The sequence below is a fragment of the Levilactobacillus yiduensis genome (assembly GCF_024718525.1).
Taxonomy (GTDB): Bacteria; Bacillota; Bacilli; order Lactobacillales; family Lactobacillaceae; genus Levilactobacillus; species Levilactobacillus yiduensis.
This window is the reverse complement of sequence record NZ_JAMXAZ010000002.1, coordinates 57672-173014: the sequence shown is the minus strand read 5'-3', so window position 1 is coordinate 173014 and position 115343 is coordinate 57672. Positions and strand designations below refer to the sequence as shown.

Below are 115343 nucleotides of genomic sequence, written 5' to 3'. Positions count from 1 at the left end.
CTGGCCTCGCAAATCGCTAATCTGGTCGGCGCCTAATGAAAGGCCAAGGTCAATCCCAGGCCGACCGTCAGTAAGGCGATGACGCCTAAAATCCAGTAAACCAGGTGCGGGGTGTCACGTTCCATTTTACGGCCAAAGCTGATTTCAATCAGGGCAATCGTCCCAATGCCGAGAATAAATTTCAAGCTGATCAGCACGGGTGCGTGGCCAAAGGTACGGATGCTGAGGACGACGCCACTGATAATCATGACCAGATACGCGAGTCGCGCCAGGATTAGAAACTGCGTCGCTCGTTTCTCCGAGTGTCTCGTCAGACCAACGATGACTAAAATGGTTAAAATGATCCAGGTCCAAAAATGTAGCGCTAACCACATACCAACCGCTCCTTCGCGTACGAATATACATTAAGCGTACCATACTCCCTTGGGAAAGGGGTACTAATTTCTCCGCTGATAGACCAATTCTGCGAGCGGTCCTAAACGATGGGCGCTCAGCAGGGTGAACTGCGCTGGGTTCGTTAGGTCGCCAAAGAGGCGCTTGCCCTGACCCAATAGAAGTGGGGCGAGCTGCAAGTAGAGGGTGTCGACCAGATTGGCGGCGAGCAAGGGCGTAAGGATAGCTTGGCCACCAACGATCCAGGTGTCACCAGGCTGTGTGCGAAGGGCTTGCGCCAGGTCGACGACGTCTCGTTGGGTGAAGGTCGTGAGCGGCAAATTCGGCCGGTTCTGGTGCGTTAGGACGTAATTGTGCATCTGTGGATTGGCGGGGTTAAATGGCGCGTCAGGCGCTTGCTGAGCGACATAGTCGTAGGTCACGCGACCCATAATGGCGTTAGTCATGTGTGAGAGCACGTCGGTACCGGCGTCGGCGGGGATGCCGGAGAGGTGTGTGAGCCAATCTAAGTTGTCGTCGGCAGTGGCCAGGTAGCCATCAAGTGAGGTGGCGCCGTAGAAAATGACTTTTCCCATGAGTGAATCCTCCTTAATCTAGGTAAACAAAAGGCCCGAAGTTGCGTAACTTCGAGCCTAGTGATTAAGCGTTACCGTTCAAGCCAGCTGCTTGGATCCAGTAAGGCTTGTCGTTTAAAATGATGCGGTACCAGTTCGAACCGTCGCTAGCCTTGTAACCCGCTTTGTTGACGGTGACCTTCGTGCCGGCTGGAAATGCAGTCGTGTTGCCGGTCGTCTTGGACAGGTAATTTGAGTTCAGCACGTGGTTGTACAGCTTGTAGTTGGTGTTCGTGTTCAGGGTGTAAGTCCCACTGGCATCACTGTAGGTGACCTTAGGGAACTTCAGCACCTTGTTGTAGACCCAGTACTTGGCCGTTGAATTCTTGCCGAAACGAATCCGGTACCAAGTGCCACTCCAACCGCCTTTTTTCACGCCACGAGAATCGACGTAAACCTTGGCGCCACGGTGATCTGCACTTAAGCGACCCCAACCGATCTTGTAGGCACCACTGGTCCCCTTAACGTGGTTGTAGACCGTCCACTTGGTGTAATTATTGGCCAGCGTGGCCGTTTCATTGTTTCCACCGTGGTTGTACTTAACGGTCTTCTTTGGCTTAGCCGGTGTGTGATCGTTGGAATCACTGGAGTCAGTGGTCGTATCCGTATCCGTTTCTGGTGCCGTCGTGCCGCCCAGTTCAGCGTATTGTGTCTTCACCAGGTTGACGAAGTCCGTCATGGTGTACGTAGTCCCAAAGTAAGCGCTGGCGTTAGCCTTCCAGTAGCCATCCGGGTCGGTATGGTTGGTTCCGCCCAAGAGCAGCGACACATCGTGGTGAGACAGGATGGTCGTGTCCCGCTTAGGTGTCAACCCGTATTGCTTCAAAATGTACGCCGTATAATAGGCGGCGTTGTTCAATTCTGAAGCAAAGGCCGCTTTACTGTGAACCTCGACTTGTTCGAATTGCACGTAGCGCGCGTTGGCAATGGGGCCAGCTCCCCAGCACAAGTAGTTCGTGTTGGCGATGTTGATGATGTTGCTGGCATCCACGAAGGTGTGGACGAACGCATTTTGGTAGTTGTTCTTCATATAAGTGATTTCATTATAGATCGTGGAATTGGGATTAGCCGTTTCGTGGACCACGACGCCTTCTGGTTTGCCGTTACGGTAGCTATACTTTGGAAAACCAGACCAAATCTTCTTAGTGATCGTCGGCGTTGCGTAATGTTGGTTCGCAATGTACGAATTGATCGAATTGGCGCTGGCCGTCACAGCGTTGCTGCCCCAAAAGAGGCCCAAGCATCCTGCGGTAAGAGCGATTCCCCGAACCGCCCAACGTTGCCATTTTTTCATATTGTCTGCTCCTCCTATAGAAATTAAGTATGACTTAAAACAGAACTGATTCAACGACTCGATTATAACTTATTTTCGGCAGAGATGCGTACGCGTGTTCTACTTGGCAAAACGTGGGGTTGTTCGGAAATTCATCAAAAAATCACATTTTCTTCGCATTTATCAGGCCAATGGTCGTGTTGTAGTCCGATTATTCCTGAAACGCCTGTAAAAGTTCGGCTTTCTCATTTTGTTTCAATCATCTTACAATTCGATTGCAAATCCATGGAAAGCCGTTACCAGCCGAATGGGGGTGACTTTACTTGCCTCAGGGGGTAAACTTGACTATAATGATATTTTGCATACGAAAGGAGCGACGAACAATGGCTGAGACTAAAGAAATTAAGATTGGCGATTACGTTGCGGCAAAGAAATTTGGTCCCTTGGAACACGATTTCACGGGGGAAGTTACCAAAGTGTATGATAATTCAGTTTTGGTAGAGATTCGTGACTACGATCCTGCCGATAAAACGGCCGTCGGTGACATGAATAACCGTGCCGTTGTGCGGAAGTCCGCTGCTAAGATTACGGGAAACAGTGCGGATAAAAACTAGTTTTTTCAAACTTTTTTGAATTTATTTGCAAAAAGATAATGACAACTCACAAATGGTATGCTATACTCATTTGTGTTGTGCGGGTGTAGTTTAGTGGTAAAATTCAAGCTTCCCAAGCTTGCGTCGCGGGTCCGATTCCCGTCACCCGCTTTCGAATGGGGCGGCCTTCTAGGTCGTCTTTCTTATTATTCGAAAGTGTTAACCGTCAATGCAAAAGTACACGAATCACTTCTTGTCAGCGAGTCCGGGAGGCTGTGAGCCGGATCAAGAATATTGGTGGAACGGGGCAAAGGCGACATTTAAATGAACTTTTAAAGTGGACTTTTAAGTCAATCAGAGTGGTACCGCGGGTCATCTCGTCTCTTACAAATAATTTTGTAGGGGACGTTTTTTAATCCCGTGAACCAAATGGTGTAGACTAGGACTATCAACGTCATTCAAGAAAGTAGGAGGAATACAGGATGGATTACAAACAAACGGTGACCGCAGCGTTAGCCACGGCTTTAGACGGCCAATTGACGGCAGATGAGATTGCAGCCAAACTCGAACGGCCCAAGACGTCGGACAAAGGGGACATGGCGTTTCCCACCTTCACGTTAGCGAAGACCCTGCACCGCGCACCCCAACAGATTGCGCAAGACCTGGCCGAGAAGCTAGATACGACTGGCTTTGAAAAGGTGGAAGTCGTGGGTCCTTACCTGAACTTCTTCTTTGACAAGGGCGCTTATAGTGAAGCAACCTTGCATACGGTCTTGACGGCTGGTGCCAACTACGGGACTAACGAAGACGGCAATGGCGGCAACGTGCCCATTGATATGTCTTCACCTAACATCGCCAAGCCAATGTCCATGGGCCACTTGCGTTCAACGGTAATTGGGAACTCCATTGCGGAGATCTTGACGAAGAACGGGTACCACCCCATCAAGGACAATCACTTGGGTGACTGGGGGACGCAATTTGGGAAGCTGATCACGGCTTACAAGCTGTGGGGAAACGAAGAAGACGTTAAGAAGGATCCTATCAACAAGCTGGTCGAATACTACGTGCGTTTCCATAAGGAAGATGTCGACAAGCCAGAATTGGACGACGTTGCGCGCGAGTGGTTCAAGAAGCTTGAAGACGGCGATCCAGAAGCCCACCACCTGTGGGAATGGTTCCGGAAGGCGTCCCTGCAAGAATTCAATGACGTTTACGATGAATTAGGCGTGAAATTTGATACCTACAACGGGGAAGCCTTCTACAACGATAAGCTGGCTGAAGTCGTGCAGATCTTGAAGGACAAGCATTTGCTGGTGGAATCACAAGGTGCCCAAGTGGTTGATCTGAGCAAGTACGACCTGAACCCAGCCTTGATCTTGAAGAGTGATGGCGCTTCGCTGTACATTACGCGGGATATCGCCACGGCACTGTACCGGGACCGGACTTACCACCCAGCCAAGAACCTGTACGTGGTCGGGTCTGAACAGACGTATTACTTCAAGCAATTGAAGGCCGTCTTGAAGGAAATGGGTGTGCCATCCGCGGATGACCTCCACCACGTGCCATTTGGCTTGATCACGGTTGATGGCAAGAAGCTGTCCACCCGTTCTGGCCGCATCATCTTGTTGGCCAAGGTCTTGGAAGAATCCATCAAGTTGGCTGGCGAAGAAATCAACGAAAAGAACCCTGATCTGGTAAACAAGGAAGAAGTTGCCAAGCAGGTTGGTGTCGGGGCCATCGTCTTCGGTGATCTGAAGAACGAACGGACCAACAACATCGACTTCGTCTTAGCCGATCAGCTGAAGTTCGAAGGTGAAACGGGTCCTTATGTCCAATACTCCCACGCCCGGGCCGAAAGCATCTTGCGCAAGGCCGGCAACGTTGACGTACAGGCTGCCGGGAACCAAGTGGCTGATCCCGAAGCTTGGGACACCATCAAGACGTTGGCTGATTTCCCAGCTATCGTTAAAATGGCTTGCGACGAACTGGAACCATCCGTGGTTGCCAAGTACGCGATTCGCCTAGCAAAGACCTTCAACAAATACTACGCGCATTCCAAGATCTTAACGGAAGACGCTGACTTGCCAGCTCGTTTGGCTCTGGTCAAGGCGGTCTCCACGGTCTTGAAAGAAAGCTTGCGGTTATTGGGTGTACAAGCACCAGACGAAATGTAAGCCTAAAACTGAAATCAATGAGGACTCTCTGTCATGGGGAGTCCTTTTTTGTTGTTCGGGTATTGATTCAATTCCTAGTTTGAAAAAAATGAAATAATGTGTCGCTAGGAACAAGACTCGTGAGCCGTGGTAATCGCGACTGTTAGCCAATTCGTTCGTAAATAGCTTACCCATAAACCGTATATTAATATTTTTATAACCGATAAAGTTCTGGTTTTAATTGACACAGGTTAAGATTCTTGCTAAAATTGGCCTAAATTACGGGAAGAGGGATGATGATGACGAAGATTGCGGTAGTCATGGGGTCGATTTCGGATTGGCCGGTCATGCAGTTGGCCGTCCAGCAATTAGCTGATTTAGGAGTGACCTGTGAACGACGAATTATTTCCGCGCACCGGATGCCAGCGACGTTGCAAAGCTACGGGGAACAGGCCCGCGAACGGGGAATTCAGGTCATTATCGCTGGGGCTGGTGGGGCGGCCCATTTACCGGGGATGCTCGCAGCTAACACCGTTGTGCCGGTGATCGGGGTGCCAATGCAATCACAGGCGCTCAACGGACTAGATTCGTTGTTATCAATCGTCCAAATGCCGGCTGGCGTTCCGGTAGCCACCATGGCCATTGGGCGTGCCGGGGCTAAGAACGCGGCATTGATGGCCGCGCAAATCGTCGGCTTACAAGAGCCACAAATCCAACAAGCGCTACAAGACTTTCGTCAGGCGCAACAACGGGAGGCCCAGCAAAGTGAACAAGAACTCTGAGGTCATTTTACCGCCAGCAACGATTGGGATTGTGGGTGGTGGCCAGTTGGGGCGCATGCTCACGATCAGTGCCAAACAAATGGGGTATCGTGTGGGCATTTTAGACCCCACGACCGACTCCCCGGCGGGTCAGGTTGCTGACTTTCAAATCATTGCTGATTACCGTGATCAAGCGGCCTTACAAACACTGGCCCGCAAGTGTGCAGTCTTAACGTATGAATTTGAAAACGTTGATGAACAGGCGTTGCTAGCGGTCCAAACGCTGACCAGCTTACCACAAGGCGTGCAGTTACTACACATCACGGGGAATCGGCTACGGGAGAAACAGTTTCTAGCAGCGCTGGGTATCGCAGTGACACCCTTTGCACCGGTGCCCGACCAAGCGGCGTTACCCGCAGCCTTGGCTCAGGTGGGGACCCCGGCCATTTTAAAGACGGCGGCGGGCGGTTATGATGGGCACGGCCAGATGGACCTTGATGAGGCGACCTTGCCATTTGACGTCACGTCACTGACGACACATTCTTGTATCTTAGAAGCACGGCAGGTCTTCACTTGTGAGGTCGCCATGATGGTCGCTCGCAGTGCCAAGGGGGATGTGGTGACCTTTCCGCTGGTAGAAAATCAGCACCGCCATCACATTTTACACACGACACTGGCGCCGGCTCGAGTTGCCCCCGCAGTTCATCAGCAGGCCAAAGCCATGGCGACAAAGATTGCCACAGCCCTGGAATTGCGTGGCGTGTTGGGCATTGAATTCTTCGTGTTACCAAACGGTGAATTGCTGGTCAATGAACTGGCACCACGGCCGCATAACTCCGGGCATTACAGCATTGAGGCGTGCAACATTTCGCAATTTGAGGCCCACATCCGCAGCATCTGTGGGTTGCCGTTGCCCGAAATCGAACAATTGCGTCCGGCGGTGATGCGCAACCTCTTGGGTGAAGACCTCACCTTGGCCCGACAAGCGCTCACGACGCAACCGGACTGGCACTTCCATGATTACGGTAAGACGCAGATCAAGCCACAGCGAAAGATGGGCCATGTGACCTGTTTAACCGATGATTTTTCAGCGACACTCGTTGCATTCGCTAATTTGAAAGGGGACCACTGAACGTGATTGAAAAAGGGGAGTTATGTTACACCGGTAAGGCTAAGGCCATGTATGCAACCAACGATCCCGATGTGTTGTGGGTCGAATACTTGGACCAGGCGACAGCGCTGAATGGCAAACGAAAAGTGGCCATCGCCCAAAAGGGACTCTTGAACAATCGTATTTCCAGTCTGATCTTTCAGGACCTCGCCGCGCACGGGATTCCCAACCACTTTATCTCGCAAACCAGCGATTACGTCCAATTGGTCCGACGAGTGACCATGTTGCCGTTGGAGGTCGTGGTGCGTAATGCCGCGTCTGGTAGTTTTGAGCGCAAGTTTGGCGTGGCCCATTTGACCCGGTTGACGCCGCCCGTCTTGGAGTTCTTTTACAAGAGCGACCAGTTGGACGATCCCGCCATCAATGACTCACAGATCCACGCGTTAAAACTAGCCACACCGGCAACCTTAGCGGAAGTTCGGCGGCAGGCCTTACGCGTCAATCAGCGGCTAAGCGAGATTTTTGCAGAAATGGGCATTCAGCTGGTTGATTTCAAGCTTGAATTTGGCTTAACGGCGGCGGGGGAAGTCCTGTTGGCCGATGAGATTTCACCAGATAGTTGTCGGCTGGTCGATCAAGCGACCCACCGCTCACTGGATAAGGACGTCTTTCGGCATGATTTGGGAGAATTGACACCGGTATATCAAGAAGTCTTGAACCGCCTGGCAACAATTGAAGGGAGTGCCACGCATGTATCTCGTTAAGGTAACCGTCACGTACAAGCAATCCATCTTAGATCCCAAGGGAGAGGCTATCAATGATGCCTTACAACGTCTGGGGTACGGCAATGTCGAATCCGTTGAATTAGGGAAGTATTTTGAGTTGCGGGTAACCAAAAGCGACCGGCCCATCGCAGAGCAGGTAGCGGAAATGTGTGACCGATTACTGGCCAACGTCAATATGGAAACGTACCATTACGAAATCACAGAAATGGGGACACCAGCATGAAATTTGCCGTGATCGTTTTCCCGGGGTCCAATTGCGACGAGGATATGACCAACGCTTTACGCGACGTGTGTCACTGTCCCGCTGATCTGGTTCCCGCGACGGCCACGAGTTTGGCGGGCTACGATGCGGTGGTCTTACCAGGTGGGTTTTCGTATGGCGACTACCTGCGTAGTGGTGCCATTGCACGCTTTGCGCCCGTGATGACGGCGGTCAAGGCCTTTGCCACCGCGGGCCACCCGGTTTTGGGAATTTGCAATGGCTTTCAGATTCTCACGGAGGCGGGGCTTTTGCCCGGGGCGTTGCGCGCCAACCGGTCATCACAGTTTATTTGTCGATCCAGTCGGTTGGTCGTGCGCAATCCACATACGCAGTTCACCACGGCTTATGCGGCCCAACCAGCTATTCAGCTACCCATCGCGCATGGTGAGGGCAACTATTATTGTGATGAGGCGACCTTGGCAGATCTACGAGCCCACCACCAAATCGTGTTTGAATACGAGGACAATCCCAACGGTAGCATGGCGAATATTGCGGGAATTATGAATCGCCAAGGAAACGTGTTGGGAATGATGCCGCACCCTGAGCGGGCGGTGGAACAGCTACTCGGGTCCGTCGACGGACTAGGGATATTTGACTCACTCATTGCAAATTACCGGGAGGAAACGCATGCTTAAGACCAGCGCATTAACACCAGAAGAAGTCCAATCGCGTCGTGTGTACCGGGAATGGGGACTGACGGACGCGGAATATCAGCGGTTATGTGATCAAGTCCTCAAACGTTTGCCCACGCAGACCGAGGCCGGGTTATTCTCGGGGATGTGGAGTGAACACTGTTCGTATAAGAACTCCAAGCCTGTCTTGAAAAAGTTTTGGACGCAAGGGGACCAGGTGATTGCGGGTCCTGGCGAAGGTGCTGGCATTATCGATATTGGGGATGGCCAAGCCGTGGTCTTTAAGGCGGAGAGTCATAACCATCCCTCAGCCATCGAGCCTTATGAGGGCGCCGCAACCGGTGTGGGCGGTATTATCCGGGATATCTTTTCCATGGGAGCCAAGCCCGTCGCCATTTTAGATAGCCTGCGATTTGGCGAGCTGACGGAACCACATACCAAGTATCTGGTCTCACAAGTGGTGGCAGGAATTGGCGGCTACGGCAACTGTATCGGGATTCCCACGGTTGGTGGTGATACCGGCTTTGACGCTTGTTACCAGCATAATCCGCTGGTCAACGCCATGTGTGTCGGTATTTTGGATCAGGCCGATATGCAAAAGGGCCAAGCCACCGGCGTTGGGAACCGCATCATTTACGTGGGTGCTAAGACTGGTCGGGACGGCATTAGTGGTGCCTCGTTTGCCTCGGTCGAGTTCCGCGATGACCGGGAAAGCCAGCGTTCGGCAGTCCAAGTAGGCGATCCGTTTATGGAAAAGTTACTGATGGACGCGTGTTTGGAAGTCATTCACCAACATCGCGAGGTCCTAGTCGGCATTCAGGATATGGGAGCCGCCGGTCTGGTGTCCGCTTCAGCCGAAATGGCTTCTAAGGCCGGGAGTGGCTTGGAATTAGACTTGGATTTGGTTCCCCAGCGTGAAGCAGGGATGTCAGCCTTTGAGTTAATGTTATCGGAGTCGCAAGAACGCATGCTCCTGTGCGTCAAGGCGGGCGCGGAAGCTGAAATCACGGCTGTTTTTGCCCGTTACGGCTTGGACGCGGTTGCCATCGGAACCGTGACGACTGGTCATCAATATCGGTTATGGCATCATCATGAACTGGTGGCGGACGTGCCCGTCGACGCGTTGGCAACGGATGCACCCGTTTATCAGCGGGAAAGTCGCCAGCCTGCTCGGTTAGCGGACCAGGACGGCGAGCAATTCCGACCACAGATAACGGATGCGGAGGCGACGCTGAAACGCTTGTTGCAACAGCCGACCATTGCGTCTAAACGCGCCCTCTACCAGACGTATGATTCCCAGGTGCAGACCAATACGGTCGTTCAACCGGGTTCGGATGCGGCCGTGATTCGGCTTCGTCAGACGGATAAGGCCTTGGCTTTGACGACGGACGTGAATGGACGTTACCTCTACTTGAATCCCCGCGTGGGTGGTGAAATGGCGGTGGCCGAGGCGGCGCGAAACATTGTGGCGTCGGGCGCGCAACCACTGGGAATCACCGACTGCTTGAATTTTGGCAATCCGGAAAAGCCCGAACAATTTTATGAACTGGACGAAGCTGCACAAGGTATCAGTCGGGCCTGTCGTAAGTTGAACACGCCGGTGGTGTCAGGCAATGTGTCCTTGAACAATGAGTCGAATGGTCAGGCCATTTATCCCACGCCAATGATTGGCATGGTCGGCCTGATTCGCCGGCATCAAGACATCACAACACAAGACTTTAAGCAAGCGGGGGACCTGGTCTACGTGATTGGGGCAACGCAAGGCGACTTTAATGGGAGTGAACTCCAGAAGCTTTTGACGGGGGAAATCAGTGGTGCGCTGTTTGATTTTTCACTGACTATCGAAAAACAACATCAGGAACTTCTGTTGGCGGCAATCCAAGCTGGACTCGTGGCCAGTGCGCACGATGTATCCGAGGGTGGCCTGCTCACGGCCATTGCGGAGTCGTGCTTTGGCCATACCCTCGGCGTGACGTTAACGGCCGACTTGCCGACTGCCCACTTGTTTGCGGAAACACAATCACGCTTCGTAGTTTCCGTTACACCAGCCAATCAGGCGGCTTTCGAGACGCTCATGGGTACCGCCGCAACGTATTGGGGCCAGGTGACGGCGGATGATCACTTGCACGTACAAGCGACCGACCAGCTGGTCCAAGTTAGGGTCAGTGAAGCCAAGCAACTATGGGAGGAGGCGATACCGTGCCTACTGAAATCAAAGGACTAAATGAAGAATGTGGCGTCTTTGGTGTTTGGGGTGCGGCCAATGCGGCAACCCTGACATATTTTGGGTTGCATGCGCTACAACACCGCGGTCAAGAGGGGGCCGGAATCACGGCCAATGATTACGGGAGCCTGCAATCAGAACGGGGTCTAGGCTTATTGGCTGATGTCTTTCGGGATCCACGCCGATTGGCACGACTGACGGGGACGGCCGCGGTGGGTCACGTGCGTTACGCCACGGCCGGTAATCACGGCTTGGAAAATATTCAACCACTAGCCTTTAATTTCAGTGATGCCCAGTTTGCATTAGCACACAATGGCAATCTGACCAATGCACAGACGCTACGACGAGAATTAGAAGCAACCGGGGCCATCTTTCACGCCAGTTCGGATAGCGAGATCTTAATGCACCTGATTCGTCGGAGTACCGCATCGACGCTGGACGAACAGCTAAAAGTTGCCTTACGCCAGGTCCACGGCGGTTTTGCGTACCTCTTGTTGACGAATGACAGCTTGTACGCGGCGTTAGATCCCAATGGTTTACGACCACTAGTGATCGGTCAGCTACCTACTGGTGGCTACGTCGTCTGTAGCGAAACGTGTGCACTGGATACGGTGGGAGCCGAGTTCTTACGGGACGTTCATCCGGGTGAACTGGTCACTATCAACGACCAAGGCTTGCACATCGACCGGTATACGACCGAGACGCAGTTGGCCATCTGTGCGATGGAATTCATTTATTTTGCCCGACCAGACTCGAATATTTACGGGGTCAATATCCATTCGGCCAGGAAGCAAATGGGCCGGCAATTGGCTAGCGAACAGCCAGCAGACGCCGATATTGTCGTCGGCGTGCCCAATTCCTCACTCTCGGCGGCTTCCGGATATGCGGAAGCCAGCGGATTACCCTACGAAATGGGGTTAATCAAGAACCAATATTCCGCGCGGACGTTTATCCAACCGACTCAAGCCTTGCGTGAGCAGGGGGTTCGCATGAAGTTGTCAGCGGTGAAAGGTGTCGTGGCGGGGAAACGGGTAGTCTTGATCGATGATTCCATCGTACGTGGAACGACTAGTCGCCGTATCGTGAAGCTCTTGAAGGACGCGGGTGCCGCTGCGGTACATTTGCGGATTGCCTCGCCGCCATTGCGGTATCCTTGTTTCTACGGAATTGATATCCAGTCAACTAAGGAACTGATTGCGGCCCAGCAGACCATTGGTGAAATGCAGCGGACGCTGGGGGCTGACTCCTTGGCCTTTTTAAGCGAACGTGGGGTCATTGATGCCGTGGGCTTGTCCACAACGGCGCCGTATGGCGGGTTGTGTATGGCTTACTTTAACGGCGATTACCCAACGCCGCTCTACGATTATCAAGCAGAATATGATGCTGAGGCACAAGCTAATCAACAGTCATGAAAGAAAAGAGGTGGGGTAATGAGTGACGCGTATAAGAAAGCCGGTGTCGATCTGACTGCCGGGTACGACGCCTTAAAGACCGTAAAACAATTAAGTGGTAATGACCAGCTAGGCGCGTTTGGCGGCCTGTTTCCCCTAGCCAATCAGGATCTCACAGCGGACCCCGTGTTAGTGGCGGGCAGCGATGGCGTGGGGACCAAGTTGTTGGTGGCCATTGCGGCGCACCAACACGCGACGATTGGCGTCGATTTAGTGGCGATGTGCGTCAATGATGTCCTGGCCCAGGGCGCGCAACCGCTATTTTTCTTAGATTATTTGGGCCTTGGTAAGACTGAGTCTGCCCGGGTCCAAGCCATCTTGACCGGCGTGGTCAGTGGGTGCCGCCAAGCGGGTGCGCAATTGATTGGCGGCGAGACTGCGGAAATGCCCGACATGTATGCGCAAGACCATTATGACTTGGCGGGATTTGCGGTCGGCATTGCCAATCGGCGAGACCTGTTGACGCCAGCCAATGTTCGTCCCGGCGACGTGTTGATTGGCCTACCGTCGAACGGCTTGCACGCCAACGGTTTCAGCTTGGTGCGAGACATCCTGTTTAAACAGCACGATTTTTCTCTGACCGACGTCTTACCTGAACTGGGACATTCACTCCAAGAGGAACTATTGCGGCCAACGCGCATTTACGTCAACAGTGTCCTACCGCTATTGGCTCAACAACACGTGGCCAGCATCGCCCACATTACGGGCGGCGGTCTGATTGAAAATGTCGCCCGTGCGCTACCGAAAGGATTGTGCGCGGAATTAACGGTCGGGAGTTGGCCCGTTCCAGCCATTATGTCGTTACTCGGACAGCTGGGGCAGCTAACCCCACAAGACTTGCGGGAGACCTTTAACTTGGGCCTCGGTATGGTACTAGTGGTGCATCCCGAACATTTAGCCGCGACGTTGCACCAACTAGCTGCGGTTGATCAGCCCGCCTATCAGGTTGGTCAGGTAGTGACTGGGACGACGCCGGTGGTCTTCAAGGAGGTCGCGCATGGTTAAACGCTTGGCCGTCTTTGCGTCGGGTAACGGGACCAATTTCACCGCGTTGTGGCAGGCCATCCAAGACCGACAGTTACCAGCCAGCATCGTCTTACTGGTCTGTGATCACGCCGATGCACCCGTGTTGCAACGTGCCGCGGCCGTTCAGGTGCCGGTGTTTTGTGTTGATTTTAAGGCGTATCCCGATAAGGCTAGTGCCGAGACTGCCATCTTAACGCAGCTCCGCGCGGCTCAAGTCACGGCCATCTTATTGGCGGGATACATGCGCCTGATTGGCCCGACGCTGTTGGCTGCCTACCCGCACCACATTGTCAATTTGCATCCGGCACTGTTGCCCCATTTTCCTGGGCGGCACAGCATTGTGGATGCCTTGGCTGCTGGGGCAACAACCACTGGCGTCACGATTCATTTTGTGGATGCCGGGATTGATACGGGGCAGGTCATTGATCAGCGGACGGTCGCCATCTTACCTACGGATACGTATGACACGTTAGCGCCGCGCATTCACGCGGTTGAACATCAATTTTACGCGGACACATTACAGCAATTGTTAGCACAGCAGCGCATTTAAGCGCCAGTCGATGACAAGAAAGTAGGGATATGATGGCAAAAGTCTTGATTGTAGGTAGTGGCGGACGCGAACACGCCATTGGGCGGGCCATGCTGGCCAGTCCACAGGTGACGGCAGTTTATTGTGCCCCTGGTAACCCGGGAATGACCTTGTCAGGTATCCAAACCGTGGCGATTGCGGAAACGGACTTCGCAGGGCTGGTCGCCTTTGTACACCAGGCGGCGATTGCCTTGACCTTTGTGGGCCCCGAAGCACCGTTAGCGGCGGGAATCGTTGACTACTTCGAAGCCGAAGACCTGCCCGTATTTGGCGCCAATCAAGCAGTGGCCCAGTTGGAGAGCTCCAAGGTCTTTGCGAAGGCGTTCATGCACCGTCACCAGATTCCCACGGCGGGGTACGCCGTTTTTCATGACGCCACAACCGCGCTGACCCATAGCCAACAGGCCCCGCTCCCTCAGGTGATCAAGGTCGATGGCTTGGCGGCCGGCAAAGGGGTCACCGTGGCACAAACGCAAACGGCCGCTACTACGGCAATTACCGCGGCATTTGCGATCACGGATACCGTCCTGATTGAAGATTTCATGGGCGGTTTTGAATTCTCCCAAATGGTGTTGGTCGGTGGCGATAAATTTTGTCTGTTGCCGACCGCGCAAGACCATAAGCGATTGCGCGACGCCGAAAAGGGGCCGAATACTGGGGGGATGGGGGCCTATTCGCCGGTTCCACAAATCACGCCCGTCATTCGCCAACAGATGATTGACCAGGTTATCTTACCCACGATTAATGGTCTTAAAGCAGATGGGTTGACGCTAAATGGCGTCATCTACGTGGGCGGTATTCTCACGTCCAAGGGAATTCAAGTGATCGAGTACAACTTGCGGTTAGGCGACCCGGAGACACAGATTCTGTTGCCACAATTGCGCGGGGATTTTTACCAGGTTATTGTCGACTTATTGCATCACCAACAACCCACGTTGACCTGGCAGACGACGGCCACCTACTTAGGAGTGGTCTTAGCGGCGCCGGGCTATCCCGAACACGCGCAAATAGGGGTTGCGGTTCCCACGTTACCCACGGCCGATTACGCCAGTGTCAGTGGCACGCCGCAGCACTTGGTCAGCGCTGGTGGGCGGGTGATGATGGTTATCGCCCACGGCGCGACCCTGGTGGCGGCTCAACAACAGGCCTATGCGCAATTGGGACAGCTGGCCACGGGCCAACTCCAATTCCGGCACGACATCGGCTGGCAAGGCCTACAAGCGATGCCGCCAAAAATGTCGCCCGCGGATGGCCCAGCCAGTGAGGCGTAAGCCGCTGCGTTAGGTGACTTACCTGATCTCGGTAAAATGAGGCAAGGGTCTTTGCGTTCAAAACGAATATTTGGTACACTTGCTTTATAAATATGCAGAGGCATGTGGCTTAAATCCGGATCCTTTGCTATACTTAATGCAATTTTATGCGGGAGGGCCGTCGCCATGAAAAAAAGTATTCGCCAAGCGCGCATTGAGCAACTCATTAATCAGTACCCGATTGGAACGCAAGAAGAATTGATGGAACATTTGGAAGAAGTGGGTATTCAAGCGACTCAGGCCACCATCTCCCGTGATATTCGCGAAATGCAGATCGTTAAGGCGCAGGATGGCCACGGCCACTTGCGCTACACCATCTTTAAGGCGGGCAACCGCAGTGAAGAAGAACACTTGCGAGAAACCATTAACGAAGTCGTGACGGGATTAACGCGGGTCGAGTTTGTGAATATTTTGAAAACGCTGCCGAGTAACGGCAATCTGCTGGCCGCCATCTTTGATGATTTGAACTTGCCGGAGATTGCTGGGACCTTAGCGGGACACGATACGATCTTTATCATCAGTCCCAGTGCCGAGGTGGCAGAAAAGTTGCACGATGAGATTGCCGGTGAGATGAATCCGGAAATCGTACATTAATAGGTAGCGTGAACGTGGCGGACGCGGTCGGTAATCAACGACTGGGTCCGCTTTTTCGGGTAGCCGCGCGGTTAAGGGTTATTAAAGATTCAGTGGAAATGTGGTGTGACGGCTGGACTATGCTAAAATAGGTCTAATACAATTGAGATAAGAAGAGGCTATTTCTATGAATAACCAAGAACCTAATCAGAATTTTTGGTCAGGCTTCAAAGCCCACTTCAAACGCTTCTGGCGGCGATACCAACTGACCCGTTGGTTGATCGTGGTTGTCTTGACCATCGTCTTAGTGGGGAGTGGTTACCTGACGTTTATGGCGAAGACCGCCAACGTGGGGGATTTGAAGGCCGCGCTGGAGAACCCAACGCAAATTTATGACCGTAGTAATAAAAAGGCGGGGACCCTGTATTCGCAAAAAGGGACCTACGTGGCGTTACGAAAGATTTCGCCCAACGTCCAAAGTGCCGTGATCTCCACGGAAGACCGGAATTTTTACCACGAATATGGTTTCTCGGTAAAAGGTTTTGGGCGGGCGTTTTTCCTGTACGCGAAGAATAAACTGTTGCGGAAAAACTACATCAGTGGTGGGGGCAGTACGTTGACCCAGCAACTGGTGAAGAACGCGTATCTGACGCAAGAGCAAACGTTCACGCGGAAATTTAAAGAGTTGTTCCTATCAATTGAAGTCGAAAATGTCTACAGCAAGAAGGATATTTTGTCCATGTACCTGAACAACGCCTACTTCGGCAACGGGGTTTGGGGGGTGCAGGATGCGGCCGAGCGGTACTTTGGCAAGGACGCCGCTGATTTGACCGTTCCGGAATCGGCGACCTTGGCGGGGATGTTGACCTCACCGAGTGCTTACAATCCGGTGGATCATCCCCAAGCGTCGCGGTCACGCCGTAACGTGGTCTTGGACTTGATGGCTGAGACTGGCGCCATTTCCAGTGGTCAGGCCAAGCAGTATCAGGCGACCGCGATGACGACCAACGACGCCTACAATTACAAGAACACGTATAAGTACCCGTACTTCTTTGATGCCGTCATCAACGAGGCCGTCAGCAAGTATGGGTTGACCGAATCCGAAATCATGAACAAGGGGTACAAGATCTACACGACCCTGGATCAGGCCAACCAGACGCAAATGCAGACGCTGTTTAAGAACCCAAGTTACTTCCCGGCCAATGCGGCTGACGGGACCAAGGTTCAGGCAGCCTCAATCGCGATCGATCCGGACACGGGTGGCGTAGAAGCCGTCGTCGGTGGACGGGGCAAGCACGTTTTCCGGGGCTACAACCGGGCAACGCAGATGCAGCGACAACCGGGGTCGACCATCAAGCCACTGTCGGTATACACGCCGGCACTGGAAAATGGCTATTACTATGACTCCGAATTGACGGATAAGAAGAAATCCTACGGGACCAATCACTATTCACCGAACAACTATGGCAACCAGTACAGCGGCAAGGTGCCGATGTACCAGGCGTTGGCACAAAGTAAGAACGCACCGGCCGTGTGGTTATTGAACAAGATTGGTGTCGACAAAGGGTACGAGTCGGTGAAGAAGTTCGGCCTACCCGTGACCAAGTCGGATAAGAACCTGGCTCTGGCTTTGGGTGGATTGAAGACTGGGGTCTCGCCGCAACAACTGGCCCAGGCCTACACGGCGTTTGCCAACAACGGGACCATGTCCTCAGCCCATTACATTCGTAAGATCGTGGATGCGTCGGGCAACGTGGTCGTTGACACCTCAGATAGTAAGGCCAAGACGACCAAGGTCATGTCCAGCAAGACCGCTAAGCAGATGACCAGCATGATGATGGGCGTCTTCAACTACGGAACTGGGGTCAGCGCCAAGCCGTATGGCTACACGATTGCCGGTAAGACCGGGAGTACCGAAGCCGATGGTGATTCCGATGCGACCCGGGATAAATGGATCGTCGGTTACACGCCAGACGTGGTGGTGGCGACCTGGGAAGGCTTTGACAACACCAGCAGCAAGCACCATTTGGAAAACGTCAGTGGCACTGGCGAAGGTCCCCTGTATCAAGCTGAAATGCAAGGCATCCTGCCCAATACCAAGGGTACCGCGTTCAACACCAAGGATGCCTCGACCATTGCCAAGGCGGCCAACAACAATAGCGGCACCGACGCTACCGATATCTGGGATTCCGTACAAAAAGGCATCGACAATGCTGGCAAATCGTTTAACAACGCGGCCAACACGGTCAAGTCCTGGTGGAATTCCATCATGAATTAGCCAAATGTGGGTGGGATGAAAGCGCCTAACATGGTACAATAGACTTTGTATTGTAAATGGGCGTCAAAACCCACTGAGGAGGAAATGACATGGCCGACAAAATGGCAGAATTGGGCGAACAAGTAACCCAAGCACTCAAAGATTCAGAACAATTTCAAGCACTGCAATCAGCATTCAACGAAATGAAGGCTGACACCGACACCTACAAGTTGTTTAAGGACTTCCAAAAGATTCAATTGGACCTGCAACAAAAGCAGATGTCTGGCCAACAATTAACGGACGACGAAATGAAGCACGCCCGTGAAGTGGCCGACCAAGTCGGGAAGATCGATTCTATCAAGAACTTGATGGAAGCAGAACGTGGGGTCAACTCTATGTTAAACCAATTAAACAAAACGATTACGCAACCCATTCAAGATATTTACGCGGGTTAAGGATTTGTTGATCGTCGGCGCAACCACTCATTTTGGTGAGGTCGGTGCGCCGGCGTTTTTTTTATTAAAAAGATGAGGGGGATTATCATGAAATTTATTCACGCGGCAGACTTGCATTTAGATAGTCCTTTTCTGGGACTGACGGGTCTACCCAGCAATCTATTGGCCAGCGTGCGCCAATCGACCTTTACGGCGGCGACCCAGGTCTTTGACCAGGCACTGGCCCAGCAGGTGGACTTCGTAGTCTTGGCTGGCGACCTCTTTGACCGTGCGGAACAAAGCGTTACGGCCCAGGCCTACTTGTTTCAGCAGTTCGACCGCCTGAACCAGGCCCAGATTCCGGTCATTGTTAGCTTTGGCAATCACGATTACCTGGCTGACCAGCACCAAACGGTCGCTTACCCAGCTAACGTGACGGTACTGGGCAGCACGGTGACGACGAAGACCCTGACCTTGCGCGACGGTGAGACCGTGGCCATCAGCGGGTTCAGTTACCCGCAACGGTGGGTACCGACTGATCCGCTCCCGGACTTTCCGGTGCACGCGGCCACGGATTGGCACATTGGCATGCTTCACGGCGCCGTGGCCACAGGCAGTGATGATCACTATGCCCCCTTTACCGTGGCGGACCTGTTAAGCAAGCGCTACGACTACTGGGCACTCGGCCACATTCATCACCGGCAAGTCCTCAACCAGCAGCCACCGATCCTGTACGCGGGCAACACGCAGGGACGTGCCATCAACGAGACCGGCGAGAAGGGCGCTTACCTGGTGACCAGTGATCACGGGCAATTGCACCCACAGTTCTTTGACACGGCGGCCATCCTGTGGGCCACGGCGACGTTGGATGTCCAGGGTACTACGTCACTCACGGCATTGGGCACGCAATTGACAGCCTGGTTGGCGGCCCAACCGGCCGAAACCCCAACACTCACGGCGTTGACGGTGACTCATTTGGCGTTAGCACCTGGCGACCTGGCCAGCTTACGGCAAGGGGAGTGGCTACAGCTGTACCTGCGGACCCACGCCCGCCAGTTGAAGGCGGCCCAACGCTACCTCGTGGCACTGACACCGGCAATCCCGGCCCAGCCACTAGCCGCCCCGCAGTTGGATCAACAGTACTGGGACCAGGGGGCCGACACGGTTTTCACACCGGAAAATCTACAGACGACCTTTGGCAAATTGGCACAGGAACCAGCCCTCGCGGCGTGGTTCGCCAATCAAAATAGACCAGCAGAACTACAGCAACAGGCCGAACAAATGCTAGCCGAACTCATGGGAGAGGAGGACCACGATGCATCTTAACCGATTAACGATCTATGGATTTGGCCATTTTCACGATCGGACGTTTGACCTCTCCGCTGGTCTCAACTTTTTATTGGGGGCCAATGAGGCGGGCAAATCGACTCTGACCCAATTCATCACGGCCATCTTCTTTGGCTTCCCGACCAAGAAGCACCCCGCCTTGCGGTATGAACCACTGGATGGCAGCCGGTTTGGCGGGGAGATTGCGTTTACCCAAGCCGGAATCGATTACTTGGTCAGCCGCACCGATGGGCCACACGGCGGCAAGGTCACGTTGCGGGATACCAGTCACGACTTGGACTTGCCGGCCGCCAATCTGGCACGACTCCTGGCGCCGGTGGATGGCCAACTCTTCGCGAGCGTTTACGCCATCAATGAACCGCGGCTGGGGACCGTGTTTTCGGCTTCCAAGCAAGAATTGATCGACCGCCTACGTCACGTGGGCGCAGTGGGGAGCGACTTTTGGCTCCAACAGGCTCATCACCTGGAACAAGCGGCCGAGTCGCAATACAAGCCGCAGGGGCGCAATCCACAATTAAATCAGCAGCTGCGCGAACACCGCGAGCTCACGGCCAAATTGGCTAAGGCGGACGCTGCCTACGAAACCTACTGGCAACTCTTACAGCAACAGCAAACGCTACGCCACACCCAGGCAGCCACGCAGCAGGCACTGGCACATCAGCGGGCCGTCACGGCACAATTGACGCAACAAGCCGCGTTGTGGGCGACCTATACCGAGTGGCAACGGCTAGGAGCCGATGATCAGGTCACCGCCAGTGGGTTTACTCCCGATGATGCGACACGCTTGGAACAGCTACGTGGGCAGGTCACGGCGAGCGGCCAAACGTTGGCCCAGGATCAACAACACCTCCAACAGCTCCAACAGGAATCTCAGCTACCACCGTTATTCCAAGATTACTTGCCAGTGGCGAGTCAGGTCGACCCTCTGTTGGCCCAACTGCCCGCCATTACGCAGGCGGACCAGGACCAACAGCGTTTGGCGGCCAGTCAGCGTGACCTAGAATCACGTGCGGCGGCGTTGGAGCACCAATACGCCACCCAGGGCCAAATGCCGCGACCATTTTCGTTGGCCACGACTCAACAGGTCAGCGCCTTACAGGAACGCTTGACGGCGGCCAATCTGAAACGCCGGCGCCTCCAACAACAATTGAATCAACTGAACGAGCGGTTCCAGCGTGAACAGCCGACGCGTCGCCAGCAAAAGAATCCGTTGGCCGACAAGCAGATCGTTTGGCTGGCAATTGGGCTGGTCGTCTTGGTGGGGTCGATGTTTCTGCCCGGTACTCTGTTCAAGTTAGTCGGGGCCCTGTTCGGCGTGGCCGTTGGGTATTATGGCGTGTTTCTGGTGGACAGCAGTACGCCCGCCAGCCGCGAATTGGAAACGTTGACGGCAGACATCCGCGACAGTCAGGCGCAGCTACGAGAGGGTGGCCAGCTGGTCGATGAGTTGAACAACCAGTTAGACGCCATCGCGTCCGCCCGTGGCTTGGGTGATTTGCCGGTGGCCCAGTGGTCGGCAGCCCAGGCGGCAATCGGCGAATGGGAGCGGCTGATCCAGCAGTTAGAGACTACGGGACAGCAGTTGACCAAGGCCCAACAGACCGTCGCCACCTACCTGGCCGCCGTGACGCAGGCGTTGCCGGCAGTGGCCGGGGATGACCTGGCGACGATTCAGCCGCAACTGGCACAACTACAGACGCTCAAGCAATCGCTGCGGCACCAAGAGGGCGACCTGGCGAGCACCACGGCGCGTCTTCAGGCGGATCAAACAGCCGTCGATCAAGCGCGCCAGCAGCTCACCACCTTTCTTAGTACTCGCAATCTGCGCAGCGTTGAGGCGTTTTATCAGCGCTACCAGACGCAGCGAGAGCAGACCAACCGCCAGCAACAACGGACGGCCTTGGCGGAACAGTTGGGCACGAATTTAACGGCCTTACGGCAGGTCGCCGATCACGCGACACTGACGGATCAGCTGACCCAAGCACAGGCGCAACAAGCGGCTACGCAACAGCAGCTGGACCACACGACGACGCAACTGGCGACGCTAGCGGGGCAACTCGACCATTTGACGGCCAGTGGAACCCAGGCGACGTTACGGCAAAAACTGGCGAACTTGGAGACGCAAATGGTGGCCACGACGCAGGATTGGTTGGTCAAACGCCTGACCAGTCAGTGGATCGCGGCGACCTTGGCGGCGGCTTCGGGGGACCGGTTGCCCCAAATCGTCGCCCAGGCCAGCAATTATTATGGCAAATTGACGGAAAACCGGTATACTGAAATTGAACTGACAGCGACCACGTTACGCGTTCGACGGCACGATGGCGACTGGCGCGACGTGGGCCAACTTTCGCGGGGGACCGCCGAACAATTGGACTTGGCAGTCAAGCTGGCCTTTGCGGTGGTTATGAACCAGCAGGTCAAGATGCCCCTGGTGATCGACGACGGCTTCGTCAACTTCGATGCCCAGCGGCGGCAGGCGGCTTATGCGTTGTTAGCAGAAATTAGTCAAACGTTACAGGTTATTTTCTTAACAGCAGATTCGACCGTTGAACAGTTGACGACGGGGAATTTGATTCGATTGCATGAATAGGAGGGCTAACATGGCGGCAGCAAAACAATTATTAGATTACGGTGTCGATGAGGCGGTTGACCTCTTCGTGTTGTTAAAGTCGGCGGATGTCCGCACGGCGAAGAATGGCAAGCAATACATTGCCCTGGTCTTTGAGGACCAGTCGGGGGAGATCTCCGGCAAATACTGGGACGCCTCACCGGATGATATTGACAACTACGTGGCTGGACGCGTCGTGCATTTGCAAGGGAAACGGGAAAATTACCAGACGCATCCGCAAATCAAAATTTTCCATCTGCGTTTGACCCATCCGGGGGAGCCCAATGATCCCAACAGCTTCATCGAACAAGCCCCCATGTCGCGGGCGGCGATGGAAGAGTACATCACCCAAACGGTTTTTGAGATCACGCAGCCGACCTGGAACCGGTTGGTCCGCAAATTGCTTCAAGAATACGCGGACAAGTTCTACACTTATCCCGCGGCTAAAAGCAATCACCATGCCTTTCAGGGTGGGTTAGCGTACCACACGATTTCAATTTTGAAATTAGCCCATTCAGTGGTCAAACAGTATCCGGACCTGAACGCACCATTATTGTTCGCCGGTGCCATCCTGCACGACTTGGGCAAGACGATTGAGCTGTCGGGGCCTAAGTCCACGGTCTACACGCTGGCGGGTAATCTGATCGGCCACATCGTCTTGATCGATGGGGAACTGGTCCGGGCCTGTGACGCGTTGAAATTAGATCCGCAGGCTGAAGACGTGTTGTTACTGCGGCACATGATTTTGAGCCATCACGGGTTGCTGGAATACGGCTCACCCGTCCGGCCGGCATTGCGGGAGGCCGACGTCTTACATCAATTAGACGAATTGGACGCCTCCATCATGATGTTGGACACGGTCGTGGAACACACGGCGCCGGGCGAATTCTCCGAGCGGGTCTTTGCCTTGGACGGCCGGCGTTTCTACCGACCAACGACGACCACACCCCAGCCACCAACAACGGATTAGCGAAAATAGGGGACATAACGAAAGCCTGCTGACGATTTACGTTGGCAGGCTTTTACTAGAGCCAAAAAAGCACCGACCCCAACAGGCCGGTGCTTTCAGAAACGTATTTATTACTTAGATGAAGACGAGCTCTTAGAACTTGAGCTAGTTGACAGGTAGTCGGAAAGGATGTTCTTCAAGTCGTTATCCTTGATAGAAACGTTACCCTTCTTCAAGACCTTGGCAACCACGTTGTGCAGAACGGTACTATCGTTCATGTCGTTGTCGATGATCTGCTTCGTCAATTCAGCCTTGTGTTCCTTGATCGTGCCCTTACCAGGGTTCTTCAACATCAAGATGACGTGGTAACCGTATTGCGTCTTAACAGGCGTAGCGGTGTATTCGTCAGTTGACAACTTGAAGGCAGCCTTCTTAAAGGTTGAGTCCAGGGAGGTGTCCGTGCTATCAAAGGCACTCAACTTACCACCCTTGTTCTTAGTCGCCGTATCAGTCGAGTACTTCTTAGCCAACTTCGTGAATTCGCTAGTCAAGTCGCTCTTCTTGGTATCCTTCAAATCACTGATGACCTTTTGGGCAGTGGCTTTCTTAGAAACTAAGATGTGAGCCACAGTGACCTTAGGTTCGTAGCTCTTGAATTGCTTCTTGAGTTGCGCGTCAGTAACCGTGACGTTGTCCTTAACAGCTTCCTTCAACAGTAAGTTCGAACGAATTTCAGTCTTTAAGCTGGATTCCGTCATCCCACTTTGGGAAAGAACGCTCTTGAATGATGAACCGTATTGTGATTTGTAGGTGTTGAATTGCTTGTTGACAGCGGACTTACTTACCTTGCTGCCGTATTGCTTTTCCAAGACCTTGTTCAAGATCATTTGTTGCAAGACTTGCTTACCAGAAGAGGTACCCTTTAAACTGCTGTAGTACGCACTTTCGGTAATCTTACCACCATTAGTAGTGGCAACGGTTTGGCTGCCACAACCGGCAAGCGTTACGGTCAGTAACAAGCCAGCAAAGGCGATAAACCATTTCTTCATATTCCTCAACACATCCATTCATCAAAATTGGTGCAAGCACCATACTTGCATATCATAACACAAATAGTGGCAAACCCAAAAAGGTCAGCAAAGCTTTACAAAAAGTTCAAAATTAATCGGTATTTTGCCGATCGAGCACTTCTTGAATGGCTGACAGACGGGGAGCAGTTTTAAACGCAAACTTGTCCACTTCCGTTTGAATATCATCCAAAACGGGTTGGGCCGCGGTGAGCGCGGTAGACAGTTTAGCGGCTTTTTGCGTCACGTTATTTTTAGCGTCACGCACGTCGGTCAGTTGCTTGGTGGTGTGGGTGACCTGCTGCTTGACGCGGTTGCCCCAGGTGACGGGGTCCTGTTCAGTCAGTGTTAGGTAAGCCACCAAACCAACGCCTACCCCGAGGGCAGTGCCGGCGAGAAAACGACCAAGTCCCATCATTTACCCCTCCAATTGTGCCTTGATCTTAGCCTGAATGGCTGAGTAGGCTTCCGGCGTGTAGTTGTCAGAATTGTCCTTGAAAATCATCTTGAAGTCATCGTGGTCCGTGTAGCGCGGTACCAGGTGAATGTGAGAGTGGAAAACGGATTGGTAGGCCACTTGCCCGTTGTTGTTTAAAATGTTCATGCCTTTGATTGCCGGGTCAGAATCTTTCACTGCTCGAGCAATTTTGGGAATCCGAGAGAACACAGCGGCGGCCAAATCGGCGTCGTAAGCGAAGATGTCCTTGACGTGGGTCTTGGGAATCACCAGCGTGTGGCCGGGCGTCCCTTGCGAGATGTCCAAAAAGGCCTTGACGATGTTGTCTTCGTAAACCGTGTAGCTGGGAATTTCGCCAGTCAAAATTTTGCAGAAAACACAGTCGTCAGCGTAGTGTGGTTCGAGGGTCATTTGATCCATGAAAACTCCTTCTTTCGGTTCAATTTCATCTATTATACACCACCACAGCGACCAGTTCATCTGTCACTGTTAATTGATGATGCACGTTGACCACTAGAACGGTAAAGAACAATGGTTGCGTCAACCAGAGGAAAACAGGCCCAGTCTGAGCGGCGGGATTCTCCTCGATTTGAATCATTGTAGTCCCGCCAGTTTCTAAAGTCGTTTGGCTGATACCACTAGCTGCGAGAAAATTGCTACCGCAGCCTAGACTTTCACGTAACGGTAAGGCGGCAAGGAGGAATAATCCAAGTAATGGTACCGCCTGAACCAGCACCCACAAGATAACAGCGAACCCACTGCCACCTATGGTATAATGGAGCGGTTAATTTAAAGGAAATGAAGGGATGTTTAATGGCTTTAGAAGTCAGCCATGTTGTGGGAGGGTACTCCCAAATTCCCGTCTTAAAAGATATCAGTTTTGACGTTAAAGACGGTGAACTCGTGGGTCTGATCGGGTTGAACGGGGCCGGGAAATCGACGACCATCAACCACGTCATCGGCCTGCTCACACCACATAAAGGCAAAATCAGTATCAACGGCGTTACGATCGACCAGGATAGTCAGGCGTACAAGCAACAGATTGCCTATATCCCTGAAACGCCAGTGCTTTACCAGGAACTCACGCTGCGTGAGCATTTGGAAATGACCATGATGGCCTATGACCTGGACCAAAAGGTGGCCTGGGACAAAGCCCACGATCTTCTAAAGACGTTCCGGTTGGCCAACAAATTGGATTGGTTCCCCGCCAACTTCTCCAAGGGGATGAAGCAAAAGGTCATGATCGTCTGTGCCTTTTTGACCAACGCCAAGTTATTTATCATTGATGAGCCGTTCTTGGGTCTGGACCCATTGGCCGTCAACGACCTGTTGAACTTGATCGAGCAACGCAAGCAGACGGGGGCCAGCATCTTGATGTCGACGCACGTCTTGGATACGGCCCAACGGTACTGTGACCGCTTCGTGCTGTTGCACGACGGTCAGGTCAAGACTGAAGGGACCCTCAGCGAGTTGCAAGCCGCTCTTCCGGAAGCGGGGGAATCGCTGAATGATATTTACCTTTCAATGACGAAGGTCGACCGCGCATGACGGACCTATTTAAGACCCGACTGCAGCGCCATCTCCGGGAAATGGCCAAGTATTTGCGGTTGGTGTTCAATGATTTTTTCGTCTTCGCGTTGCTGTTCTTCTTGGGGGGCCTGGGTTGGGGCTACTCCAATGTGTTGAAATCACTGAAAAGTGGCCTCTGGTGGGCGCCGTTCGTGGCGCTGCTGGTCTTAGTCATCGTTGCGCAGATCGGTCGGTTCGCCACGTTGATTGAGGATGCCGATCGGGTCTTCTTGTTGCCACGCGAACGGGCGATGCACGCCTATTTGGTGGCAGCTCGGCGTTATAGCCAGTTCTTAGCCCAATGTACGCAGCTGATTGCCTTGTTCATCTTGGCACCGTTTCTCAGCGTCGCGCTGGGCTGGACGTTGCCGCAGGTGCTGGTCTTGGCCGTATCCCAGGTCGTCTTGAAGGATAGCCTGTTACGACTGGACCTCGCCAGCGTCTATCAGATTACCGGGCAACGACGGATGAACCAGTGGCCATTCAAATGGTTGCTGGCCATCGTGGTGGTTGCCAGTGGGGTTTGGCTGAGTCCTTACGTGGCGCTGATTCTAGCGCTAGTCGCCGATGTTGCCGTGGCCGTGTGGGAACGCCAACACTGGCAGATTCAGCAGATTCGGTGGCGAGAACAGATCAAGATCGAAGATAACCGGATGCTGGGCATCTATCGCTTCTTCAACATGTTTACCGAAGTGCCGATGGTCTCTGGGACAATCAAACGGCGGCGGTATCTGGACTGGTTATTCAAGGGCATCAAACGCACGCACAGCCAGACGTATCTGTACCTATTCAGTCGCGGCATGGTGCGGGGCACCGACTTTAGCGGGTTGGTGGTGCGTCTGACCGTGATTGGGATGTTACTCCTGTACTTCGTGCGTGGCCAATGGTTGCCCGTGATCTTAGCGGCATTGTTCATCTACCTGATTGGCTTTCAACTGTTGCCGTTCTTCCAGCAATACGACGACGTGGTCTTCACGCACGTCTATCCGGTCTTGCCGGCATTACGGCTCAAGAGTTTCGTCAAGCTGGTCACGCTGATTTTGAGTACCACGGCGCTCCTGCTATGGGTGGTCGTCGTGATTGCCAATCCGCAGATCATGACTGCCGGCATCACGCTGGTCGTCGAGGTCATCGAAGTTTGGTACCTGGCCAGAATCTACACGCCGCACCGGTTAGCGCGGGCGGATAAAAATAAGGCTTGACGTGGCCGCCATTTCCCCATAGAATTAATATTAGCTGACAAATCGAGGAGGGGTGGCACGCATGGCACTGGATTTTAGTGACGGTTGGAGCTTGTATCCGCTGGGCGGTAATACGGGCACGGCTTATATGGGCACCAAGGCGTCAGAAAAAGTGTTCTTAAAACAAAACGCGTCACCGTTTCTAGCAGCGCTCTCCATGGAGGGCATCACACCGCGGCTCGTCTGGACCAAACGGTTGGCGACCGGCGACGTGATGACGGCGCAGGAATGGCTAAACGGCCGCACACTGCAGCGTAGTGAAATGCGCGAGCAGCGGGTCGCCCGGTTGATTCACCGGGTCCATCATTCCCACTTGCTGCATGATATGTTATTAAAAGTCGGCGGACGATTTACCACGCCCGCCCAGTTGTTAACCCGCTTACAGCCAGCCCTAGCCGCTGACTTACGCCAGCATCCGCTGATCCAATCGGCGTTTGCGACGTTACAAAGCGAGCAACCACAACTGCCCAAGACGCACTATGAAGTTTGTCATGGTGATTTAAACCATAAGAATTGGTTGTTATCCGACCGCCAACGGCTGTACCTGGTCGATTGGGATGCCGCGACCTTTGCGGACCCTGCCTTTGATCTGGGGGCCTTGCTGTGCGAATACGTGCCATTGGAAGAATGGCAGCGTTGGTTACAGGACTATGGTGAGACGACGACGGCTGATTTGACCGCGCGGGTGAATTGGTATGCCCGGGTCCACTGTCTCAGTGTGATTGCGGAAAGTTTTCACCAACAGCGTTTTCAATTAATGAACCAACACTTAATTTTACTAGAGAAACTGACGCGAGAGTCAGTCACTGATTAGAACAACGTCGGCGGGAGCGGGGGTGAACCTTGCGCCCGCCGTTGTGATTAGAGGAGGAATTTTACCATGCGTGTGCGTAATAAACCGTGGGCCAAGGACTACGTGGCCGAACATCCCGACAAAATGGTCGAGCAACCGGAGGCCTTGATGGGCAACTGGCAAAGCCGCTTTCCGAGCGAACAGCCACTGTTTGTGGAAATCGGGACGGGGAAGGGTCAGTTCATCGTGGAAATGGCTCGGCAACATCCTGACCGTAACTTTATCGGGATTGAGATCCAATTTTCCGTAATTGCGGCGGCGTTGAAAAAGGTCGTGACCAGTGAATTGACCAACATTCAACTGGTCCACACGGATGGCGAGGCCATCAATACGTTCTTTGCGGCCGGCGAAGTGGCGGGCCTGTACCTGAACTTCTCTGATCCGTGGCCGAAGAAGCGCCATACCAAACGCCGCTTGACGTCACCCGTGTTCTTAGCCCATTACGCCGACGTCTTACAGCCAGAAGGGTCCCTGCAATTCAAGACCGATAACCGAGGCTTGTTCGAATACTCCCTGGGGAGCCTGAACAACTTCGGCATGGTCTTCGATGGTGTCTGGTTGGACCTGCACGCCGCAACGGATGGCGTCGAGGATATCCAGACGGAGTATGAGCAAAAGTTCTCCGCCAAGGGACCGATTTACCAGGTGATCGCACACTTCCCGACTGAAAAGTAAGGTTGGGGTAGTTTCTTGGTGTGACTGACCGATGCTGGTCGCTGTTCAAAATTGATAAAAATTCGAGTCTGGCGGATCTGCCAGGCTCTTTTTTTACAATCTTTTGCGGTCATGGCGGCCATCGCTGGATCCATATTTACCAACCAACTAGCCTGCCAGGGTCAACGCAGCTAGTAAAATTTTTGCCCGCAATTTAAAATAATCTCGCCTCGGTTACGGAGTTGTTCTGTAAAGGGGGAGTGACGATGTTGATTGCCAAGCTTGAATCGGCGTTGGTGGATGCCAAGAATGCGCAACGGAGTGGGAGTTACGTGTGTCCGGCGTGTGGGCACCGTGTCGTGTTGCATCGCGGGACCCGGGTCCAGCCGTACTTTGCCCATCGCCCCGCGGCACCCTGTACCTTTCCAGGGGAGGGCGAGACGGCCCAGCATGTGATGGGCAAACGCCAACTGGCCGCCTTCTTTGCGGACTGGGGGACCGTGACCTTGGAGCGCGTCTTACCAACGATTCAGCAACGGGCCGACTGTTGGATCGCGCATCAGCCCCGCGCGATTGCCCTGGAATTTCAGTGCAGTCCCATCAGTCGTGAGGATGTGGCGGCTCGCACGCAGGGGTATCGGGACGTGGGGGCGTATCCGTTTTGGTTATTGGGCAAACGCTATGCGCAGCAGCGGCTAGGCTGGCGTCTGATCGACCGCTTTGCGGGATGGTTGAAGGGATGGGGATTGTGCCTACTCTTCTGGGATGTGGACCGGCAACAGGTGCGCGTTGACCACCACATTTGCCAAGCCGCGACAGGCGAGTATCAGTGCCAACAGACCTGGGTAGGGTCCCTGGCGGCGTTGGTGCAAGGACCTCACCGGCGGCAGTGGTGGCCCGAACCGAACTTGGCCCGGTTTCGCTGGGAACTGGACCGGGATTTGCGGCGTTCCTCAGACACGTTGAAACCCTTGCAGACGGCGGTTTATTTGACCGGCCACCATCTAGCGGGCTTTCCGGAAAGCCTGGTGACCACACAGGTGACGCCGCCACTATTTGGGCGGGGCGTGCTCCTGTGGCGCATCGTGGTGGCGGCTTGGCTATTTGAACACGTGCTTTTTTCGTTTGCCACGGCCCAACGCTTGGGCGAGGAAGCGTTCCGGCTAGTCGGTGGGGCGACCGCGGCTGTGCGGTTTCAGGTGCCCCTGGTGGTGACTCACGCACTGGAGACGCTGTTGACCGATCTGGTGACAGCCCGGTTTTTAAAACGAGAGACCAATGGCTGGCGGGTAATGGCCCAACCGCAGTGGGCGGCGGATTATACCGCTTGGTTAGAAAATGATGAGAAAAAGTTGGGCTGATTTGCCATCTTGCCAGGTTAAAGTGGTAAAATATTGCTATGCAATGTTAAAGGAGGATGAGAAATTTGAAACAAATTCCAAAACGCTCAGCCGTACCGACGGCTTTGACCTGGGACCTAACCCCAATTTTCCCCGATGACGCGGCTTTTGCCACGGCACTGACGACTGTTAAGGCGCAAGCCGACCAAGTGGCACAGATGAAGGGGCAGTTAGCCAAGAGTGGCGCGGACCTTTACCAAGTGACGACGGCTTACCTAGACTTGAACCGGCAGCTCGAACGGCTGTACGTGTATGCCTCCCTGAAGAATGATCAGGATACGGGCGACGCCGACGCGCAGGCCTTGATGGGCCAGGCCGAAAATCTGGTGGCGACGGTCAGTGCCGCGGTCTCCTGGTTTGAACCTGAAGTCCTGGCATTAGACGCGGACGCCCTGCAAAAGCTGATCGATTCGGAGCCAAAATTGGCGGCCTATCAACATCTCTTTGATGTCTTGGGCAAGCAACGGGCACACACGTTGTCGGCGACTGAAGAAAAGCTCTTGGCGGGAGCCAGCGACATTTTTGCGGCCTCTTCCAAGACCTATAGCGTGCTCAGCGATGCCGACTTGAAGTTCCCGGTCGTCCAAGACGAAGCGGGTAACGATGTCCGCTTGTCAGAGGGCCTTTACGGCGTCTTGTTGGAGTCCACGACCCCAGCCGTACGTGAACAGGCGTTTAAGGCGCTTTATAGCGTTTATCAGCAGTTCCGGCATACCTTTGCTTCAACGCTGGCTAGCGAGGTCAAGACGCACAATTTCAACGCTCAGGTGCGACACTATGCCAGTGCCAGAGATGCGGCGATGAGTGCCAATAACGTGCCAGCAGTGGTGTATGACACCCTGGTTCAAACGGTCAATGACCACCTGGACTCGTTGCACCAATACGTCAACTTGCGTAAGGAAATTCTGGGGCTACCCGAATTGCACATGTACGACCTGTACACGCCGATCACCGGGGAGCCTAGCCTGCGCTACACCTATGAGGAAGCCCAACAAGAGGCATTAAAGGCCTTGAACGTGTTAGGCCCCGATTACGTGGCCAACGTCCAGAAGATGTTTGACGGTCGCGCCATCGACGTGGTGGAAAATGAAGGGAAGCGAACCGGTGCCTATTCTGGGGGGATGTATGATACCAAGCCATACATCCTGTTGAACTGGCAAGACAGTTTGGAAGGCCTGTTCACGCTGGTCCACGAAATGGGTCACAGCATGCACAGCCACTATACCCGGACGAATCAACCGTACCAGTACGGCGATTACTCCATTTTCGTGGCGGAAATTGCCTCGACGACGAACGAAAACCTCTTGACGGATTATCTGTTGAAGACGCAGACTGATCCACAGGTACGGGCATATGTCTTGAACCATTATCTGGACGGCTTCAAGGGCACGGTCTACCGGCAAACACAATTCGCTGAATTCGAAGACTACATTCACCAACAAGCAGCGGGTGGGCAAACGTTGACCGCAGACTTCATGAGCAAGTTCTACGGTAACCTGAACCACCGCTACTATGGCGATGGGGTCATCTCGGATCCACAGATTGCGGATGAATGGACGCGAATCCCGCATTTCTATTACAACTACTACGTCTATCAGTACGCCACCGGGTTTGCGGCGGCCACCACGCTGTCGCAACGCATCTTGAGCGGTGACGCCGCCAAGCGTGATGCGTACCTGAACTACCTGAAGTCAGGAAGCTCAGCCTTGCCACTGGACGTCATGAAGCGCGCGGGCGTGGACATGACCCAACCAGATTACCTCCAGACGGCGTTCAAGACGTTTGATGAACGGCTGGCCGAATTTAGTCAGTTGGCCCACGAGCTGAAAAAATAGGTGTCACTAAGTACTAACGAAATTGCGGACCGTTTTGTGACCCGCTGTGAGGAAGCTTAAGGATTTCTTACGAAAAAGACCGCGACTGGCTAAATATTTGCTTCATAAAAAGCGTTAGTTATCTTACCGAAAGGCTGATAACTAACGCCTTTCTATTGGAAAAAATGGGGAATTGCTGATAATTAAAGACATTATGATAGGGTAGTGTAGCGAAGGGGGCTCGCTAATGAAACTAGCCAATAAGAAGTTAGTCATACTAGCTATTTTTACAGCAGTATTGGCTGGACTAGCAACGCCGTTTAATGCAGCGATGTATTCATTTATCTTCAAGATTATTGAAACTAAACATCTGAATTGGATCGTTCCGTTTGTCGTTGTGATTATCTTGGGATTTGTTGTGTTTAGTATCGCCACATATTTCAATACAGTAGTCATCAATAAAAATGTGGTGGTTATTAATCAACGTCTCAAGGCATGCTTATTACAAGGACTGTTACTACGTCGTACAGTAAATGATAAAAATTTTGTCACTCAGAATCTCTCATTTTTCATGAATGACTTGAAACTACTTGAAGACAATTATATCCGTCAGTTATTTTCTTTAATCAGTGTTGCGGTAACTTGTGTCGTGACATTAGCCTATTCTCTGGCCAATAGTGTGTCATTAACACTGATCTTCGTTATCTTCATGGCATTTCCAACGGTGATTCCCAGACTCTTTCGTCAGCGCATCACGCAGCGTACGGCCAACTGGTCCCAGCAAAACGGACGTTGGTCTAGTATTTTGAAGGATGCCTTGAAAGGCGCATTGGCGATTCGCCAGTACCGTGCGGGTAAGGGCATGGCGCACAAAACAACGACGGCCATTAATCAAGTTGAGCACGCCAACGCGGAAATGAAAAATGAGATAGCTCTGTCCAATGCGGTGGTGGATGCAATTTTTTACGTCTGTACATTGATTCCAATTGGTATTGGAATATATCTAACGATTTTGGGTCATGTTAGTTTGTCCGAATTTGTAGCGATTCAGTATTCATCAAATTGGATTATTAATAGTGCCAACCAGGTAGTCAATAGTTTTAATACGCTTAACAGCACAGTACAGATTCGACAACGAATCCACGAAACTTTAAAACCAATGGATGCAGTTACCCCGGCAGAAAGTTCGTTTGACAAGTTAGTATTACGTGATGTGAGTTTTAGTCGAGGAGAGACGCCAGTATTGATGGCGATTAATTTACAGGTTTCTCGAGGGGAAAATATTTTGATTCAAGGTGAGTCAGGAAGTGGAAAGACGACACTACTTCGCCTGATTGATGGGGCGTTGACACCGACCAGTGGTCAAATTGTCATCAATGACCAGCGAGTTAGTCATTTTGGCGGTATGAGTACCGTTAACCAGACGCCAATTGTCTTCAACGATACGCTACGGTTTAATTTGACTCTGGGGATGTCCTTCCCGGATGATGTCATTCGTCAAGCCTGTCAGGAAGCAGGACTGGCGTCAGTAATCAATCGAGATGGTTTAGACTATCAGATTGGTGATGAGGGTGAGAACCTATCTGGTGGGCAGATCAAGCGACTAGAGATTGCACGGGCTATTCTATTTGACCGTGGACTGATCCTCATTGATGAGGGGACGGCTTCACTGGATGAGCAGACTTCTATTGCGATTCATAAAACAATCCTGCGTTTACAGAAAACAATTGTAGAAGTTGATCACCATATTCCGCCCGAAGTATTGCCATTATTCGATCGAGTATATACGCTCCATGATGGACGGCTGATAGCCAATCATTGAAACCGAAATAATGAAAAGACTGTGCGTCATCTCCGTAACGGGAAATGACACACAGCCTTTTTTAGGTTCTAACTTAGTAAGATTGCCAATCACGTTGCCACAGCAGGCCCATGGTCTTCTCACCGGTGTGGACGCTGATAGCGGGGCCAAGTTGACTCTGGACCACGCGGATTTCGGGAAATTGGTCCGTCAAATCTGCTGCCCAGTCGTCGGCGAGTTCGGCGTTGTTGGCGTTGATGACGGTGACCAGCAGGGGATAGTCGACCTGGGCCAACGTGGCTTGGAGCTTGTCGGTCATGTAGTGGAAAGCCTTCTTCATGGTCCGTTCTTTGCCAATGGCGATGATCTTGCCTTCGTCATTGAAGGTAAGCAGCGGTTTGATGTTCAGTAGGTTGCCAATGATGGCTGACCGATTACTCAAGCGACCGGTCCGGGCCAGGTGACTAAGGTTGTCCACGGCAAAGTAAACTTCCATGGTATCGCGCAGGTCCTCCAGTTGGGGGACGATGTCGGCCGCGGAATTGCCGTTGGCGACCAATTGGCCGGCCAGCAAGCACAGGTTGGCCTCGCCCGCACTGGCGACTAATGAGTCGACCGGGTAGATCTTAGCCTTAGTGTAGGTGCGGCAGAACATCTTCAGGTTGCTCATGAACGAGGTGATGCCGCTGGACAGGTGAATCGAAATGATCTCATCATAACCTTCGCCAGCCAGACGGTCGTACGCTTCCTCAATCTGGCCCAAAGAGACCTGAGCCGTAGTCGGCAGCTCCTGGTCGGTTTTGAGGTAGTCGTAAAATGTTTTTAGGCTTAAGTTGGACTCAGCATACTGCTGGTCGCCCAGAATCACGGTGATGGGCAGAACCACGATGTGAAATTGCTTGATCTGTTCAGGGGTGAGATAAGAGGCGGTGTCCGTAACAATAGCTGTTCGCATAAATTTTCCCTTCAGTTCAACAAAATAGTTGGGTTCATCATACCATATCAGCCGCAAATCTGGTAGTGAAAGTCCTGATATTTCAAGAACGAAAGGGTAAAACTTTGGGTTCCCAAAAGGTGGGGAATTCATGCCCAATAAAAAAACGAGTTTGGGACAAAATGTCCAAGCTCGTTGGTATCTCTGAACATATATTGCTGAAACCTGGGCCAAAAGGCAGCTGGTTCCGCTTAAAACTGATAAGCAAACAATCCAAACCCAGGATTATTCGCTTATCAGCCTTAATGCTCGCCAGCTAATCACCTTTTGTCCCACTCTCGTGACATGATCTCGGTAATTTGGTGACTGAATTAACGTGACGTAAAACGATTCAGCAGGGCTTATAGTACATGAAGATTAGACTGATTGTTCGCCAGCATTAATGAGGTCGCCTGTTCATTAGTTTGATAATTAGGTTCAGCCATTAACATTTCTTTCGTGGCCACACCTTGGCTCTCACAGACGTCACACAGGGATTCGTAGGTCACGTCGTTTAAGAGTAAGCCGCAATCGGAGACGTCACAGTTGAAGATGACGGCGGAAGAGGATTGTTCGATCTTCATTTCCGCGGCCAACTTTTGGTCCGTTTGGAAGGCTTGTTTCGCCAAGTCTGATTGGCAGTCTTCCGTGAACATGTCGAGGTCTAGACGGCACTTTTGCGCCATTTCTAGCGTCAGTTTCTCTGAGAAGCTCTGGTGCTGGCTGACGACGGCGTCCTGCATGTTGAGCAGGAATTTCCGCCCCTTGCGCTTACCTTGGAACAGGGCCGCCTTGTAGGCCAAGATGGCCTGGTAGGTGACGTTGAACCGGGCATTGCGCTCCGCCAAGGTCGGCCGGGGCGCCAGGGATTGCGCGATAATTTGTTGGTTCAGCAACGGCACAAATTGAAATGACACCTTGCTATTCAGATGATCGGCCAACCGCATGATATTTTGCTCAGAGCGCATACAGCGCGCGCCGAGAGGGTTGACGAACAAATAGACTTCTAACACATTGCTTCCTCCTATATCTGTCTTAGTTGGCAATCAGCAAGGGTCGCCGAACAAAAAGTAACAATACCACTACATTACCAAATTTTCAAAAAATAGCAATTGGAACGTTTGTTTGAGGTGAAGACCGTTCATTTAAAACGCAACCTTATCATGCAACATTTTTCCGCTGAGGTAAAGCTAAACGCCTCGCAAAAGTTCGGGAGCGCCCCAACGGTCTGATAGTGAAGAAATTAACAAGTTAATGAGGTAATTACTCTCAGTTGCCAGAAAAATATGGTAAAATCGAAAGATGAGCACTGTAATCAAGGTTGGGGGATAGTCATTATGGTAACGAACTGGGATCAATTTTTATTGCCCTATCAGCAAGCCGTTAGTGAGCTAAAGGTGAAGCTGCGCGGCATCAGAAAGCAATTTGAAAATCAAAATGAACGTCCACCCATTGAATTCGTCACCGGGCGGGTCAAGCCGGTACCCAGTATCAAGGAAAAGATGACGCGGCGCCACGTGGCCGAAGACCGGCTGGAACAAGACATGCAAGACATTGCCGGGTTACGGATCATGTGTCAATTCGTTGAGGACATTTACCAAGTCGTCGACCTTCTGCGGCAACGCACCGACCTGACGATTCTGGAAGAACGGGATTACATTCACAATGAAAAGCCGAGTGGTTATCGATCTTATCATATTGTTATCGAGTATCCCGTTCAGCTAGTCTCCGGCGAAAAGAAAATTTTAGCGGAGATTCAGGTGCGGACACTGGCCATGAATTTCTGGGCCACCATTGAACATTCATTAAATTACAAATACCAGGGCGCCTTCCCCGAAGCACTGAGCGATCGGCTGCAGCGGGCGGCAGAGGCGGCTTTTAAACTGGACACGGAAATGTCCGAGATTCGTGAAGAAATTCAAGAGGCTCAGCAGTATTCGCCAAAGAGTGATGGTGATACGCACGCGACACCTCATCAAAATAAGGAAGAATAACATGAAGGTTGCCATTTTTAGTAATAATGGACCGGCGTCACAGAAGGTGGCTACGGCGCTACATCAGGGCCTGCTGACTGCCGGGGTGACGCTCGACAGTCTGAATCCAGACGTGGTCGTCACGGTGGGCGGTGACGGGACGCTGCTCTCGGCGTTTCACCACTACAATGACCGGCTGGACAAGGTCCGTTTCGTCGGGATCCATACGGGCCATCTCGGCTTTTATACCGACTGGCGAGACTTTGAGGTCCAAGAACTCGTGGACAGTTTGGCAAAAGATAATGGTCAAAGCGTCAGCTACCCGTTGCTGTCGATTCAGGTCGACTACGCGGATGGTACCCACCCGGATCAGGCATTGGCTTTGAACGAATCCACCATCAAGAAGGTCTCCGGGACCATGGTGGCCGACGTCTACATCAAGGGCGAACTCTTTGAAAGTTTTCGGGGGGATGGCCTGTGTATTTCAACGCCGACCGGCTCAACGGCTTACAACAAGTCCGTGGGTGGGGCGGTCTTGAATCCACGGTTCAACGCGGTCCAAATGGCAGAAATCGCGTCGATCAACAACCTGGTCTTTCGGACGCTGGGTTCGCCGCTGATTATTCCGGCTGACGAGTGGATTCGCATTGAACCCACTGATCCCACGGACAATGTCTTGATGTGTGATCAGCTGGGCATCGAAGGGCGGCCTATCAAGGCCATCTCTTACCGAATTGCTCGGCAACGGATCGCCTTTGCAGAATACCGTCACACCCACTTCTGGCAGCGGGTCGAGGCGTCCTTTATTGGGCGGGAGAAATGATGACGCACTTTGCCTGGCGTGTGACGGGAGATAGTCCCATACACGTGCGAACGGTGCTGATGGCCCATGGGGTCACCCGCACCTTTTTAAAACAAGTGAAATTTCACGGTGGGGTCATCACCCTGGACGGCCAAGAAGTCCGGGTGATTGCGATGGCTCAACCCGGTCAGGTCGTGGGGCTACAATTGCCACCAGAGCCGACGAATCCCAACGTGGTCGCCTCATTTAAGCCCCTGGAGATTCTTTACGAAGATCCCCATTTCCTGGTGGTCAATAAGCCCGCGGGGATGGCGTCGGTGCCGTCACACCTCTATCCAGATGATACACTGGCGAATCGGGTCAAGGGGCACTTGATCACGATTCAAGCGCCCAGCACGGTGACCCACATTGTCACACGATTAGACCGCGAGACCAGTGGGGCCGTCCTGTTTGCCAAACACCACTTTGCTCACTCCATTTTGGATAAGCAACTGAAGGATGGCCAACTGGATAAACGCTACATTGCGCTGGCAGAAGGTCAGGTGACCCCAACCCATCAGCTGATCGATGCCCCGATTGGGCGTGAACCAGGGTCGTTCATCAAACGCACGGTTAGAGACGATGGTCGCGCCGCTCAGACAGAACTGTGGGTGCGGGGGCAAACGCACGCCGCAACGCTATTAGCCATAAAATTGCATACTGGCCGAACGCATCAGATCCGGGTACATTGCCGGTGGATCGGCCATCCCTTGATTGGTGATTGGTTGTATGGCAAACAAACTAATCCGTGGATTCATCGCCAGGCCTTGCACTGCGCGCGGTTGCGCTTCTTTCAGCCATTCTTGGATGAATGGGTGACTTGCTACGCGCCACTGCCGCAAGATATGGCCGCTGTGATTGAACATGAGATAATTAACTAAATAATCAATGCTTAGGCCCGCTAACTTCCAAGTTGGCGGGCCTTTTTGCTAGTCTGAGCGAACCAACACTTTCAGGTTTATACGTCGCTCAGATGTTGATGGTGAGGGATGGGAGTCGTGAAAGTGCTTATTGAAAACTGATACGCGTGCGTCTACCCGGTCGGAAACAGGCCGAACCTTAAAAATAAATAGCGGGTTAAGTAGTTAAATTGACGAAATAAGTGATGTTACACTTCGTAAGTTATGTGAGTAAACATCGGTGAATCTTAAAATTAGCTAAACTACTTTCTTGATTTTTTGACCTATATATGGCCAGAAAACAACGCGTGAAGTTGGCAGAACTAGACAGAAATTTTAATCAAATTGTAATGATTTGGTGATGGTAACAAGACGAGATAATTGCGACACATAATAGTATGCCTGTCCAGATGGACGAATTGAAAATAAAATATTAAAATCTCATGGCCAACAAGTCCTGATATAAAAGCGTTCCTAAACTGATGCAAGCAGGCAAATAGTGATTGCCATCATTTTTAGTGAATGGGGGTTGTCAGTGAAATTAAAATGACAATCATATGTGAATCAGTTAACATTAGAGCCGAATAAATTTAGTTTCTGTCCATACCGGTCATAAATTTATCTTTAAAACAGTGCGCATGTTTAATCTGTGATAGAATAACCATTGTTAGAGAACTGGTTTATAGGGGATGCTCTTTTACTAAGAAAATATGTATAGGCCGCTCTAAGTAAAATTACTAATTGTTTAGTCAATTTAATCGGTTTGGGAGTCGTGATTGTTAATCAACTATCACAGATATTACTTAAGGAGGACGATTAAAAGTGAAATTCATGCGGAATAAAGCTTTTAATGGTGACCCTAAATTGCGATACAAAATGTACAAGGTAGGGAAGACTTGGGTTTTCGCTGCATTGGCATCCTTCTCGCTTTTAGGTGCTGGCACGTTATCTGCTCATGCGGATACGACTAATCAAGTAGATACGACAACCAGCAGTACCACCACAACGTCGTCTGCGGCTAGTGCAATCGGATCTAGCGCAGACTCACAGGTTTTAGAAAGTTCAACCAGTAGTGCTTCAAGTGTCGGCTCGTCTAGTGCGAGTGTCGCCAGTTCATCGGCGGCCAGCTCCAGTGCTAGTAGTTCGGCGAGTACCGCAACCACTACTAATAAGGTAGTCGCTGAATCTACTTCAGTTTCGGGCACTAGCAGTTCAGCTGCCTCATCATCAACTAGTACCAGCAGCACCAGTGCCACGGTAACCAGTGCAGCAGCGACGAGTGCCAGCAATGTTACGTCGACGACTGATGCAGCGCGTGTGGCTGCCAGTGCGGCCGCAACCATTTCAACTGATACAACGCTGACTTCTAATGTAACGAAGACAGTTACCAAGGTGGCGACCACCAAGAAGACAATCGTGACGCCAGCCGCTACGAGCGCATCGTTAACGACGTCTTCCAACAGCGCAGCGTCTTCAACGGCGTCCGTCATTGATAGTTCAGCTGCCAGCGCGGCCACGAGTTCTGCGACTGCGGCATCATCTTACGCAACCGCTGCATCGAGCTATGCAAGTCTAGTGGATACACTGGATACGCAGACGGCAAACAGTGCGGCGCAAAGTACCTATTCAGCCGCTGTGACTGCTGCAGATTTAGCGGTCCACTACAATAGCCTGGCTAACATGTACTTAGACGCAATGGATACCACAAGTGGTAGCGGAGTAACGTCTCTGGCACAAAAATACGGGGAAGCTTCCACGGCAGCGATGTCATATGTTGCCGCAACCTCTAAGTATGCTGATCAAACGTCGAGTGCCGCAACTGCTGCGAGATCGGCTGCGGCTGCTGGATTGGCAGACCTAGTAAGTAGCGTGAATAGCGCCACGTTCTCGGCCGCAACTTCAGCCAGCAACGCAGCGTCATCCGCCTCTGCGGCCGCAAGTAGCGCTTATAACGCAACGCAGTATGACACGAACAATACCGAAGCGGTTGCTGCTTACTCAACGGCGAACAGTGCGGCTGGCGACGCGGCAGATGCTTCGACGTTGGCTAACACGTTAGCGAGCGCTGCGCAAGCACAGTACGTGTTGGCTAGCACGGCTGCCACAAACTATGATTACGAAACAGCCAGCACGGCTCTGGTAGCGGCGACGAAATTAGCGAGTCAAAGTGCGGATGCCTATGACGCCGCTAGCACCGCACAATCTACCGCAGAATCAGCAGCGACGAAAGCGACGGCGATTGCAGTAGAAGATTCTGCCACTAAGGCGTCTTCAAGTGCACTGGTTGCTGCGGGGTATGCCAGTGCGGCGAGCTCAATGGCCGTTGAAGCGGGAACCTACAAAGGGGATCAGGCCTCTGCCTACGCAACCAACGCATCGTCATTTGCCAATCAAGTGAATTCATCGGCAACCTTAGCTAGTTCTGCAGCGGCAGCAGCTACTGCAGCAACTAGCGCCGCCGATGCCGCTTCACTAGCGCGTGTTGCCAGTTCAGCAGCGTCTGAAGCAGCAATCTCCTTGCAAGGGGCCTCAAGTGCCGCTTCGCTAGCCGCTGCTTATGACACGGATGCGGAGAATGTGCCAGCAAACACTGATGAAGATACAGGTGAGATGGCGGCAACGACCACAACCATTACATCATCAACAACTGCTGTGACGGTTGATGGTGGTGTGACATTGACGAATACCATGGACTTAGGGTCATATGCAACAAGTTCAATCCTAGGAACGAGTTATCATTCGTACAACTCGCTTACTGAAGGAACCTATACGTGGTACGTCTCAACTGATGCCAAAACGTGGACTGTAGCGTCATCAGCCTCGTCTACTTCGCAGACTGGAACGTATTTACCAACGTACAGTGCAGCAGGGACTTACTATTACTACTTGAACGTAAGTGGTACCAAGAAGGCCAGCTGGGGAATCACATCTAGTCATTCAGCGACCTTCTCGACAAACTCTAATGTCATCACTGTCGTTGTTTCAGATGAAAAGGGTAACTACACGAACCAAGCCGCTGATGCCGCCAATGCAGCAAATTCGGCGGCAGCGCTAGCATCATCCATGGCAAGTAGCGCAACCTCGGCTTATACCGAATTGGGCGCGACGACTGACTTGAACGCTTCCGTGACGATTAAGTCGTACGCTTCATCAGCAGCCAAACAAACAGCAGATACGTCGTCATACGCTGCCTTAGCTTCACAAGCAGCCAGTGCGGCAAATGCTGCCAGCACGTTAGCGGCCTCAAATGAAGCGGGTCATGACTATGAAGCGGCTTCTGCAAATGCGTCAGCAGCAATCGTTGCCCAGAAAGAGGCTAATTCGTACGCGTTGCAAGCGAGTTCAGCAGCGACGTTGGCTTCATCATACGTTGCGCTGACCTACAATGCGGCGCAAACCCAATCCTCAGCAGCGGCTTACTTGGCATCAAGTTACGCTGCGGCCGCTTCTTCAGCCGCTAGTACAGCTGTCGTTCAAGCTGAGATTGCGAATTCAAATGCGGCGGATGCAGCGAATGCGTTTGCTTCAGATCCAACCTACCAAGACGCTGCTTCGGCGGCTAATGCGGCTGCGATTACGGCTAACTCAGCGGCATCAGAGAATGCCAGTTTAGCAGTTTCAACGGCTGATTTAGCTGCTTCATATGCAGACGATGGCGATTTAAACAATGCTTCGCAGGCGGCAGCCGATGCGGCAACTTATCTTAGCTGGGCAACTGAAGCAGCAAGTTCCGCGGCAAGTTCCGCTAGCTTGGCAACAAAAATTATTGTTGATGGTCAGTCATCTGCCGTGAGTGTGACTGCCGCTTCGACAGCAGCGATTGATTCAGCTGCTGCTTCCACTGCACAGGCAGCAAGTTCGGTTGCAAATTCATTGGTTTCAGCAATAAAGACCAACACTAGTTTGGGTAGTTCATATACTGCTGCAGCAGCGAGTTACGCTCAGGATGCACAGTACGCTGCTGCGACAGCTGATGCTGCGACGTCTGACGCCAATAGCTATATGGCATTGGCATCTGCTGCTGTGGCCGCTGGAAACTTTGCCACGGCGAGTGAATATTCAACGGCAGCTGATGATGAGCTTGCAACCGCTGCTGAGATGGCGGTGAACGCCACGACAGCAGCAACGGCTGCTAGTGAGGCAGCTAGTTATGCAATTCAATACTCAAATGATATTAGTACCGGATATTCTTCTCCAACCGGTGATGCTTGGGTATTGTGGGGCATTACAATGACGAATGGCTTCACGCAACAGCCAACGGCTTTGACTTCAACAATGTCAGGTGATACGGTCACGCTCACCGCAACAGCTAAGACAGGGCTAGTAGCGATAAACGTTTCCAATTCGGCAACATGGTATGCGCAAGTCAATGGCTCTTGGATGAAGGTTGGTACGGCTGCCTCTTCAGGAACGTTGACAGACACTGATGGCACAACAATTGGGACTTACAAAATTGTCAATAATACGAATTGGCTGAGTGGAGCAGCAACTTCATCAAGCACGTTGCAATTCACGACCAGTTCTGATTTTACAGGGACAATTGTCTTTCAATCCCGGAACCAATTTATTGGGACCAACGTGTTCGCATATTCCAGTAACTTGGCCGAAGTTGACGTTTATAGTAATGAAATTCCAGCAACTGGGATCTCGATTACTGGCGATGATTACATTTTGAATAATTCCTCAACGGCAAATAGTGGCTCTTATAAAGCGACGACAAATCCAGGAAATGCTACGGGTAACATCGTTTGGTCAATCAGTGATTCCAGCATCGCAACAATTGATCAAGATGGGACCGTGACGCCAGTAAATTCCAGTTCGACCGGAACGGTTGTTGTTACGGCAACTATCACCAACTCTGATGGAACGACCTATTCTGCTTCTAAGACGGTGACCATCGGAAGTGGGTTAGTTGATCAAACAGTTAGTGCAGGGGACTCTCTAACCTGGATACCAGCAACAAACTCAACAGGTTCGGGTTCAACTAGTGTGTCCTATCAGTGGTATTATTCATCAGTTGCCGGTACTCAGGGGACTGCTATTGATGGACAAACAAGTGCAAACTTGCAGTTAGATAATGTTACGGCAGCACAAGCGGGTTATTATACGTTAGTTGTCAAGAGTGGGACGGCTTCAGTATCTCTTGGTCAAGGCTATTTAACGGTTAATGCCACGCAAACAGCCGGAGCATCGTCATCAGCTAGTCTGGCAACAGATGCTGCTAGCACGGCGTCAGATTACGCTAGCGTCGCAAACGACTATAGCGATGTGGCTTCGCAATATGCAAGTAAGGGATCAGATGCAAGTTCGTATGCTGGACAGGCATCGACTGCAGCATCAACAGCTACTTCAGCAGCCTCCGCTGCACAATCGGCTGCCGATGCCGCTAACTCAGCATATGCTGCAGCTTCTTCGGCTGAAGCGGGAGCAGATAACTCAGCGGCGCAAAGCTATGCAAGCCAGGCATCACAAGCAGCTTCTGCAGCACAAGAGGCGAAGGATCAGGCTTCCAGTGCCGCTGCCGACGCAAAGTCATATGCTAACATGGCGATTTTAGCTGATACTGATTCTGATAGCGACAGTGATAGTGAGTCTGATTCAGACAGTGATTCGGACTCCGACAGTGATTCAGATTCGGATAGCGACTCAGACTCGGACAGCGACTCAGATTCCGACAGTGATTCCGATTCAGATAGTGATTCTGATTCAGACAGTGATTCCGACTCCGATAGTGATTCTGATTCCGACAGTGATTCGGACACCGATAGTGATTCCGATTCGGACAGTGATTCTGACTCAGATAGCGACTCGGATTCAGATAGCGATTCAGATTCTGACAGCGACTCGGATTCAGATAGCGACTCCGACTCGGACAGTGACAGTGATTCGGATAGTGACTCAGACTCGGACAGTGATTCCGACTCAGATAGCGATTCCGACTCGGACAGTGATTCCGACTCCGATAGTGACTCAGATTCGGATAGCGACTCAGATTCTGACAGCGACTCAGATTCTGACAGCGACTCAGATTCTGACAGCGATTCCGATTCCGATAGTGACTCCGATTCAGATAGCGACTCAGATTCCGATAGTGACTCAGACTCGGACAGTGATTCGGACTCAGATAGTGATTCGGACTCCGACAGTGACTCCGACTCGGACAGTGATTCTGATTCCGACAGTGATTCGGACTCGGACAGCGACTCAGACTCGGACAGTGATTCGGACTCAGATAGTGATTCGGACTCGGACAGCGACTCGGACTCAGATAGTGATTCGGATTCCGATAGTGACTCTGATTCAGATAGCGACTCCGACTCAGACAGTGATTCCGATTCAGATAGCGATTCCGATTCAGATAGCGACTCGGACTCAGATAGTGATTCTGATTCCGATAGTGACTCTGATTCAGATAGCGACTCCGACTCAGACAGTGATTCGGACACTGATAGCGATTCTGACTCAGACAGCGACTCCGATTCCGACAGTGACTCAGATTCCGATAGTGACTCAGACTCGGACAGCGACTCGGATTCCGATAGTGACTCAGACTCGGATAGTGACTCCGATTCCGACAGCGACTCGGACTCAGATAGTGATTCGGACACCGATAGCGATTCAGACTCAGACAGCGACTCGGATTCCGATAGTGACTCCGACTCAGATAGCGATTCCGATTCCGACAGTGATTCGGACTCAGATAGTGATTCGGACTCAGATAGTGATTCAGATTCCGACAGTGATAGCGATTCCGATTCCGATAGTGATTCAGATTCCGATAGTGACTCAGACTCGGATAGCGATTCAGACACGGATAGTGATTCCGATTCCGACAGTGACTCAGATTCTGACAGCGATTCCGATTCCGATAGTGACTCAGATTCTGACAGCGACTCAGATTCCGACAGTGATTCCGATTCTGATAGTGATTCGGACTCCGACAGTGATTCGGACTCCGACAGTGACTCAGATTCAGATAGCGATTCCGACACCGACAGTGACTCGGACTCAGACAGTGACTCCGACTCAGATAGCGATTCTGATAGCGACTCCGACTCGGATAGTGACTCAGATTCCGACAGTGATTCAGATTCTGATAGCGACTCCGATTCCGACAGTGATTCGGACTCAGATAGTGATTCTGATTCCGATAGTGATTCGGACACCGACAGTGACTCAGATAGTGATTCTGATTCCGATAGTGATTCGGACACCGACAGTGACTCTGATTCTGATAGCGACTCTGACTCGGACAGCGACTCAGACTCCGACAGTGATTCCGATTCCGATAGTGATTCCGACTCGGACAGTGATTCGGACTCAGATAGTGACTCTGATTCGGATAGCGATTCCGATTCGGACAGCGATTCAGATTCCGATAGTGATTCAGACTCAGACAGCGACTCAGATTCAGACAGTGATTCGGACTCTGATTCGGATAGCGACTCAGACTCCGACAGCGACTCAGATTCAGACAGTGACTCAGATTCAGACACCGACAGTGATTCCGACTCAGACAGTGACTCCGATTCGGATAGCGACTCTGATTCTGACAGCGACTCCGACTCGGACAGTGATTCAGATTCCGACAGTGATTCCGACTCGGATAGCGACTCCGACTCCGACTCGGACAGTGATTCAGATTCCGACAGTGATTCAGACTCGGACAGTGACTCCGACTCAGATAGTGATTCAGACTCCGACAGCGACTCTGATTCTGACAGTGACTCAGACTCGGATAGTGATTCTGATTCCGACAGTGATTCGGACTCGGACAGTGATTCGGACTCAGATAGCGATTCTGACTCCGACAGCGACTCCGATTCCGACAGCGACTCAGATTCAGATAGTGATTCCGATTCAGATAGCGATTCAGACTCAGACAGTGATTCGGACACCGATAGCGACTCGGACTCAGATAGCGATTCCGATTCTGACAGTGACTCAGATTCTGATAGCGATTCCGATTCAGATAGCGATTCCGATTCTGACAGCGATTCAGACTCAGACAGTGATTCGGACACTGATAGCGACTCGGACTCAGACAGCGACTCAGATAGCGATTCCGATTCTGACAGCGATTCAGACTCAGACAGTGATTCGGACACCGATAGCGACTCGGACTCAGACAGCGACTCAGATAGCGATTCCGATTCTGACAGTGACTCAGATTCTGATAGCGATTCCGATTCCGACAGTGATTCAGACTCAGACAGTGATTCGGACACCGATAGCGACTCGGACTCAGACAGCGACTCAGATAGCGATTCCGATTCTGACAGTGACTCAGATTCCGATAGCGATTCCGATTCTGATAGTGATTCGGACTCCGACAGCGACTCGGATTCTGACAGCGATTCCGACTCGGACAGTGACTCCGATTCTGACAGTGATTCGGACTCAGATAGCGACTCAGACTCCGACAGTGATTCAGACTCAGATAGTGATTCGGACTCAGATAGCGACTCAGATTCCGACAGTGATTCGGACTCCGACAGTGACTCAGATTCAGATAGCGATTCAGATTCTGATAGCGACTCAGACTCCGACAGTGATTCCGATTCCGATAGTGATTCCGACTCGGACAGTGATTCGGACTCAGATAGTGACTCTGATTCGGATAGCGATTCCGATTCGGACAGCGATTCAGATTCCGATAGTGATTCAGACTCAGACAGCGACTCAGATTCAGACAGTGATTCGGACTCTGATTCGGATAGCGACTCAGACTCAGACAGCGACTCAGATTCAGACAGTGACTCAGATTCAGACACCGACAGTGATTCCGACTCCGACAGTGACTCCGATTCGGATAGCGACTCTGATTCTGACAGCGACTCCGACAGTGATTCCGATTCGGATAGCGACTCCGACTCCGACTCAGACAGCGACTCCGATTCTGATAGCGATTCCGATAGTGATTCTGATTCGGATAGCGACTCTGATTCTGACAGCGACTCCGACTCGGACAGTGATTCTGATTCCGACAGTGATTCTGACTCGGACAGTGACTCCGACTCAGATAGTGATTCCGACTCCGACAGTGACTCTGATTCTGACAGCGACGCTGACTCTGACAGCGATTCGGATTCAGACAGTGATTCCGACTCAGATAGTGATTCCGACTCCGACAGCGACTCTGATTCTGACAGCGATTCAGACTCGGACAGTGACTCAGATTCTGACAGCGATTCAGACTCGGACAGTGACTCTGATTCGGATAGCGACTCTGACTCTGACAGCGATTCGGATTCAGACAGTGATTCGGATTCGGATAACGACTCAGATTCAGATAGTGACTCCGATTCCGACAGCGATTCGGACTCGGATAGCGACACCGACTCCGACAGTGACTCTGATTCTGACAGCGACTCGGATAGCGATTCCGATAGTGATTCTGATTCCGATAGCGACAGCGATTCAGACAGCGATTCGGACTCCGATAGCGATTCGGACTCGGACAGCGACTCAGATTCGGATAGTGACTCCGACTCCGACAGCGACTCCGATTCTGATAGCGATTCCGATAGCGATTCGGATTCGGATAGTGACTCCGATTCAGACAGTGATTCCGATTCAGATAGCGACTCGGATTCCGATAGTGACTCCGACTCCGACAGTGATTCCGATTCGGACAGCGACTCCGACTCAGATAGCGATTCCGATTCCGATAGTGATTCAGACTCGGACAGCGACTCGGACTCAGATAGTGATTCAGACACGGACAGTGACTCAGACTCAGATAGCGATTCAGACACGGACAGTGACTCAGACTCAGATAGCGATTCAGACAGCGACAGTGACTCAGATTCGGACAGTGATTCCGATTCAGATAGTGACTCAGACGCCGACAGTGACTCCGATTCAGATAGCGACTCTGATTCCGACAGTGATTCGGATTCAGATAGCGACTCGGACAGCGATAGCGACTCTGATTCTGACAGTGATTCGGATTCCGATAGCGACTCAGACTCCGACAGTGATTCGGATTCAGATAGTGACTCAGACTCCGACAGTGATTCCGACTCCGACAGCGACTCCGATTCTGACAGCGACTCGGATTCCGATAGTGACTCAGACTCGGATAGTGATTCAGATTCGGACAGTGATTCCGATTCAGATAGTGACTCAGACGCCGACAGTGACTCCGATTCCGATAGCGACTCTGATTCCGACAGTGATTCGGATTCAGATAGCGACTCAGACGCCGACAGCGACTCCGATTCTGACAGTGATTCGGATTCCGATAGTGATTCGGATTCAGATAGTGACTCCGATTCCGATAGCGATTCGGACGCCGACAGTGATTCCGATTCTGATAGTGATTCAGACTCAGATAGTGACTCCGATTCCGATAGCGATTCGGACACCGACAGTGACACCGATTCCGACAGCGATTCGGACACCGACAGTGACACCGATTCCGACAGCGACTCAGACACCGACAGTGGCTCCGACTCAGATAATGGTTCAGGTTCTGACGGAGATTCTGAAACTGGAGATAATGGTGACACTGGCAACACTGGCAATGGATCAGGCACTGGTTCAGGATCTGGTTCCGGTACTGGTTCCGGTTCCGGTTCCGGTTCCGGTTCAGGATCAAACACTGGCTCGGGTTCTGGTTCCGGGGCGAACACTGGCTCAGGTACAGGTACCGGCTCAAATGTTAATTCTGGTATCACAACTGGCACGGCAGCGGCAACTGGTACGCGTACAGCGCCTGCAACAGCAAGCACGTTGGCATACACGCCAAATGCGACTACTGGCGAACCAACTGTTGACTTAGCAGCTGATTCTGGGACACCAACTGAGAGTGATGTATCCGGGAACGGCGATAAGAATACTAGCGACAAGAACGCTAGTGACAAGTCTTCTAGCAAAGAGACTCCTCACAATGGATCGGCGGCCGATTCAGGAAATGATGGCATCTCGAATACAGCTAATGACAAGTCACAAGACAGTTCTCATGCGACTCTCTGGGGAGCAATCGTTGCTGCGATTGCCGCAGTTAGTGGCGGCTCATGGTGGTTCTTCGGTAAGCGACGGAAGAATGACGATGAGTACAAATAAAGTGTTCAAGTAAGAATAGAAGTTAGCAAATCAGAAAAGTCTACTGACTGAAAAAGTCGGTAGGCTTTTTTGCTTGGACTAATCCTCACATAAAATAAAAAGTGTGGTATTTTAAGGAAAAATGAAGGGAAATACCGGTATGATTAAATTGCGTGATCTCAGTGGAGGTTAGTTAGCAAAGTTCATAATCTTACGTCGCTAATTCGTCCGCAATATCGGTGAAAAGTCGTGTATTGTCGGCGTTATAGTCAACGCGTCGATAACCAAAAAGCAAACAAACCCACTTCTGGAAAGTTTTCAGAAAAAAGGTCTAAAAACGATAGTACGTACGGTGAATTTATGCTATTATAAACATGTGCAAAGATTAAACCAAATTAAAAAGAATGACGCAAGATGTCTTGCATTTTAACCGAAAGTATGAGTCGACGACGTAATACTTTTTAAGTGAAAAATGCCGTGAATGGGGGCTGTCATCGAGAATGAAAAAATCAGTCATTAAACAATTGAAAACGGGTATCCTGGACTTGGGTCGTACTGAAGATTGGGTTACGGGGGCAACAACTTTAGCCGTCTCTATTTCCAACCATACCAAACGTGCGACCGTGAACTTTATCCAGGCCATGACGTTTCGCCAGGCTTGGGATCAAGTTGCGGACGAGTTAGCTAGCGTGGCAGGGGATGCTTGGGTGCGAATCGAAGTGGTTCAGTCGATTCAGAAAAGGACTCTGGCCAGCGTTGAAGCGGAATTGCGTAATATGGATCGCATGAATTATTGGCGTCGAGGGATTAGTTTTGACCCTAAATTTAAAACAGCTCTATTAGAGATGGAACTCAATGGTCATGCATTCATTAAACCTGGAGAGGGCCACCGCATCGGGAAAAATAAGTCGGCTTCTTGGCTTGATTTTGACCACATCACAACCTACTTGCGGCATCGGGAAGGACAGGATTCGCTTGACCTGGCTGCCGCTAAAGATGTCTGGGTGTTCACGACCACCGGGATTTTTACCGATGGTGATCAAATCTGGCGGCTGAATGATACCGAGTCACCGGAAAAGGGCATTCGCCAACTGGTTAATTTTAAATCGGAGTTCCAGAATTACTTGGGACTCGGCGAACAATTTCTGGCGCGTCAGATCAAGGCCAACGGGCAATTTGTTTACGGGTACTATCCGGCCCGTCAGCGTGTGTTGAGCAACTATAACAGTGTGCGCCACTTCTCATCAATCTATGCTTTACTGGAGGCCATCGACTTTACCGGGCGCAAGGAAGATTTGGCTCAGGTGAAGCAGGCGATTCAATGGGGACTCGAGGAACGGACGCAGACGGTGGCTGATGCCTTGTTCGTCGTTGAACGGCCCAAGAAGGGCACTCCCGAATTGAAGCTGGGGGCCCAGGCCATGCTGATTTTGGCACTGTGCAAGTACCAAGAAGTCACGCATGACGAGACCTTTGCGGCAGCGGCCATGCAAGCCTTTCGGGGCGTCGTGGCGTTTCAACAGGCGTCGGGTCGTTTCAATCACGTGCTCAACCCAGATTTGACCGTCAAAGATGCCTTTCGCATCATCTACTATGAAGGCGAGATTACCTTTGCGTTGGCGCGGCTGTACGAAATGACACACGAGCAAGCCGTGTTAGCCATGGTACAAACATCATTGGACTTCATGATTGCCAACGACTATGGCAAATACCATGATCACTGGATCTCATACGCCGTGAATGAAGCGCTCCAGTTTACACCAGATAATCGCGAATTGATGCGGTTGGGCTTAAAGAATGTGTTCAGCCATCTAGACTTTATTGAACAGCGTGATACGGCTTACCCAACGCTCTTAGAGTTACTGGACGCCGCCGTGAAGATGACGGATATCATCAGGGAGACCGGCAATGATGACCTGATGAACGACGATGATGTGATTCGCTTGCGCCGCGTTTGGCGGCAACGTGCGGAACACGAGCTAGCTACCGGGGCATTTCAACCGGAGTTGGCCATGTACTTTTACGCACCATCTAAATTTGTCGGTGGCTTCTTTGCACGGCATGATCATTTTCGAACACGAATTGATGACTGTGAGCACTTCTTATCCGGCCTGATCAATTACTACAATTACGCGTACTAAAGGGGGCAAATAGTGTGATAGCGTTGACCACGATTTTTGCTTATAAGAAAGTCCAGTTTTTCATTCGGATGTCGATTTACGTTGTCGTGGGTGGGTTGGCCTTATTTGTTCGTTGGCGTAATCGCAAGAAGACCCGCAAGCGCATGGATGACCGGACAAAAGAAATGATGAAACGAACTAAAAAAAATAAAGATGGTAAGTATCCTTGGGAGGAATAACTTCCAGCCGTTCAAGATAGGAGTGGCAATATGTTTTATTTTATTAACGAATATATCTTACAAAAGAATTCCAGCGTGGAGCACACGGCTATGAACCGGGTCAAGCTGTTTAATCATTACAAGCGACCGGCAAAGATCGTGACCAAGACCTATGACCGCTTGCTTCACCAGACGATTGGTAAATTTGAATTGACCGATAATGAAATCGTTAACATGTTTGATTTCTTTCAAGAAGCAGAGGCGGTTCAACCGACGCGCGTGATGCACACGGATGATTTGCATCTGCCACTAGAATCGGAAGTAACGGTCGGGGCCAACTACAGCCAGGTCTTTGATGGGGACGTGCGTACCAGCAAGGTCGGGTTTATTCCCGGGACGATTGGCCGCGTCTTTTATCAAGAATTTGTCGATGCGCAGGAGAACCTGATTGAAACGAACCTGTGGGATTGGCGGGGATTCAAGTCCGCAACCCAGTACTTTGGCCAAAACGGCAAGCTGATTCTCCAGCGGTTCTACACACCGACGGGAAAAACGGCGTTGGAAGAATTTTTCGTTCCGGATACGAACGGCAACCCGTTGGCCTCACGGATTATCCTGAAGGACTATCAGGGGAAGGGCGACCGGTTCTTTCAAAATACTGACGACTTATTTATCTTCTTCTTGACCGAGCTCAGCAATCAGGATACGGCAGTGACGACCTTTATTGCTGATCGTCCAGGAACTGGGGTCAAACCGTTACTGGCGCTAAACGATAATTCACGGAAATATGTGTACATTCCCATCAATCACGCCGTGGATCCGAATGATCCTATCCATGGCAAGGTGGATGGTTTCCTCGAGCCAGCATTTGCGCACTTTAATCATTTCGATGGGTTCATTACCGCCACTGAACAACAAGCGGAACATCTTCGGCAACGATACGCGCAGGCCAAGTTTACGGCGATTTCCGCAGTTGCGACGCTGCCGAAAGCCAAGGAGGATGCTGTGAGTCCCAACCAAGCGACTCGGCGGCCACACAGTCTCCTGTACGTTGGTCGGCTTGCGGCGGATAAGCAGATTGAGCAGCTCTTGCGGATGTTTGCGTTGGTCAAGGATCAAGTGCCAGATGCGACGTTTGATCTGTTTGGTTACGGCAGTCCAGCGTACATGAAAGCGATGGCAGACGTGGTATCAGAGCTCAATCTCGCGACCAGCGTGACCTTCAAGGATTATGATCCACAGGTCTTACAACAGTACGACCATTATCAAGTGCTCGTGAACATGTCCTTTGCCGATGGCGCGCCGTTGGCAATGCAAGAGGCCATGGCCCATGGGCTACCGGTGGTCAGTTATCCGTTTAATTACGGTGCGAAACAATTTGTGCAAGATGGGGTGACGGGGTACTTGGTCGACCGCGGCAACGCGTTAGCCATGGCGGACCGCGTCAGAACGTTATTTACAGATGATGATCAGCTGGCCAAGATGAGTCAGGCGGCTTACGAAGAGGCCCATCAGAGTTGGACCCGGCGGAAAGTTTGGAACCGGTGGCAACGGCTATTGGAGGCCTAGAAGGGGGAGCAGCTATGTATTACTTTTTAAACGATAATATGCAGTATTCAAAGTCAGGGATCGAGCATGCGGAAATTGCCCGTCTCCACCTCTTTGAAAAAAATCACGTTCCAGCGAAGATCGTGACGCGAGTATTTTCAATGGAATTATCGAAAATCGTTGACCAGGCAGGTATTCCAGCCGATGGGTTCGTCAACTTATTCCAGTTTTTCTGTGGCAGCATGACCGTGCCAACTAAACGGTTTTCCTTAAACGAATTTTCTCTGCCCAGTAATACGACCCAGACACGTAAAGATAATCAAATTCAAATTTTTGCCCAGGGTAAGATGCAGATGATTATCTATTTGCGGCCGAATTCAGAAGAAATCAGCAATATTCAATACTTTGACGTAACTGGCCGGACTTTGAAGATGGTCTGGTGGGATGTGCGGGGCTTCAAGTGTTTGGAGCAGCTCTTTGATTGGGACGGCAAGATCGTTCAAGAACAGTATTACGGGCCGGACGGGTTGGTTCACCTGGAAAAATGCCATCTCTTGAACCGCGCTAACCAGGAACATGTGAGCTGGCGGGTCTTGAACTACCGGGGGAGAGACTGGGTCTTCAATGGCATGAATGCGCTGACCCGGTTCTTCTATGATGAGCTGAACCAAAATGATGAGCAAAACGTCTTCATCTGTGATCGGACGGTCGAATGTGATTGGGCGCTGTTCAACATGAAGACGGCGGCGTTTCGGGTACTTCACCTCCACAACGATCACGTGGCGGATCCCACGGACATGTTACATTCACAGCTGAACAATAATTATCAAAATGCGTTAACCAATTGGGACCAGTGGGACGCCGTGATTTCCTCCACGCCAGAACAGTCACAAGACATTGAGGACCGCTTTGGCAAAGACATTCCGGCGTTCACGATTCCGGTGGGGTACGTGACGGATGCCCAGATGGCTGCCCCGCATCAAGCGTTCGAGCGGCGGCAAAAGGACCTGATCGTTCACGTGGCCCGGTTAGCACCAGAAAAGCAGCAGAACCATTCCATCGAGGCGTTTGCGCAAGTTCACCAGAAGTTCCCGGACGCCCGCCTAGAGCTGTGGGGCTATGCTAACGGTGATATCGGTGCCAAATTTAAGCAACAGGTGGCAGATCTTGGACTGACCGACGTGGTGAGCTTTAAGGGGTATACGCATGATATTGGGGCCGTATACGACAAAGCCCAATTGGGACTACTCCCAAGTCGTGCGGAAGGCTTCTCACTGATGCTCCTAGAAGCCCAGTCTCACGGGTTGCCCATGGTTGCCAACGATGTGAAGTATGGGCCCAGCGATATCATCGATGACGGCGTGAGTGGTCGGCTCACCACGGATGGCGATGTGCAAGGGTTAGCGGACGCAATGATTGATCTGCTGGGTGATCAGCAGCGGCTGGCGGACTACAGTGCAGCGTCCTATGAAAATGCGAAGCGCTACTCAGAGCATGCGGTCTTTGAGAAGTGGCAGGCGTTATTGGACTACTTTGGCAGTTTGATGAAGGACCAAGCCGTCGTTTAGGTGAAGGTTAATTTTGGGGGGATTCACAATGGATAAGACAACAAGCTTAGTGGTCGACATTGATGGCACTCTGTGTGATTTGAAGACGGCGGACCAGACCTACCTGGACGTTGCCCCCAAACCCAGCATGATTGCTCAGATGCGGGCGTACCAACAAGCAGGGTATCAAATCATTTTATTCACGTCACGGCAAATGCGGACCTACGAGGGCAACATCGGCAAGATCAATAAGTACACGGCGCCCATCACGAAAGAGTGGCTGGCAAAATACGAGGTGCCGTATGACCAAATTATTTTTGGCAAGCCCTGGGCGGGACATGGCGGCTACTACATCGATGACCGGGCATTTCGGCCGAGTGAGCTGTTAAAGTACTCGCCGGATGAGCTGGCTGAATTGGTGGCAAAGGAGCGTGACGTCCATTGACTAAGACACTCTTAATGCTCTCTGCCGCCAAATTGGCAGACGACATGCAAGCAACCTTTGGGACCATCTATCCAGCCATGATTCCGGTGACGGATGGCCAACGAATCATTGATCGCACCGTTGAACAGTATGGCAAGTTGGGCTATCAAATGTTTGTGGCCGTGAGTGCCAGTGACGATTCCATTCCGGCTTATATTGCCCAAAAGAAGTTGGCGATTACCCCAATCCGCGTTGCCAGCGGGTTGAACTTAAGCGAGGCCGTTGCGCAGGCGTTAACGAGCCTGCAGGACCAGACCGACTTGGCCGAGCTGACGATCGTCTTTGGGGATACACTGATTCAGACCAACAAGCTGTCACAGCCAGATACCGTGTTCACCCATCCCGTAGTCGATGCGGGCCGGTGGACGACCGTCAATCTGGACGTGCGGCACCACGTCACTTTCACGGATAAGACGATTCCCGAAAACCAAGGCCAGTATTTGGCAGCCGTGGGGGTATTCAATTTCAGTGCTGGTGACGCGTTGGCCGAAGCCTGGCAAGGGGCCAAGTCATTCTACGAGAACCTTAGTGTTTATGACCAGCAGCACCCATTGACCACGGCGGATATCGACCAGTGGCTCGACTTCGGTCATAGCGACAAGTATGCCGAGGCTAAGCAAGTTGAGGCGCGGTTCTTTAACAAGACCAAGATTGATTTTAAACGGGGCATCATCCGCAAGGAAAGTACGGACGTCGATAAGTTTTTAGGCGAGGTTAAGTGGTATCTGAAACTGCCCAAGCGGCTGGCCTACATCGCTCCCCGAATCTTTGACTATTCCCTGAACTACAATGCGCCGTTCGTTGAAATGGAATATTTCTCTTATGAAAGTCTCCACAACTTATTTTTATACGGAAACTTTGAACTGGGATTCTGGCGTGAAATCATTGATGAGCTCTTCTTCCTACGGGCTGAGATGAATCAGTATCAGGTCCAAGTAAAGCCGGAGGAATACCAGGCAACCGTCGCGGACATGTATTTGGACAAGACGGTCGATCGCCTGCACCGCCTCATCAAGGAAACACCGTTTTACGCTCAGATTGCGGACAAGCCGTTGGTCATCAACGGGGAGACCTATCCCAGCATCAACGAGATCATTGCCGCGCTGCCAGATGTATTGGCGAAGAGTGGCGTGCTGACGGGCGCGTCCTTTGCGGTGATTCACGGGGACTTCTGCATGACCAACATTTTGTATGACAACACCAAGCACGTCATGCGGTTGATTGATCCGCGCGGTAAGTTTGGCAAATTCGATATTTACGGGGATGCCAAGTACGACTACGCAAAATTGATGCACAGTTTTTCTGGCAAGTATGACTGCATCATTTCAGACATGTTCACGGTGGATGCGGACCAGACGGGGCGGTTGGATTACCACCTGAACGTCACGGGAAACGAAGCGGAGATCGGTCAGTTGTTTGAGCAAAAATTGCAAGAACATCTTGATGATCCGCGGGCATATCACCAGATTCAACTGATCGAGTCACTGCTGTTCTTGAGCATGATTCCACTGCATAAGGATAAACCAGAACGGCAAAAGGCCATGCTGGCGGTTGGTGTCACGAAGTTTGCGCCATTTATGGCTAAGGTAATGGAGGGATAAGCTTGCAAATTGTCATTACGATGGCGGGGCAAGGGTCGCGGTTCAAAAAAGTGGGGGTCACCGTCCCGAAACACGAGATTACCGTGCGGGGGAAGACCTTGTTCGAATGGGCCATGCGCTCCCTAAGCGATTTTGTGAATGAACAGTTTTTCTTTGTGGTTCGCCATGGCCAGTATCAGGAGGATAAGCTGCGCCAGTTGATTGCGCAGGCGGGTATTCGCCATTATCAATTGGTCGAGGTGGATACGGTGACGTCGGGCCAGGCGTCAACGGTGATGGCGGTTGCGCCGCGGTTGGATACGAAGGATAGTCTAGCCGTCTACAACATTGATACCTTCGTTGAACCAGGCATGATTCGACAGGCGGATCTCACTAACTGTGATGGGAGCCTGACCACCTTCACGGCTGCGGGTGATCACTGGTCATTCGTGCAGTTGAATGCGGCCGGTGACGTGGTCGATGTGGTGGAGAAGCGGCGGGTGTCGCCGCATGCCTCCGTGGGGTTTTACTATTTCAATACGTTCGGTGATTTCGCTGAGATCTACAAGCACTATGGCCAGGCAATCCAAGCGGCCTACGGCGAAATCTATGTGGCCCCCATGTACCATTATCTTTTACAACAACAAGCCAAGATCACGTACACGGATATTCCCGCTGACACCGTCCATGTTCTGGGAACACCGGAAGAGTTGGCGGTATTTAAGGAGGCGGCTGAATGAAAGCAGAGGTTTGGGCTGCAGTCTGTGGGGCGGTTCGTGATGAACTCGATGTCCGGTTAATGCTGGACTACTTGCTACGTTGCCGCGCGGCCGGCACGATTCAGGGGATTGTGTTTTCGACTTGGGAAGGTGAATTAGAGAAGGTGCCAGCCATTGCGGCACTGTTAAAAACGAATAATGTCACGGTTGTTAGAACGCCGCCCATTGATGGGGTCGTCGGCAATATTAAAACCAACGCGGTCAACTATTGGCGGCAGGCAACGCAGCTTCAGCGCGCGCTAGACGTTATTCCGGCGGATGCGATCGTTCTTAAAACGCGAACGGATCGGGCCATGCCCGCGACGCGTCGGTTGGTGGCGATGTTAGCCACGGAAGATCCATTGCCCTTGGTGGAAACCGTCAAGCAGCAGTTGGATTTGCCAGCTTTCCCAGCGGTCTTTCGGCACCAGGTCGCGGCGTTTCGGCCCCGGACGAATCGTGTATTCCAATTCACAGATTTTGCCTTCATGGGCTACAGCCAAGACCTCAGGAAGATGTTGAATTTCGAAGTCGCTGAGTTTTATTTTTCTCGGTACTTGAATGCGAACATGCTGTTCTTCATCGTTGCCTTTGTCCGTGATTACCCAATTATCACGGACTATGAGCGCCGTATCAAGTATGAGGCGCTGATTCCTGAGCTGGAACGGTACACAGCTGCTGGTGGCAAGCAATTTCCGGCTTTCCTACAGCGATTTTACGCCGTTTATCTGGGCATATTGGCTACCCACTTCCGATTAGGAAGCTTGTGGCCTCAGGGCTTGGGCAAAGTTGACTTACCTATTGCGTTTGCGGATTTTTTTCACGACAGTCACCATCATCATTTGCGGGGCTCCAATCTGGGGACCTTGATCAACAGTGCTGAAATTGTGGATGCCTTCATAACGCAATCCTATCGGCAGCTAGACCAGACGACCCAAACGGTGTTGGCTACCCTGCATCATGCAGACGCAGCAACTTTTGAGCGAGCAACGCCGACTGAGGTCGCGGAATTAACGGCGTATCAGAAAAATGCCGATTTCTCGCGCCAACCTTGGCTTCTAGATGGTCAAGTCAACCAGGTTGTACAAGCTGGCAGCTACGTGCAGACGATGGCTTATCAGTTCCCGGGAATCTCTCAACAGGAACAGGTGGCTTTGTGGCAGGCGTGTGCTGAAGCCAGTTCAACGAATCGCGTTTTGCTAGACTTCTGGGTCACTCATCAGATTTTGCCGTCAGATTCAGCCGCCTACCTGGCCAGTGGTGCCAAGGATGGCGAGTCGTTGAGCATCTTAACGATGATGCGGTTACTCCGGCAAGGATATCTGGATGAAAATGATGCGGCTGAAATCTTGCGGGTCAATAATACGCAGGCAAAGTTAAAGCGGCAACATCGCGGGGGAAACATTCAGGTGACGTGTTACGTCTTAAACCGGGTCTTGTATTTACAAGCCAAGGGAGAAAAAATTCCCCGGGAACTAGATAAGCAGGTTGACTATTATTTCCGCCGTTATATGACGGGGCAAGTCAGTGACGAAATAAAAAAGGCACTCTATCAGCGCCCAGAACAGTTAGCAAAGCTATTTGATCGGCAAATTGCCCACGCGATTGCGATCAAGAAGCCAGTCGTACATCGGCGGTTAATTGAGCTAGCACTGGAGTTGACGGGTCAGCGAAAGTATTGGGAACTGCTACAGCCGTTGTTCACTGACAAAGACACGTTGGTGCAAGGCGTTTACACCTACGCGGTGGCGAATGGGCTTTTAATTCGAGAGTAAGATTATTTGAGGGAGTGACTGTCATGCGGTCTGTATGGGCAATGGTTTGTGGGACCATTCGGGATCAAGTTGATTTTAGTTTGATGATGGATTATTTGTTGCGTTGTCGGGAACGGGGCGGTATCCAAGGCATTGTTGTGAGTACCTGGGAACATGAATTTGACCAGCTAGGTGATTTACAGGCCAGGCTGGTCCAAAATGACGTAGCCATTGTGATGTCGCCAACCAACGATAAGATGGTGGCGAACATGCAGGCCAATTCAGTCAACTACTGGCGACAGGCCAAGCAAATGCAAGCAGCCTTAGACCTGATTCCGACTGATGCAATCGTGATTAAGACGCGGACGGACCGTGCGTTGCCCGCAACGAAGCGATTGGTCAAGATGCTGGATGAGGCGGACCCGTTACCACTGGTGGCCGAGGTCGTCGCGACGAAAAAGTTACCGGCAATTCCGCAGGTGTTTACCCATCAAATTGCGATCTTTAAAGCCAGGACGGGCCGTATTCTGCAGTTTACTGATTTTGCATTTATGGGATACAGCCCAGATATTCGGAAATTAATTAACTTCGACATTGCTGACCTGACGTTTACGCGGGGAATCGTGGCCAACATTCAGTTCTTCATTTACCCGTTTATCAGGGACTACCCAATCATTCGTGATTACTATCGGGTAATCAATTTTTACCCGTTGTTAAAGGATCTGGCCACCTATACAGAAAATGGGGGAACGGCTTTTCCGAAGTTCTTTACGCGATTTTATGCCGTCTACTTTGCGGTACTAGCCAGTCATTTTCGAATTGGGAGCTTGCGCAATGCCGACCAATTGGGCAAGATCACGCCACCCATTGAGTTTGCGGATCTCTTTCACTCGGGTCAGGGGAAACACTTGGTTCACGATGCCTTAGGCGTCACGTTTAATTCGCAAGCCATCGTGGATCAATTCATGCAGCAGCCGACTGCCCCAGTAGAGCAACCGAGCGCGACCCAGCACTGGTGGCAGAAGAAAAAGGCCAGCGAACCAGTGCCACCCGTGGTGCAGCAGGCAGCAACTAAGCAGGTGTTAACGACGCTCCGCCACTTGTCGCCGGTGGTGCTGGATCGGGTGACCAACGAGGAGCTCTCAGAGCTGAAACAGTTTGCTGGTGATCAGGCATTCTCACCACATCATTGGCTCCGCGTGCAACGGCCGATTTTGGCCGAACAGGCCGTGCCCTATGTGGCCTCCTTACGATACGCGTTGCCGGGAATCAGTGAGGCGGAGCAGGCAGATCTGTGGCACCAATGTGAGGAAAGCACGAGTGCTAATCAAGTGCTCTATGACTACTGGATGGCCCACGATATCCGCCCCAAGGACGCACCGGCCTATTTAATGAGTACCGCGCGAACGGACAATCGCTTTAGTATCTTAACGGTGACCCGACTGCTGCGGCAGGGACTGGTGGATGAGAACACGAAGGCTGAGATCTTACGGATCAACAATTTCTTTGGCAGCTTTCATGTGCGTCACGGTCGGATGAATGCCGAGATTGCCTGTTACACGTTGGCACGTTACTTGTATTTAAGTGAAAATGAGCTGCCCATTCCCGCGATGGCCGAGGAACAGACAGGGTATGCCTTTAAGCGCTTCTTGCCAGGAGAATTTGATACGTTCAAGTCCTTGCTAAAACAACCGCAAGAAAAAATGATCGCGTTTTTTGATGAAGCCATTGCCAGCCGAAAGGGGCACCCACGACAGCGGGTCATCGAAATGGCTTTGGAAGTGACGCATGAAGAGAAGTATTGGCAATTGCTCGAGCCCTTATTCAATGGTCGGTTCGCCGGCTACGAATATGCCTATCGATATGGGGTTAAGTGGCAGTTGATTTAACGTAAATGTTTTTTTGGGAGGGACAGTTGTGGCAGAGCTTAGCATGCAGGAAATTCAGAAAATCGTTGGGGGTAAATGGGTGGTGGCACCTCAGACACCCACGGCCTTAATTCAACACTATGGCCTTTATGCGTCCGAGATTAAACGCGATATCGGTCAAAATAATTTATTCTTTGCAATGTCTTTAGAGAATTGGCGCAAGGGCACGAAGAATAGCGGGGTCTATCGGAATACGTTTCAGGACAATCATTTTAGAGTGAAAAAGTTAGCGCCCTATTTGGCAATGGCCATCGTGGAGCACCCCGTCACTGATAGCGACGTGCCCCAGCTTCAGGTCACAGATGCTTATCAGGCCATGGAAAAGATTTTGCGTGCGCGTGTGCCAGCTTATCAGGGGAAAATCGTTGGGGTAACGGGTTCTGTGGGTAAAAGTACCACGAAAACGTTGATTGCTGATCTGTTAGCGCACTTAGGGCCAACGGCAAGCTCTGTCGGCAATAACAACTCGCGAACGAGCGCCAAGATTCAGGCGCTCAATCACGAGGAGGGCGACTATAATGTTTTGGAATTAGCCGCGATGGCGTTTGAGTACAATGAGCCAGATGCGCCGAGAATTGGCGTGGCTTCCGTGATTCCCTTTGACCTGGCCGTATTGACCCAGGTGGATGCGGGCCAAAAGGGCTGGGATCCCCGCCGGACTGCGGAAGTCAAGACGCGCATGGGAGCTGGCCTCCGTGCTGGCGCACCATTTTTGGTGAATTCGGCGATTAAAAATTTGGCAGAAACAGTTGAATTTGTGCATCGCTATACAGACAACCTCGTTACCTACGGCGTTAGTGACGGCAGCGACTATCAAGGGACGGTGACAGACGATGGGCAGCTTCACTTGACCTACCATGGTGCGCCCTTAGCCCAGGTGGATGCGGCCGGTCTGGATGAGGGGATGGTCGCCGATATGATTGGGGCCTTGGCGGCTTATCATTTATTGGGTGGCAAAATGACACCGGCAGTTTTGAAAGCGTTCAGTGAGCAGTGTGCCCAAACCAGTACCCGGGTCATCAGTCGCTTTCAAGCCAATGGCCATCAGGTGACGATCGTTGACGATACCCATAACGCAGAATTGCTGTCGATTAAGAACTTTATTAAGTATGCCAAGCATTATCAGACCAATCCGTCCACGAAGAAGGTCTTTATTGAGGGCCGGGTAATTAATCTCCGAAACATTTCGGTGAAGACCCATACCGAAGTGGTCCACCTCCTAAATCAAGCGCAGTTTGACGATTACTATTTGTACGGTCCAGAAATGGACTGGGTCACGCCGGCAGCTGATTTTGCCAGCTTTGCGGGCTACTTTACAACGCCAGACGAGGTGACCAGAGCGATTGCCAAAGAAGCTGATAGCGACCTGGTGATCTTCATCAAGGGGGATAGTCGAAATAGCTCGATTGACCGGATTGCCCAGAACCTGACTGATAACTTGGCCTATTATGCCGCGGCGGATAGTGCCTTTGCGGTAAGTACAGGGCAGCCGAACGCACAGGCCTATAGTCGTTATGGCGTCGGACGCTTGCTCATTGTTCTTAAGATGTTAGAACAAATTGCGGCCGGAAACTTACGACTGACGGACAAAATCGCGATAACCAATGAGATGCCTAAGGACCATAGCCAACGCAAGATTGGTCTAACGAAGGGACAAAAAATATCGGTCCTTGAGCTCTTGAACTTGGCCATCGTCACGTCTGCGCCAGACGTTGTGACGAATTTGGCGGAATATTTGTACGGCCGTCATTCGCGAGAGATCGTTCAGCATTTACGACAACAGGCAAAGGAACTGGGTCTCTCTGAGATGACGGTGACCAATATTACGGGCCGACCAGGAAAAGTGGCCCAACGGACTTATCTGAGTGATCTGCAGCGCATTGGGGCAGCCTACACGCAGCTGCCGAATGGCGTGTTTAGTTTGTTGCATGAACAACAGGTGATGTTTAACGGTAAATTTTATCATAAGCGCACGCAACTGGTTAAGACGGGAAAAGTCGTCGGCGCGATTTTCTGTGATTGGCGGGAACACGCTGGCCTTTACTTCACCCAAAATGGCCAGGAGAAGCAGGCTATTGCAGTTGTTAATAGTCCCCATCAGGGATACGCCGATGCGGTGGTCGAGGATTGGGTGGATACGCATGAGACCAGCCTCAGCCAGCAGCCAGCAACCACAGCGGTTCGTCTGCAAACGCCGGTGATCAATCTGTTAGCGGATACCTATTTTGGTGAAGACTACAGTCGCCGGCGCCAACGGCATGGACAACAAGATGCGCTCCAGAAGTATGGGTACGGGCATTCGTTTGACAAAATCGGCAAGTTCTTTACGCCGGACGCGTACAATATCCTAAATTTTGAGGCTGTTTTTGCAGCGGGCACTAGTCCCCTGGATAACGTCAAACCGTTTGTTTTGGATGCACGAGCGGCGCCAACCCTGGCAGAATTTGGGCAACACAACTTTAATCTGGCAATGCTAGGCAATAACCACGCCAATGATTATGGCCCGCAGGCGTTGACACAGACCTTGGCCGCGTTTGATGCGGCAGGAATGGCGACCATTGGTGCGGGTGAAAATCGATTGGCAAGTCGGAAGTTCATGACGTTTACGTATCGTGATCAGCAAGTTGCCTTGTTCAACGGTTACTGGTATCGGAATCCCGCCTATAATCTATTTGATTTTTATGCGAAGGCCGACCATGCGGGGGTCAACTGCTTGGACACCCTGATGATAACGGATGTGCAGCGCTACAAGCAAGATCATCCGCAAGCCAAGGTCATCGTCAGTGCACACTGGGGGACCGATTATGGCGAGGTCAAGGATGCCCAGCGAGCCACAGCCCGGCGATTAGTCGATGCTGGTGCGGACCTGATTATTGGCCACGGCCCGCATCGCTTGCAACCCATCACTTACTTGGGGGATGCGCCCGTTTTCTACAGTATTGGTAATGGCGTGTTTAATAACAACGGTGAGTTTAAGAAGCGCGACGTGCCGCCATACGCAGCGATTGTCCGGATCAATTTAGAAAAGCAAGAAGTCTACTGGTGTCCCATCTATGCGGACAATTTGGAAACGTTCTGGCAACCGGATTTCGTTTCGGATGCGGATTTTGCCACGGTCCGCGAATTCAACGGGCCTAAGTTCAAAGCTATTCAATTAGAAGACGGCATCAATGCCTTGGTCGTGCCGTTTTAGGTGAGGCCAGTTTTGGGGGAATGCGTATGAAAGCAGTCAAGAAGCTGGTGTTCTTCATCATTATCGTTGCCGTGGTCGGTGGCGCAATGTGGGGGATGACCAAGATGTATGCGGCCATGTTCGGTAATAACCACTATTACCAACGAACGCGGGCGCAGACGACACAGGATGGCTTGATCAATGCGAAGTTGGTCTCGGCAAAGCACTTAAAAGCCTTGACGGCGTTGACGCACGGGACACGGTATACCGGCAATACTAGCCTGGACCAAGCGGCGGTGACGTATCGTTATCGCGTGGGCAAGAACAATATCAGTAATTTTGTCGGCAAGTCACAGACGTTACACCTGTATACGACATCTAAACTGATGACCAAGCCAATGGTACGAGATGCTGCGACGTTCTGGAATACCTTGGCCGGGCAGACGGTCGTCACCGTGGTTGATCAGGCCAAGCAAAGTGATGAAGTGATTCATGATAAGCAAGATAAGACGAAGTCGTTGGGCGGGCAAACCTACGACCGACAGGGGATGGTGTTCTATCCCGCGAACTGGCGATCCATCGGGCTGACCGCAGCTGAGAAACAGGATTGGCACGAAGCTGTTTTGATTCGGGAGATTGGCCATGCGCTGGGCATCCCCAGTTTAGGCGGTGGCGCGCAGGGTACCAATGCGTGGACGGCTGGTAAATTGGGTTCGGAGGTCATGGGGTATTGGTCGGTCGGCCATGACGCGCCCGCTGTCAATCAGCAGGGCGTGAAGAGTACCGCGATGGACGGGGCCGCACTGGCACTAGCCGGACTGAGTTGGCAGCGGCCACAACGACTGGCCACGTGGGTCTATACCACGCAGACACCGGTCGTCACCTACCATAACGGACGGATCTGGTCGACGGTTAAGTAGTATCAATGTGATTGGGCAAGCGAACAAAGTAGGTGGCTGTCAGTCATGAAAAGCAGGCATAGCAGGGAATACGGTCCCTGAACAGTGTCTGAGCGACAACTCGGTGACTGAAGGGGGTTCGCGACACAGAAAAAGGCGATTGCTAGCGGCATTGAGCCGGGCAATCGCCTTTTTGGGGTGTGATGAACAAGTTGAAAGTCGAATTTAAGGTGTTGATTCCTAGAACGACAGTGTTCTGTCCCCTAAAATTAGTGAGACCATGGTGGCCTGAGAAGCGGTCTTCCAGCTTACTGGAAAGCCTGATGAAACTTGCCAGTCTTTCAAGTTGTCCCACGGTGTAGGCTGAGATAAAACGTGCGGCTTCCACCGTTATCACAGCGACCTACGTCACTGACTGCTTCCGGTTGCGTCGGTGATTACCCACAAAGTTGACAGGAACATTGCTGTAGTGGGTAACGTTCAGCTACATTAGTGGGTAGTCTGCCACGTAGCCGAGAGTGAGCTAAATTTGGACTCAGCCGTGGGAGTTTTCAAGTGCACTACTTGGAAACTGGCGTCTTCGAGACGTGATTTTCGGCTCGAAGCGAGGTTGAAGACCGCCTTTTGGCTTCGACCGGTCCTTCCCACAGCGTCACGGTCCAAATTTGGCGAACGGTAAGGCGGCCAGCTCAGACCATGTAACCACAAATCACCAATCCTACCGTTAGAAGTCTAAGACTTGTGGACCGTAGACCAGATTGACCTTTAAGTCAGCGGCCACTTGGGTAGCTTCGGCGGCGGTGATGTCGGCTGGAATCAGCGTTAACCCGTCTGCGTCAGCCAGGCGCTTGCTGGCAGTCCAGTCCGTGAGGCGGTCCTTGGCGGCGGTGCCAGCACTGAGAACGTGGTCGACGCCTTGGCTAGCTAGCCAGTCTAAAGCGGTGCCTCGGTCTTGGGGCCGAATGCGGTCGAAGGCCTGGCCAAAGGTGAGCGTCATGCCGCCAGCAGCGGCGATGAGCGTGCTCAACACCTCGACGTCCAGTTGTTGCTGGTCGGTGAGGGCGCTGATAATCGCGCCATCGACCCCTAATTGCTGGGCTTCCAGCAGGTCGGCTTCCATCATCTTGATTTCCACGCCGTTGTACGGGGCTTGGCCGCCGCGAGGGGCGATGATCAAGTCTAGGGTCACTTGGTGTTCATGGGCGTAACGCACGGCTTCAGCCATGACGCCCTTGCTAACGGTGGTGCCACCCACAGCCAGGTTATCGGCTAAGGCGATCCGTTTGGCACCGGCACGAATGGCCGCGGGGAGTTCAGTATAATTTTCCAGTAACGGTTCAACTAAGAGCAAAATCGTCATCCTTTCTTCGCTTGCTTGGCGCAAAGCGGCTAACAGTATGGTACAATATATCCACTCTGGTGGGGATGGCCCCTGATTGATGACAAGGGTGATCGGGTTAAATGATGCCTGTCACAAAAGGGTAACCATCAACAGATCGGTGTGTTTGACGATCACCCCAGGGATTATTTAAGAGGAGTGATGTATGTGAAATCGGCATCTAAGCAGCGCCACCATTCGTGGTTTTGGAACTGGGTCGTGAACAACCGCCTAGTTTCCATTTTGACAATCACGCTCCTTATTTTACTCATTTTACTGGTCCTAAGTAAAGTCCCATGGCTCGCCACACCGTTTATTCTGGTTGGGCAGATCCTAGGCCTCCCGATTATTCTGGCGGGGATTGGGTATTACTTGATGAATCCCGTCGTCGATTTCCTGGAAAAACGCGGCGTTCGGCGAACTTGGACCATCGTGGGACTGTTTGTCATTGTGGCGCTACTGATTGCTTGGGGCATTATTCGGGTGATTCCCATGGCCCAACGGCAATTGACAGCGTTGATCACGGAGTGGCCCAATTACTGGCATCAGATTACGCAAGCCAGCATGCAGTGGGTCCAGGATGAACGGCTGGATGGTGTCCGGCAACAGCTCGATCAGTTTAACCAACAATTGTCGGATAGCTCGTCGTCGGTCGTCTCAAGCTTTGCGAAAACGACCGTGAGTTCCGTTGGTGGCATTGTCAGCCGGGTCGTGTCGATCGTGGTAGCGGTGGTCACAGCGCCATTCATCCTCTTCTACCTCCTGCGCGACGGCCATCAGTTGCCAGATTACCTGGCGCGGCTTCTCCCAATCAACCGACGCAGCTCCGTGGTCAAGCTTTTACGAGAAATGAACCGTCAAGTCAGTAACTATGTGCGGGGACAATTAGTGGTCGCCTTTATCGTGGCGATTTTGTTCTACATTGGGTTCTTGCTTGTGGGGCTGAAATTCGCACTGCTCTTGGGCATCGTGGCCGGCGTTTTAAACCTGATTCCCTACTTGGGGTCGTTTCTCGCGATGATTCCCGCGGTTGTGGTCGCGGCCATCATTTCTCCATGGATGCTGGTGAAGGTCCTCATCGTCTTTATTATTGAACAGGCCTTAGAAGGACGCATCATCTCGCCGCTGGTATTGGGCAGCTCCTTGAAGATTCATCCGTTAACGATTATTTTTATTTTACTGATTGCGGGTAAGGCCTTTGGTGTGTTGGGCGTGGTCCTGGGAATTCCGGGTTATGCCGTCATTCGGGTCGTTGCCACAGAAATATTCCACTGGTACCAAAAGTTTGTTGGCGGCTACGAGGTTACGCAGCCTGCCAGTGTAGAAACGGGAGAAGAGACACATGAAGAAGATTGATCAAGCCGCTAGCTTTTTGGCGGCGCACACCCAGCTCTTTCGCTGCCCGGTGTGCTTAGCACCTTATGAAACGGTCGTCGGCCACAGTCTGGTCTGCCCCAATGGCCACAACGTTGACCTGTCCAAGAAGGGGACGCTGTACTTTATGCAGCGCGCCGTGGCCAGTGAATATGACAACGCCATGTTAGCTGCTCGGCGGCGCATGTTGCAGGCGGGCTTGTTTGCAGGGATTACCGATGCCTTTGCGGCTAAGTTGCCCGCCGCTCCCCAGACAATTTTAGATGTTGGCTGTGGGGAAGGGACACCGTTAGATGATGTCTTGAAGCAACGCGATGGTCAGGATACGGCGGTGGGGTTTGATTTGTCCAAGCCCGGCATCAACCTGGCGACGCAACTGGAGAACGACGCGTTCTTCTGTGTCGCCGACCTGGCGCAAATGCCGTTTGCCGATCACCAATTCACGGCGATTCTCGACCTGTTCTCACCGTCAGCTTACAATGAGTTCAACCGAGTCTTGGCGCCGGGTGGTCAGTTACTGAAGGTCATTCCCAACCCGGATTATTTGATTGAACTGCGTCACGCCATCTTCCCTGCGGACAGCGCGCATGCCAGCTATGACAACAGTAACGTCTTGGACCTGTTCCGCCAGCATTACCCAACGGCAACGGCCGAACGGATTCGTTACCAGGTTCCGGTTCCCACAGACTTATTCGCGGACCTGATGCTGATGACGCCGATGCACTGGGGTGCCAACGACGAACGGCTCGCTGAGGTCCAGGCCAATCCGTTCCCTGAGATTACGGTCGACGTCACGCTGTTAACCGCTGAGGGCGTGAAGTAAAACGTTTAAAGAAACTGATAAAAAATGCTTGTGAACCTGACAGGACAGTGTTATATTTATCGATGAGAAATCGTTTGGCGGTCGACATCAGCGAATAACTGTTGGTGGCTGACAAGTAGCACTTCACTAAAGTAGCCCCTCGCCGTGCCCACACCGAGGAGCTGCTTTTTTTGTACCATTTTTTAGGCGAAATCATAAGGCAGTGCCCAATTGACGGGGGTTCGGCTGAGTGCATGAAATTGGCGGACACCCTTGTCAAAGCAACCCCGAAATGGCTATAATAATGAGACAGAACGAATGTTTGATAACAGAACGGAGAAGAGAATTTATGAGCAATCACATCGTTTTATTTGAACCGCTGTTTCCGGCCAATACCGGGAACATTGCCCGGACCTGTGCCGGCACCGACACCATCTTGGACCTGATCAAGCCCCTCGGATTTTCCGTTGATGATGCCCACTTAAAACGGGCCGGCTTGGACTACTGGGACAAGGTGGATGTCCGCTACCACGACAATTTGCCCGCCTTTTTGGAAACAGTGAGTGATCCCACCCAGTTGTACTTGGTTTCCAAGTTCGCTGACCAAGACTACACGGAACCGGATTACCAGGTCAACGAGCATGACCACTATTTCTTGTTCGGCAAGGAAACCACGGGCTTGCCAGAGCCCTTCATGCGTAAGCACGCGGAAAAATGCATTCGCATTCCGCAAGACGACACCCACATCCGGGCACTCAACCTGTCCAACAGTGCGGCCATCGTCATTTACGAAGTCCTGCGCCAGCAACAATTTCCAAGTCTGGAACGGGTGCACAAGTATCCGCACGATAAATTAAAGTAAGCGAAAGGAGGCCATCGGTTGGCTACCAAACGAAAAACAACTCGCCGGCGTCCAACCAAGCGTAAAACTCGCCGCAAGACGACCAAGTCACAGCCGTTTCCTTACACCGCAAACGTGATTGGGCTGGTCCTGATCGCACTGGCTGGTCTGGGACTCTTTAATCTAGGGTTGCTGGGGACACTCGCGGCCAATCTGGTACGGCTGGTGGTGGGGGATACCTACCAATTTGGCCTGATTTTGGTCGCAGCGGTGGGGGTCGCGCTTACGGTCACCGGTACGCTACCGCAGATTGCCCGGCATTACCTGGTCGGCGGTGGCCTAATCTATGCCGGTTGGTTACTGTGGATGAGCGCAGGTCAATTCTTGGCCGTTGATCAACACAGTCAGTTTCTCTCGACCGTGTGGCACAACGGCCTGGCCGATTTGACCAGTGCCGGTTTGACCTCACAGCTGGGTGGCGGCGTGATCGGTGCCCTGTTACTCAGCGTGATTGCCTGGCTGATTGCCTTGGTTGGCGCGCAGATTGCAGCCTGGCTGATTATGTTGGGCGGGGTCATGGTCTTCTTCCAGATTCCGCTGGCCAGCGTCGAACAGGGGGCCCAACGCATTTGGGAGACCCTGCGTTCTGGCTTAGCGGCCAGTGGCACGGCCTTAAAACGCGGCAGTGAGCGCGCCAAGGAACGACAGGCGCAGCGCACGGACAAGCGGCCGAAGAAAGCGGCGAAACCAGCTGTTGTGACACCCACGGATCCGGCTGACAAGGATTTGCCAGAACCACATGACAAGCAGGCACCGGTCAAAGCAGAACCCAGCTACCACATCACAGTGGCGGCAGATGCCAAGCCTAAGCAATCGAAGCAACCACAGGCGGACAATCCTGAGGACAGTGCCGTGGCCGATGCCTTAGCCAGCAGCACGCCCGTTGACCCCAACTATCAGTTACCTACGGCGGATCTGTTGAAGCAGGTTCCCCCGACTGACCAGACGGAAGAGGTCAACGCCATTGATGCCAATACCAAGATTTTGAAGCAAACGCTCGACAGTTTTGGCGTCGATGCCGAGGTGAAAAATGTGAGCTTGGGCCCGTCCGTTACGGAATATGAGCTGCATCCCGCCATTGGGGTGAAGGTCTCACGGATCGTGAATTTGGCGGACGACCTAGCCTTAGCGCTGGCTGCGAAGGGTATTCGGATCCAAGCGCCGATTCCAGGAAAATCCTTAATTGGGATCGAAGTGCCGAACAAAGAAGTCTCGACCGTAGCCTTCCGTGATGTGGTCGAAGCCCAGCCACCGCACCCCAACAAGCCGTTGGAGGTGCCGTTAGGCCGGAACGTCACGGGGGAAGTTGTTAGCATGGACCTCACCAAGATGCCCCATTTACTGATTGCCGGGGCAACTGGGAGTGGGAAGTCCGTGGCCATCAACGGCATCATTACCAGTATGTTGATGAATGCGCGGCCGGACCAGTTGAAATTAATGCTGATCGACCCCAAGAAGGTGGAGCTAAGCGTTTACAATGGGATTCCCCATTTACTGACGCCAGTGGTTTCTGAACCCAAGAAGGCGGCGCGGGCCTTACACAAGGTCGTGGCCGAAATGGAACGGCGCTACGAACTATTTTCGCAGTTCGGGCAACGGAAGATTTCGGGGTACAATGCCTTCGTACAAAAGGCCAACGCCGAAGACGACCAGGCCCGGCCAATGTTGCCTTACATCGTGGTCGTCGTCGATGAATTGGCCGACTTGATGATGACGGTCTCCAGTGAAGTGGAAGACGCCATCATTCGGTTGGCACAAATGGGGCGGGCCGCCGGGGTCCACATGATTCTGGCCACGCAACGGCCTTCCGTCGACGTCATCACTGGTCTGATCAAGGCCAACGTGCCGTCACGAATCGCCTTTGCCGTGTCGAGTGGGATCGATTCACGGACCATCCTGGATACCAACGGCGCCGAAAAGCTGTTGGGTCGTGGGGATATGCTGTATCAACCGGTCGACGCCAACTCGCCGGTCCGGGTCCAAGGGGCCTTTATCCCGGATGAGGATGTGGCCAACGTGGTCGATTTCATCAAGCAACAGCAGTCTGCGGACTACGATGAGGACATGATGGTCAGTGACGAAGAGATCCAGCAAGAAGAGGCTGGTGACAGTGACGATGAGCTCTTTGATGACGCGTTGGCCTTCGTGGTCGACCAGCAAAAAGCCAGCACCTCGCTGTTACAACGGCGCTTCCGGATTGGTTACAACCGGGCCGCCCGCATCATGGATGACCTGGAACAGCGTGGCTACATCGGCCCCCAAGAGGGCAGTAAGCCGCGGCAGGTCTATAAGCAACCAGATAGCGATGCCGATCAACCTGATCAGCAATGAAAATAAAAGGTGTTTCTCCTGAGCCGCGATGACGGTAGGAGAAACACCTTTTTAACTGGCTACGGTTTAACTTGACGGCGAGTGAACGCCGAAAAAACACAGTCCCCCCGGCAATAAGTTAGCTAACCGTGCAAACGACCCGGCTAAACGCGGGCGGCGCAAGGATTTTGCTCAGTATGCGGTTGACTAATTAATATGCGTTTTTAAAACGGCCCACTTGACAGCTGTGCAGAAAAAAAGCCGCCACCATTCTCAAGAGAACGGGACGACGCAAGTTGATTAGCCCATTAAGCCAAGTGAGGAAATGGCACCAAAGACCAGTGATCCAATGGTTGCGATGATCATGATCCAAACGAAAACGTTGGTAATTTTTTGAAAAGTTGATTTTTTCTTTTTTTCCATGCGGGTTTAGCCACCTCTTTAAGTCCAATTTACTCAATTAGTTTACCGTGGTCGCTAGAGAATTGCAACCGCCAGGCGAAAAGTAATGGCGGATAATTCGGAAAATGACGTAGGCGGCGCACGTGAGGTTGGAAAAATAAGTAGAATCTAAAGGTTGTAAATGCAAAAAAACTTGGTACTACTCGGTTGACAGGGATTACGGGGCCCCCCATCATCTGCGGCTGTCAGGAATTCGGAGGAACGCTGGTGGTCCGTCGGCTCGGTTTGAAGGCATGTCGGTGAGTACCCAGAAAGTCAGCAGAAACATAGCTGGAATGACAGCGTTCAGTTGAATTGGTAGATTAGGAGAATACTGCTATTGCAGCCGGGAGTGGCGCGAATCTAGGCTCAGCCGGGGAATTTGGCAGCGTACTTTGCTGTCAAATTGGTGACTTTGAGACAGTGAACTTCTGGCTCAAAGCAAGGTCTGAGACCGGTTCTTAGGCTCAGGCCGTCCTTCCCCAGCGTTCCAGCCTAGACTTCGCACAACGGACGGCGGCCAGCATATACCAGTTCATAGAATCTTAAGTTCTGTTAGCGGTTGGCAGGAGTGATTGCAACGGTCGGCAGAAATCTTTATAATTAAACGGAGTCCCCACCAGTCCGCAACGACTGATGGGTCAGAGAAATTTAGCAAGCAACGGAAGTAGGGGGAAACAGCATGGCGTTTTGGGTATCACCGGCGGGCACACTGGCCATTCTCGCGATTGGGTGGTTAGTGATCCACGGGGTCAAACGGCTCTTTAAGCGGCACTGGCCAGCGCAGATCAATACGTGGGATGTCATGGCACCCCTGTTCTTAATCACGGCCATGATGCTGATTCCGCAAGGGGCGGGGCAGATTTTCCCGTGGCTGATTATGGGGTGGATGCTGATAGGTATCGGTGTGACACTTCTACAGGCAATTCACAACAAAGAGTTGCTTTACACCACTTTTTTCCGGACTTTTTGGCGGTTGACGGACCTGTATTGGGTCGCCGGATTCGCAATCTGCTTTTTATTAGTTATTGGTTAAATTAATACATAAATATTAACATATTTGAGTATCTACTCGTTTTTAGTAAGCGTTATAAAGACTGCTAAGCCACGGTGAACACCTGTTCGCCGTGGCTTTTTTAACATTTGTGGGGAAATTTATAAAAATTCGGAAACGTTGTGGTAGAAAGTGGGGGGGTGTGGTAAACTTGGTGATAGTTACAAATGGGAGTGATTGGCTATGTTTATGGGCGAGTTTGAGCATTCGATTGACACCAAAGGCCGGCTGATTATTCCCGCCAAATTTCGTGAGCAACTGGGCGAACAATTTGTCGTGACCCGGGGCATGGATGGGTGTTTATTCGGTTATCCCATGACTGAGTGGGAAACGCTGCAAGACAAGCTCAAAGCCTTGCCAGTCAACCGTAAAGACGCCCGGGCCTTCGTCCGCTTTTTCTACTCCGCGGCAACCGAGTGTGAGCTAGACAAGCAGGGCCGCATCAACTTACCCAAGTCACTGCGCGACCACGCAGCGTTGACCAAACAATGTGTGATCGTCGGGGTGGCCAATCGCTTTGAAATTTGGAGTGCTGATCGGTGGAACGATTTCTCCACCAAGGCAGAAGAAGATTTCGACGATATTGCTGAGAATCTCATTGATTTTGGCATGTAGCGCTAAGAAAGGAGAGTGTTTATGGAAGACTTTCATCACGTAACGGTTTTACTCAAAGAAGCGGTGGCAGGATTAGCCATTCAGCCAACGGGCACCTATGTTGACTGCACTCTCGGTGGCGGCGGTCATAGCCAACGCATTCTCGAGCAATTAACGACCGGTCACCTGTACGCCTTTGACCAAGATCAAACGGCCATTACTTATAATCAAGAACACTTAAAAAAATACATCGACGAAGGTAAGTTAACCTTTGTCAAGAGCAATTTCAGAGATATTCAAGCACAACTCAATCAGCGGGGGATCACCGCGGTTGACGGCATCTTGTATGATCTGGGCGTTTCCTCTCCCCAATTTGACGAGGCGGACCGGGGCTTTAGCTACCAGCACGACGCACCGTTAGATATGCGGATGGATCAAAGCCAAAAGCTCACGGCGTGGATCGTGGTCAACGAATGGGAATTTAACGATCTTATGCGCATCTTCCATCGTTACGGCGAAGAGAAGTTTGCGAAGCCAATTGCCAGAGCCATTGAACGTCACCGGGCCGAAGCACCTATTGATACGACCGGCCAACTGGTCGAAATCATCAAAGAGGGTATTCCAGCGGCGGCTAGACGACACGGGGGTCACCCCGCTAAGAAGGTCTTTCAGGCCATTCGGATCGCCGTTAACGATGAGCTAGGGGCGTTAGAAGATTCTCTGGAACAAGCCGTGAAATTACTCGACTTACACGGCCGCATCAGTGTCATCACCTTCCAATCCTTAGAGGACCGGTTGGTGAAGACCATGTTCCGGGAACAATCCTCGCTGCCTGAACTGCCACAGGGCCTTCCTGTGATTCCGGATAACTTGCAACCTGATTTTCAGCTAGTCAATCGCAAGCCTATTTCACCATCTGAAGAAGAACTTGCGGTGAATCACCGCGCACACAGCGCAAAATTACGAATTTTAGAGAAAATTAAATAAATCAAATAAATATCGACATAGGAAGATGATTATTTATGGCGCAGAATAATTTAGCTGAAGCGGTTCCGCTAACCCCGGAACCCCAACAACGCCCAAACATAGAACAGCCGCAACGTCAGGCGCAGCCGCAGCTTAATCCGCAGCAGCACCCGAACAGCCACAAGTTGCCGGTTTCTAAATTCGAAAAGTGTCTCTTAACCGCATGCGGCTTAGTCTTGGCCGTCATGATGGTGTGTGTCGTGTCGTCTAAAATTGCGTTGACTAACGCGCAGCACAGCTTGCAAAGCGTCAATAGTCAAGTCACCACGGTGCAAAATCACAACACCAATGACCAGCAACAGATTAATGAGTTGCAGAGTCGCAGTCGACTTGATAAAATTGCTAAAAAGCAAGGCTTGAGTTTAGAAAATGCCAGAATAAGGAATGTAAACAAATAATGAAAGATTCCCACGAGCGTCAAACGATGAATAAGCAACCGAACAGAAACCGCAAGAGTCTTGGCCGGTTTCTGTTTTACGCTATCTGCCTGTTGTTTATCTTTATCGTTTGCCGCTTTTCGTATATCGCCATTGGTAAGAGCGTGCAAAATGTCAATTTGAGTTCTCAGGCACAAAAATTGTATACGGCGAACGAGACGCTCAAGGCCAAGCGGGGCACCATTTACGATGCCAATGGCCAGGCGATTGCTGAGGATACCAGTGTGTATTCCTTGTACGTGGTCCTGGATAAGCGGCAGGTCGGGTTAAACGGCCAGAAGCTTTACGCCACCAACAAGGGCAAAATTGCGACCGTTCTGGCAAAGTACCTGCCCATCAGCCGTAAACAGGCGCTCAAGACGTTGAACCCCAGTAAGAAGAACACGTTCCAAGTGGAATTTGGGACGGCGGGGCAAAACATTTCGTTGACCACGAAGCAGCAGATTCAAAAGGCCCATTTGAACGGGGTCAATTTTATTCAACAAGAAGCGCGGCTCTATCCCAACGGTATCTTTGCCTCTCATCTAGTCGGCCTGGCCGAATCCAAGACCAACAAGGCTGGGGAGACGTCATTGATTGGCACGATGGGGCTGGAACAAGCGTTTAACAAGCAACTGACCGGGACGAACGGTTCCCAGAAGATCAAAAAAGACATGTACGGGTACCAGTTGCCGGGCACCAAGCAGAAATACAAGAAGGCCAAGAACGGCGACAACGTGTACACCACGCTAGATACGCGCCTCCAGACCTTGTTGGAAACGGAAATGAGCAGTGTCCAAGACCAAGTCAAGGCCAATTCCATGAACGCCGTCTTGATGAATGCCAAGACCGGGGCGATTCTCGCCGCGACCCAACGGCCGACGTTCAATGCGTCGACCAAGGCTGGGCTGGGGCAAATCTGGCGTAATACGCTGGTCCAAGACGCCTACGAGCCGGGGTCGACCATGAAGATCTTCACCCTGGCATCGTCCATCGACAGTGGCAACTACAACGGTAATGCCACGTATCAATCCGGGCGCTACACGATTGGGACGCAAACGGTACCCGATTGGAACACGTCTGGGTGGGGGACGATTACCTACAACAAGGGATTTGCCCTCTCCAGTAACGTGGCCATGGCCCATTTGGAACAACAGATGGGAGCCAAAACCTGGAAAAAATACATTGACCGATTCCGCTTCTTGAAGAGCACCCATTCGGGTCTGCCGGGTGAATTGACCGGGAGTATTGCCTTTAAGCGGCCGATCGAACAGGCCGACACGTCGTTTGGTCAAGGGATTCAGGTCACGTTCTTCCAGATGCTCCAGGCGTTGACCGCCGTCAGCAATAATGGGAAAATGATGAAGCCTTACGTGATTAGTAAGGTCGTTGACCCGAATACCAATAAGACCGTTGCCAAGTACAATCCCAAGACCGTGGGGACCCCCATTTCGGCCAAAACGGCTAAAGCGGTTCGCAAACATATGGAAGATGTCGTCTACAAGAGTTATGGTATTGGGGGCGACTATAAAATGAGTGGCGAACGCGTGGCCGTGAAGACCGGGACCGCCCAAGTCAGCAACGGGAGCGGCTACCTCTCTGGCGACGACAGTTATCTCTATTCCGTCGCGGCCATGGTTCCCGCAAGCAATCCCAAGTACGTGATGTACATCACCATGAAGCAACCGCATCTGGGCAGTAAGACCGCCACGCAACTGTTGGCATCGATCATGAAACCCGTCATGGCGCGGGCGCTGCAAGAAGATGCTGAGACCAAGAACACCACGAGCGCCAAGATGCCGGCAGTGACCGGCAAGACCACGACGAGCGCCGCCAGTGCACTGACCAAGGCGGGCGCGACCGTGACCACGTTGGGTTCCGGCAGTAAGGTGTTAAGTCAGTCCGTGAAGACGGGAACGTCCCTGTATCAGGGCCAACGCGTCTTCTTGAAGACCGGCGGAGTTGTCGCTTTGCCAAGTTTAACCGGCTGGTCTAAGGGTGATGTGGTAAAATTAGCACAGTTAGAAGGTTTGAAACTGACGGTATCCGGCGACGGGTACGTCACGAAGCAAAGCGTCAAGGCCGGCACTACCGTCGGATCGGGCGCTGGGCTAACGGTAACCTTGAAACAAAATAAATGAGAATGAGGATTGAGAGAGACAATGATGAATGTACTGTTGCCACTGTTGGGTGGATTTATAATTACGGCGGCCTTTATGCCGTCACTGATCCGGTATTTCCGGGCGCGGCACGAAGGGCAAATGATTCGTGAAGAAGGGCCCACGTGGCACGAAAAGAAATCGGGAACCCCGACCATGGGTGGTCTCCTGTTCATTATTGCCATCGTGATCATGACCTTGGTCACCAGCTGGGCGTTAGCGCCACACCACGTCTTATCAACCACGTGGATTCTGCTCTTTATCCTGGTCCTATACGGGGCCTTAGGGATGTGGGACGACAGTATCAAGCTGTTTCACCGGCAAAATGAAGGACTGAAGGCCTGGCAAAAATTGCTGGGTCAAATCGTGGGGGCGTTGATCCTCTTTTGGGTCTACACCCACGAACAGTTGCCCATGGAATTACACGTTCCCGGGCTCGGCAACTGGCATATGAGTGCCTGGTACGCCATCTTCGTCATTATTTGGTTAGTTGGGTTCAGTAATGCCGTAAACCTCTCCGATGGCTTAGACGGCCTGGTAAGTGGCTTAGCCAGCATCTCTTTCTTGGCATACGGCATCGTGGCCTGGCAACAACACCAGATGAACATTGCTCTATTCTGTTTTGCCGTAGTCGGCAGTCTCCTCGGCTTTCTCATTTTTAATCACAAACCAGCCAAAATCTTCATGGGTGACACCGGCTCACTAGCATTAGGTGGTGCCTTGGCCGCAGTCTCAATTCTGTTGCATCATGAATTGTCCCTGCTGTGGATCGGTTTGGTCTTTGTGATCGAGACGGCGAGTGTTATTTTGCAAGTTGCCTCATTCAAACTGACCGGAAAGCGTATCTTCCTGATGAGTCCGATTCACCATCACTTCGAAATGAAGGGCTGGAGCGAATGGAAGATTGATTTCACTTTCTGGGGCGTGGGCTTGGTTACCGCGTTGACCGGTGTATGGGCAATCTTGGCAAAATAGCGTCTGACGACTAATGGGCTAACTGGCTCATTAGCGCTGGTTAGCCCATTTTTTGTCTTAGCGTGGGCTAAATTTTTTGCCTGCGGCTGCCAGGGGTTCCGCCTGCTCTGGGGAACGCCTTCAGCCTGAGAAGCGGTCTTCCGACACAGCTGGCTCCACCCCTGGCAGCCTCCGGCGGATTTAGTGTGTTAAGGCAGAATGGTTGTCAGCGGGTGTCCACAGTTATGAGTCCGGTTGGTCTCGCTACACAGTCCGTGCTGGTGCCTTACCGTTCGCTAGAGATGCGTTGGAACGCTGAGGGCGACGGCTTGAGCCGAAGAGCGGTCTCAAGCCGCAATTTGGTGCCGGTAGACCGCGTTTTCAAATTGGTGCAGCACTATCTGGGATGACGACACCATTCAGGTTTTGTCTAGTTGCCAGGCCATTGGTTTCGGTTATGCTGGATGTGATTGGCTAATGTCAATCTGCTGATTGATTGCTGCTGTCGCAACCGGACAACTGACCTACCACAGTAAGTGGCCAGTAAAACGTTGTGCCGCAGTAGACATGATTATCAAAAAAATTAAATCGATGAATCAAAGAGAATGGAGAGCGAGCGGTTATTATGAAACAAATCACGACGTATCAAGACAAAAAAGTGCTGGTCTTGGGATTGGCGAAAAGCGGGGTCAATGCAGCTCATTTATTGAAGCGTCTAGGCGCGCAGGTGACCGTCAGTGATGTCAAACCGTTGGCTGAAAACCCGGATGCACAAGCGCTGAAGGATGCCGGTTTCAACGTCATCACGGGTGAACAAACGGCCGATCTATTGGATCCCGGCTATGACTATATCGTGAAGAACCCCGGTATCTTTTACGACGTGCCCGTGGTCAAACGGGCCTTAGCCGAAAAGATTCCGGTCATTGGGGAAATGGAACTGGTCGGCGAGGTAGCCGATGCCGAACTGATTGCCGTCACCGGGAGCAACGGGAAGACCACGACCACTACGATGATCCAAAAGATGGTCGACCATGATCGGCAAGCGGGCAAGGCCGTTTACGCCGGCAACATTGGGATTCCCGCCAGCAAGGTGGTCCAAGAGGTCACTCCAGACGACACTTTGGTCCTGGAAGTCTCCAGCTTCATGCTGGTTGAGACGACCGAATTTCATCCCCACATCGCCGTTTTGACCAACATCTTCTCCAACCATTTGGACTATCACAAGACGCGGGCTAACTACGTCGCAGCCAAGATGAAGATCACGGCGAACCAAACGGCCGATGACTATTTCGTCGTCAACTTTGATAGTCAAGAATGGCGTGATTTGAGTCAAAATACCAAGGCCCAAGTCGTCCCATTCTCTCGTCAAGACCAATCCGAAGACGGGGCCTACGAGAAGGACGGCATTCTGTACTTTAAGCAAGAAAAAATCATGCCGGCCAGCGAGATCAAGGTACCTGGCGACCACAACGTGGAAAACGCCTTGGCAGCGATTGCCGTGGCGAAGATCAAGGGTGTCAGCACGGCAGCCATCGTGGCGGTTCTCAGAACCTTTGGTGGGGTACGGCACCGGACACAGTTCGTCCTAGAAGCCGAAGGACGGCAATACTACAATGATTCGAAGGCAACCGACATGGAAGCCACGGAAATGGCGTTAAAGGGCTTCAAGGCCCCAGTCGTTCTGTTAGCCGGTGGGTTAGACCGGGGGTATACTTTTGAAAAGATGATTCCGTCCTTTAAAGCCCACGTCAAGGCCATCATCTTGTTTGGTCAGACAGCTAAGTTGCTGGAAGACACGGCCAAGCAAGCCGGCATCAAGACCATCGAACTGACCGATAACGTGGAAACGGCGGTCCCATTGGCTTACAAGCTGAGTGATCCCGGTGACATCGTGCTCTTATCACCAGCCAATGCCAGTTGGGACCAATACCCGAACTTTGAGGTTCGTGGCGACCGGTTCATCAAGGCTGTTGAACAGTTGACTGGGAAACAGGAGGAAAAATAATGCGATTAATGGTATCGGGGGGCGGTACCGGGGGCCATATTTACCCGGCACTCGCGCTCATCAAAGCGTTGAAGAAGCGAGAACCGGATTCCGCTATTATGTACGTGGGGTCTGAACGGGGGCTGGAAAGCAGCATTGTGCCAGCCAAAGGCATCCCCTTTCAAGCAACCCGGATTCAAGGGTTTAAACGGTCCTTATCGCTGGAAAATTTTAAAACGATCTATCTCTTCTTGAAGAGTGTGCACGCGGCCAAGAAAATGATTCGGCAATTCAAACCGGACGTGGTCGTGGGAACTGGGGGCTACGTGTCTGGGGCCGTGGTCTACGCCGCAGCGCGCTTGCACGTGCCAACCTTGATTCACGAACAAAATAGTGTGGTCGGCGTGACGAACCGCTTCTTGAGCCGTTACGTGGACCGCATCGCCTACGTCTTTGACGCGGCACTGGATCAGTTACCAGCAACCAAGATGGTCAAGACGGGGAATCCCCGGGCCCAAGAGGCTGCCGAGATCGTCAGTCATTTTAGCTGGACCGAATATGGTCTCAAAGATGACGTGCCGACCCTGCTGATCTTCGGGGGCTCTCAAGGGGCATTGAAGATCAACGCCGCTACGGTGGCCGCGATTCCCGAATTTAATCAACGCAAGTACCAGGTCGTCTTCGTCACCGGTCAGAAACGCTACGACGGCGTCATGGCCGAACTGAAAGACGTCACGGTGGCGGACAATGTGGTTATTAAGCCCTACATCAGCAACATGCCAGAAGTGCTACCCAAGGTCGCCGCAATCGTCGGTCGGGCTGGGGCCACGAGCTTAGCGGAAATCACGGCCGATGGGATTCCGTCGATTCTGATTCCTAGCCCGTACGTGACGGCCAATCACCAAATGAAAAACGCGCAGTCCCTGGCTACGGTTGGTGCAGCGGAGATCATCACTGAGGAAAACCTGAGTGGCGCGACCTTGATGCGCAAGGCGGACCAGTTGATGAACGACGACGCCTTACGTCAAGACATGGCAGCGGCTTCTAAGCAATTGGGTGTGCCTGACGCGGCTGACCGCGTGCTTGACGTGGTCGAATCCTTAAAGCAGACGAAGTAGTCTGTTAAGTACCCGAAAAAATAGTGGATGGGAGGTGGGCGGCTGTGAAGTTTCGCTTGAACCGTAATGAATCAAAGCAACAGCAGCATGCCTTGACCCCCTGGGAAGAATACCAGGAACAGGCCGAGGAGAAGCGCAAGCAAGCCAAGACGCCCAAGTGGATCCACAAGGCTCAGCGAATTGGCGACAAGCTGCCGCGGCTGAAGCATCAGCGTAACCGGAAGCTGATTCGCCGATTAACGATCCTGTTGACGAGCTTTACCGTGGTCATCCTAGCGATGGTCTACCTGGTCTCGCCACTGAGTCACTTCCCGACGGTCAAAGTCACGGGCACAGCGGCGTTATCGGCCAAGCAGGTCCAGCAAGCGGCCCACATTCACGCGGGCGATTCCGTGTTCAAGGTGTTGGGTCACGAGCAACGTTTGGCCCAGCGTGCACGCAAACGCAATACGCGGCTCAAGAACGTTCAGATCACCCTGCGGCGGCCCAATCACGTGACGATTCACGTCAAGGAATTTGCGACCGCGGGTTACGTGATGAAGCAAAACCGCTATTATGAAGTCTTGGAAAATGGTGTGGTGAGCCAGCAGTCCGTGACGCAACCCAAGAGTGGGACGCCGGTTTACGGCCACTTCAAGCATGCCAAGACGCTGCACCGCATGATTTTGCAGTATGCGCAACTGAATGGCGACATCAAGCGCAGCATCAGTGAGATTCAAGATGCCCCGACCAAAGACAACCCGGATCGGGTTCATCTATTCATGAACGATGGCAACGAAGTCTACGCCAGCATTGCGAGTTTTGCCAAGAAAATGGCTTATTACCCGGGAATTGCGGCTAAGATGAAACAAAAGGGTGTTGTCAATTTGGAAGTGGGCGCTTACTCGTATGCCTTCAAGAAATGATTTCATTTTGATTGCAGCGAATAAAAAGCGTCATAAAGGCTTTTTTAACCCCTAGCAAATGTGGTAAACTGTAAAATAATTAGGGAAAAAGCGAATTCATGCAGTGTTATTAGATTGATTAACTTAGGAGGTTCCTTTTTCTATGGATAATTCAGGGATGTACGTTGGTCTCGATATAGGAACCACCTCAATAAAAGTCATTGTTGCTGAGAATGTTAAAGGGCAGATGAACGTTATTGGCGTGGGAAACGAACGTTCGAACGGTGTCAGCCGCGGGGTAATCGTGGATATTGACAAAGCCGCTGAAGCAATTCAACGGGCCGTCCGGCAAGCCGAAGAGAAGGCCAGCATCGAAATTCACGATGTGATTGTGGGAATTCCCGCAAATATGTTAAAAATTGAACCTTGCAGTGGCATGATTGCCATTGATGACCAGTCCCGCGAGATCACCGGCCGTGACGTGCGTAACGTCGCGACGGCAGCCTTGATTCAAAGCCTGCCGCCAGAACGGGAAGTCGTTGACATCTTGTCCGATGAGTTCGTCGTTGACGGGTTTGACGGCATCAAGGATCCACGCGGCATGGTCGGTGTCCGATTAGAGTTGCACGGGACCTTGTTTACCGGACCCAAGACGATTATGCACAACACCCGCAAAGCCGTGGAACAAGCCGGCTTGAAGTTACGGGGCACGGTCATCAACCCGATGGCCCAAGGCATGATGGTCATGAACGATGGGGAACAAGACTTTGGGACGATCCTGATCGACCTGGGCGGTGGCCAATCCACCGCTGCCGTTATTCATGACCACCAACTGAAATACATTGATGTGGATCAAGAGGGCGGTCAGTTTATCACCAAGGATATTTCCGTGGTCCTAAACACCTCACTGGACAGTGCTGAGAAGCTGAAGCGCGATTACGGTTACGCTGATTCGACGCAGGCCAGTGATGAAGATGAGTTCCCGGTTGACGTGGTTGGGCAAAGCCAACCGACGCCAGTGTCTGAAAAATACTTAGCGGAGATCATTGAGGCCCGTTTGGACCAGATCTTCAAACACCTCCGGGCCAACCTGGATAAGGTGCAAGCCTTAGAGCTTCCCGGTGGTATCGTCTTAACTGGTGGGGTCGCCGCCTTGCCAGGCATCACCGATTTGGCGACCGACGAATTTAACACAAACGTTCGGGTTTACGTGCCAGATCAAATGGGGTTGCGTCATCCGTCCTTTACGCTGGCGCTGGCCTTAGTGAAATACTTTGGGGGGCTGAGTGAGATCGACCTGCTCATCAAGAGTGCCTTGACGGGCTCCACCCAACTAGCCGATGAAACCGATGAGATTCGCCAACGTGAACAGGCCGCTGAAGCTGAGCAGACCGCACCAGCGCAATCAAATCAGGGTAAGCAACCGAAACCAAAAAAGAAGAAAAATCGGACTGAAGGTATCAAGAAGTTCTTCAGCGACTTCTTCGACTAACGCGAGATGGAGGAATACACAAATGGAATACTCACTAGATTCTGCTCAAAATAACGGCGCAATCATTAAGGTGATTGGTGTCGGTGGCGGGGGTAACAACGCCGTCAACCGGATGATCGCCGAAGACGTCAAGGGTGTCGAATTTATCGTGGCCAACACGGATGTGCAGGCCCTCGAAGCCTCAAAAGCCGAAACCAAGATTCAACTTGGGCCGAAATTGACCAAGGGACTTGGCGCGGGTGCCAACCCAGAAGTTGGGGCCAAGGCCGCTGAAGAAAGCGAAGAACAGATCACCGAAGCCTTACAAGGCGCCGACATGGTCTTCGTCACTGCCGGCATGGGCGGTGGTACCGGGAACGGTGCTGCGCCAATCGTGGCTAAGATCGCCAAAGAAGGCGGTGCGTTAACGGTGGGTGTTGTGACCCGGCCATTTAGTTTTGAAGGCCCACGGCGGGGTCGTTTCGCCGCTGAAGGGGTCGCCGCAATGAAGGAAAACGTGGACACGTTGATCGTCATTGCCAACAACCGTTTGTTAGAAATCGTGGACAAGAAGACCCCAATGATGGAAGCCTTCCAAGAAGCCGACAACGTGTTACGTCAAGGGGTCCAAGGGATCTCTGACTTGATCACAAGTCCTGGTTACGTTAACTTGGACTTTGCCGACGTGAAGACGGTCATGAAAGACCAAGGGGCGGCTTTGATGGGGATTGGCTCTGCCAACGGCGAAAACCGCACGGAAGATGCCACCAAGAAGGCCATCTCTTCACCACTGCTGGAAGTGTCTATCGATGGTGCCGAACAAGTGCTGTTGAACATCACCGGTGGTCCAGACCTGTCCTTATTTGAAGCTCAAGCGGCTTCTCAAATCGTTTCCGATGCTGCGACGAGCGACGTGAACATCATCTTTGGGACGTCGATCGACGAAGACCTGGGCGACGAAGTGCGGGTCACGGTAATTGCAACCGGGATCGACAAGAAGAAAGAAGAACGGGAAGCTGCCCAACACAGTCGCGTAGCGCGCCGTGCTGACAACCAACCAAGCCGCTCAACGGACAGTCGTAACGAGACCCCAACCCAAGAAAACGACAAGGATCCATTCGGCAACTGGGATATTCGCGAACCTGCGCACCGGCCAGAACCGAAGAGCACCAACAGCTCCAGCAATGAATTTGCCGGCGTTGACAAACCTGATTTCAACATCTTCAACCCTAGTGAACACGATACCTCTGCGGGGGACGATAACCAGGGTGAAGATACGCCACCATTCTTCAAACGGCGGCGCAAGTAATAGCAGCTCAGATAGAATTCGTGTTGAGAGGAGTGGCGTACCATGGCGGAGAAGTTTAGTCTAAGCAAATTTTTCGGAATGAACGACGAGTATGACGAAGACTATGAGGATGAGCCGAAAACGGCCCCCACAGCCCAGTCAACGCCAACTACCCCGAATCGGCCAGTTGATAGTCGAAAGGTGGTTGCCATGCGATCTGCAAAGCCAAGTACCAGTCATATCGCGATCTGCGAACCGCGAATCTATTCGGATGCCAAGTCGATTGCGAAACAAATTACCGGTGGGGACGCCGTCATCGTGAATTTTGCCCGGGTGGATGAAGCCCAGGCCCAACGCATCGTGGATTTCTTAAACGGAACCGCGTTTGCCGTGGGTGGCGAAATCAAACGGATCGGTGAACAGATCTTTCTCTGTACGCCCCACAACTTTGAGGTCAGCGGCGATGTCGCCGCTAACCTCGGGACTCAAGTCACACAATAAAGGAGCTTCGCAGTGATACAATTCATACTTTTGCTATTTAAAGTCCTGAACTGGGCCGTGAGCGCCTACATCCTGTTGATCGTGGTGTATGCCTTGCTCAGTTGGCTCCCTGGTGGCTATCAGTCTAAGTTTGGTCAAATCATTGGTCGGCTAGTTGAGCCGTTCCTCCGTTACTTTGAGTTTGTCTCGGTGGGACCGCTGGGCTTCGGGCCGGTGGTGGCCATTATCGTGCTCACGCTGGTCCAGTATGGACTATCGGCGTTAGAGCAAATGATTTTTGGCTTAATCTTATAAGGAAAAGGAGGGGAAGGAATTGGATGAGAATGTCCTACAACATTTTCGACCGGATGAGGCGCCCCTGATCGACGCTATCGGCGGCTGGATTCAACAAGTTCAAGACGAATATCGTCCCGTTCTCACTCATTTCTTGAACCCCCGGCAAGTGTACATCGCGACCACCTTAGCGCAACGGGCGGATCAGCACGTGCGCTTCAGTGGCGGTCACGAACACGCTGAAATGCAGCGGGCGTTATTTTACCCGGATTACTACGAACCGGTGCCGCAGGACTTTGAACTGACGGTACTTAAGGTCGATTACCCCGTAAAATTCGCGACGCTTCATCACAGTCAGATTTTAGGGACCTTGTTGGGTGCCGGCATTGAGCGAGAGATTCTCGGGGATATTTTGACCGATGGCACGAATTGGCAAGTCATCACCGAAGCGGGGATGGCGGACTATTTGGTCGGTCAAGTGGACCACATCGGCCGCGTCAAGGCTCGGCTACAGCCGGATACCTGGGATGATTTATTGGTGCCCATGAACGAGTGGGAGACTGAAGGGGCGACCTTGTCGTCACTGCGGTTAGACAATATCGTGGGAACCGGGTTTCATTTGTCACGACACCGCGCCAAGGAACTGATCGAAAGCGGCAAGGTCCGGTTGAACTGGGCGGAAACGCTGAAACCAGATTTTGAATTAGACGTCGCGGACATCGTCTCCGTCAGAGGCTTTGGCCGCATCCGGCTGGATGAAGTTGGCGGCCGAACCAAGAAAGAAAAGATTCGGGTCACCCTAGCGGTACTGCAGAAATAGATGTGGAGGGAACAGAGCAATGGTTTTAAGTCCATTAGACATTCATAATAAAGAGTTCGGTACCAAGATGCGCGGTTACAACGTTGACGAGGTCAATGATTTCTTAGATCAAGTGATCAAGGATTACCAAATCACGTTGAACCACAACAAGGAATTAGAGGAACAACTGGATGCGGCCAACGAAAAGCTCAAGTACTTTAACGACTTGAAGGATTCCTTGAACCAATCCATCTTAGTTGCGCAAGAGGCCGCCGATAAGGTCAAGGCCAACTCCCAAAAGGAATCGGAAATTATCATTCGCGAAGCCCAGAAGCAAAGCTCCGACATCGTTTCTGAAGCCACGAACAAGGGTAACCAGATCATGAATGAAGCCTCCAAGCGGGCCAAGAAGTTGGCCGTGGAGACCGATGACTTGAAGAAGAGCACCCGGGTCTTCCGCCAACGCTTACAAGTCATGTTGGAAAGCCAACTGGAAGTGGTCAAGTCCAACGACTGGGATAGCCTGTTGAAGGAAGGCTCAATGTCCAGCTACGAGGAAATCAAGAAGGTCGTTGGCGACCGGCTTGACAACGAAGGGGCTCAGGGCGTAAACTCAGAAGCATCCCAACCGGTTGAAGACACGCCGGTCGCGGAAGCCCCCGTCACAGATAGTGGGGACGACAATGGGGAAACCGTTGTGATTTTCCCGGACAATGACCAACCACAATTTGATAAAGACAAACAATAGGCACTGAGAAAGGCGCCTCACAAAAAGATGGTACTAGCGAGTTAGCGACGGTGGAAGGCTAACACCCGCTCTTTTTGTCTGGTATCACTTCTCCAAGCTCCACGGCTGAATCAATAGTAAGCGGTGGCGTGAACGGCACGTTACGTCGTTTGAGGGTGAGTCCCGGGGTTACCCGGGGTTCGCTAAATTTGGGTGGTACCACGAAAACGACTTCGTCCCTTGCGACGAGGCCGTTTTTTGTTTTGGGAAAAATGTGGAGCTTGGCCGCCGTCCGCGGTGCCAAATATGAGTCGGAACGCTGTGTGGTCAATTAAATTGGCCAAGCCAGTGCCTGCGGCTGCCAGGGGTTCCGCCTGCTATGGGGAACACCTCCAGCCAAAGGGCGGGCTTCCGGCTCGCTTGAAAGCCTCGCCAAGACCGCGATTCTCTCAAGTCGCCCCACGCTGTAGGCTGAGACAGAACCTCAGCCAACACCGTCGACACAGCTGGCTCCACCCCTGGCGACCTCCGGCATGATTGTGCGTCGCCATCACGTGGTCGCAAATTTGTCGCTGGTTACTATCCGTGAGCCAGTTGCTACGGTTGCTAATTGACGGGTTCTTGCCAGAGTCGATGGTTACCGCTACCGAAGCCGATAGTTCGCTAGATATGAGTTCAGCCGTGGGAGTTTCCTAAGTAGCGGACTTTGCTGGTTAGGAAACTGGCAGCTTGGAGACGCGATTTATCGGCTCCAAGCTGAGGGTCGAGACCGTACTTTGGCTCGGCCCGTCCGCCCACAGCGTTCCGACTCATATCTAGCGAACGGCAAGGCGGCCAGCAAAGACAATGTTAACGTAAAACAGACGGTCGGTTGACCGGTGAGCTGAGGCCGTTGGGCTTGAGCTCACCGGTTCACCAACCGAGGAACAAAAATTTTAAGGAGGAAACACGGTATGCGAGTGAAAGACACGCTTAACCTGGGTAAGACCAAGTTTAAGATGCGCGGAAATTTACCAGTCAAAGAAGTTGACCGGCAAAAGATCTGGGCTGAAAACAAAGTTTACGAAGCCCGGCAAAAATTAAATGAAGGGAAGCCCACCTTTATTCTCCATGATGGGCCACCATACGCCAATGGTCCTATTCACATGGGCCATGCCATGAACAAGATCTCCAAGGATATCATCGTTCGGTTCAAATCAATGAGCGGCTACCGGGCACCTTATGTTCCTGGTTGGGATACCCATGGCTTGCCAATCGAACAACAATTGACGAAGGCCGGCTACGACCGTAAGAAGATGTCGACGGCCGAATTCCGTGACCTGTGTCGCGAATATGCCTTGAAGCAAGTTGACCAACAACGCGAAGGCTTCAAGCGTTTGGGCGTTGCCGGTACCTGGGACGATCCTTACTTGACGTTAAAGCCTGAATTTGAAGCTGCGGAAGTCCGTGTCTTCGGTGAAATGGCTAAGCGCGGGTTGATTTACAAGGGTAAGAAGCCCGTTTACTGGTCTTGGTCTTCCGAATCAGCCATGGCTGAAGCCGAAGTCGAATACCACGACGTGACCTCACCATCTGCCTTTTATGGCGAACAAGTCGTTGATGGCAAGGGCGTGTTGGATAACGACACCTACCTGGTCGTTTGGACCACGACGCCGTGGACGATTCCCGGTTCTGAAGGGATCACCATTGACGCTGGTATTGAATATGCCGTGGTACAACCCGCTGGCGAAGATCGGAAATTTGTCTTAGCCCGTGAATTGGTCGACAAGAACGCTGAATTGTTTGGCTGGGAAGATGTCAAAGTCTTGAAGACCGTGATGGGTCAAGACTTAGAGAACATCACCGCCCAACACCCATTCATCGCTGATCGCAAGCTGGTCGTGATGCTGGGCGACTTCGTTACGACTGAAACAGGGACTGGCTTGGTCCACACGGCGCCAGGTTTAGGGGAAGACGACTTTAATGTCGGCAAGCTCTACAATCTGCCCGTTGTGGTACCGGTCAACGACCAAGGGTACATGACGGCGGAAGCAGGTCCTGATTTTGACGGCGTTTTCTATGACGATGCCAACCAAATCGCTTTGGACAAGCTGAAGGCCAGCAACGCCCTGTTGAAGTACATGCCTTATGAACACAGCTATCCATTTGACTGGCGGACGAAGAAGCCCGTCATCTTCCGGGCAACGCCACAATGGTTTGCGTCCGTCGACAAGATTCGTGACGAGATCTTGGCCACGTTAGACGACGTGAAGTTCCAACCTGATTGGGGCAAACGGCGTCTGGCAAACATGATCAAGGACCGTGGCGACTGGGTTATTTCCCGGCAACGGGTCTGGGGTGTGCCACTGCCAATCTTCTACGGCGAAGACGGCGAGGCCATCATCACGCCAGAAACGGTCAACCACGTCGCTGATCTATTTGGCAAATATGGGTCTAACATCTGGTTCAAACGGGATGCGAAGGATCTCTTGCCAGACGGTTTTACCAGCGAACACTCACCTAATGGCGAATTCACCAAGGAAACCGACATCATGGATGTGTGGTTTGACTCTGGTTCGTCTCACCAAGGGGTCTTGGCTGAACGCGACTACCTCGACTTCCCAGCCGACCTGTATCTGGAAGGCTCTGACCAATACCGGGGCTGGTTCAACTCAAGTCTGATCACCAGTGTGGCCGCTACCGGCAAGGCACCTTACAAGCAGGTCGTTTCCCAAGGATTCACGTTGGACAAAGACGGCCACAAGATGTCCAAGTCACTCGGTAACACGATTGCGCCAGACGAGATCATCAAGAAGATGGGGGCCGACATCGTCCGTCTCTGGGTCACTTCTGTGGATACCTCAGCCGACGTGCGTGTCAGCACCGAAGCCTTCGTGAAGATTTCCGACAGCTACAAGAAGTTACGGAACACGATGCGTTACTTGTTGGCCAACACCAGCGACTTCGATCCTGAAAAGGACGCGGTCGCCTTTGACCAATTGACACCCGTTGACCGCCACATGCTCTACAAGTTGAACGCCTTCACCAAGAGTGTGGAAGACCACTACAACAACTTTGACTTCCTGAACATCAACAAGGAATTGAACAACTTTGTCGTCAGTGACCTGTCCGCCTTCTACCTGGACTTCGCCAAGGATGTCTTGTACATCGAAGCCGAAGACAGTCCAGCCCGGCGCTCAATGCAAACGGTCTTCTACCAAATCGCGGTTAGCTTGACCAAGCTGATCACGCCGATCCTGCCACACACGGCCGAAGAAATCTGGGGCTTCTTGAAAGAACCAGAAGAATTCGTCCAATTGGCTGAAATGCCAGTCGTGATGGACATGGACGACGAAAATGAAGTTGAAGATGACGAGCACAAGTCTGCCTGGGATCGCTTCATGACCTTGCGGAGCCACGTCTTAAAGGCGTTGGAAGAAGCACGGGATGCCAAATTGATTGGGAAGGCTGCGGAAGCGCACCTCGACTTATACGTTGACGACGACGCGCAAGCCTTACTGGACAAGTTGAACGTCAATGTTCAACAGATCCTGCTGGTTTCCGGCTTAGATGTTGCCAAGTTGACCGATGCCCCAGCTGACGCCTTGACCTTCGACCACATGGCCGTGAAGGTAACGCCAGCTGCTGGTGAGGTTTGCGAACGGTGCCGGTTGGTCAAGGAAGACGTTGGTAGTGATTCAGACTACCCACACTTCTGTGCCCGCTGTGCCGCTATCGTTCGGGCCAACTACCCCGAAACGGCAACTGAAGGTTTTGAAGAAAAATAAGCATTAGCAAAATGTCGACTACCAGTCATTGGTGGTCGGCATTTTTCGTTCGGGTTTCGGTATGATGGTTAGCTGCCGCCTGCCGTTGCGCGAAAATGGACTACTTGCCTTGCCAGATGCCTGCGGCTGCCAGGGGTTCCACCTGCTATGGGGAACGGCTCCAGCCTGAGAAGCGGGCTTCCACTTCGCTTGGAAGCCTGGCAAAGGCCGCCAGTCTCCCAAGTCGTCCCACGCTGTAGGCAGAGATAAAACCTCTGCCAACACCGTCGACACAGCTGGCTCCACCCCTGGCGACCTCCGGCAGGTTAGGTGGTTATGGCGAAATTGATGAGACTTCGGCGGCACATAACGACTGTAAACAATTGCTGCGGTCACAGTCAGCAATCGTTATTGACGAGCACCACCGTAGCCGAGAGTGAAGCGAAAATGGGCTCAGCCGTGGGAGTTTGCTTAGCGGCGGTCTTTTTCGCTTAGCAAACTGGCGTCTTTGAGACGTGGGCCACCGGCTCAAAGCGAGGGCGAGACCGAATTTTGGCTCGACCGGTCCGCCCACCGCGTTCCAGCCCATTTTCGCGCAACGGTAGGCGGAATAATATGTACCGATTGGTAAGGAAATGCTAAGCGGAGAACCATTGTTTGCGGTCGACTGGTCAAGCGAGTATAATTTGGACTATGTATGGGAGGAATCAAGCATGTTAACCGGAAAAGTAAAGAGTTACAGTGAACAACGCGGTTTTGGTTTCATCACCACGCCCGCAGACGGCGACGTATTCGTGTACTACACGGCTATCGTCGGTGAAGGGTTCAAAAAACTAGAAGTGGGCCAAACCGTGCAATTTGTGATTGTTCAAGGCATGCGTGGTCTCCAAGCGGCAAAAGTTACCCCTGTTGTGACGGGGAGTAGCGAGGAGGCGTAAAGATGGATTTGGAAGAACACGTTGAATCAACAGAAGAATTGTATGATGGCGTCATCGTTAAGCTGGAACGGCAACGGGTCCGTTTGCCAAATGGCGACACGGCGACTCGTGAGATCGTGCGTCATGCGGGGGCCGTGGGTATTTTGGCCCTGACCGCCGACAACAAAATGATTTTGGAACGGCAATGGCGGGCACCCATCGCGGCGACGACCTTGGAGATTCCGGCTGGGAAGTTAGATAGTCGGGACGCCGATAACGTGGAACACGCGGTGATGCGGGAGCTTAACGAAGAGATTCGCTACCAACCGGGCAATTTAAAACGCATTACCGGATTTTATTCCAGCGTCGGGTTCTCTGACGAATACATGACGCTCTTTTTGGCAACTGACTTAAAGCCGGTCACCACGGAATTACCGCGGGACCAGGGAGAAAACCTGGAACTCTTGACGGTCACGAAAGACCAAGCCCAGGCCATGATTGACAGCGGCGAAATCAACGACGCCAAGACGATTACGGCCATCTATTACTGGTTATTACAGAAGTAGGTGACAGCAATGCATCCAGATGATGAGCAAGACGGTCGGCAGCCTAAGACCCGTGCGGATTATCGCCGGGAACAGGAACAGGCCGAAAAGGACTTTCAAGAACGCGACCGCAAGCGAGTCCAAGTCGAAAAGGAATATGCGCGCAACCACGGTGGAGCAGCGCCGGATAGTGACGATGACCCCAACGAGCAGCGGGTCAGCCCAGCCGATAGCAAGCAGCACCGGCTCAAGACGCGCCTCAATTGGGCAATCTTCTGGCTGATTCTCTTGATTGTGGCGGTGTATTTGATTCTGTTCTTTTTAGACTAAAGACCAAAAGACCAAGATAGGCTTGACTGGTCGCCTGCCGTTGCGCGAAAATGGGCTGGAACGCGGTGGGTGGACCGGTCGAGCCACAGGGCGGTCTCGCCCTCGCTTTGAGCCGGTGGCCCGCGTCTCAAAGACGCCAGTTTGCTAAGCGGCATGAACCCCGCCGCTAAGCAAACTCCCACGGCTGAGCCCATTTTCGCTCCACTCTCGGCGAAGTTAGTGCACATTTGTAATACTGGTGGCCAACACCCGGATTAGTTATTGCTGGTTGTTGTCGGCCGCCATGGTTATGCTAGTCTGACAGGGTATCATGTACCTTGCCGGAGGAGGCCAGGGGTGGAGCCAGCTGTGTCGACGGTGTTAGCTGGCGTTTTGTGCCAGGTTACAGCGTGGGGCGACTTTGAAGACTGGCGAATCGTGCCAGGCTTCAAAGCGAACCGGAAGCCCGCATTTGGGCTGGAGGTGTTCCCCATAGCAGGCGGAACCCCTGGCAGCCGCAGGCAACTGGTGATGTATGCGTTGTAGGCTTGCGCAACGGTAGGCGGATCTATAACAATGTAAAAATAAAAGACAAAACGAATAGGAGTGGACACACGACATGACATTTGGCATTCTCTGCGCCATGGAAGAAGAAATTAAGGAACTGCACGAAGCACTCGACAACGCCCAAACGACCAGTATTCACGGGCTGGAATTTTACCAAGGGACCATTCACGACCAAAGCGTGGTCTTGGTCCGTTCTGGTATCGGTAAAGTGGAAGCGGGTTTAACGACCGCGCTTTTGATTACCCAATTTGACGTGGATATCGTCATCAATTCTGGTTCAGCTGGGGCCTTGGCACCTGACTTGAACATCGGTGACGTGGTCGTTTCAACGGAAACGGCTTACCACGATGCCGACGCGCGGGCCTTTGGCTACGAATACGGCCAATTGCCACAACAACCAGCACGGTTCGAAGCGTCCAAAGAATGGGGCGAAAAGATCGTGGCGGCTGCGGCCAACACGGGCTTGAAGACCAAGTTGGGCTTGATCGTGTCCGGTGACCAATTCTTGAATAGTCCTGAGACCATCAAGGACATCATGGGCCATTTCCCAGATGCCTTGTCCGGTGAAATGGAGGGGGCTGCCGTTGGTCAAGTGGCGCACCAATTTGACGTGCCATATGTCGTCGTGCGGGCCATGTCCGACAATGCCGACAATGATTCTGGCGTAAACTTTGATGATTTTATTATTGACGCGGGGCACCGCTCTGCACAAATGTTACTGGCCTTGCTAGCGGCACAAAACTAGCACAGGGCCTTTCAGGAGGTTTTTAGGGTGCAAGAGATTCACATTGATAACAGTAATGCCGTCCGGGAAATCTACCTGGACAACGCGGCCACCACACCGATGGCCCCAGAAGTTTTAAATGAAATGGTCGACAAGATGGCCAACGTTTACGGCAACGCCTCAACGCTGTACGGCCTTGGGCGTCAGGCACACACCGTGATGGAAAACAGCCGTCAGGTTATCGCCAAGAGCATTAACGCGGCTCACGATGAAGAGATCATTTTCACCAGTGGCGGAAGCGAAAGCGACAACACGGCAATCACTCAAACCGCTATCGCGCGGCAAAGTCTGGGCAAGCACATCATTACCACGGCTATTGAGCACGAAGCCGTGTTGCGCCCACTCCACGCTTTGGAGGAACAGGGCTTTGACGTGACCTATTTGCCCGTTGACGAGCACGGTCGCATCAGTCTGGATGACTTCAAGGCTGCCTTGCGGGATGACACGATTCTGGTCACCATCATGATGGGCAACAATGAGGTCGGCAGTCGGATGCCAATTCACGAGATTGGCGAGATCTTAAAGGACCACCAAGCATGGTTCCACACCGATGCCGTGCAGGCCTACGGGTCACTGGACATCGACGTGCAACGCGATCACATCGACATGTTGTCGACGTCGGCGCACAAGATCAACGGGCCCAAGATGATTGGCTTCTTGTACAAACGCGAAGGCATCAACTTCCCCAGCCTGATCAAGGGTGGCGACCAAGAAGAAAAGCGGCGGGCCGGTACGGAAAATGTGCCCGCCATTGCTGGGATGGCCGTGGCCGCTAAGCTATTGACTCCCGAGGTCAAAGCAGAAAAGCGTGCCCGGTTCCACGGCTTCAAGGAACAGGTCGTCCAGGGCCTCAAGGACAATGGCGTTGATTTTGACATCAATGGCTCATTGACCGGCGACAACCTGGAGCACGTCTTGAATATTTGGATCAAGGGCATTTCAACCTACGTGATGCAAACGAACCTGGATCTGGCAGGCATTGCCGTGTCCGGCGGTTCGGCCTGCACGGCGGGGTCCATTGAGCCGTCACACGTGTTGACCGCCATGTTTGGCGAAGACAGTCCCCGGATTGCCGAGTCGATTCGGTTATCCTTTGGGAGCCAAACGACTAGCGCTGACATCGACGCTTTCGTGAAGAACGTGAGTGCCATCGTTCAGCGACTTTCAAAGACAGAGGTGAAGTAACATGTTGTTTGAAAAAGAAATGAAGATTACGGGGGATACGAATACTTACGTCTTACACCCCAACATCAAGCCATACGCGCTAAAAGATGTCGGCTTCCAAGTCTCCAATGCCGGCAACTACACGCTGGAGCGCTCGGTCGACCCGACGTCCCCGTACAACAAGAACCAAATGCTCAAGGTCGTCGTGGCCAAGGACCTCAGTGGGTTCAAGATGTCCACAACCAACGCCTCCGGTAACGCCCGCGTCAACATCTTCAAGGGTTCCCATGCCGAGGGCAACGTGGAACAATACCACTTTATTTTACAAAACTTGATTGACCGTGAGATCTTACAGAAAAAAGATTAGTGACCAAATAAAAATTGCTTGCCAGTGTTCAAACGCTGACAAGCAATTTTTTCTTTTCTAACAATATGGACTGATGAGAATTTCCGCCTGCCGTGGCGCAAAAATGGGCTGGAACGCGGTGGGCGGACCGGTCGAGCCAAAGAGCGGTCTCGCCCTCGCTTTGAGCCGATGGCCCACGTCTCAAAGACGCCAGTTTCCTAAGCGGCATGAATCGCGCCGCTAAGGGAACTCCCACGGCTGAGCCCATTTTCGCGCCACTCTCGGCTACGTTAATGCACATCCGCAACACTTGTGGGGTACAACTGGGATAACGATTGGTAATCCATTGTTCACTGCCCGAAGAACTATTTGACCATTATCGGCCATCCTTGCCGGAGGAGGTCAGGGGTGGAGCCAGCTGTGTCGACGGTGTTAGCTGGCGTCTTGTGCCAGGTTACAGCGTGGGGCGACTTGAGAGACTGACGGTCTTGGTCAGGCTTTCAAGCGAACTGGAAGCCCGCGCCTGGGCTGGAGGTGTCCCCCATAGCAGGCGGAACCCCTGGCAGCCGCAGGCGCTGGTCTCCACCATTTCTAGGTGAGGCGGAATCTTGAGCAAGTGTCGCCGAAAAGGTCAGTTTGCGGAGACGTAGCGCAGTAGGCCCCGACGCCACTCCCAATAGGATAGTGCCAGCAGTACGCCGGTCACCAGAGCGGACCATGCGAGCAGCCAGCTCGGGTGGTTGTGGCCGAATTGGGCGGGTACGTTGGTGATGGCCAGTGAGGGGATGATCCACAGGAAGATTTGTTGCAGGAGCCGCGGGTAAATTTTCGCCGGCCGCGCGGAGGCGGACATCAAGTCTTCCGGTAGCCCGTCCAACGCTGTCATACCGTCGATCCAAAAGGCGGCGGTCACCACGATTTGGTTGAGGGCAAAGATGAAGGCAACGCCCACGACGACGGCCGCCAGATAGCCCAACAGGTTTAATGGGGTGGGACGGAGCTTGAGCAAAATTCCCGTTTCGATTCCCGCCGTCAAGACTAGTGTGACCAGCGATGGAAAGTCGACCCGGTAGCTGGCATGGAACCAAAAAGAATTCACCGGCCGCAACAGGGAATAATCGAGGTTGCCGTCCAGAATTTGGTCGGTTAAGTCCTCGTGCCCAGCGACAAAGAGAAACTGGTAGAGGTAGCTGATGAGGTTGGCCGTGGTGATGAGATTTAAGTAGTCCAGAAAATGCCAACCGTAAATGGTGGGGGTAAATGAAAAGTACACGCCCCCGGTAATGAGTTCGATCACGTAAAACATGATGCCAAATAGGGCAGTCAAGACAGCGGTGAACCGATAGGAGAGGGTTTCCGCCAAGCTTTGGCTGACCAACACCCGATAGATTTTAAACATTAACTGCCGACCCCCTCATAGGTTTGGATTCCCCGTCGCCACAGCACCTTGATCAAGACTAACGCGAGCACTAACCACAGCGTTGCCATGCCAATGTCGAGCGTCAGTTGGTGTGCGGAGAGTTTGCCCAGTAATAGCAGGGTCAACTGGTTGCCCGCCAAGGCAAAGGGGTTGACCGTCAGCCAGTGCCAGCTAGCCGGCAGAATCTGTAGCGGGAAGGCTTGCCCACCCAGTAGTAAGAAGAGGGCATTTAAGACCGGTCGGAGCGGCCAGACCTGAACCAACCAAAAGCTGATCAGGCTGATGACGGAAATCAACAGGAAGAACATGACGTAGGTCAGGATGATGAGGACGAGACTGCTTAACCCCATCCGCCACCCGTGGCGAAAAACCGGACTGATCAGCGCGATAGCCAGCCCGTAGATGACCAGATATGGCGTCGCTTGGCCAGCGTAGGTCCAGAAGCTCTGGCGAAAGTAATTGATGGGCCGCAGTAGCATGACGGATAGATTGCCGTTACGAATTAGCGTGCTCAGTGTAAAAATTGGGCTGGCTGAGAAGATCAGAGCCAACACGTTGACTACCGCCAAGTAGATAACCATTTGTGACGCGCCAATGCCAGCGACACTGTCCTGGTCACTGAAGCGGTAAACGGCTAGCCACATGAAGCTGGCCACGGCGATGTCGAGGCCCACGGTCAATAGGCGTAGCAGGAGGTTGCCGCGGTAAGTCAAGGTCGTCGTCAGCGCGTTTTGAAACGTTTGCCAGTATTTCATGGGGCCACCTCCTGGGAGAACAATTGCGTTAAAATGTCATCCAGGTTGCCATTACGCCGGTGGACGCTGAGAATGTGTTGCGGGTCGATGGGCAGCGTTGACAAGGCGGCCGCGTCGACCAAATAGTGGCTGTCGTCCACCCGAGTCACGTGCGCGGGCAGAGTGGTCAAAGCCGCGTCAGTGACGACTTCCAGCGTGGCAGCCGACGCGTAACGGGCAATCAGGCCGTTGGGCGTACCTTCGAAGATCTTGTGCCCATAATTGATGACGGCGACCCGTTGTGCCAGTGCCTCGATGTCCTTGGTGTTGTGGCTGGTCAAAATGATGGTCATCTGCGTGTCGCGATTGAGCTGCTGCAAGAAGCGGTAGATGTTGGCTTGACTACTGACGTCGATACCAATGGTCGGCTCGTCGAGAAACAAGATCTCCGGCGTGTGGATCAACGCGCAAATCAATTCAAATTTGATCCGTTGCCCCAAGGACAACTTCCGTACCGGGACTTTCAACTGTTCGGTTACGGCCAGTTGCTCAGTAAGAAAGGCCAGCCAAGTGGTGAACCGGTCATGAGGTACGTGGTAGATCTCCCGCAGGAGCACCAGCGTATCCAGCGGTGGCAGATCCCAGGCCAATTGACTCTTTTGGCTGAGCATGACGCCGATGCGCTGTAAGAAAGCCGGCCGCTTTTGAAAGGGCTGTTGGCCGTCCAGTAGCTACAGGGTACCGGCGCTGACGGGGAGAATCCCTGTCATTAATTTGATCAACGTCGTTTTGCCCGCGCCGTTAGCCCCCAGCAGGCCGAGAATCTCACCGGGGGCCACTTGGAGGGAAACGTCTTGAACGGCGGGCACCCGCTGCTTTTGCCGGTGAAATAAATCATGCCAGCTGCCACGCAACCCGCTTTGCTTGGTGTAGGTCACGTAGTCAAAGCTGACGTGATCGATGGTGATGATGGGACTTGTCAAACTGATCACTTCCAATTATGAACTGTTACTAATTAAAATCTAATGTAATTTTAACTATACACCTTCGTCCAACTATTTACTACCTGTGTGGGCAGTTTGCCCAATCTGAGGATGACCAAGTTGGCGGGATGGTGACAGGGAACGCCAGGCTTGCAAAAGCGCCGCAAAATGGGTAAACTAGGCAATACTGGATTTATGCGACCTTCAAATCGTAGATTCTCCAGAATCTGAGAGAAATGATGGTGATATCATGCAGGACAACAGCCAAACACGGGTTGTCGTTGGTATGAGTGGCGGGGTCGATTCCTCCGTTGTCGCTTTGCGCTTGAAGCAGCAGGGCTATGACGTGATCGGCGTCTTCATGAAGAATTGGGACGATACGGACGAGAACGGGGTTTGTACCGCCACGGAAGACTACAAGGACGTAGCCAAGGTTGCCTCACAAATTGGCATTCCTTACTACTCCGTCAACTTTGAAAAGGAGTACTGGGACCGCGTGTTCACGTACTTCTTGGATGAGTACAAGAAGGGCCGGACGCCGAACCCAGACGTCATCTGCAACAAGGAAATCAAGTTCAAGGCTTTCTTGGACTACGCCTTGGAGCTCGGTGCCGATTATATCGCAACTGGCCATTACGCCCAGTTGACGCGTGACGAGAACGGTGATGCCCACTTAATGCGTGCCGTTGATCAGAACAAGGATCAGACTTACTTCTTGAGCCAGCTCTCCACGGAGCAGTTGGATCGGGTGATGTTCCCAATCGGTGACTTGGTTAAGCCACAGGTTCGTGAGATCGCTAAGGAAGCTGGTTTGGCCACCGCTGATAAGAAGGATTCCATGGGGATCTGCTTTATCGGCGAAAAGGGTCATTTCAAGGACTTCTTGAACACCTACCTGCCAGCCAAGCCCGGCAAGATGATGACGGTCGACGGTGAGGTCAAGGGTGACCACGCCGGTTTGATGTACTACACGATCGGTCAACGGCGCGGCTTAGGTATCGGTGGTGACGGTGAAGACAACGAGCCTTGGTTCGTGATCGGTAAGGACTTGACCAAGAACATTTTGTACGTGGGCAAGGGTTACCACAATTCCCACCTGTACGCGACGCATCTGTCGGCCTCAGACATTCACTGGGTCAACACGATCGACCGCGGCAGTGACTTCCACTGCACGGCGAAGTTCCGTTACCGGCAAAAGGATACCGGCGTGACCGTTCACTTGAGTGAGGACGGCCAGCAGGTCACCGTTGAATTCGATGATCCAGCCCGGGCCATCACACCTGGTCAGGCCGTTGTGTTCTACAATGGCGACGAGTGCTTGGGGAGCGCCATCATTGACGCTGCTTACAACAAGGACCGTGAGTTACAGTTAATCTAATCCGTTAAATTGAGAACCTGACGAACTGGCAGCGTGCCGGTTGGTTGGGTTCTTTTTGCATTGCGGTTCTTGCTGGCCGCCTACCTTGGGAGACAGTGATAGCCAGTGCCTGCGGCTGCCAGGGGTTCCGCCTGCTATGGGGGACACCTCCAGCCTGAGGGGCGGTCTTCCGGTTCGCTTGAAAGCCTTGCCAAGACCACAAGTCTTTCAAGTCGCCCCACGGTGTAACCTGGCAAAAGGAGCCAGCTAACACCGTCGACACAGCTGGCTCCATCCCTGGCCTCCTCCGGCGGACTGAGATTTGTCAGCAGCAATGCGTTAGACCGAAGCCAATCAGTTCGGCCATCTGACTACCGCTTGTTGTATCGCCTTGAATTGTCTGACAGCAATGACTTCTAAAGGAATGGTTAAGAACTGGACCACGGGGTTACAAAAGGCGATGTCATTTCGTTAGTAATAGTGAAGGGACCAGCTGGATAGCGACCAGCATCCACCTGCGTGTCTGCGAACGACCCCCTCAGCGACGAAACCAGCTAGTGGTAAAATTTTCTGCCGAATTTTGTCGTTTTCTCAGCCAGTTCCTTTGAAAACCGGCCGAAAACTGGCATAATATAGACTATGTGACTTCACGGAAAGGACGGCAATAAATTTTGAAATTATACTTTATTCGTCATGGCAAGACCCAGTGGAATCTTGAGGGCCGATTTCAGGGCGCCGGCGGGGATTCACCGCTATTACCGGAAAGCTACGACCAAATGGGGCAGGTTGGCCGTTTCTTAAAGGACATCCCGTTTACCCACGCCTATGCCAGTCCCATCAAGCGGGCGCGGGTCACGGCTCAACACGTCATTCAGGCGCTTGACCATCAGGTGCCATTAACGCTGGTTAGCCGCCTGGAAGAGTTCCACCTGGGACGGATGGAGGGGATGGCCTTTGACGACGTGAGAAAGCAATTTCCAGCCGAATTAGACGCCTTTCGTAACCATCCCGATCAATACGATGCCGCTAAGATCGGTGGTGAGACGTTTACCCAGGTCATCGACCGGATGACGCCCGCTATCCAAAAGATTGTGGCCGCCAACAACGCCCCGCAAGATAACGTCTTGATCTTCAGTCACGGGGCCGCGCTCAATGCCGAAATCAACGGGCTGTTGGGCACGCCGCTGGCTGATCTACGAAAACGTGGTGGCCTGCGCAATACCAGCGTGACCATTTTGGAGACGCAAGACGGGCAACATTACGACCTAATTGACTGGAACGACACCAGTTTTTTGACGGCAAAACCCACGGCAACCGATACAATTTAGGTGATAAAATGACAGAGAAGAAAATTGACCGCCAAGCGGATAAAGCAAAATCAGAACAGTTGGTCCATCAATTGGTCCAGCGCATCGACACCCATCCGGGGGATGCGGACGCCTACTATGAACTGGCCACGGTGCTGGTGGATTTGAAGTCCTACGCCCAGGCGGAAGAATTGTTGATGAAGGCGCTGGGGCTGTTTGACGCCCAACCGGCCACGGTGGAAAAGCTGCGTTACGGTCTGGGTAACGTTTATTATGCCGCGCAGGACTACCCCAAGGCAATCCAGCAATTCGACCAGTTGAACGACCAGTGGAAGGGCGCCGGTTACCTGATGTTGGCCCAAAGTTACATGGCTAACGGGGACCACAAGCGCGCGCTGGCCTTTGCGTTGACTGCGTTAGGCAGCCAGCCCAAGGACGAGGCGACCCTTCAAGTGATGGCCGAAAACCTCCTGGCATTGGGCAACATGGCCCAAGCCGCCCAGTACTACGATCAAGTCTTGGCACTCGATTCCAAGAACGGTCACGCCCAATTTGACCGCGGGTTAGTCGCCATGGTCCAGGGTGAACCGTATCAGGACTACTTTACCCGGGCCAAGGAACTAGACCCGATTTATTTTGACAAAGGGCAAAAGCGGCTGGCCGACATCGAACGCTTCGTGCAAGCGCAACGGTCACCCAAGAAGCCACAGTAAAGGAGCAGACTAGCAGATGGCAACCGAATCACTCAATTTATTTGCGGATGACACCAAGCAGGCCGATTACGTGGTCGGCACCGTCAGTGCGGTCTTTTTCGCCAGCAACGATAGCTTTTACAAGGTCATGCTGGTCAAGGTGTCGGAGACCAGTCTGGATTGGCACGAAGACGAGATCGTGGTGACCGGTAACTTCGCTGACATCAAGGACGACGTGACGTACCGGTTTACCGGCAAACGCGTGGAGCATCCCAAGTACGGCGTGCAATTTCAAGCGGACAATTACCAAAACGAAACGCCAACGACGCGCAGTGGGGTCGTGGCTTATTTGAGTGGCGAGGACTTCCCGGGCCTGGGCAAGAAGACGGCGGAAAAAATCGTTGATGCCCTGGGAACCAACGCCATTGAAGAAATCTTGAATGATTCGGCGGTGCTCCAGCCACTGGGCTTATCCCCAAAGGTGGCGGCCACGCTGGTCAGTCAACTCCAGACCAACAACGGGATGGAACAGATCATCATCGGCCTGAACGGCTACGGCTTCGGGAGCACGCTGGCGGCGGCCATTTATAACCGTTACCAGGAAAAGACGTTGGACGTCATTCATGAAAATCCGTACCGGTTGGCCGAGGACATTAATGGGGTGAGCTTCCGGCGTGCGGACCAAATTGCCACGCAGCTGGGTTATGCGGCCGACAAGCCGGAACGCTTACAGGCGGGGCTATTACAAACGCTCAATGATCTGTCGGTGGCTAACGGGGACACCTATACCACGGCCAAACCGTTACTGGCCAACGCTTTGAGTCTGCTGGAAAATGCCCGCAATGTGCGGCTCGACCCCAACAAGTTGGCCGACCAACTCCTGGAACTCGCCAAGCAACAGAAGGTCGTTGGTGATGACCAACGAATCTATTTGAAATCCCTCTATGACGCAGAGTGGCAGGTTGCCGAACACCTTCAACGCCTATTGAAGGGCGACGACACGCCAGCCAAATTCAATGAGGACGCGATTCACAAGCAGCTCCGGATCGTCGAGAAACAAAATGACATCGTGTACGACGAGTCGCAAACCGCCGCGTTGACCGCCGCGATTCAGGCCAAGGTCATGCTGCTGACGGGGGGACCCGGGACCGGGAAGACCACCATCATTCGCGGGTTGGTCAATTTATACGCCCGGTTACACGAGGTCTCACTAGACATTAACGAATACAAAGATAAACCCTTTCCCATCCTACTGGCCGCACCGACTGGCCGGGCAGCTAAACGCATGAGCGAATCGACCGGCCTGCCTGCCAGTACGATTCACCGGCTGTTGGGCTTGACGGGTCGCGAGGCGGATCCCGATGAGGCCGCGACCAACGACCTTGAGGGCGGCCTGCTGATCATCGACGAGGTGTCGATGGTCGACGTTTATTTGATGAAGACACTGTTGAAGGCCGTGCCGATTGGCATGCAGGTCATCTTAGTGGGGGATAAGGACCAGTTGCCGTCCGTGGGGCCGGGACAGGTCTTTCACGACCTGTTGGCCAGCGACCAACTGCAAAAGATTCAACTGGACACGATTTATCGGCAGGGGGATGGCTCGTCCATCATCCCGTTGGCCCACGCCATCAAGGCGGGTAAGTTACCAGCGGATTTCACCCAGAACCAAAAGGACCGGTCCTTCATCGCCTGCCACGCCAACCAGGTGGAAAGCGTTATCGACCAAATCGTGGGCAAGGCGCACGCCAAGGGCTTCAGCGCCAGTGACATCCAGGTGTTGGCACCGATGTACCGCGGGTCGGCCGGCATCGACCGGTTGAACGTGGTGCTCCAAGACATCCTGAACCCCAAGAAGTCGGACCGCCAAAAGGAAGTTGAGTTCCGTAACCAGAAATTCCGCATCGGTGACAAGGTCTTACACCTGGTCAACAGTCCGGAAAATAACGTGTTCAACGGTGATATCGGTGTTATCACCGGGATCGACCTGGCCAGTGACAAACACAGTAAGGCCAAAAGCGACCAATTGACGATTGCCTTTGAGCAGACCGAGGTCACCTATGCCAAGAATGACTGGAACCGTCTGACGTTGGCTTACTGCATGTCGATTCACAAGTCACAGGGGTCCGAGTTCAAAATGGTGATTCTCCCCATGGTCGGCCAGTATAACCGCATGCTCCAGCGTAACCTGTTGTACACGGCGGTGACGCGAGCGGCGGACATGTTGATTCTGATTGGCGAACCGCAAGCCTTCGAGGCCTGTGTCACCAATCTGTCCGTCAACCGCCACACCACGTTGACGACGCGGATTCAAACGGTTTTGGACCCGGATGGGGCGGCTAAAGCACCAGAAGCGGCTGAGCCAACGGCAACTGAAGGTGAGACAACTCCTTCAGCGACTGACCAACCGGCTGACGCGGAGACCCCTGTCCCGGCACCAACGACTACTGAAGCTGCTCCGGAACCAGCAACGCCGAAGGATTATCGCTTGACGCCGGAATTGGTGTTGAGTCGGCAGATCGACCCGATGATCGGGATGCAAGGTATTTCCCCGAAACAATTTATGCCATCGGTCTAAATTTACAAGGCCAAGCGTTGCGTTTCCGAGCAAAGATTGCGATAATAGGAACAGAAAATAGATGAATTTTGTGGTGATCCCACAGGGAGGCTGTTATGGCAGAACACGTCGAAGCTGGTAGAATGAAAGTCTTTGCGTTGAATTCTAACCGTCCGCTCGCGGAAAAGATCGCGAAGGCGGCCGGGGTAGAGCTAGGCAAGGCAACAATCAAGCATTTTAGTGACGGTGAGATTCAGATCAGTATTGACGAAAGTATCCGGGGGGATGAATTGTTCCTGATTCAATCCGTTTCTGATCCCGTTAACACGAACCTGATGGAATTGTTGATTATGGTAGATGCCGCGCGGCGGGCAAGCGCGGAAAAGATCAACGTGGTGATTCCATACTACGGCTATTCACGGGCCGACCGAAAAGCACGGTCGCGTGAACCAATTACGGCCAAGTTGATTGCGTCGTTGATGCAAATGGACGGCGTCAACCGCGTCATTGCCTTAGACTTGCACGCGGCTCAGTTGCAAGGCTTCTTCGACATCCCCGTTGACCACCTGCAAAGCGACCGGTTATTGACCAGCTACTTTGAAAAGAACACCGGTCTGGCGGACGAAGACATCGTGGTGGTTGCCCCCGACCATGCTGGGGTTAGTCGGGCTCGGCGCTTGGCCGAGCTGTTGGGCGCCCCAATCGCAATCATCGACAACCGCTCCGATACCGAAAACACGGCGCACCCAGAGGCCGTGATTGGCGATGTCAAGGGGAAGCATGCCATCTTGGTCGATGATATCATCGACACGGCCATTCGGATCACGGTGTCCGCCGATGCCTTGAAGAAGGCTGGGGCAGCTGATGTCTATGCAGCGGCTACCCACGCCGTTCTGTCGGGTGACGCGACCCAACGCATCAACGAATCCGTGTTGAAGAAGGTCGTCATTACCGACTCGATTCAATTGCCAGAAGACAAGCAAAGTGATAAATTTGCCGTCATGTCCGTCGGCGAGATGTTCGGTAAGGCCATCGACCTGATTTACCACGAAGAACCCGTCGATTCCTTGTTTACCAAGGTGACCGGTCGGCAAAAACAATAAGCTATGAACTAGTCAAAGCGTGATTGGTGACGCCCAATGGGGTGGGTCACTAATCACGCTTTTTAGGCTGACGAGATTACTAGTGGTGCGAAAAAAATGGCCCAACCGAGAATTTTCGGTGGACCATTTCTAGTAGCTGCTAAAGAATCCACGCGCACGCCAACATTAAATCATTTTCATGTGAATTGCTTTTCGGTCATAGTCTAAATACCGTTCCAGCTGATTCTGTCCTGCCGTCAAGACCACGCAGCACAGCCAGTACAGGATGGCAATCGTGATGTAGATGGTCATGTAATCCTGATTGGCCCCGGCCACGATCTTGGCGTCCATGAACATTTCGGTCACCGTGATCATGGCGGCTAGCGAAGTCCCCTTGAACATGTCGAGCAAGATGTTGCCCAACGCGGGAATGCTGATGCGGAAGGCTTGTGGAATGATGATTAACCGCATGACTTTCCGATAGGGTAAGCCAATCGAGTAGGCCGCCTCGTATTGCCCGTGGTCGATCCCCAGAAACGAGGACCGGAAGACCTCGGACACGAAGGCCGCCGCACCAATGGTAAACGAGATGATAGCCGCCGGAATCGCCGTGAGGCCAAAGCCAAAGTAGACGATGAACAAGACAACTAGCATCGGCACGCCACGCATGAAGGAGATGTACGCCCGCGCGATCCAGTGGAGCACCCGAATGTGGCTGAGCTGAGCCAGCGTGAGGAACATCCCCAAGATGGTGGCCAACACAAAGGCCATGACGGTCAGGTAGATGGTCATCGGTAGGCCCGCTAGAATTTGGGGAATCGACGACCACGCCAGTTTGGCATTAAAGAAGCCCGGAATCGAGAAATACTTGAGCACAGTGGCGCCACCTGTCTTTCTATTGGCCCGTGTACTTGGACTTGATCGTGAAGTTCTTGGCGATCTTGACGTTTGGCTTCTTTGTCACGTCGGCGCCGTAGTACTTCTCGGACAACTTCTTGATCGTACCGTCCTTCAAGAGCTTCTTGACTTCTTTGTTGATTTCAGCCTTGAGCTTGGTGTTGCTCTTCTTCATCAAGATACCGACCCCTTGGCCGTCATCGCTGGTGGTGAAGTACATGTTCTTGACCAAGTGTAAGCCGTTGTTCGGGATAGCCTTCAACGCCAATTTTTGCAGGTAGTAATCGTTCATGATGAAATCGGTTTTACCATTCTTAACATCTTTCAGGTAAACATCGTTGGAGACGTTATCGTAGTTGACCAGTTTGGCCCCTAATTGTTGCGCCAGTCGTTGATAACCGGTCCCAGCTTCACCCGCAGACTTCTTGCCTTTGATATCGGACCAGTTGTGGATGCCGGAATCATTGCTGTTGCGGACCATGATACTGTTAAATGAGTGCTTGTAGACCGTGGACAAGGCGTACTTATCCTTACGGGCTGGGGACAGACCAAAGTCGTTGGCCGCCATGTCAGCCTTACCGGAGCTGACCGCGGTCAATTGGCCGTCGACACTGAGTTCCTTGAACTGGACTTTCTTATGTAAGCCCTTGGCAACCGCCCGAACGACTTCCACGTCGAACCCAGTCAGCTTGCTGTTCTTGGACGTGTGAAACGACGTGGGATACAGCGTTCCGGACGTCGCCACGATCAAGGTCTTCTTGTTAGCGACCTTGGTGTTCGTTGACTCTGATGAGGACTTCCCGCAACCAACGAGACCGACACCCATCACTAAGCTTAACCCTAAACCTAAAACCAACCATTTTTTCGTCTTATTCATCAATTTTCATTCCTTTCAGTTTGTGACCTAAGACTTTTTAAGTATAACTACTTGGAAACGCTTTTACAACCAGTACGTGGTAGAATGAAGATATTAACTTACCAATAATTAGTGGCTGCTTTAGGATTACCGGTCATTAATGCGTGTCACAAATTTTTTAATAACTTGGTGAGTGAAGGTAAAGGTTGGCTGCGACTTGGTCGTCGTGGCTGGGTTACATAGATTATAGGAGGCGGTTGTATTGGCAATTACGGATTGGATTGGGACCCCGGCGTTGACTTGGGCGAAACGTGTACGGTCAGGTGAGGTCACTAGCCAGGAACTGATCGAACGGGCGCTGGCGGAGATCGACCGGCAGAACCCGGCACTCAACGCGGTCATTACCACGCGACGCGATAAGGCGTTACAAGAGGCGGCAGCGCTGGAAGACCACGGTCAGCCATTCTTGGGCGTGCCTCTGTTACTCAAGGGATTGGGGCAACAGCTCAAGGGTGAATCGAGCACCAGCGGCTCTCGGTTGTTAAAGGACAACGTGGCGCAGCAGACCAGCTTCTTCGTGGAGGCGCTCCAACGGGCGGGGTTCATCGTGATCGGGCAGACCAATTTTCCGGAATTTGGTTTTAAGAACATTACCGATGCACAGATCTACGGTGACGCCCACAACCCGTGGAACACCGACTATCAACCCGGCGGATCCTCCGGTGGTGCCGGTGCGGCCGTGGCGGCTGGAATGGTCCCGCTAGCTGCCGGCAGTGACGGTGGTGGGTCGATTCGGATTCCATCATCATGGTCCGGAACGATTGGGTTGAAGCCGACGCGGGGCCGGGTCCCCGTTGGTCCTGGTGACTGGCGATCCTGGGAAGGGGCAGCCATCGACTTTGGCTTGACCCGGTCCATGGCCGACACGGCGGCCTTGTTGGACAGCCTGCAGACGATTCAGCCGGCCGCGGTCTTCCAGCAACCCTTAGAACGGCCCGGGTTCCTGGCACAACTCGATCAACCGGTCCAACCGGGTGTGATTGGCTACACGACTGAATCGCCGGTCGGGACACCGGTCAGTCCGGATGCTGTCCAGGCGGTCAGAGACGCCGTGACCTTCCTGAGTGATCAGGGCTTTGACGTGGAAGAGGTCAAGAACCCCATCGACGGTGTGGCACTGATGGAAAGCTACTACACCATGAATGCTGGTGAGACGGCGGCCTTCATGGGCCAAATGCAAGCCGGTCTGGGGCGGCCACTGACTGCCGACGACATGGAACTACTGACCTGGGCACTGTACCAGACGGGGCTGAACACCACGGCTGCGGAATACAGTTTGTCGTTAGGCCAGTGGGACCAAGCCGCTTGGCAAATGGCACAATTGCACGCCAAATACCCAGTGATCTTGACGCCGACCACGGCCTGGGCAGCCCCTAAGGTCGGGGATACCTTGGTTTCGGCGGAGAACACCGCCAAGATGGCCGACATTGCCAGCCTGAAGCCGGCCGCGCAAAAGCAGTTGATCTATGACCAATGGTTACCCGCACTGACGCGGTCGCCATTTACCCAACAGGCCAACCTGACCGGTGAACCGGCACTGAGCCTCCCTACGGCTGTGACGGCGGAAGGACTACCATTGGGCATCCAATTCAATGCCGGTAAGGGACAAGAAGCCGTTCTCCTGAGGCTTGGGGCTTTATTTGAACGCGCAGGTAAGTTAAAATTGTTACATCAGACTATTTTAGATTAATGAGGAGCGAACGTTTTGAAGGGAAAACAACTAGGTATTTTAATGGGGGCAGCGTTACTGGTTGCTGGGGGCTTGGCCGCTTGCGGTAAGTCTTCGACCAGTACGTCCAAGTCGGGGCAATTGGCGGCTGATCAGTCGGTCAAACTCGCAGCCAAGGCAGAGGTCACCACGCTGGATGTGTCAAAGGCATCGGATTCCAGCAGTTTGACCATGCTGTACCATACGCAAGAAGGGCTCTACCGGCTCGGTAAGAATGAAAAATTGGTCAACGCACTGGCCACGAAGATGACCAAGTCCAAGGACGGTAAGCAGTATACGTTTAAACTGCGGTCCGATAACCACTGGAACGACGGCAAGCCGGTCACGGCCCAGGACTTCGTTTACTCCTGGCGGCGGACGGCCAACCCGAAGACGGCTTCCGAGTATGCGTACTTGCTGGCCGGCATCAAGAACTTTAACCAGGTTCAAAACGGCAAGGTCGCACCGAGTCAATTGGGGGTTAAGGCCGTTGATAAGCACACGTTACAGGTCACTTTAAGCAAACCCGTGGCTTATTTCAAGCTGTTACTGGCCTTCCCAACCTTCTTCCCCCAGGAGCAAAAGGTCGTTGAGAAGTACGGCAGTGACTACGGTCATTCCAGCCAGCAAACGGCGTACGACGGGCCATTTACCATGACCAAGTGGCAAGGGACCAGTCAGAGCTGGACGTTGAAGAAAAACACCAAGTTCTGGGACAAGAAGGGCATCACGTTAAAGCAGATGCATTTCCAAGTGGTCGCTGACCCGTCGACCGGGTTGAGCCTCTTCCAGAAGAAGGAATTGGACGCCACGACCTTGGACGGGACGCAGGTGGCTAACCTGAAGAACAACAAGGAAATGAAGACCTTCATTGGTGGCAGCACCTACTACATGCAGATGAACCAAAAGAAGGTTAAGGCGCTACGGAACTTGAAGGTTCGGCAAGCACTGTCCATGGCGATCGATAAGGAACAACTGGCCAAGAGCGTGTTGCGCGACGGGTCCAAGGCACCATTAGGCTTCGTGTCACAAAACCTGTCACGTAACCCGAAGACCAACGCCGACTTTGCCAAGGACGCCTACGTTAAGTCTGGGGTGACCTATGATTTGAAACAGGCCAAGACGTTGATGAAGGCGGGGCTCAAGGCCACTGGCACCAAGAAGCTGAACCTGACGCTGATGGCTGACGATACCAGCGTGACTAAGACGGTCGCCCAATACGTGCAAGCAGAACTCCAGAAGCTGCCAAACGTGAAGGTCACGATCAACACGTTGCCTTACAAGACGCGATTGAGCCGGTCTAGCACCGGGAACTTCGAGCTGGTCTTGACGAACTGGGGCGCGGACTTCGCCGACCCAATCAACTTCCTATCCTTGATGAGCACCGGTAATACCAATAACAACGGTGACTTTTCGGATGCCAAGTACGACAGCTACGTCAAGGCGTCTGAAAATAAGGATGCCAATGATCCAACGGCTCGTTACCAAGACCTGGTCAACGCCGAAAAGCGGTTGATGTCGCAACAAGGGGTCATCCCATTGTACCAACCAGCCACGGTCGAAATGTGGAACGACAAAGTCTCCGGTTACGTTTGGAATCCAGCGGGGATGAGTCGCGGGTACCAGTGGATGAAGGTTGAAAAGTAAAGTTTTCAGTTAAGTTTACGTAAATCGAAAAAGAACAGACGAGTTTTTCTATGAAAGTAGTTGGCGATTGTCAGCTGCTTTTTTATTTTTCCGAAAAAGTTTGTGAACTTGCGCAGAAATCAAAATCGTAATTGAAATTAATTATGAAACATGTTATACCTAGATTAGTGGGAATGAAAGCGAATACATAACCGCGAGAATTAATCGGAGTTGGAGGCTGACACTTATGCAATTTGATGATTTACTGACAGAACAACGTAATCACCGGTCTACCCACATTGACCGGGAGTCTACTTTAGAGATGGTTGCGACAATCAACCGGGAGGATCACCGAGTCGCACGCGCCGTGCAAAAGCAATTGCCCCAAATTGCCGCGGCCATTGATGCGGCCTATCCGCTGTTTGACCAGGGCGGCCGGCTGATCTACGTCGGGGCCGGCACTTCTGGTCGACTGGGCGTCATTGATGCCACGGAGCTACAACCGACCTATGGCTTGAGCGGCGAGCAGACGTTTGGGCTGATTGCCGGGGGTGAAGCCGCACTGACGCACACGGTCAAGGCGGCAGAGGATTCCGTTGAAATGGCCCAGGCCGATATGGCAGGCGTTGACTTGACCGACAAGGATATCGTTATCGCCAGCGCGGCTTCGGGCCAAACGGCGTATACGCTGGCAGCGCTACGGTTCGCGCAGGATCATGGTGCGGTGGGCATTGGCTTTTCGTGTATCGAAGGGAGTCCCTTGGCAGAGCTGGCGGATTACCCGATCACGCCGGTCGTGGGCCCCGAGATCATCACGGGAGCCACGCTGTTGAAGGCGGGGACTGCCGAGAAGATGGTCTTAAACATGCTGTCGACGGGCATCATGATCAAGACGGGCAAGGTCTATCAAAACCTGATGATCAACGTGGTGCCAACCAACGATAAGACGTTTGAACGGGCCAAGAAGATCATCGCTGAAGCGACCCAAACGTCAACGCTGGCTGCGGAACGGGCCCTGGAACGCTCCGACAACAATGTGCCATTGGCCATCGTATTGATTGAGACCAAGGGCACCATCGCCGAGGCCAAGGCGTTGCTCGCGGCCACGGGCGGCCACGTGTCGCAAGCGGTCAAGCTGAGCGATACCAAGGTGAAATAAGACACTAGCGTTGCCAGAATGCCTCCGTCAGCCAGTGGCTTCACCTGTCGTGGGTGTCCACTGCGGGGTGGGGGTTTCATCCTTTAAAATGTTAATATGACCGATGAGGGTGTAGTCAAGACTGTTGTGACAGCAGGGGCTACGCTCTTTTTGTCTAGCTCTGAAGATGCTCGGTGCTGGTGGTATGACGTATTCAGCCGAGTTTGGACTAACCCGTCAGCAGCTAGTGTGGGAGCGCATGATTTTTTGATATGTAGTTAAGGATGTCATAAGCGCTGATACAGTAGTGTTGGGTGATGTGCTTCTACGTTGCTGTGAACCATCTCCCGTAGCCGAGAGTTCGCCAAATATGGGTTCAGCCGAGGTGTCGAGACCGCACTTTGGCTCGACCCGTCCGCCCACAGCGACACGACCCATATTTGGCGAACGGTAAGGCGGCCAGCAAGGACAATGTCACCAGTCACCAAAATAGGTTAGACAAATCCCGAACGATTCCGGAGAAAAAGGCAGAAGAAACTTGACTGGTCCACACCAATTCTCTATACTTTATTCTAGGTATAAGTGGAAAGGAATGTGGCAGAATGTATCTTGCAGATGAACACCGTTACGAAAAAATGCCAATCAGACGGGCAGGGAACACCGGGTTCCAATTACCCGCCATCTCATTTGGGATGTGGCATAGTTTTGGGGAGAACGCCAACTATGGCGATACCCGCGACATTATCCTGAAGGCCTTTGACGCCGGGATTTTTAGTTTTGACCTAGCGGCGAACTATGGTCCTGGTTCTTACGCGGCCGAAAGTCTCTTTGGTGAGGTGTTTAAGCGCGAACTGAAGCCTTACCGTGACGAATTGGTCATCAGTAGTAAGGCCGGGTTCCACATGTGGCCAGGGCCTTATGGGCAAATGAGTTCCCGCAAGGCGCTGACGGCTTCTTTGGACCGCTCGCTGCAAGCGTTAGGCTTGGACTACGTGGACATTTACTATAGCCACCGGTTTGACCCAGAAACCTCGCCGGAAGAAACGGCCGTGGCCTTAAATGACCTGGTTCGGCAAGGCAAGACGCTGTACGTGGGGATTTCTAACTACACCAAGCCACAAGCAGAAGCGATGATCAAGATCTTTAAGGACCTGCACACGCCGTTTGTGGTCGACCAAGTCTCATACAACATGTTGAATCAGACGGCCAATGATGATGGCTTATTCGACATGCTGGCGCAAAACAACGCTGGGGCGATTGCGTACGGTCCACTGTCTGAAGGCCTGTTGACGGATAAATACCTGGACGGGATTCCCGCCGATGTTGACATTCACTGGTCCAACGAATTCATCTTGGACGATGGCCGTGACAAGATGACCCAAAAGCTGCAAGCGCTGAACAAGATTGCGCACAGTCGCGGGCAAAAGTTGTCCCACATGGCGTTGGCTTGGCTCTTACACAACCCGGTCATCACCAGTGTCATCACTGGGGCATCGAAGGCGAGCCATTTACAAGAAAATGTTAAGGCCGTTCAAAACCTGGAATTTGATCCAGAAGAATTGGCCGCAATTGATAAGATTTTAAAGGCTTAATTGGCCGAAAAACGAGAGGTACCAGGCGTTCATCTAGGGTGAATGTCTGATGCCTCTTTTGTCACTAAGGCGCGCCTATCCGTCAATGGCTGTGGGAAGGGCGTGGGGTGACGCAGCAGTTTGCGCTTGAAAATGACTGGGGTGTCAATTTTCATAAAAATAGTCGCAAAAAACCAGGAGCCATGGGGTATAATAAAACTTAGGCTACGCTATGTGCGTTTGTCGCGGGGTCGTTGCGGCGAGCGTTTCAGAAACTGAAGTTAAATCTAGACGGTGGGGGTTACTATGACACGGAAAGTAACGATTCGAGACCTGGCCGAGGCGGCGGGTGTTTCAGTCACAACGGTTTCGCAAATTTTAAATGGCAAGGGTGAACGCTTCAGTCTGGATACGCGGCGGCGCGTGCATCAGTTGCAAGAAGAAATGGGATACGTCCCCGACTTCAATGCCCGCAACCTGATCATGAAGTCGGCACAAACCATTGGGGTCTTGGTCCCCAACCTGGGGAACCCCTTTTTCAGTATGTTTATTCGCGGTGTCCAAGAGACCAGTCGGGAACGC

General features: G+C 52.4%; 91 protein-coding genes, 1 tRNA gene and 1 pseudogene (1 of these 93 only partly in view). 77 read left to right on the top strand and 16 right to left on the bottom strand.

Translation table 11 applies throughout. The features are described 5' to 3' along the window. Positions 1 to 32: 32 nt before the first annotated feature. The 3 genes from NGM66_RS02315 to NGM66_RS02305 form a co-directional block, all read right to left on the bottom strand. Entirely contained in the window at positions 33 to 374 is a 342-nt protein-coding gene (locus NGM66_RS02315) for a DUF1516 family protein (RefSeq protein WP_208909324.1), read from the bottom strand. Positions 375 to 437: 63 nt separating this feature from the next. Continuing rightward, on the bottom strand, positions 438 to 968 hold the full coding sequence (locus tag NGM66_RS02310; RefSeq protein WP_208909325.1) for a dihydrofolate reductase family protein: 531 nt from the start codon (positions 966 to 968) through the stop codon (positions 438 to 440). 64 nt (positions 969 to 1032) lie between these two features. Next, a complete protein-coding gene (locus NGM66_RS02305) occupies positions 1033 to 2301 on the bottom strand; it encodes a peptidoglycan recognition protein family protein (RefSeq protein ID WP_208909326.1) in 1269 nt (422 codons plus the stop codon). Positions 2302 to 2663: 362 nt separating this feature from the next. On the opposite strand from NGM66_RS02305, the gene NGM66_RS02300 reads away from it, so the two are divergent. From NGM66_RS02300 to NGM66_RS02210, 19 genes are all read left to right on the top strand, one after another. Beyond that, positions 2664 to 2894, top strand: coding sequence for a DUF2187 domain-containing protein (locus NGM66_RS02300; RefSeq protein WP_125577469.1), 231 nt, complete (start codon positions 2664 to 2666; stop codon positions 2892 to 2894). Between the two features lie 79 nt (positions 2895 to 2973). After that, a tRNA-Gly gene (locus tag NGM66_RS02295) sits at positions 2974 to 3044 on the top strand. 311 nt (positions 3045 to 3355) lie between these two features. After that, complete coding sequence (gene argS, locus NGM66_RS02290) at positions 3356 to 5047, top strand: arginine--tRNA ligase (protein WP_208909327.1); 1692 nt, start codon at positions 3356 to 3358, stop codon at positions 5045 to 5047. A gap of 278 nt (positions 5048 to 5325) precedes the next feature. Further along, entirely contained in the window at positions 5326 to 5808 is a 483-nt protein-coding gene (gene purE / locus NGM66_RS02285) for a 5-(carboxyamino)imidazole ribonucleotide mutase (RefSeq protein WP_208911014.1), read from the top strand. After that, the gene (gene purK, locus NGM66_RS02280) at positions 5792 to 6919 is read left to right on the top strand and encodes a 5-(carboxyamino)imidazole ribonucleotide synthase (RefSeq protein WP_208909328.1); all 1128 of its coding nucleotides are present in this window, start codon (positions 5792 to 5794) and stop codon (positions 6917 to 6919) included. The genes purE and purK overlap by 17 nt, the downstream gene beginning before the upstream one ends. A 5-nt stretch (positions 6920 to 6924) precedes the next feature. Then, entirely contained in the window at positions 6925 to 7662 is a 738-nt protein-coding gene (gene purC / locus NGM66_RS02275; RefSeq protein ID WP_209280019.1) for a phosphoribosylaminoimidazolesuccinocarboxamide synthase, read from the top strand. Further along, entirely contained in the window at positions 7649 to 7906 is a 258-nt protein-coding gene (gene purS, locus NGM66_RS02270) for a phosphoribosylformylglycinamidine synthase subunit PurS (protein WP_208909329.1), read from the top strand. Before purC ends, purS begins: the two co-directional genes overlap by 14 nt. After that, entirely contained in the window at positions 7903 to 8580 is a 678-nt protein-coding gene (purQ, locus tag NGM66_RS02265; RefSeq protein ID WP_208909330.1) for a phosphoribosylformylglycinamidine synthase subunit PurQ, read from the top strand. Before purS ends, purQ begins: the two co-directional genes overlap by 4 nt. Beyond that, positions 8573 to 10801, top strand: a complete 2229-nt coding sequence (gene purL / locus NGM66_RS02260; RefSeq protein ID WP_208909331.1) for a phosphoribosylformylglycinamidine synthase subunit PurL — start codon at positions 8573 to 8575, stop codon at positions 10799 to 10801. Before purQ ends, purL begins: the two co-directional genes overlap by 8 nt. Continuing rightward, a complete protein-coding gene (gene purF / locus NGM66_RS02255) occupies positions 10777 to 12213 on the top strand; it encodes an amidophosphoribosyltransferase (RefSeq protein ID WP_208909332.1) in 1437 nt (478 codons plus the stop codon). The genes purL and purF overlap by 25 nt, the downstream gene beginning before the upstream one ends. Before the next feature lie 18 nt (positions 12214 to 12231). Beyond that, the gene (purM, locus tag NGM66_RS02250; RefSeq protein WP_208909333.1) at positions 12232 to 13257 is read left to right on the top strand and encodes a phosphoribosylformylglycinamidine cyclo-ligase; all 1026 of its coding nucleotides are present in this window, start codon (positions 12232 to 12234) and stop codon (positions 13255 to 13257) included. Further along, positions 13250 to 13828, top strand: coding sequence for a phosphoribosylglycinamide formyltransferase (gene purN / locus NGM66_RS02245; protein WP_208909334.1), 579 nt, complete (start codon positions 13250 to 13252; stop codon positions 13826 to 13828). Before purM ends, purN begins: the two co-directional genes overlap by 8 nt. Positions 13829 to 13860: 32 nt before the next feature. Next, on the top strand, positions 13861 to 15138 hold the full coding sequence (gene purD / locus NGM66_RS02240; RefSeq protein WP_208911016.1) for a phosphoribosylamine--glycine ligase: 1278 nt from the start codon (positions 13861 to 13863) through the stop codon (positions 15136 to 15138). A gap of 165 nt (positions 15139 to 15303) precedes the next feature. Further along, entirely contained in the window at positions 15304 to 15771 is a 468-nt protein-coding gene (locus tag NGM66_RS02235; RefSeq protein WP_125577493.1) for an arginine repressor, read from the top strand. 166 nt (positions 15772 to 15937) lie between these two features. Then, entirely contained in the window at positions 15938 to 18028 is a 2091-nt protein-coding gene (locus NGM66_RS02230) for a PBP1A family penicillin-binding protein (protein WP_208909335.1), read from the top strand. Between the two features lie 89 nt (positions 18029 to 18117). Then, positions 18118 to 18462, top strand: coding sequence for a YlbF family regulator (locus NGM66_RS02225; RefSeq protein WP_208909336.1), 345 nt, complete (start codon positions 18118 to 18120; stop codon positions 18460 to 18462). 87 nt (positions 18463 to 18549) lie between these two features. Continuing rightward, entirely contained in the window at positions 18550 to 19767 is a 1218-nt protein-coding gene (locus NGM66_RS02220; protein WP_208909337.1) for a metallophosphoesterase family protein, read from the top strand. Further along, positions 19757 to 22378 (top strand): ATP-binding protein, encoded by a 2622-nt coding sequence (locus tag NGM66_RS02215; RefSeq protein ID WP_208909338.1) that lies wholly within the window; start codon positions 19757 to 19759, stop codon positions 22376 to 22378. Before NGM66_RS02220 ends, NGM66_RS02215 begins: the two co-directional genes overlap by 11 nt. 10 nt (positions 22379 to 22388) lie before the next feature. Further along, positions 22389 to 23366, top strand: coding sequence for a 3'-5' exoribonuclease YhaM family protein (locus tag NGM66_RS02210; RefSeq protein ID WP_208909339.1), 978 nt, complete (start codon positions 22389 to 22391; stop codon positions 23364 to 23366). Between the two features lie 110 nt (positions 23367 to 23476). Here the strand turns inward: NGM66_RS02210 and NGM66_RS02205 are convergent, their stop codons facing one another. The 3 genes from NGM66_RS02205 to NGM66_RS02195 all read right to left on the bottom strand — a co-directional run bounded on the left by NGM66_RS02205 (position 23477) and on the right by NGM66_RS02195 (position 25289). Further along, positions 23477 to 24394 (bottom strand): peptidylprolyl isomerase PrsA, encoded by a 918-nt coding sequence (locus tag NGM66_RS02205; protein WP_208909340.1) that lies wholly within the window; start codon positions 24392 to 24394, stop codon positions 23477 to 23479. Between the two features lie 112 nt (positions 24395 to 24506). Beyond that, a complete protein-coding gene (locus tag NGM66_RS02200; RefSeq protein WP_245155230.1) occupies positions 24507 to 24830 on the bottom strand; it encodes a hypothetical protein in 324 nt (107 codons plus the stop codon). Continuing rightward, positions 24831 to 25289, bottom strand: coding sequence for an HIT family protein (locus NGM66_RS02195; RefSeq protein ID WP_258115352.1), 459 nt, complete (start codon positions 25287 to 25289; stop codon positions 24831 to 24833). A gap of 393 nt (positions 25290 to 25682) precedes the next feature. On the opposite strand from NGM66_RS02195, the gene NGM66_RS02190 reads away from it, so the two are divergent. The 7 genes from NGM66_RS02190 to NGM66_RS02160 all read left to right on the top strand — a co-directional run bounded on the left by NGM66_RS02190 (position 25683) and on the right by NGM66_RS02160 (position 34222). After that, positions 25683 to 26417, top strand: a complete 735-nt coding sequence (locus NGM66_RS02190) for an ABC transporter ATP-binding protein (protein WP_208909342.1) — start codon at positions 25683 to 25685, stop codon at positions 26415 to 26417. Beyond that, on the top strand, positions 26414 to 27640 hold the full coding sequence (locus tag NGM66_RS02185; protein WP_208909343.1) for an ABC transporter permease: 1227 nt from the start codon (positions 26414 to 26416) through the stop codon (positions 27638 to 27640). Before NGM66_RS02190 ends, NGM66_RS02185 begins: the two co-directional genes overlap by 4 nt. Positions 27641 to 27701: 61 nt before the next feature. After that, a complete protein-coding gene (locus tag NGM66_RS02180) occupies positions 27702 to 28493 on the top strand; it encodes a phosphotransferase family protein (protein ID WP_258115351.1) in 792 nt (263 codons plus the stop codon). 66 nt (positions 28494 to 28559) lie between these two features. Continuing rightward, positions 28560 to 29207 (top strand): tRNA (guanosine(46)-N7)-methyltransferase TrmB, encoded by a 648-nt coding sequence (gene trmB, locus NGM66_RS02175; protein WP_208909345.1) that lies wholly within the window; start codon positions 28560 to 28562, stop codon positions 29205 to 29207. Between the two features lie 245 nt (positions 29208 to 29452). Further along, on the top strand, positions 29453 to 30547 hold the full coding sequence (locus NGM66_RS02170) for a competence protein CoiA (RefSeq protein ID WP_208909346.1): 1095 nt from the start codon (positions 29453 to 29455) through the stop codon (positions 30545 to 30547). Positions 30548 to 30603: 56 nt separating this feature from the next. Continuing rightward, positions 30604 to 32421: an oligoendopeptidase F gene (gene pepF, locus NGM66_RS02165; RefSeq protein WP_208909347.1), complete on the top strand. Its 1818-nt coding sequence runs from the start codon at positions 30604 to 30606 to the stop codon at positions 32419 to 32421. Positions 32422 to 32647: 226 nt separating this feature from the next. After that, positions 32648 to 34222, top strand: a complete 1575-nt coding sequence (locus NGM66_RS02160) for an ATP-binding cassette domain-containing protein (RefSeq protein ID WP_208909348.1) — start codon at positions 32648 to 32650, stop codon at positions 34220 to 34222. A gap of 73 nt (positions 34223 to 34295) precedes the next feature. Here NGM66_RS02160 and NGM66_RS02155 read toward each other — a convergent pair whose 3' ends face one another. Beyond that, a complete protein-coding gene (locus NGM66_RS02155; RefSeq protein WP_208909349.1) occupies positions 34296 to 35156 on the bottom strand; it encodes a DegV family protein in 861 nt (286 codons plus the stop codon). Between the two features lie 380 nt (positions 35157 to 35536). Further along, entirely contained in the window at positions 35537 to 36187 is a 651-nt protein-coding gene (locus tag NGM66_RS02150) for a DsbA family protein (RefSeq protein WP_208909350.1), read from the bottom strand. A gap of 324 nt (positions 36188 to 36511) precedes the next feature. Here NGM66_RS02150 and yjbM point away from each other — a divergent pair, with 324 nt between their 5' ends. From yjbM to NGM66_RS02075, 15 genes are all read left to right on the top strand, one after another. Further along, positions 36512 to 37168, top strand: a complete 657-nt coding sequence (gene yjbM / locus NGM66_RS02145) for a GTP diphosphokinase (protein WP_208909351.1) — start codon at positions 36512 to 36514, stop codon at positions 37166 to 37168. A 1-nt stretch (position 37169) separates the two neighbouring features. Further along, a complete protein-coding gene (locus NGM66_RS02140; RefSeq protein ID WP_208909352.1) occupies positions 37170 to 37970 on the top strand; it encodes an NAD kinase in 801 nt (266 codons plus the stop codon). Further along, on the top strand, positions 37970 to 38869 hold the full coding sequence (locus tag NGM66_RS02135) for an RluA family pseudouridine synthase (protein WP_209280020.1): 900 nt from the start codon (positions 37970 to 37972) through the stop codon (positions 38867 to 38869). The genes NGM66_RS02140 and NGM66_RS02135 overlap by 1 nt, the downstream gene beginning before the upstream one ends. 849 nt (positions 38870 to 39718) lie before the next feature. Then, entirely contained in the window at positions 39719 to 49957 is a 10239-nt protein-coding gene (locus tag NGM66_RS02130) for a KxYKxGKxW signal peptide domain-containing protein (protein ID WP_308706654.1), read from the top strand. A gap of 479 nt (positions 49958 to 50436) precedes the next feature. After that, positions 50437 to 52077 carry a YyaL domain-containing protein gene (locus NGM66_RS02125; RefSeq protein WP_208909355.1) on the top strand — a complete coding sequence of 547 codons (1641 nt, stop codon included), beginning with the start codon at positions 50437 to 50439 and terminating at the stop codon, positions 52075 to 52077. 14 nt (positions 52078 to 52091) lie between these two features. Then, positions 52092 to 52295, top strand: coding sequence for a hypothetical protein (locus NGM66_RS02120; protein ID WP_208909356.1), 204 nt, complete (start codon positions 52092 to 52094; stop codon positions 52293 to 52295). A 30-nt stretch (positions 52296 to 52325) separates the two neighbouring features. Beyond that, a complete protein-coding gene (gene asp1, locus NGM66_RS02115; RefSeq protein ID WP_208909357.1) occupies positions 52326 to 53843 on the top strand; it encodes an accessory Sec system glycosyltransferase Asp1 in 1518 nt (505 codons plus the stop codon). Positions 53844 to 53857: 14 nt separating this feature from the next. Then, complete coding sequence (locus tag NGM66_RS02110; RefSeq protein ID WP_208909358.1) at positions 53858 to 55390, top strand: glycosyltransferase family 4 protein; 1533 nt, start codon at positions 53858 to 53860, stop codon at positions 55388 to 55390. 28 nt (positions 55391 to 55418) lie between these two features. After that, a complete protein-coding gene (locus NGM66_RS02105; RefSeq protein WP_208909359.1) occupies positions 55419 to 55814 on the top strand; it encodes an HAD family hydrolase in 396 nt (131 codons plus the stop codon). Beyond that, on the top strand, positions 55811 to 57454 hold the full coding sequence (locus NGM66_RS02100) for an aminoglycoside phosphotransferase family protein (protein WP_208909360.1): 1644 nt from the start codon (positions 55811 to 55813) through the stop codon (positions 57452 to 57454). Before NGM66_RS02105 ends, NGM66_RS02100 begins: the two co-directional genes overlap by 4 nt. 2 nt (positions 57455 to 57456) lie before the next feature. Beyond that, positions 57457 to 58173, top strand: a complete 717-nt coding sequence (locus tag NGM66_RS02095; protein ID WP_208909361.1) for a glycosyltransferase family 2 protein — start codon at positions 57457 to 57459, stop codon at positions 58171 to 58173. Then, positions 58170 to 59966, top strand: coding sequence for a hypothetical protein (locus tag NGM66_RS02090; RefSeq protein ID WP_208909362.1), 1797 nt, complete (start codon positions 58170 to 58172; stop codon positions 59964 to 59966). Before NGM66_RS02095 ends, NGM66_RS02090 begins: the two co-directional genes overlap by 4 nt. A gap of 23 nt (positions 59967 to 59989) precedes the next feature. Beyond that, positions 59990 to 61834: a hypothetical protein gene (locus NGM66_RS02085; protein ID WP_208909363.1), complete on the top strand. Its 1845-nt coding sequence runs from the start codon at positions 59990 to 59992 to the stop codon at positions 61832 to 61834. 28 nt (positions 61835 to 61862) lie between these two features. Further along, entirely contained in the window at positions 61863 to 65066 is a 3204-nt protein-coding gene (locus tag NGM66_RS02080) for a CapA family protein (RefSeq protein WP_208909364.1), read from the top strand. Between the two features lie 26 nt (positions 65067 to 65092). Then, positions 65093 to 65965 carry a zinc metalloprotease gene (locus NGM66_RS02075; protein WP_208909365.1) on the top strand — a complete coding sequence of 291 codons (873 nt, stop codon included), beginning with the start codon at positions 65093 to 65095 and terminating at the stop codon, positions 65963 to 65965. Between the two features lie 703 nt (positions 65966 to 66668). Here the strand turns inward: NGM66_RS02075 and NGM66_RS02070 are convergent. Continuing rightward, positions 66669 to 67304, bottom strand: coding sequence for a copper homeostasis protein CutC (locus NGM66_RS02070; RefSeq protein WP_245155231.1), 636 nt, complete (start codon positions 67302 to 67304; stop codon positions 66669 to 66671). Positions 67305 to 67490: 186 nt separating this feature from the next. Here NGM66_RS02070 and NGM66_RS02065 point away from each other — a divergent pair, with 186 nt between their 5' ends. Continuing rightward, entirely contained in the window at positions 67491 to 68678 is a 1188-nt protein-coding gene (locus NGM66_RS02065) for an AI-2E family transporter (RefSeq protein ID WP_208909367.1), read from the top strand. Continuing rightward, entirely contained in the window at positions 68665 to 69519 is an 855-nt protein-coding gene (locus NGM66_RS02060) for a methyltransferase domain-containing protein (protein ID WP_208909368.1), read from the top strand. The genes NGM66_RS02065 and NGM66_RS02060 overlap by 14 nt, the downstream gene beginning before the upstream one ends. A gap of 56 nt (positions 69520 to 69575) precedes the next feature. Here the strand turns inward: NGM66_RS02060 and NGM66_RS02055 are convergent, their stop codons facing one another. Then, complete coding sequence (locus tag NGM66_RS02055) at positions 69576 to 69698, bottom strand: hypothetical protein (protein ID WP_258115349.1); 123 nt, start codon at positions 69696 to 69698, stop codon at positions 69576 to 69578. A 149-nt stretch (positions 69699 to 69847) separates the two neighbouring features. On the opposite strand from NGM66_RS02055, the gene NGM66_RS02050 reads away from it, so the two are divergent. Continuing rightward, a complete protein-coding gene (locus NGM66_RS02050) occupies positions 69848 to 70360 on the top strand; it encodes a tRNA (cytidine(34)-2'-O)-methyltransferase (protein WP_208909369.1) in 513 nt (170 codons plus the stop codon). Positions 70361 to 70378: 18 nt separating this feature from the next. Continuing rightward, positions 70379 to 72730: an FtsK/SpoIIIE family DNA translocase gene (locus NGM66_RS02045; RefSeq protein ID WP_208909370.1), complete on the top strand. Its 2352-nt coding sequence runs from the start codon at positions 70379 to 70381 to the stop codon at positions 72728 to 72730. A gap of 279 nt (positions 72731 to 73009) precedes the next feature. Here NGM66_RS02045 and NGM66_RS02040 read toward each other — a convergent pair whose 3' ends face one another. Continuing rightward, positions 73010 to 73132: a DUF4044 domain-containing protein gene (locus tag NGM66_RS02040; RefSeq protein WP_125577081.1), complete on the bottom strand. Its 123-nt coding sequence runs from the start codon at positions 73130 to 73132 to the stop codon at positions 73010 to 73012. 700 nt (positions 73133 to 73832) lie between these two features. Here NGM66_RS02040 and NGM66_RS02035 point away from each other — a divergent pair. The 22 genes from NGM66_RS02035 (at position 73833) to NGM66_RS01930 (ending at position 96797) form a co-directional block, all read left to right on the top strand. Next, on the top strand, positions 73833 to 74186 hold the full coding sequence (locus NGM66_RS02035) for a DUF3397 family protein (protein WP_208909371.1): 354 nt from the start codon (positions 73833 to 73835) through the stop codon (positions 74184 to 74186). A 201-nt stretch (positions 74187 to 74387) separates the two neighbouring features. Further along, positions 74388 to 74819 carry a division/cell wall cluster transcriptional repressor MraZ gene (mraZ, locus tag NGM66_RS02030; protein WP_208909372.1) on the top strand — a complete coding sequence of 144 codons (432 nt, stop codon included), beginning with the start codon at positions 74388 to 74390 and terminating at the stop codon, positions 74817 to 74819. Positions 74820 to 74840: 21 nt separating this feature from the next. Continuing rightward, positions 74841 to 75785 carry a 16S rRNA (cytosine(1402)-N(4))-methyltransferase RsmH gene (gene rsmH, locus NGM66_RS02025; protein ID WP_208909373.1) on the top strand — a complete coding sequence of 315 codons (945 nt, stop codon included), beginning with the start codon at positions 74841 to 74843 and terminating at the stop codon, positions 75783 to 75785. A gap of 35 nt (positions 75786 to 75820) precedes the next feature. After that, on the top strand, positions 75821 to 76222 hold the full coding sequence (gene ftsL, locus NGM66_RS02020; RefSeq protein ID WP_208909374.1) for a cell division protein FtsL: 402 nt from the start codon (positions 75821 to 75823) through the stop codon (positions 76220 to 76222). Next, positions 76222 to 78381, top strand: coding sequence for a penicillin-binding transpeptidase domain-containing protein (locus tag NGM66_RS02015; RefSeq protein WP_258115348.1), 2160 nt, complete (start codon positions 76222 to 76224; stop codon positions 78379 to 78381). Before ftsL ends, NGM66_RS02015 begins: the two co-directional genes overlap by 1 nt. A 21-nt stretch (positions 78382 to 78402) precedes the next feature. Further along, positions 78403 to 79374, top strand: a complete 972-nt coding sequence (gene mraY / locus NGM66_RS02010; protein WP_208909376.1) for a phospho-N-acetylmuramoyl-pentapeptide-transferase — start codon at positions 78403 to 78405, stop codon at positions 79372 to 79374. Between the two features lie 604 nt (positions 79375 to 79978). After that, entirely contained in the window at positions 79979 to 81358 is a 1380-nt protein-coding gene (gene murD, locus NGM66_RS02005) for a UDP-N-acetylmuramoyl-L-alanine--D-glutamate ligase (RefSeq protein WP_208909377.1), read from the top strand. Beyond that, the gene (murG, locus tag NGM66_RS02000) at positions 81358 to 82455 is read left to right on the top strand and encodes an undecaprenyldiphospho-muramoylpentapeptide beta-N-acetylglucosaminyltransferase (RefSeq protein WP_208909378.1); all 1098 of its coding nucleotides are present in this window, start codon (positions 81358 to 81360) and stop codon (positions 82453 to 82455) included. The genes murD and murG overlap by 1 nt, the downstream gene beginning before the upstream one ends. A gap of 44 nt (positions 82456 to 82499) precedes the next feature. After that, the gene (locus NGM66_RS01995) at positions 82500 to 83360 is read left to right on the top strand and encodes a cell division protein FtsQ/DivIB (RefSeq protein WP_208909379.1); all 861 of its coding nucleotides are present in this window, start codon (positions 82500 to 82502) and stop codon (positions 83358 to 83360) included. Between the two features lie 142 nt (positions 83361 to 83502). After that, positions 83503 to 84831 (top strand): cell division protein FtsA, encoded by a 1329-nt coding sequence (ftsA, locus tag NGM66_RS01990; RefSeq protein WP_208909380.1) that lies wholly within the window; start codon positions 83503 to 83505, stop codon positions 84829 to 84831. Between the two features lie 22 nt (positions 84832 to 84853). Continuing rightward, entirely contained in the window at positions 84854 to 86119 is a 1266-nt protein-coding gene (gene ftsZ / locus NGM66_RS01985) for a cell division protein FtsZ (RefSeq protein WP_208909381.1), read from the top strand. A gap of 42 nt (positions 86120 to 86161) precedes the next feature. Next, entirely contained in the window at positions 86162 to 86599 is a 438-nt protein-coding gene (locus tag NGM66_RS01980) for a cell division protein SepF (RefSeq protein WP_208909382.1), read from the top strand. A 30-nt stretch (positions 86600 to 86629) separates the two neighbouring features. Beyond that, the gene (locus NGM66_RS01975) at positions 86630 to 86893 is read left to right on the top strand and encodes a YggT family protein (protein WP_308706622.1); all 264 of its coding nucleotides are present in this window, start codon (positions 86630 to 86632) and stop codon (positions 86891 to 86893) included. 19 nt (positions 86894 to 86912) lie between these two features. Then, positions 86913 to 87692 (top strand): YlmH family RNA-binding protein, encoded by a 780-nt coding sequence (locus NGM66_RS01970; RefSeq protein WP_208909383.1) that lies wholly within the window; start codon positions 86913 to 86915, stop codon positions 87690 to 87692. 19 nt (positions 87693 to 87711) lie between these two features. Then, entirely contained in the window at positions 87712 to 88419 is a 708-nt protein-coding gene (locus tag NGM66_RS01965; RefSeq protein ID WP_208909384.1) for a DivIVA domain-containing protein, read from the top strand. Positions 88420 to 89351: 932 nt separating this feature from the next. Next, positions 89352 to 92165, top strand: a complete 2814-nt coding sequence (ileS, locus tag NGM66_RS01960) for an isoleucine--tRNA ligase (protein ID WP_208909385.1) — start codon at positions 89352 to 89354, stop codon at positions 92163 to 92165. A gap of 692 nt (positions 92166 to 92857) precedes the next feature. Next, complete coding sequence (locus NGM66_RS01955) at positions 92858 to 93082, top strand: cold-shock protein (RefSeq protein ID WP_125577048.1); 225 nt, start codon at positions 92858 to 92860, stop codon at positions 93080 to 93082. Positions 93083 to 93084: 2 nt separating this feature from the next. Beyond that, the gene (locus tag NGM66_RS01950; RefSeq protein WP_208909386.1) at positions 93085 to 93627 is read left to right on the top strand and encodes an NUDIX hydrolase; all 543 of its coding nucleotides are present in this window, start codon (positions 93085 to 93087) and stop codon (positions 93625 to 93627) included. Positions 93628 to 93636: 9 nt separating this feature from the next. Beyond that, a complete protein-coding gene (locus NGM66_RS01945; protein ID WP_208909387.1) occupies positions 93637 to 93936 on the top strand; it encodes a hypothetical protein in 300 nt (99 codons plus the stop codon). Positions 93937 to 94534: 598 nt separating this feature from the next. Next, on the top strand, positions 94535 to 95227 hold the full coding sequence (locus NGM66_RS01940; protein ID WP_208909388.1) for a 5'-methylthioadenosine/adenosylhomocysteine nucleosidase: 693 nt from the start codon (positions 94535 to 94537) through the stop codon (positions 95225 to 95227). Between the two features lie 99 nt (positions 95228 to 95326). Next, positions 95327 to 96451 (top strand): cysteine desulfurase family protein, encoded by a 1125-nt coding sequence (locus tag NGM66_RS01935; RefSeq protein ID WP_245155343.1) that lies wholly within the window; start codon positions 95327 to 95329, stop codon positions 96449 to 96451. Position 96452: 1 nt separating this feature from the next. After that, on the top strand, positions 96453 to 96797 hold the full coding sequence (locus tag NGM66_RS01930; protein ID WP_208909390.1) for a DUF1831 domain-containing protein: 345 nt from the start codon (positions 96453 to 96455) through the stop codon (positions 96795 to 96797). Between the two features lie 610 nt (positions 96798 to 97407). Here NGM66_RS01930 and NGM66_RS01925 read toward each other — a convergent pair. From NGM66_RS01925 to NGM66_RS01915, 3 genes and pseudogenes are all read right to left on the bottom strand, one after another. Further along, a complete protein-coding gene (locus tag NGM66_RS01925; protein WP_208909391.1) occupies positions 97408 to 98175 on the bottom strand; it encodes an ABC transporter permease in 768 nt (255 codons plus the stop codon). Further along, positions 98175 to 98951 carry an ABC-2 family transporter protein gene (locus tag NGM66_RS01920; protein ID WP_208909392.1) on the bottom strand — a complete coding sequence of 259 codons (777 nt, stop codon included), beginning with the start codon at positions 98949 to 98951 and terminating at the stop codon, positions 98175 to 98177. Before NGM66_RS01920 ends, NGM66_RS01925 begins: the two co-directional genes overlap by 1 nt. Next, positions 98948 to 99799 (bottom strand): annotated as a pseudogene (locus NGM66_RS01915) (ATP-binding cassette domain-containing protein). Before NGM66_RS01915 ends, NGM66_RS01920 begins: the two are co-directional and overlap by 4 nt. A gap of 364 nt (positions 99800 to 100163) precedes the next feature. Here NGM66_RS01915 and mnmA point away from each other — a divergent pair. The 5 genes from mnmA (at position 100164) to NGM66_RS01890 (ending at position 106926) form a co-directional block, all read left to right on the top strand. After that, positions 100164 to 101291 carry a tRNA 2-thiouridine(34) synthase MnmA gene (mnmA, locus tag NGM66_RS01910; RefSeq protein WP_208909395.1) on the top strand — a complete coding sequence of 376 codons (1128 nt, stop codon included), beginning with the start codon at positions 100164 to 100166 and terminating at the stop codon, positions 101289 to 101291. 647 nt (positions 101292 to 101938) lie between these two features. Continuing rightward, on the top strand, positions 101939 to 102598 hold the full coding sequence (locus NGM66_RS01905; RefSeq protein ID WP_208911018.1) for a histidine phosphatase family protein: 660 nt from the start codon (positions 101939 to 101941) through the stop codon (positions 102596 to 102598). Between the two features lie 8 nt (positions 102599 to 102606). Beyond that, on the top strand, positions 102607 to 103290 hold the full coding sequence (locus NGM66_RS01900; RefSeq protein ID WP_208909396.1) for a tetratricopeptide repeat protein: 684 nt from the start codon (positions 102607 to 102609) through the stop codon (positions 103288 to 103290). A gap of 16 nt (positions 103291 to 103306) precedes the next feature. Then, positions 103307 to 105844 carry an SF1B family DNA helicase RecD2 gene (recD2, locus tag NGM66_RS01895; RefSeq protein WP_258115347.1) on the top strand — a complete coding sequence of 846 codons (2538 nt, stop codon included), beginning with the start codon at positions 103307 to 103309 and terminating at the stop codon, positions 105842 to 105844. Between the two features lie 95 nt (positions 105845 to 105939). Then, positions 105940 to 106926: a ribose-phosphate diphosphokinase gene (locus NGM66_RS01890; protein ID WP_208909398.1), complete on the top strand. Its 987-nt coding sequence runs from the start codon at positions 105940 to 105942 to the stop codon at positions 106924 to 106926. 165 nt (positions 106927 to 107091) lie between these two features. Here NGM66_RS01890 and NGM66_RS01885 read toward each other — a convergent pair whose 3' ends face one another. Both NGM66_RS01885 and NGM66_RS01880 read right to left on the bottom strand, forming a co-directional pair. Next, positions 107092 to 107781 (bottom strand): amino acid ABC transporter permease, encoded by a 690-nt coding sequence (locus tag NGM66_RS01885; protein WP_208909399.1) that lies wholly within the window; start codon positions 107779 to 107781, stop codon positions 107092 to 107094. 19 nt (positions 107782 to 107800) lie between these two features. Further along, positions 107801 to 108679, bottom strand: coding sequence for a transporter substrate-binding domain-containing protein (locus NGM66_RS01880; protein WP_258115346.1), 879 nt, complete (start codon positions 108677 to 108679; stop codon positions 107801 to 107803). Positions 108680 to 108920: 241 nt separating this feature from the next. Between NGM66_RS01880 and NGM66_RS01875 the strand changes: the two genes are divergently transcribed. From NGM66_RS01875 to rbsR, 5 genes are all read left to right on the top strand, one after another. Continuing rightward, the gene (locus tag NGM66_RS01875; protein WP_208909401.1) at positions 108921 to 110408 is read left to right on the top strand and encodes an amidase; all 1488 of its coding nucleotides are present in this window, start codon (positions 108921 to 108923) and stop codon (positions 110406 to 110408) included. A 15-nt stretch (positions 110409 to 110423) separates the two neighbouring features. After that, complete coding sequence (locus NGM66_RS01870; protein WP_208909402.1) at positions 110424 to 112073, top strand: peptide ABC transporter substrate-binding protein; 1650 nt, start codon at positions 110424 to 110426, stop codon at positions 112071 to 112073. Positions 112074 to 112299: 226 nt separating this feature from the next. After that, positions 112300 to 113211: an N-acetylmuramic acid 6-phosphate etherase gene (gene murQ, locus NGM66_RS01865; protein WP_258115345.1), complete on the top strand. Its 912-nt coding sequence runs from the start codon at positions 112300 to 112302 to the stop codon at positions 113209 to 113211. Positions 113212 to 113792: 581 nt separating this feature from the next. After that, positions 113793 to 114782, top strand: coding sequence for an aldo/keto reductase (locus NGM66_RS01860; protein ID WP_208909403.1), 990 nt, complete (start codon positions 113793 to 113795; stop codon positions 114780 to 114782). Positions 114783 to 115067: 285 nt separating this feature from the next. Then, positions 115068 to 115343: the start of a ribose utilization transcriptional repressor RbsR gene (rbsR, locus tag NGM66_RS01855; RefSeq protein ID WP_208909404.1), read on the top strand. Its footprint extends 732 nt past the window's final position; only the first 276 of its 1008 coding nucleotides appear in the window; the start codon lies at positions 115068 to 115070; its stop codon lies beyond the right edge, outside the window.

Excerpts from the sequence above, each read along its gene's own strand:
- NGM66_RS02315 (WP_208909324.1), bottom strand. The coding sequence starts at position 374 with ATGTGGTTAGCGCTACATTTTTGGACCTGGATCATTTTAACCATTTTA.
- NGM66_RS02310 (WP_208909325.1), bottom strand. The coding sequence starts at position 968 with ATGGGAAAAGTCATTTTCTACGGCGCCACCTCACTTGATGGCTACCTG.
- NGM66_RS02305 (WP_208909326.1), bottom strand. The coding sequence starts at position 2,301 with ATGAAAAAATGGCAACGTTGGGCGGTTCGGGGAATCGCTCTTACCGCA.
- NGM66_RS02300 (WP_125577469.1), top strand. The coding sequence starts at position 2,664 with ATGGCTGAGACTAAAGAAATTAAGATTGGCGATTACGTTGCGGCAAAG.
- argS (WP_208909327.1), top strand. The coding sequence starts at position 3,356 with ATGGATTACAAACAAACGGTGACCGCAGCGTTAGCCACGGCTTTAGAC.
- purE (WP_208911014.1), top strand. The coding sequence starts at position 5,326 with ATGACGAAGATTGCGGTAGTCATGGGGTCGATTTCGGATTGGCCGGTC.
- purS (WP_208909329.1), top strand. The coding sequence starts at position 7,649 with ATGTATCTCGTTAAGGTAACCGTCACGTACAAGCAATCCATCTTAGAT.
- purQ (WP_208909330.1), top strand. The coding sequence starts at position 7,903 with ATGAAATTTGCCGTGATCGTTTTCCCGGGGTCCAATTGCGACGAGGAT.
- purL (WP_208909331.1), top strand. The coding sequence starts at position 8,573 with ATGCTTAAGACCAGCGCATTAACACCAGAAGAAGTCCAATCGCGTCGT.
- purM (WP_208909333.1), top strand. The coding sequence starts at position 12,232 with ATGAGTGACGCGTATAAGAAAGCCGGTGTCGATCTGACTGCCGGGTAC.
- purN (WP_208909334.1), top strand. The coding sequence starts at position 13,250 with ATGGTTAAACGCTTGGCCGTCTTTGCGTCGGGTAACGGGACCAATTTC.
- purD (WP_208911016.1), top strand. The coding sequence starts at position 13,861 with ATGGCAAAAGTCTTGATTGTAGGTAGTGGCGGACGCGAACACGCCATT.
- NGM66_RS02235 (WP_125577493.1), top strand. The coding sequence starts at position 15,304 with ATGAAAAAAAGTATTCGCCAAGCGCGCATTGAGCAACTCATTAATCAG.
- NGM66_RS02230 (WP_208909335.1), top strand. The coding sequence starts at position 15,938 with ATGAATAACCAAGAACCTAATCAGAATTTTTGGTCAGGCTTCAAAGCC.
- NGM66_RS02225 (WP_208909336.1), top strand. The coding sequence starts at position 18,118 with ATGGCCGACAAAATGGCAGAATTGGGCGAACAAGTAACCCAAGCACTC.
- NGM66_RS02220 (WP_208909337.1), top strand. The coding sequence starts at position 18,550 with ATGAAATTTATTCACGCGGCAGACTTGCATTTAGATAGTCCTTTTCTG.
- NGM66_RS02215 (WP_208909338.1), top strand. The coding sequence starts at position 19,757 with ATGCATCTTAACCGATTAACGATCTATGGATTTGGCCATTTTCACGAT.
- NGM66_RS02210 (WP_208909339.1), top strand. The coding sequence starts at position 22,389 with ATGGCGGCAGCAAAACAATTATTAGATTACGGTGTCGATGAGGCGGTT.
- NGM66_RS02205 (WP_208909340.1), bottom strand. The coding sequence starts at position 24,394 with ATGAAGAAATGGTTTATCGCCTTTGCTGGCTTGTTACTGACCGTAACG.
- NGM66_RS02200 (WP_245155230.1), bottom strand. The coding sequence starts at position 24,830 with ATGATGGGACTTGGTCGTTTTCTCGCCGGCACTGCCCTCGGGGTAGGC.
- NGM66_RS02195 (WP_258115352.1), bottom strand. The coding sequence starts at position 25,289 with ATGGATCAAATGACCCTCGAACCACACTACGCTGACGACTGTGTTTTC.
- NGM66_RS02190 (WP_208909342.1), top strand. The coding sequence starts at position 25,683 with ATGGCTTTAGAAGTCAGCCATGTTGTGGGAGGGTACTCCCAAATTCCC.
- NGM66_RS02185 (WP_208909343.1), top strand. The coding sequence starts at position 26,414 with ATGACGGACCTATTTAAGACCCGACTGCAGCGCCATCTCCGGGAAATG.
- NGM66_RS02180 (WP_258115351.1), top strand. The coding sequence starts at position 27,702 with ATGGCACTGGATTTTAGTGACGGTTGGAGCTTGTATCCGCTGGGCGGT.
- trmB (WP_208909345.1), top strand. The coding sequence starts at position 28,560 with ATGCGTGTGCGTAATAAACCGTGGGCCAAGGACTACGTGGCCGAACAT.
- NGM66_RS02170 (WP_208909346.1), top strand. The coding sequence starts at position 29,453 with ATGTTGATTGCCAAGCTTGAATCGGCGTTGGTGGATGCCAAGAATGCG.
- pepF (WP_208909347.1), top strand. The coding sequence starts at position 30,604 with ATGAGAAATTTGAAACAAATTCCAAAACGCTCAGCCGTACCGACGGCT.
- NGM66_RS02160 (WP_208909348.1), top strand. The coding sequence starts at position 32,648 with ATGAAACTAGCCAATAAGAAGTTAGTCATACTAGCTATTTTTACAGCA.
- NGM66_RS02155 (WP_208909349.1), bottom strand. The coding sequence starts at position 35,156 with ATGCGAACAGCTATTGTTACGGACACCGCCTCTTATCTCACCCCTGAA.
- yjbM (WP_208909351.1), top strand. The coding sequence starts at position 36,512 with ATGGTAACGAACTGGGATCAATTTTTATTGCCCTATCAGCAAGCCGTT.
- NGM66_RS02140 (WP_208909352.1), top strand. The coding sequence starts at position 37,170 with ATGAAGGTTGCCATTTTTAGTAATAATGGACCGGCGTCACAGAAGGTG.
- NGM66_RS02135 (WP_209280020.1), top strand. The coding sequence starts at position 37,970 with ATGACGCACTTTGCCTGGCGTGTGACGGGAGATAGTCCCATACACGTG.
- NGM66_RS02130 (WP_308706654.1), top strand. The coding sequence starts at position 39,719 with ATGCGGAATAAAGCTTTTAATGGTGACCCTAAATTGCGATACAAAATG.
- NGM66_RS02125 (WP_208909355.1), top strand. The coding sequence starts at position 50,437 with ATGAAAAAATCAGTCATTAAACAATTGAAAACGGGTATCCTGGACTTG.
- asp1 (WP_208909357.1), top strand. The coding sequence starts at position 52,326 with ATGTTTTATTTTATTAACGAATATATCTTACAAAAGAATTCCAGCGTG.
- NGM66_RS02110 (WP_208909358.1), top strand. The coding sequence starts at position 53,858 with ATGTATTACTTTTTAAACGATAATATGCAGTATTCAAAGTCAGGGATC.
- NGM66_RS02105 (WP_208909359.1), top strand. The coding sequence starts at position 55,419 with ATGGATAAGACAACAAGCTTAGTGGTCGACATTGATGGCACTCTGTGT.
- NGM66_RS02090 (WP_208909362.1), top strand. The coding sequence starts at position 58,170 with ATGAAAGCAGAGGTTTGGGCTGCAGTCTGTGGGGCGGTTCGTGATGAA.
- NGM66_RS02085 (WP_208909363.1), top strand. The coding sequence starts at position 59,990 with ATGCGGTCTGTATGGGCAATGGTTTGTGGGACCATTCGGGATCAAGTT.
- NGM66_RS02075 (WP_208909365.1), top strand. The coding sequence starts at position 65,093 with ATGAAAGCAGTCAAGAAGCTGGTGTTCTTCATCATTATCGTTGCCGTG.
- NGM66_RS02070 (WP_245155231.1), bottom strand. The coding sequence starts at position 67,304 with ATGACGATTTTGCTCTTAGTTGAACCGTTACTGGAAAATTATACTGAA.
- NGM66_RS02060 (WP_208909368.1), top strand. The coding sequence starts at position 68,665 with ATGAAGAAGATTGATCAAGCCGCTAGCTTTTTGGCGGCGCACACCCAG.
- NGM66_RS02055 (WP_258115349.1), bottom strand. The coding sequence starts at position 69,698 with ATGGTACAAAAAAAGCAGCTCCTCGGTGTGGGCACGGCGAGGGGCTAC.
- NGM66_RS02050 (WP_208909369.1), top strand. The coding sequence starts at position 69,848 with ATGAGCAATCACATCGTTTTATTTGAACCGCTGTTTCCGGCCAATACC.
- NGM66_RS02040 (WP_125577081.1), bottom strand. The coding sequence starts at position 73,132 with ATGGAAAAAAAGAAAAAATCAACTTTTCAAAAAATTACCAACGTTTTC.
- NGM66_RS02035 (WP_208909371.1), top strand. The coding sequence starts at position 73,833 with ATGGCGTTTTGGGTATCACCGGCGGGCACACTGGCCATTCTCGCGATT.
- mraZ (WP_208909372.1), top strand. The coding sequence starts at position 74,388 with ATGTTTATGGGCGAGTTTGAGCATTCGATTGACACCAAAGGCCGGCTG.
- rsmH (WP_208909373.1), top strand. The coding sequence starts at position 74,841 with ATGGAAGACTTTCATCACGTAACGGTTTTACTCAAAGAAGCGGTGGCA.
- ftsL (WP_208909374.1), top strand. The coding sequence starts at position 75,821 with ATGGCGCAGAATAATTTAGCTGAAGCGGTTCCGCTAACCCCGGAACCC.
- NGM66_RS02015 (WP_258115348.1), top strand. The coding sequence starts at position 76,222 with ATGAAAGATTCCCACGAGCGTCAAACGATGAATAAGCAACCGAACAGA.
- mraY (WP_208909376.1), top strand. The coding sequence starts at position 78,403 with ATGATGAATGTACTGTTGCCACTGTTGGGTGGATTTATAATTACGGCG.
- murD (WP_208909377.1), top strand. The coding sequence starts at position 79,979 with ATGAAACAAATCACGACGTATCAAGACAAAAAAGTGCTGGTCTTGGGA.
- murG (WP_208909378.1), top strand. The coding sequence starts at position 81,358 with ATGCGATTAATGGTATCGGGGGGCGGTACCGGGGGCCATATTTACCCG.
- ftsA (WP_208909380.1), top strand. The coding sequence starts at position 83,503 with ATGGATAATTCAGGGATGTACGTTGGTCTCGATATAGGAACCACCTCA.
- ftsZ (WP_208909381.1), top strand. The coding sequence starts at position 84,854 with ATGGAATACTCACTAGATTCTGCTCAAAATAACGGCGCAATCATTAAG.
- NGM66_RS01980 (WP_208909382.1), top strand. The coding sequence starts at position 86,162 with ATGGCGGAGAAGTTTAGTCTAAGCAAATTTTTCGGAATGAACGACGAG.
- NGM66_RS01965 (WP_208909384.1), top strand. The coding sequence starts at position 87,712 with ATGGTTTTAAGTCCATTAGACATTCATAATAAAGAGTTCGGTACCAAG.
- ileS (WP_208909385.1), top strand. The coding sequence starts at position 89,352 with ATGCGAGTGAAAGACACGCTTAACCTGGGTAAGACCAAGTTTAAGATG.
- NGM66_RS01955 (WP_125577048.1), top strand. The coding sequence starts at position 92,858 with ATGTTAACCGGAAAAGTAAAGAGTTACAGTGAACAACGCGGTTTTGGT.
- NGM66_RS01950 (WP_208909386.1), top strand. The coding sequence starts at position 93,085 with ATGGATTTGGAAGAACACGTTGAATCAACAGAAGAATTGTATGATGGC.
- NGM66_RS01945 (WP_208909387.1), top strand. The coding sequence starts at position 93,637 with ATGCATCCAGATGATGAGCAAGACGGTCGGCAGCCTAAGACCCGTGCG.
- NGM66_RS01940 (WP_208909388.1), top strand. The coding sequence starts at position 94,535 with ATGACATTTGGCATTCTCTGCGCCATGGAAGAAGAAATTAAGGAACTG.
- NGM66_RS01935 (WP_245155343.1), top strand. The coding sequence starts at position 95,327 with ATGGCCCCAGAAGTTTTAAATGAAATGGTCGACAAGATGGCCAACGTT.
- NGM66_RS01930 (WP_208909390.1), top strand. The coding sequence starts at position 96,453 with ATGTTGTTTGAAAAAGAAATGAAGATTACGGGGGATACGAATACTTAC.
- NGM66_RS01925 (WP_208909391.1), bottom strand. The coding sequence starts at position 98,175 with ATGTTTAAAATCTATCGGGTGTTGGTCAGCCAAAGCTTGGCGGAAACC.
- NGM66_RS01920 (WP_208909392.1), bottom strand. The coding sequence starts at position 98,951 with ATGAAATACTGGCAAACGTTTCAAAACGCGCTGACGACGACCTTGACT.
- mnmA (WP_208909395.1), top strand. The coding sequence starts at position 100,164 with ATGCAGGACAACAGCCAAACACGGGTTGTCGTTGGTATGAGTGGCGGG.
- NGM66_RS01900 (WP_208909396.1), top strand. The coding sequence starts at position 102,607 with ATGACAGAGAAGAAAATTGACCGCCAAGCGGATAAAGCAAAATCAGAA.
- recD2 (WP_258115347.1), top strand. The coding sequence starts at position 103,307 with ATGGCAACCGAATCACTCAATTTATTTGCGGATGACACCAAGCAGGCC.
- NGM66_RS01890 (WP_208909398.1), top strand. The coding sequence starts at position 105,940 with ATGGCAGAACACGTCGAAGCTGGTAGAATGAAAGTCTTTGCGTTGAAT.
- NGM66_RS01880 (WP_258115346.1), bottom strand. The coding sequence starts at position 108,679 with ATGAATAAGACGAAAAAATGGTTGGTTTTAGGTTTAGGGTTAAGCTTA.
- murQ (WP_258115345.1), top strand. The coding sequence starts at position 112,300 with ATGCAATTTGATGATTTACTGACAGAACAACGTAATCACCGGTCTACC.
- NGM66_RS01860 (WP_208909403.1), top strand. The coding sequence starts at position 113,793 with ATGTATCTTGCAGATGAACACCGTTACGAAAAAATGCCAATCAGACGG.